Here is a 114076-nt window from a genome sequence, read left to right on the forward strand (position 1 = left end):
ACCGATCATAATTTTCCCAACTGGCATGGCACGACCATCGTTGCCGTGCGTCATAATGGCAAGACCGTCATCGCCGGCGATGGTCAGGTGTCGATGGGCCCCACCATCGTCAAGGGCGCGGCCAGAAAGGTGCGCACCCTGGCGGGTGGCAAGGTGCTGGTCGGCTTTGCCGGGGCCACCGCCGACGCCTTTACCCTGCTGGAACGGCTCGAAGCCAAGCTGGAACTGTTTCCCGGCCAACTGGCGCGCGCCTGCGTCGATCTGGCCAAGGACTGGCGCACCGACCGTTACCTGCGCCGCTTAGAGGCCATGCTGCTGGTGGCTGATGCGCACCACGTCCTGACGCTGACCGGCGTCGGCGATGTGCTGGAACCGGAAGACGGGGTGGCGGCTATCGGTTCGGGCGGCACCTATGCCTTGTCGGCGGCGCGCGCTTTGCTGGACTATGAGCCCGATGCCGAGGTAATCGCGCGCAAGGCGATGAAGATCGCGGCCAGCATATGCGTTTACACTAATGATCATCTGACACTGGAAAGCCTATGATTCTGGTCGAAGACGCCCTGCAACGCGCGCGGCTGGCGGTGAAAATGCCCGCTACCCTGATCCTGCTGGCCCTGTGGGGGCAGGCTTTGATCATCTTTCCCGGCAATGTGCTGCCCAAACCGTGGCCGGAAATCTCGCTGCTGATCGGCGTTCTGGGCTGGCCGCTCAGCGTGCTTTATCGCGCCATCGCAAGCCCGCGCTGGAAGCTGTGGGCCTATCCGCAGGTCGGTAATCCGCCGCATTTGCGCGAAATGGCCGTGGCGATGAAGCTGATCCCGCAGGGCAATAGTCTGGGAGAAAAGATCGAAATCTGCTCACCCGAAGATAAACGCCGAATCCTTGAATATGAAGGCAGGCAGTCATGACACCACAATCGGCAGTACGATTGGGGCAACTGGTAATCAACTTGCCTGTAGTCGTTATCATGCTCGGCGTTTTTGCCGGGGAAGGCTTTGTTCTGGATGCTATTAAGCTGACTTATAACCCATCCTTGCCGATGGCCTTGTTTCTGATTTTAATGATGGGGCTGGTGGCTATGGCGCCTGCCTGGCTTTACTGGTCCTATGCCGTACCGCGCTGGAAATTATGGGCCTACAGTCGCGTACCGGACGTAAAGGCGCTCAAGATCGCGGCCATTAAGGCCAGCCTGATCTGGCCAGATGGCCACCCATTGGAAAAAACAGAAATTTGTTCGAAAGCTATGCGTCAGCAAATATTGAAATTTGAAGGACGACTTTCTTGACCACCTTTTCTCCCCGTGAAATCGTCTCCGAACTCGACCGCTTCATCATCGGTCATAACGAGGCCAAGAAGGCCGTCGCCGTGGCCCTGCGCAACCGCTGGCGGCGCAAGGCGACCGATGCCGCCATCCGCGATGAAATCACGCCGAAGAACATCCTGATGATCGGGCCCACGGGCGTCGGCAAGACCGAGATCGCCCGCCGTCTGGCCAAACTGGCTCAGGCCCCGTTCCTGAAGGTCGAGGCCACCAAGTTCACCGAGGTGGGTTATGTCGGGCGCGATGTCGAGCAGATTGTGCGCGATCTGGTCGAATCGGCCATATTGATGGTGCGTGAGAAAAACCGCGCCGGTGTGCGCGCCAAGGCCGAACATCAGGCCGAGGAACGGCTGATCGACGCTTTGGTGGGCCAGACGGCGGCGGCGACAACGCGCGATTCGTTTCGCAAAAAGCTGCGCAATAACGAACTGGACGAGCGTGAGATCGAGATTTCGCTGGCCGAAACCGGTTCTCCGGTCGGTTTTATGGAGATTCCCGGCCAGCAGGCGGCGGGGGCCTTCAATCTCGGCGATATGCTGTCGAAAGCGATGGGCAACCGGCAAAAAACGGTCAAGACCACGGTGAAGGCGGCATGGCCCAGCCTGATTGCCGAGGAATCCGACAAGCTGCTCGATCAGGATTCCCTGACCGCCGAGGCGCTGAAACTGGCCGAAAACGAAGGCATTGTTTTTCTGGATGAAATCGACAAGGTGGCGTCGCGTCAGGATCGCGGCGGGGCCGATGTGTCGCGCGAAGGCGTGCAGCGCGACCTGCTGCCGCTGATCGAAGGCACGACGGTGGCCACCAAATACGGGCCGGTGAAAACCGACCATATCCTGTTCATCGCATCGGGTGCCTTCCATGTGGCCAAGCCCTCCGACCTGCTGCCCGAATTGCAGGGTCGCCTGCCGATCCGCGTTGAGCTGAAGGCCCTGACCGAAGACGATTTCCGCCGAATTTTAAGCGAAACCGAGGCCAATCTGATCAAGCAGAATCAGGCCCTGATGGCCACGGAAGGCGTGACGGTGGAATTCGATGATGGCGCCATCGCGGCGATGGCCGAGGCCGCCGCCACGGTCAATGCCAAGGTCGAAAATATCGGCGCGCGCCGCCTGCACACCGTCATCGAAAAGGTGATGGAGGATCTGAGCTTCACCGCCTCCGACATGGCGGGCCAGACGGTGAAGATCGATGCGGATTATGTGCGTCAGCGCCTCGGCGAAATCGCCGGTGACGCCGATCTTAGCCGCTATATCCTGTAAGCCTATCCCGGCTGATTGGCCTTTTGTTCGGCTTCGCGCGGGGCGGCGATATAGCGGTCGAAATTGCTGGCATATTCGTCGAACTGCTTGTCGAACATTTGCTGGCATTCGCGCAGATAAAGCTCACGTGCATTCTCCTTGCGGCTTTTCAGTTCGGCGGCGGTCTGGCTGCTGGCGGCCCACAGCCAGACATGAAAACGCGCGGCGGCGTGGATCAGCGACAGGCTGACGCGATCCGCCGGCGCCTTGGCGGCGAACTGGTTGGCCTGTTCGATAAAGGCGTTGGCGCGTTCGAAAAAGGGGCGGTCGGAAAATTCCATGTGCGGACTCACTGAAAAAAACGGACGGTGCATCATGTCCTGACGAACAAGGTTTAGCCTTTATAAGAGAGTGACCGCTTGCGGCAAAGCTGATTCTCGCCCAACCTGACGGCATGGCCAAACCCAGTCCCGCCCTGATCAAAAAACTGTTCGAACGCTTCGAGCACGACAAGCCCGAACCGAAGACCGAGCTTGATTTCGTCAACACCTTCACCCTGGTTGTGGCCGTGGCGCTGTCGGCCCAGACCACCGACAAGGCGGTCAATAAGGCGACAGCGCCGCTCTTTAAGCTGGCTGATACGCCGCAAAAAATGCTCGATCTCGGCGAAGATCGTCTGATGCAGATGATCAGTTCCATCGGGCTCTATCGCAACAAGGCGAAGAATGTGATGGCCCTGTGTCGTATTCTGATCGACCAGTATGGCGGTGAGGTGCCGCTCAACCGGGCGGGCCTGCTCAGCCTGCCGGGGGTGGGCAACAAGACAGCCAGTGTGGTGCTTAATGAGCTGGGTATCGAAGCGGCCATCGCCGTTGATACCCATGTGTTTCGCGTGTCGCACCGGCTGGGGCTGGTTGATGCGGCGGCCACCACACCCGACAAGGTGGAGGCGCAACTGATGCAGGTCATTCCGAAAAAATGGCTGACCCGCGCCCATCACTGGCTGATCCTGCACGGGCGCTATGTGTGCGTGGCGCGCAACCCGAAATGTCTGAGCTGCATCGTCAGCGATCTGTGCCCGAAGATCGGGCTGTAAGACAGGATTTGAACCACGGAAAACACGGATCATGGCCTGCGGCCATGACACGGATAAGAAAAATGTATCGTTTCTGCCATCCACGATTTTGCACTTTTCATCCGTGCCGCCGCGATAGCGGCGATCCGTGTTTTCCGTGGTTCACAGTCTTATAATTGCAGTGATCGGACGATAAGGCGCTTCGCGCAGATGTTTCGTGGCAAAAATCAGTGGCAGCTACAGCCCGTATGCAGGGCGCGTTCGACCGCATCCTTGAAGCGCATTGAGGCTTCGAGATCATAGGCCAGGTAGAGGTCGGGTTCGATCAGTTCCAGCTCCATCAGGCAGAAGCCGCCATCTTCGGCACGCACCATATCGACGCGGGCATAGAGCAGGCGGTCCGGGCCGATAAAATCAAGCGCCTGCATGGCCAGCGCCATCGCTTCGGGCGGCGGTTCGAGCGCACGCAGATTGGCGTCATAGTCGGGCTGAGAGCGGAAATCACCGCTTTTCGGTGTTTTCAGCACGGCATGGGAAAATTCACCGGCAAAGAAGATCAGCGACCATTCGCCTTCTGAGGCGATGGCCGGCATATAGGGCTGGATCATGGCCGGGCCATCGGGTGGCAGGGCGGCGATGGCCCCCGCCACCACGTCGTGGTCCCCCTCCCCCAAACGGGGGAGGAGATCGCCTTGCCAGATCAGGGTATTTTTCGCACCCGCCGAGATTTGCGGCTTAAGCACCAGAGCGGTCTGGCCGAAATCGGCGCGGGCGCGCGCCACTTCGGCATCGTTTAGCTGATCGACGAACAGGGTGGGCACGATGCGCACCCCGGCTTGCGCCAGATCGTGCAGATAGTGTTTATCGACATTCCAGCTCACAATCTCCGGCGGATTGAAAACGCGCAAGTGCCGCGCTTCAAATCCGGCCATGACGGCGCGAAATTGATCGGGCGCATTATGGTAGCCCCAGACCACCAGCGGCAGGATCAGGTCGTAACCTTCGGCCACCGGATCCGACCACGGCTGGTCGTGAATTTCAAGGTCGAGTCCGGCCAGTGCCTCACGATAGGCGTCCAGCACATAGGGCCAGCGGCCATGATGCGAGGGGTGGTCGGGGTTCGGGGTCAGGATCAATAAACGCTTGCTCATCGACTCTTTATTGATCCATAGGATAACGATCTGCAAACGGAATTTTTGAAAGCCGGACATGACGCTGAACTATGACATCACCGCCGTCGGCCACGCCATTGTCGATGTACAGGCCTCTGCCGATGAAGCCTTCCTGAAGGCCCACGACCTGCATAAGGGGGCTATGACGCTGATCGATCAGCACCGCGCCCACAGCCTGTTCGATGTGATGGGCGACAGCGAGATGGCGTCGGGCGGTTCGGCGGGCAATACGATTGCCGGTGCGGCCTCATTCGGGGCGAAATGCGCCTATATCGGCAAGGTGGCGCACGACAGTTTGGGTGAGTTTTTCAGCCATGATCTAAAGACGATGGGCGTCACCTTCCGCACGCCGGTGCTGCATGATGATCCGGTTTCGACCGGGCGCTGCCTGATCAATGTGACGAAGGATGGCCAGCGCACGATGGCAACCTTCTTAGGTGCCGCGGCCCTGATCAGCCCCGCCGATCTCGATGCCGACCTGATCCGCGCTTCGCAGATTACCTATCTCGAAGGCTATCTGTTCGATACGCCGTCTGGCCGCGAAACCTTTGCCAAGGCGGCCCAGATCGCCCGTTCGGCGGGCCGCAAGACGGCGATCACCCTGTCGGACATGTTTGTGGTCAGCCGCTGGCGCGAAGACCTGCTGGCCTTTATCGACCGCCATATCGATCTCGTTTTCGCTAATGAGGCCGAATTGCTGGGCCTGTTCCAGACCGATGATTTCGACAAGGCTGTGCATTATTTGCGCGGCAAGACCGAACTCGCCTTCATCACCCGCTCCGAAAAAGGTTCGGTGGTGGCGGGCCCCGACAGTGTGCAGGTGGTCAAGGCCGCGCCGTGTGCGAAGGTGGTCGATACCACCGGGGCGGGCGATCAGTATGCGGCGGGCGTTCTGTATGGGCTGGCGCAAGGTTTGCACGTCGCAACCTGCGCGCAACTGGGCTCATTGGCCGCCGCTGAGGTGATTGCGCATTTCGGCCCGCGCCCGCTGGTTAGCCTCGCCGGCCTGGCGAAGGAAGCAGCGTTGGTTTGAATTCACGTGAGGCCGGTCTGCAACTGACGCTTTTCTACGCTTCCGGTGCTCACGTACTTGAGTACGCTCCGCTCCGGTTCTCGAAAAACATCAGTTTCGCCTCGTCCTGACGTGAATTTTCTATGATAGTCCTAAATCCGCCGCCGTTTCAGCGCCACATAGAGGGCACCAGAGCCGCCGTGGCGGGCATGGGCCTGTGAAATCCCGGCGACGATATGGGCCAGGGCCGGATCGGACAGCCATTCCGGCGCATAGCGCTTCAATATGCCGTTTTCGGCCATACCCTTGCCGGTAATAACCAGAATGGCGCGATAATCATTCGCATAGGCCTGCTGCACAAAGGCTTTCAGCCGGGTTTCGGCGGCGATGCTGTTCAGACCATGCAGATCAAGCCGCGCCTCAATCGGGTCGCGTTCGCGGCTGATGCGGCGCTTGCGTTTCGGCTCGATCGGGTCGGGCGCAATATCCGCCGCGCGGGTGATGCGAAAGCCGGAAGCGGGCTTGACCGCCTGACCGATATTGAACGGGGTGAGCGGAAAGCCCCCACCACCGCTTCGCGGTCCCCCTCCCCCAGATGGGGGAGGAGACACAGACATGACGCTCTTTTCCGGTGGCATGCCCGATAATTTCAGGGTTTCGATTTCAGGTGTTTCGATTTTTGGCGCGGCGGGCTTTGCGGGGCGCGTGGCTTTTTGCGGCCGCACCGTGGCCGTCACCAGCGACCACAGCCGCAAATCCTCTGCCTTGAAACCGAACCGTGCCATGTCGCCGTGCGTGAAAACCTTATGGCCCATCTTACGTGAGGTTGGCTATTTCAGGCTACCGAATTATGCGGCTTAAAACTCTTCCGACTGAAAAGCCTGCAATTGCCGCGTCAGGCGTTCGCCGCGTTTGCCCGCCGCCAGGGCCGCTTCGGAGAGACGGCGCACATTGTCCGGGCTGCTGTCCTGTTTGGCCATCACCTCCAGCGCGCCATTGATGACAGCCAGCATCTGGGCGAAATCCTGCGTCACATCGGCGGTCAGGCGACCGACGGTTTCAAATTTCTGGGCCTGATTCAGCGCCTCGCTGAGCTGATCGAGCCGGGTTCGGGAGCTTTCCGCCTCTTGTTGCGCGTCGTTCAGCGACGCTTGCAGGGCCTTCAGCCGCGCCTCAAACGCCGGATCGATGGCGGCGGGCTTTTCGAGATGGGCCTGAAGCTGGGCCTGAAGCTGGGCCTGTAACTGGGCCTGAAGCTTAGCCTGGGCATCATCATGGGCGGCCTGCAATTTGGCGGCGCGCGCTTCGGCGGCGGCCACGCGGGCTTCCCAGACGCTGACATCAGGCTCAGGCGGCGGTGTTTCAGCCAGCGCCGTATAGCGCCGTTCCAGTACGGCCAGCAGATCGCGCGACTGGCGCAGTTCGGCCTGCAAAGTTTCGATACGGGCCTCATGCGCGCTGTAATCGGGCGCGGGTGGTGGTTCCGGCGGCGTCTGGCGGGCTGTATGCAGGTCGCTCAGTTCCACCTGCAAGGCGTTGCGCGCGGCACGCATGTCCGCAAGGTCGCTTTCCAGCTCTTGCAGGCGCTGCCGGAGATCGGCGTTTTCGGCCACGACCGCCGGATCGGCTTCGCGGATGATCACGGGCTCCGGCTTTAATTCGGGTTCTGGCGGCGGGGGCGGGGCTTCGCGCCAGTTGTAGATGTCATCGCTGTGGGCGGCGGCGGCCTCGGCGAGGGCGGTTTCGAGCGCCTGCCGGTGGCGCGCATCCGCCTCGGCCACAGCGGCCTCGACGGCGGCCTCGACGGCGGCCAGGATCACGGCCTGGTGGGCGTCGTCACGCTTGTCTGTGGTCGGTTCCGCCAGGGGCGCGGCACCATGCCAGGCTGTGGTATCGAAGGCGACGCCGAAAATGCGCGGCTTGCCATCGGCATCGGTTGTGGAGCGGCCCTTGAGCGTGATCCAGCGCTGCCCGCCCTGGAGGTCGCCCACGGCAATATCGAGTGCGATCTCCTGACGCGCCCCGCTCATCAGATCGGTAAAGGCGGCATCGGCGCGGGCCTGATCTTCATCGGCGATCAGGGTGGGGCCGCCTTCGACCGCGCGCCCGATCAGCCGGCGCATCCCTTCATCCTCGACAATCGTATCGGCCTCGGCATCATAGTGCCACACCCCGACGCCGAGATCGGCGCGGGCGCGTTCGGTTTCGCGGTGATCGGTCAGTTCCTGCGCCTCGTCGGCATTGAGCTGCGTCACGGAAGGCCGCGCGGCATCGCTATCCCATGATGGCTGGGCCATCACGGTCAGGCCGCGCTCGCCGCCCTCATGGGTCTGCACCACCCATGCTGTGACGCGCGACAGGGCCTCGCCATCTGCGGCTTTCAGGCTGAGGCTGACGGAGGCATGGTGAGAGGATGTCTCGTCCTGTACGCCGGTCAGATAGTCAAGCGCGCTCTGGAAATCGGCGTCGGCCACGAAAATCTGCGTCCAGTTGCGGCCCAGCGCCTGATCGCGCGTCAGGCCGAAGGCTGCGCAGGCGGCGGGATTGATGTCGGCGATCTGGCCTTTGGCGTCTAGCCCCCATAAGGGCACGGTGGCCGCACCGAACCAGTGGCCGCGCCACAGGCCGTTCAGATCGTCAATACCTTCGCCGTTCGAGGTTTCGAGTTCGACGAAAGCCGAGGTCGAGCCGATCACCTCACCCACCCCGTTCATGATCGGCATGGAGGTGACCGACACCAGCAGCTTCTGCCGCGAGCCATAGCTGGTCAACATATGCTGAAAGCCCTTGACCGTCTGGCCGCGCAGGGTGCGGGCGATCGGCAGGAGGTCGGCGGGGATGACGCGGCCATCGGGATAGGTGATGCCCCAGGTGGCGGAATGAAAGCGCAGGCCTACCAGTTCGGAATCCTTGCGGCCCAGAAGCTGATGCGCCGTCTTGTTGGCGAAGGTGAACTTGCCCGTGGCGTCGGTTTCGACCAGCGCCACCGGCACAGCATTGAGCACATTGAACATGCGCCGTTCCAGCGTGTCGATCTTGCGCTCGGCCTTGAACAAAAGATCCTGAAACTGGCGCACCTGAAACGATTTGAGCGCCGCCAGGGCACCGCCCAGAATCGACAGGGCAAGCAGAATGAAGGCGGCGACAGCCAGAAGAGCCACCAGATCATGCTCGCTTTGCAACAACATACTCAAAAATCCCCTGCCACACGGTCAAGGGACGGCTCCGCGCCATTTTGCGACAGAGTCCGGCCCCGGCCCTGACCCTAGCAAAAATCATACCCGGCGCGCGATGCAAGCGAATTCTGCCCATATGGGTAAAGCGGCGGGCAAAGACCCGTAAGGGGGAATATCGGCCTCAGAATGAAGGGAGGCTTTTCCTGAAAGGTGAGGCTGGCTCAAACCTTTCAGGAATTGGAGCGGGCGAAGAGGATCGAACTCTCGACATCCACCTTGGCAAGGTGGCGCTCTACCGCTGAGCTACGCCCGCTCATTCCATTTGCAAGACCGTGGTTTAAGGCCGTGATCTCGCCGGAGAGGCGGGCCTTATGACGGATGGCAGAAGGGTTTGCAAGAGCCAAATTGCCGAAACCTGTGAAAAAGTTGCGGCTTTTTCATTCAGGGGCCACTTCGAGGCGGATCGCGTCATACATGAGCTGTCCGGGGCTCTTCATGCCGGGTTTGGCGTCGTCATCGTCAGTTTCAGCGGCGGGCGCATAGGTGCTGGCCGGCGGAAAGGGCCGGGCGCTGGCAAAGCCGAAGGTCAGGTCATTGGAGCCGGGCTGGATCAGGCTGGCGTCAAAGGTGAAGCGCACGACATGATAGGGCGAATCCTGATCGCCGCCGCGATAACCGGCTGTGCCGGTTTTGGGCAGGGCGATGACGCCGATCTCATGGCCATTAAGCGCCACATGCACGTCGGTCAGCTTGCCGTGGGCGGGCTGGGCCGAGGCAATGCCGACGGTGAGAGTGGCCTGTCCTTTTTGGGCGGGTGCCTTGAAACGCAGGTGCCAGACCGGATTTTGCGCGTACCATGACCACTGGGCATAGTTCCAGTCGATTTTCGGGTCGCTCTTGCCGATGGTGAAATCGACATCGTGCGGGAACTGCTGCGGATAGCGGGCGAACATCTGGTAGCCGCGCGCATCATCGCCATTGCGGAATTCGCCCGCCGTGCGATCAAAGGTGCCTAGCTGCCACAGGGTCTGGCCATGCGTCTCGCTGCGCCAGTCGATGGCGGGCAGACGGACGGTCTGGTTCGCTGCGATATGAACATGTGTTTGAACATAGTCGTCGGGCTGGTCGGCACCATCGATGTAAAGGGTGTAATCGCCCGGCACGATATGGTTCATGGCAAAGCTGCCGTCGGATTTGATGTTCGACCAGTAGTTATAACCCTTGGCCTGCGCCGTCCAGGCGATCTTCGGGTCGGGGTCGGACAGGATGGCCTGGGCATTCTGCGGCGCCTTGCCATCGAGCAGCACCTGACCGCTGACCTGGCCGCGCGCCTTGATATAGTCGGGCGCGGTGACGAAGCTATAGGGCCACTGGGCGCGCTCGGCGGCCAGTTGGCGGTCAACATCGTCCCACAGGGCATTGGGGCTGGCGGCGCGGTCGGCATAGATCAGGAAGGGGCCGTAAGCCTTGCTCCACCCCTCGCCCGCCGCCACCTTGACGGGCGATGAGCCGAAATGGGTGTCCTGCACCACGCGCAGCAGCACATCATCGTGGACGGTCTGGCCCTGACGGCTGGGGCCGCCATTATGGTAATCGCCGAAGGGCTCGATCATCCAGATGCCGTGGCTGCCAGAAGGCTGCACGCCAATCGTGCCGTAAACCGGCGTTTTGGCGAAATAGACCGAGTTGAGATATTTGGTCTTCACCGTGCCATCGGCCAGCAGCCAGGTGGCGTCGGTCACCTTATTGACGATACCGGCGCGCGGGATGCGGATCGTCTTGCCGCGCCCCACCGTCCAGTAGTTGAAAATGGCGTCATCAGACGCCGTGCGGAAGACAAAGCGCGTCTGGTACAGGGTGGCGGCGGGCTGGTCGGCGGGATGGCGCAGCACCGCATAGGCATAGAGGCCGCTTAAATCCCGCTTCATGACGAAATGATATGCGACGGCGAACGGAAAGGCAGGCGTTGGGCCTGTATCGACCTCGACATCGGCCTGATCGGGCGTGGCGCTGGCCAGTTTCGCCAGACCGGCGTGCTGCGGCGGGCGGAAATAGCCTTTTTTGGGCACATCGACACCGGCGGGGGCTGCATCCGGCTCGCCATTGGCGTCCCAGTACAGCGACTGGCCCTTGGCGATCAGTTCCATCGGGTGGTCGCCCAACTGCTGAAATGAGGTCACCTGCCCGGTCGTGGTATCGACGACCGCTATGATCAGGCCGTTATCGAGCGTGATCCGGCCATCTGTGGCGGTGGCCGTGACGGGCGCGGCAGACGCCGACTGCGCCATGAAGACGAGAGCGATAGGGAGGGCATAGCGAAGCATGGCGGATCCTGACTGAGACGATTGCGCATAATTGATCATTTATGCGCAATTATACGCTTTCGCAATCAGGTTCCGTCGCCGAAAGCCTACAGCATGGCCGGGATCACCCGGTCCGGCGGGCGGTGGCCGTCCTGAAAGGTTTTGACATTGAGGATCACCCGGTCGCCCATATCCTGACGCGCCTCGATGGTCGAAGACGCCATGTGCGGCAGCAAAACGGCATTGGGCAGGCCGATCAGTTCGGGATTGATGGCCGGTTCGCGTTCGTAAACGTCCAGCCCGACACCGGCGATTTTTTTATCGCGCAACATGGCGGCCAGTGCCTTTTCATCAACGATCTGGCCGCGCGCCGTATTGACGAGGATGGCGTGCGGTTGCAGCCTGGCCAGACGCTCGGCATTGAGCATGTGCAGGGTGCCGGGGCCGCCGGGCGCATTGATCGAGATCACGTCCATGCGCGACAGCATCTGGTCGAGATCGTCCCAGTAGGTGGCGCCCAGCTCATCGGAGATGCGCGGCGAAACGGGTTTGCGATTATGATAATGGACGCTCATGCCGAAGGCGCGGGCACGGCGCGCCAAGGCCTGACCGATGCGGCCCATGCCGACAATGCCTAAGCGTTTGCCATAGATGCGCCGGCCCAGCATGAAGGTGGGCGACCAGACGGAAAATTCGCCTTTTTGCACCAGTTCGGCGCCTTCAACGAAGCGGCGCGACACGGCCATGATCAGGCCCATCGTCATCTCGGCGGTGTCTTCAGTCAGCACCCCCGGCGTATTGGTGACGATAATGCCCTTATCGGCGGCCTTGACGATGTCGATATGGTCATAGCCGACGCCGAAATTGGCGATCATTTTCAGCCGTTCCGGGGCGGCGTTGAAGAAATCTTCGTCGATGCGGTCATTGATCGAGGTGATCAGGATGTCGGTATCCTGCGCCGCCGCCATGAGCTGATCGCGCGGCATGGGCGTCATGTGCAGCCACAGGGAGGTGTTGAACAGCTCGCGCATCCTTGTCTCGACCGCATCGGGCAGTTTGATGGTGAGAACGACCTTGAGTTTCGCAGTGCTCATGAATGCCTTTTACAGGGGATGATGTCTTTTTCCGGTGCCGCGCCGTTCTTTCCCCTGAACGGCGTGGCTCCGCCGGTTCTTTGCCGAACCAATTAGTCTTCTGTTAACCGAATTTGAACCCTTGACGCCGATTTTGAAAGACGCAGCCGCCAAGGTCTGCCTCCCTCTCATTATCCAGCTCTTTTACGGCGCATAACCGACCTCTCATGTCCGATCCGTGTTATTTCCCGCTCAAAGGCTCCATCAAGATGGCTTGCGCGCACATAAGCCGTTTGCTGCGCGCTTTTCAAGCCCTGAGACGGTTCGCGCAACGGTTCCGGGGGCAAAGCCTGCGTTCGCTGGCCGTTTTGCTGGGCCTGTTGTCGCTGGGTTCCGTGATGCTTCTGAGCCTTGAGGGCTGCAAGGTCAATACCGGCGACAAGACGGCCTATGACACGCCCTCTGGCCTGCCGGTGCCGCGCTGGGTGGTGCTGCGCGCCAAGAAGGTCAATGCCCGTAACGGCCCCAGCCTCGATAATGCGCTGTTGTGGGCCTATCAGGCACCGGGCCTGCCCGTGCAGGTTATATCGGAGACCAAAGACTGGGTGCTGGTGTGCGATTCGCAAGGCGGGCTGGCCTGGGTGGCGACGCGGCTGGTGCGCAATCGTCGCGCCGTACTGACCCCGGCGGGCGTGCAGCTCAACCTCTATGCCAAACCCGATGCGCAATCGACGGTCAAGGCGGTCTTGCGGCCCGCCGCCCTGGCCGAACTCGACACCTGCAACAAGAACTGGTGCCGCATTTCGCTGGACGGCGTGACGGGCTGGACACCGCAGGCGCATCTGTGGGGAACGCAAAGCGCGCCAGCCTGTCAGCGCCCCAACCTGCTGTCGGGATTATCTGTTTCGCAGTCATCATCCACGCCGCAGCCGTGAAATCGCCGTAAAAGGGTTGAGCGCGCGCCTTCCCTCGTGTAACGCATCATTTCATTTCTGAACACGCATCGAAATCGCGCCGGCGGACGGCGCGGTGTGCCGCGGAGCCATTGAAAGCGCATGAGCGAACGTCCTTCGTCCTTTTCCTATGATGACCTGCTGGCCTGTGGCCGCGGCGAGATGTACGGGCCGGGCAATGCCCAGCTACCCGCGCCGCCCATGCTGATGATGGATCGCGTCACCGAAATCACCCAGACCGGCGGCTCGCACCATAAGGGTTATGTCGAGGCCGAACTGGACATCAATCCTGAGCAGTGGTTCTTTGAATGCCATTTTATCGGTGATCCGGTCATGCCGGGCTGTCTGGGACTCGACGCCATGTGGCAACTGGTCGGCTTCTATCTCGGCTGGCTCGGCCATCCGGGCCGTGGCCGGGCGCTCGGCGTCGGCGAGGTCAAGTTCATCGGCCAGGTGACGCCGAAGGTGAAGAGGCTGACCTACAAGATCGATATGAAGCGCGTTATGTCGGGTAAATTGATCATGGGGATCGGCGACGGGGTTGTTGAAGCCGACGGAAAACTTATTTATCAGGCATCGGGTCTGCGCGTCGGCCTGTTCGATGCCAAGACTCTGGTCTGACCGGCGGGTTGCTTTCGCGAGAAAGGCGGGGCTTCCGCGAGAGGGGCGGGCCGGTTAAAGACCGCAACAGGGATGCAAGATACAGAAGTAGGACGGATGAATGCGTAGAGTCGTCATAACGGGACTGGGGATCGTGTCCTCCATCGGGACAGGCGCGGATGAGGTGACTCGTTCGCTGCGCGAGGCCCGTTCCGGAGTTGTTTTTGCCGAGGACTATGCGCGGCTGGGTTTTAAATGTCAGGTTCATGCCGCCCCGAAGATCGAGGACTGGACGAAGCTGGTTGACCGCCGCGCCGCGCGTTTTCTGGCGGCGGGCACAGCCTATGGCCATATCGCTATGGAACAGGCGATTGCGTCTGCCGGCCTCGAAAAAGACCTGATCTCGCATGAGCGCACCGGCATTATCTTTGGTTCCGGCGGCCCTTCCACCAAGGCGATTGTCGAGGCCGCCGACATTACCCGCGAAAAGATGAGCCCCAAGCGCATCGGGCCTTTTGCTGTGCCGAAAGCCATGTCGTCCGGCCCGTCGGCCACGCTGGCTACCTGGTTTGAGATCAGGGGTGTTAATTATTCGATCAGTTCAGCCTGTGCCACCTCGGTGCACTGCATCGGCGCGGCCGCCGAACAGATCATGATGGGCAAGCAGGACATCGTGTTCGCCGGTGGCACCGAGGAACTGGACTGGACGCTCAGTGATATGTTCGACGCTATGGGCGCCATGTCGAGCCATTTCAACGACACGCCCGCCGTGGCCTCACGCGCCTATGACCGCGACCGCGACGGCTTCGTGATCGCCGGTGGCGCCGGTATGGTGGTGGTCGAAGCGTATGAACACGCCAAGGCGCGCGGGGCCAACATCATTGCCGAAGTGGTCGGCTATGCCGCCAATTCCGACGGCTATGACATGGTGGCCCCGTCGGGCGAGGGCGCGGCGCGCTGCATGAAGATTGCGCTGCAAGAGGCGAAGGGCCGCCGCATCGACTATCTCAACCCGCACGGCACCTCAACGCCGGTGGGCGATGACAAGGAGATGAGCGCGGTGCGCGATGTCTTCGGCGACAAGATGCCGCTGATCTCCTCCACCAAGTCGCTGACCGGACATTCGCTGGGCGCAGCCGGCGCGCAGGAGGCCATCTATTGCCTGCTGATGATGCAAAACGGCTTTGCGGCGGAAAGCGCCCATATCGACCATCTCGATCCGGCCTTTGACGGTATGCCGATCCTGATGAAGCGTCATGACGGGCCGATCGGCACCGTCATGTCGAACTCGTTCGGTTTCGGCGGCACCAATGGCACGCTCATCTTGTCCCAAGAAGATTTATAAGGACTCCCCATGTCAGACGAATGGAACTTCCCCAAAGGCGACCTGATGAAGGGCAAGAAGGGCCTTGTCATGGGCGTGGCCAATGACAAGTCCATCGCCTGGGGCATTGCCAGCCAACTGGCGGCGCAGGGTGCCGACATGGCCTTTTCTTATCTCGGTGAGGGCCTGCTGCGCCGCGTGCAACCGCTGGCCGAATCGATCGGTGTCAGGCACCTGATCGAATGCGATGTGACGTCGGATGAGTCGATGGACGCCGCCTTTGCGAAGCTGAAGGACATCTATGGCGAGATCGACTTCCTTGTCCATTCGGTGGCCTTCGCCAACAAGAACGAATTGCAGGGCTCCTTCGTCGAGAACACGACGCGCGAGGGCTTTTTGCTGGCCATGAACGTCTCGGCCTTCTCGTTCGTGGATTCGGCGCGCCGCGCTGCCGAGCTGATGCCCAATGGCGGATCGATGGTGACCCTCACCTATCTCGGTTCCGAGCGCGTTATCCCCAATTATAACACGATGGGCGTGGCCAAGGCGGCGCTCGAAGCCTCTACCCGCTATATCGCCCGCGATCTGGGGCCGAAGGGCATCCGCGTCAACGCCATTTCGGCGGGCGCGATGCGCACGCTCAGCCTGGCCGGGATTTCCGGCGGGCGCGGCCTGCACGCCAAGTCGGGCCAGTTCTCGGCCATGAAGGAAGCCACCTCGATGGAGGGCGTGGCCGGTTCGGCCCTGTGGCTGTGCTCCGACCTCGGTTTCTCGACCACCGGCGAGGTGGTTCACGTCGATGCGGGGTTCCATATTATGGGTTTGGCCGACGATTCCGAATAAAAATCGCGGTCTTTGGTCCATTGGTGCGTCGTCATCGCTTGCAGGTACTTTAGTACCCGCTTCGCTCGCCTCCTGCCACTGGACTCAAATCTCACGATTTTTGCGTCGCCACCGAAGAATTGCACTGCGGTCTTTGGTCCATTGGTGCGTCGTCATCGCTTGCAGGTACTTTAGTACCCGCTTCGCTCGCCTCCTGCCACTGGACTCAAATCTCACGATTTTTGCGTCGCCACCGAAGAATTGCACTGCGGTCTTTGGTCCATTGGTGCGTCGTCATCGCTTGCAGGTACTTTAGTATCCGCTTCGCTCGCCTCCTGCCACTGGACTCAAATCTCACGATTTTTGTCGAGGTGAAAGAGGGCTTTTAATTCCGGTACAGGCGGCCTTTTTCGGCGGTGACCACCAGTGTCATGGCGACGAGGCCACAGAGCAGCGCGCCGAGCGGCAACAGCCATACGCCGCCATTCCAGCCCTGTCCGATCAGCGAAGCCACCAGTCCGCCGCCCACCATCGTCACCACGCCCTGGATCGAGGCCGCCGTGCCCGCCACATGGCCGACCTGATCCATCGCCACGGCGGTGAAGTTGGAATTGGACAGGCTCGACATGCCCATTGTGGCCGACTGCAAGATCAGGAAGCTGAGCACGGTTTCATGGCCGGTGACCGCCCACAGGAAATGGGTGAAGGTCAGGACGATGAAGGCCGACAGGGTGGCGTGCGAGATGCGCTTCATGCCCAGCCTTTCCACCAGTGAGGCATTGAGCAGGGAGGCCACGCCCATCGTGCCGGCGCAACAGGCAAACACAATCGCCATCAGGGCGGGCTTGTGAAAGACATCGGTGAAGATCTGCGGCATCAGCGACACATAGGCGAGCAGGGCGCCCGTCAGGAACATGATGGCCAGGGTGTAGAAAAATGAGCCCGGTTCGGTGATGACGAACCAGCCCACGCGCCGGACATGGCCGAGATCGGGGCGGTGGCGGCGTTCGGGCGGCAGGGTTTCGGGCAGGCGCAGAAAGGCCCACAAGGCCGTGGCCGTGCCGATCAGCGACAGGGCGAAGAAGATCACCCGCCACGGTGCGAAGCTTAAGATCAGTTGGCCGAAACTGGGGGCCATCACCGGCGCCATCAAAAAGACCATGATGCTGAGCGAGGTCACCTTGGCCATCAGGCGGCCTGAATAGAGATCGCGGATGATCGAACGGGCAATCACGGTGGAGGCGGCGGCGCAAATACCCTGAATCAGGCGCAAGGCCAGCAGGATGGTAAAGTTTTCGCTCAGTCCGGCCACAAGCCCCAGCACGACATAGCAAGCGATACCGGTCAGCAAAACACGCTTGCGGCCCAGCCAGTCCGACAGGATGCCGAAAATGAGCTGGCCCACGCCCAGACCCATGAAATAGATCGAGATGACCCATTGCAGGTCGTTCTGGCTGGCAACGTGCAGATCGCGCCCGATCACCGGCAGGGCGGGCAGCATCGAATCGATACCGAGCGCCCCCAGGGCCATCATGGTGGCGATAAGGGCGACAAACTCCGCGAAATGCGGAGCCTTGGCGGCGGGCGCGGCGGCGGCTGTGGACATGGTGGGCGAGCCTATAATCCGTTTATTTCGCAATAGCGAGAAGAAAACGGCCCGCGCCGCGCGTTCTAAACGGCGCGATAATCGGCGATCATCTCGCCTGAGGCGATGATTTCGGCTTCGTGTGGCGCATCGCGTTCGGTTTCGGCCAGCCCCGCCTGATACCAGGTCTGCATGGCCGGTTCGGCCAGCATCCGGTCAATATAGGCGCGCGCTTCGCGGCTGAGATCAAAGCCCACCCCATAGGTCTGGATGCGAAACACGACCGGCGCATAGAAGGCATCGATAGCTGTAAAAACGCCGCCCGCCAGATAGGGGCCGCCGAACTGGCTAAGGCCGGTGCGCCAGATGTCGTCGATACGCGCCAGGTCGCGGATCAGGGCGGGCGGCGTATCAAACAGCTTGATGCGCACACCGACACTCATCGAGCACAGATTGCGCAAGGCCGAAAAGCCGGAATGCATTTCTGCCGCCGCCGAACGGGCAAAGGCGCGCGCCGTCCGGTTTTTCGGCCAGACCTGCGGGTGATCTTCGGCGACATATTCGGCGATGGCCAGCGAATCCCACACCGTGACCTGACCATCGACCAGACAGGGCACAAGGGCGGTGGGCGAAAACGACCGGAAGGCCGAATTGTCGGGCGTGAAAAAATGCTGATGTTCGTTAAAGGGAAGGCCAAGCGCCGTCAGCAACACCCACGGACGCAGCGACCATGAGGAATAGTTCTTATTGCCGATATGCAGTTCGTACATGGCGCGATCCTTTCATATGAGACTGTCCATCTCACCGAAAGCGCATAAATTTACCAGAGGATTTTGGCTCGCTCGCCTTGAAAAAGCAAGGCTGTGCGGCGGCCGCCTGATGCGGCCGCCGCTGCCGACATCAATAGGCTTCGGCTTCGATATAGAGGTCGATCTGGTCGCTGACCATCGGCACATATTTGTTCATGCCGAAATCCGAACGCAGGATGGTGCCCGTGGCGGTGAAGCCCACACCCTTCTTGTTCATCATCGGATTGACGGCTTCCTTGTTGAGCTTGACATTGAGGACTTCCGACTTGGTGACGCCGTGAATGGTCAGGTCGCCGGTCACCTTGGCGGTGTCGGGGCCGGTCTGCTCCACCTTGGTGCTTTTGAAGGTGGCGGTGGGGAACTTGGCGGCGTCGAAGAAGTCGGCGCTCTTCAGGTGTTCATCCAGCGCCGGGACGCCGGTATTGACGCCATCAATGGCAAACGACACCTCGACCGACGAATTGGCCGGCGTGGTTTCATCGAGCGTCACCGAACCCTTGGCGTCCATAAATTTGCCGGTCGGGTGCGAATAACCGAAATGGGTGTACTGGAAGGTGACCGAGGTGTGGGTGGGATCAAAACTATAGGTGTCGGCGGCGAAGGCGGGCGCCGAGGCCAGGGCCAGGGCGAAGGCCGAAGCGGCGAAGATCGAGCGGAAGGCGAGCTTTGTCATGGTGAAGGTTCCTGGGTGAATCGCGGACTAAAGCGTAACAATAATAGTTACTAATGCGCGCCGCAAGTGGAGACTACCGCATTTTTTACCGCATGTCCGCTTTCAACTGTGGCGCGGCTTCCCATATGTCGATTTCCAACCGACAAAAAAGGATACTCCATGTCTCAGGAAGCTAAGGCGCCAATCAATATGTATCAGGCGTCGATACCCATCGTCCTGCGTGCGCTCAATAATCTCAAGGCCATTCTCAGCAAGGCCGAGGCCTGGGCCGAAGAGAAGAAGGTCGATGAAAAGGTGGTGCTGAATGCCCGCCTGGCGCTCGACATGCTGCCGTTTTCCAAGCAGGTTCAACTGGTTTCCGATACAGCCAAGGGTATTGCGGCGCGTCTCGGCGGGGTGGAAAATCCGTCCTATGTTGATGATGAAACGAGCTTCGCCGAGTTGCACGCACGCCTGCAAAAGACGATTGATTTCGTCGCATCGGTCGATGCCAAGGGCTTTGACGGCGTGGAATCGCGCGAAGTGCTGCTGAAATTCCCGTCGGGCACGCTGGAATTTACCGGCCTTTCCTATCTGACCGGCTTTGCCATCCCGAACCTGTTTTTCCACGTCACCACCGCCTATGCCATCCTGCGCCATTCGGGCGTGCCGCTCGGCAAGACCGATTTCCTGGGTGGTTAAATGACACCGCACCCCCGGCCCGATTTGCCGGGGGTTTCGTTTTTTAACAAGGAGCGCCGCATATGATCCATCTCTACGCCTGGGGCACGCCCAATGGCCGCAAGGCCTATATTATGCTGGAAGAACTGGGCATTCCTTATGAAAATCACCCGGTCAATATCGGCAAGGACGAGCAGTTCGCGCCCGATTTCCTCAAGATTTCGCCCAATAACAAGATACCGGCCATCATTGATGACGAAACGGACTTAAGCCTGTTTGAGTCGGGGGCGATCCTGATCTATCTGGCGGAAACATACGGCAGGTTCCTGCCGCCGGGTAAAGAGCGCCACACGGTCATCCAGTGGCTGATGTGGCAGGTGGGCGGGCTGGGGCCGATGATGGGCCAGCTTGGCTTTTTCGCACTTCAGGATGAGCCCAATACGCCAGCCATCGAACGCTTCACGAAGGAAGTGGGGCGTCTGTTCAATGTGCTGGAAAAGCAGCTCGGCGCGCACGTTTACGTGGCCGGTGATGACTATTCGATTGCCGACATCGCCATCTATCCGTGGCTTGCGCAATTTCGCGTACGGGTGAAGGACGTTATTGAGCCGATGCTGCAAAGTCGCCCGCATATTCTGGCCTGGCTCGACAAGGTGGGGGCGCGTACCGGCGTTCAGCGCGGGATGCAATTGCCTTAGGGCCGCTTCGCATCCTTGCGGCGGACATGCAGCACCTTATGCACCCGGGCGATGACCGTGCCTGTGGCGTCGGTGATCTCGGCATCATATTCGGGTTCGCTCTTGCTGTTGGCATCGGCTTCGGCCCGGACGCGGGCGATTTCGGCGGGCGGTATGTGGAACACCGCCCGCACGGCGCTGCGTCCCGGCCGCAGAAACTGGATCGAGGCCGCCTTGTCCCAGACGATGTAGTCGCGGCCCAGCCCCTGCATCAGGATGGCGACAAAAAACGGGTCGCACATCATGTAGAGCGCGCCGCCGAACTGGGTGCCGAAGATGTTCTTGTTCCACCAGTGCAGTTTCATTTCCACTGTGAGGGTGGTGAAGCTGTCATCCGCGTCGATCACCCGGATACCGGCACCGATCATCGGCGGATACCAGTTGATCAGTCGGAAACGGCGGGTGGCGGAGAGGGGCATGGCAATCTTTCCGTTAACGTCAATATTTATGCGCCGCTTTTCGTCTCCTGACAAGCGAGGTGCAAAAATTTGCTACCCGCCGTAACCGCGTTTGGCTGCGGCGCGTATAGTGTGGTAGATTTGCGGAAAACGGGGGACAAAAAACGCATGGGCAAGCCGAGTATTCATCCGTTATGGCTGCGGCTGATCCACTGGTTCAATGCGGCGGCGATCATCATCCTGATCATGAGCGGCTGGCAGATCTATAATGCCACGGGCTTTATGGGCTTTCGCATTCCGAAAACCATCACGCTCGGCGGCTGGCTGGGCGGAGCGATTCAATGGCATTTCGCCGCCATCTGGGTCTTGTTCGCCACGGCGCTTTTGTATGCCGTCATCGGGCTGCTGACGCGGCGCATTCCGCGTAAATTCTTTCCGGTCACGCCGCGCGCCTTCGTGCATGACCTGCTGGAAGCTGCTCGCGGCAAGCTGGCCCACGAAGACCTCAGCATTTACAATACCGTGCAGCGCGTCGCCTATCTGGCGGCCATGCTCGATGTGGTGGTGCTGATTATCTCAGGGCTGGTGCTGTGGAAATCGGTGCAGTTTCCGTATCTGCGCGTTCTGGTTGGCGGCTATGAAGGGGCGAGGCGCGTCCATTTCTTCGCCATGAGCTTTATGGTGGCCTTTATTTTCGTCCATGTCGTCATGGCCCTGCTGGTGCCGAAAACGATCAAGGCCATGCTGTGGGGGCGTTAGATCGATCATCTGATGGATTGATCTAAGTTTTTGTTTTGTCACTCTTCCTTATCCGAAAAGTGAAGTCACTTTTCGGGGAAACGTTCTAAAAATGAACCGCAAGATTCCCGACGACATCAAATCCGACAAGGCCGACATTCTGAAAGAGGCCGAAAGCCTGTTGAAAGACCCCGGCCGCCGTCGCCTGCTCGGCAATGTGCTGACTCTGGGCGGGCTGTCCCTGGCCACCGGCGTGATCATCAAGGATTACGGCTCGGTGCATGACATCCTCAAGCGCATTTCGGTGTTCAACGACAAGGCGCAAGGCGTGATTTTCGGGCCGAACAACATGGCCCCGGAATATTCCGAGGCCGACATCACCAATCCGTTTCCATTCAATGCCTTTTATCCGATCAGCAAGGCCCCGGTGGTCGATCCGGCCAGCTATCAGCTCAAATTATCGGGCAAGATCGCCGACCGCAGGCCGTGGACCCTGCCCATGCTGAACGCCCTGCCGCAGACATCGCAGATCACGCGCCATATCTGCGTCGAAGGCTGGAGCGCCATCGGCAAGTGGGGCGGGGTGCGCTTTTCAGATTTCCTGCAAAGGATCGGCGCTGACATCACCTGCAAATATGTCGGTTTCAAATGCGCCGACGGCTATTACACCTCGATCGACATGCCGACGGCCCTGCACGCCCAGACGCTGTTGACCCTGACCTTCCGCGACCATACCCTGCCGACCTGGTATGGCTTCCCGATGAAGCTGCGTATGCCGACCAAGCTGGGTTACAAGAATCCCAAGCACATTCTCGAAATCTTCGTCACCAATGTCTTTCCCGGCGGCTATTGGGAAGATCAAGGCTATAATTGGTTCGGCGGCAGCTAATCCCTATCCGTGGAAAAGTCCCTCGCTACGCTCAGTGTACTTTCCCACGGAGGCCAGATCGAAAATCCATGGCTCGAAGCGGTTCTTCGCCATGAATTTGCTTTTTTGCTCAGGGTTTCAGGCCATTAAATCGACAAACGGGGCATCGAGGGCGTGGGCGGCGGCGTCAGGGGTAATGGACAGTAAAAGGCCGCGCTGGCCAGCATTGATATAGATGCGGTCGAACAGTTGCGCGGTTTCGTCGATGGCGGTGGGGGTGAGTTTACGCTGGCCAAACGGCGAGATACCGCCCACCTTATAGCCGGTCAGGCGCTCGGCGTCGGGCACCTTCATCATGTGCGCCGACTTGCCATGAAAGGCTGCCGCCAGCTTCTTCATGCTGACCTCAAGCGGCGAGGGCACCACCACGCACACCGCCTTGCCGTCCACCTCAGCCATCAGGGTCTTGAAGGTGGCGTCGGGATCGAGATTTAGGGCCTCCGCCGCCTGCAAACCCACCTTTGCCGCATCGGGATCGTAATCATAGGCGTGCAGCTCGAAGGCTGCGCCGAGTTTCGACAGGAACAGCGTGCCGGGGGTGGTTCTGGACATCGGTTACAGTCTCGCAGATCAGCTCTCTACATTTTACGTTTTTCCGCATCTCGCATTCAATTTGTAAGTCAAATTAAACGCTCGTTGCTCTAGCGGCGTGTAATAGCGGCCCTTCGGCGGGCCGTCGAGCAGGGCCATGACGGCAGCCAACTGCGCCGGATCGATGGCGGAAACGGCAGCCTTATGGTGATCGAGGCTTTCCCACGTCTCGATCACCACGAGCACTTCATCATCAGAGGCACCATCGGCCATCTTCAGTAAAAGTTCGCAGGATTGGTTGCCGTCTATTGTGCGGATTTGCGCCACAATGGCTTCGAAATGCTTTGCCAGTGCCTCGAACTGACCTGGCAAGGCCTTGAATTCGTTCAGTCTCAATACACTCATTAAGTGCCTCCTTACCGCTCCACCGCGAACTCAGCAGTGCTGATTTTCTACCCCCTGGTCAATTTGCATCGCGCATTTTGACACAGTTGATAATGCGCCGCGCCGGTTTAACCTCGTCTTATAACTGTTGTGTTATTCCGCACAGATGAAGTTTTTTCTCGCCAGTCTTTTTTTGTTCGTCACCGCCGCCTGCGGGGCCCATGCCGCCGATCTTGCCGTCAGCATCGTCGATGCAGGCGGCAAACCGGTCAGCGACGCCGTGGTGACCTACACGCCCGATGGCGGTGCTGTGATCACGGCAGCGGATCGCTCGGCCAAATTCGTCATGTCGCAAAAGGACATCCAGTTTCATCCGTTTGTGCTGGCTATACCGCAAGGCGCCACGGTCAATTTTCCCAATTATGACCGGGTCAATCACCACGTCTATTCGTTTTCGGCGGTTCTGCCGTTTCAGTTTCCGCTGTACAGCCGTGGCAAGAGCCACAGCCAGACCTTCACCAAAACCGGCACCGAGGCGCTGGGCTGCAATATCCATGACACGATGAGCGCCTATATCCGCGTGGTGGCGACACCCTATTACGCTACCAGCGACGCCACGGGGCGTATCGTGCTGAAAAACCTGCCGCAGGGGCATGGCCGTCTTGCCGTCTGGCACCCGCTGATGGACGCGCCCGGTCAGGAAGTGGCGCGTGCCATCACGATCTCCGCCGCCAACCCGCCGCAGGCTTTCACGGTCAGCGTGCGTGCCCGCATGACGATGAATATGCCAGCCGGTCATCAGTAAACGAAAGCGTACGGGAGTATCATGGTTTTCAAGCGTCTCAGCACCAAGCTGTCGGTCATGTATGGCGGGCTTTTCGCCATCGCCCTGCTGCTGATCGCGCTTGCCTGTTACGTGGCGGTGGTGTCCTATGCCCGCATCACCGTGCAGAACGAGTTGCAAAGCGCGGCCAGCGTTTTCAAACGCATCTGGACCGACCGCACCGACGCCCAGGCCACCAATGCCTTGCTGCTGTCAAGCGATTTCGGCTTCAAACAGGCTCTGGCCACCCATGACACGGCCACGGTGGAATCGGCTTTCGATAATTTGCAGGCGCGGCTGAAGGCCGATACGGGCCTCGTCATCGGGCCGGACGGCCAGCCGATGGCCGGCAGCCATGACGCTCTGGCGCAGAAGGTGGCTGACGCCCTGCAAAACAGCGATGCCTATACGCCGCAATCGGGCATTTTCGCCGTTAATAACCTGCCGTTTCAGGTGGTGGCCGCCCCGGTGATGGCGCCCGACCGGCTGGGCTGGGTGGTGTTTGCTTCACGGCTCGACCAGGCCGAAATGGACCGTTTGCAGGCCCTGTCGTCGATCCCGCTGACCGCCTCCATCCTGACTCAGACGCGCGGCGGCCTGTGGCTCGGATCGTCGCCCCAGACGCACGGCTATGAGCGCAATTCCTTAAGTTTCTTCATCGATCAGAGCCTGAAAAGTCATGAGGCCAGTATTATTTCCGGCCCCAGCGGCGCGGTGATTGCCGTCGCCACACCCTTGCCCAGTCTGGGCATTGGCGCCAAGAGCGTGTTGCTGCTCAGCTATCCGCTCAAGGCGGCGCTCTCCGCCTATGCGCCATTGCTGACCGGTCTTTTGCTGATCGGCATCCTAGGCTTCGGCTTCGTGGTGCTGGCCAGCTTTTATCTGGCGCGCTCCCTGACCCGGCCCATTCTGGCCCTGAAGGACGCGGCGCTGGCCCTGCGCGAAGGCCGTTCGGGTCATGTCGAGGTGGTAGCACATGATGAAATGTCGGATCTGGCCGTGGCCTTCAACGACATGGCCATTTCGATCGAGGATCGTGAGCGCGACATTACCCGACTGGCCAAAAACGACGCCGCTACCGGCCTGCCCAATCGTTCGGCATTCGAAGATCATCTGGCCGCCCTGCATGAAGGTGGCGTACCCGAACACGGCGGTGTGGCCATCGTGGCCATCGGTGTTGATCGTTACACCCACATCCGCGCCGTGTGGGGCGTCAATTACGCCCATACGCTTTTGGCGCGTCTTCAGGATATTCTGGTCGGCATTTTCGCCAATGCCTATATTGCGCGTCTGTCGGGCGATACGCTGGGCCTGTGCCTGAGCCCGTGCGATGCGGCTCAGGCCCTGCCTCTGGCCCGCGCCATCGCGGCGCGGCTCGACAAGCGTATCAAGGTGACCGAGGATCAGAGCCTCGATGTGGCGGTCAGTATCGGTCTTTATCACATTTCGAATTCGCGTCAGGCACCGGATGAAAGCATCGAGCGGGCCATGATCGCGCTCGATCAGGCGCGCGCGGCCAAGGTCAAGGTGGCCAGCTTCGATCCGCGCGTCTATTCCGAACTGGCCGACACCCTGCTGCTGACCGACCAGCTTTACGCCGCCCTGCAAAACCGCGAAATGCAGGTCTATTACCAGCCGAAATTCAGCTATCGTGAAGGCCGCATCACCTCGGCCGAGGCTCTGGTGCGCTGGAATCACACCGAGCGCGGCTTCGTGTCGCCGCAGCGTTTCGTCGCCATCGCCGAGGAAACCGGCGCGATCCGTGATCTGACACTACAGGTCTTACAGACCTGTCTCGATGACCAGCGCCGCCTGAAGGACGCAGGCTTTGATCTCGACATCAGCATCAACTATTCCGGCCGTCTGCTGTCGGATGAGGCCTTCAACGCCCAGACCCTGCGCCTGTGCAGCCAGGCGGCGGGGCGCATCTGTTTGGAGATTACCGAAACCGCCGTCATCGAAGATCCCAAAATCGGTCTGGCCGCCATCAACACCTTCGTCGATAGCGGTCTGGAAATTTCCATTGATGACTTTGGCACCGGCCTGTCGTCCCTGGCCTATCTGAAGCAGATTCCGGCCCATGAGCTGAAGATCGACCGCTCCTTCATCATGGAGATCGAAAGCGGCAAACGCGATGCCCTGCTGGTGCGTTCCAGTATCGATCTGGCCCACGGGCTCGGCATGAAGGTGACCGCTGAAGGCGTCGAAACCGCTGCCGCCTTTACGCTTTTGCAGGCGATGGGCTGCGATCTGGCACAGGGCTATGGCATTGCCAGACCCATGCCTTATGACGGCCTCGTGCCGTTCCTGAACGACTTTTCCGGCATGGCGGGCACTAAGGCGGACATGCCGCAATTCCGCCCGCGCCGCCGCAAGGCGTGATATTGCGGCGCAAAAGATTTGCGCAACTTCAGGTAAGAATGGCGGCGCAGTCTTTTATGTCAAGGTTGCAATTCATCTTTGCGCTGCAATATGAGCGCGCCCGTTTTTCGGGCCGGATTGCGGCCTTATAATACCTTTCCGTGTGACGCTCAAAAGGCAGATTCTGCGGTGCAGCGTGGCGGATTTCATATCCCATCTTTTCAAATGCACAGGGCTCATCGACCGCCGCCGTGCATGAAGACGCCCCTGAGGATGCGGCAGGGCAGGGGGTGGCGATACCGGTAAGCTCTTGCCAGTTTGCGACTTTTTTTAAAAAGCTATGCAGATCAGTTTGTTGCACAAAAAAGGCCGCACATGGCGGCCTTTGATGTCTGGCGGAGAGGGTGGGATTCGAACCCACGATAGAGTTGCCCCTATGCCGCATTTCGAGTGCGGTGCTTTCGACCACTCAGCCACCTCTCCGTAGAGGGAACCGGATAAATGCCTTGGAATTACAAGACTTTTAGTTTTCCGGGCAGAACCGCACGCGCGGTCTGGGTCAGTCAGGAGGCGTGTTCCTACTCATAGTGGCCGCAAATCGCAAGTCCCTTTTGCGCCCCTTATGGTTTTTTTATGTGACCCCTTACCGCAGCTATAGATTTTTAACGGCAACATTAGGCCTATATGGCTCACGGTACGGCTTCATTCGTCTTGGCGTGACATTCTGGTGTCAGTTCCCGCCAAAGCGGATAAAAAATGCATAAATTCACCAAAACTCACATTTGGGTGCTATGCAAGACGACTTCAGAAAGTTATGAAGCCTGGTACTAAAGTTTCAGCCGAGATAATCGGCTGTTCGTTCGTATGGCCATGAGAGGGCACTAACATGAGACTCACTTTGCTGGCGAGCGCTGCTCTCGCTGCACTGGCATTCGCGGGAACCGCGTCTGCAGAACAAGCAACAGGTTGGTACGGGGGACTTGACCTCGGCTACAATTCGATGGGCAACTATAAGGCGCGCTCTACCGGCAACATGCCGGACGGCAGCCCTTATGTTTACAACGTATCGACCAAGGACAACTGGGCTGGCTTCGCCCGCCTTGGCTATCGCTACAGCCCCAACTGGCGCGTTGAATTCGAAGGTGGCTACCGCCCCGGCGACATCGATTCGGCCACTGGCTTCCAACGTGACTATCCGGATGGTCTTACCAATCCGCGTGACACGGCGCTGTGCACCACCGGCGTCATCCGTGGCGCCAGCGATGCCTGCGGCAGCCCGAAGGGATCGTTTGAACAATCGACCCTGATGGTTAACCTCTATTACGACATCCTGCCGGAATCGCGTCTGCATCCGTTCGTCGGTGTCGGCGTCGGTCTTGACCGCGTTAAGGCCAAGATGCTCGGCCAGTTGTCGACCAGCCCTGCGGGCCCTGGTGGTGGCGTTTCCGATCTGAGCATGGTCGGCAAGGATACGGTGCCTGCGGCGCAATTCCTGGCCGGTCTGGCCTGGAACGTGTCGGATCGCCTGGCGATTGACCTGACCTACCGCTATCTGGCGGCACAAAAGGCCAGCTTCAACGCCGGTATCTCGCCGGCTGGTGGCTGGCAACAACCGGGTGAATTCTCCGGCAAGTTCGACGATCAGACGGTAACCATCGGTCTGCGTTATGCCTTTGCTTCACCGCCGCCCCCGCCGCCGCCTCCCCCGCCGCCCCCGCCGCCTCCTCCCCCGCCTCCGCCTCCGCCTCCCCCGCCGCCGCCTGCGCCTCCTCCGCCTCCGGCGTATGAAGCCCGTCAGTTCATTGTCTACTTCGAGTTTGACAAGTCGGATCTGACCTCGGATGCGCAAGCGGTTGTTCAGGCTGCTGCGGATTACGTCAAGGCTGGTAATGCTGCCCGTATCGTGGTCGTCGGTTACACCGATACCTCCGGTTCGGCTGCTTACAACATCAAGCTGTCGGAACGCCGCGCCAAGACTGTGGCGGACTCGCTCGCCGGTCTCGGCGTCGATGCCTCCAAGCTGGCGGTTGACTGGAAGGGCGAATCCGATCCTGCCGTTGCTACTGGCAATGGTGTGAAGGAACCGCTGAACCGCCGTGCGACGATCGACATCACGTTCTAAGTACAGAACGCGATTACGATCCGATCTATGGTTCGCTGATATTGGGAAACCCGGCCTGTTCGCAGGCCGGGTTTTTCATGTCTGCGGGTCTTCATTTTGAACGTGACCACAAGGCCGCAGCGATGGTAAGAGGGCCTGAGCGCGTTTCGGTCTGTCGCGCAGCTTATGAGAGTCATCATGACACGTATCGTTCCGGCGGAATGGGAGACGCACAAGGCCATGTGGCTTGGTTTTCCAAGCCATGAAAACCTGTGGCAGGACGATCTGATCGCCGCTCAGGCCGAGGTGGCCGCCCTGGCGCGCACCTTGTGCGAACTGGGCGATGAGCATGTCCGGCTGATGGTGATGGGTGAGGCCGCCCACGCGGCAGCGCAGGAACTGTTAAGCGACGTGTCGCGGCTGGAGATTGTCGATGGCCGTTTCGGTGACATCTGGTTGCGCGATACCGGGCCGATCTATGTGTCGGAAGACCGCGATGTGGCGGGTCTGCATCAGACCATGCCGGTCGGGTTTCGCAATAATGGCTGGGGCGGCAAATACCAGCTTCCGCACGATGATGAGGTGGCGGCGCAGATCAGTGCCAGTGACGGGTTCGCGCTTCAGGCCGAGGATTTCATCCTTGAGGGCGGAGCGCTCGACCATGATGGCCAGGGCACGGTGCTGACCACCAAGCAATGCCTGCTCAATCCGAATCGCAATCCCGGCTGGTCGCTGGACAAGGCCGAAGCGGCCCTGTCGCGCAGCCTGGGCGCGCGCAAGGTGATCTGGCTTGATGACGGGCTGATGCACGACCATACCGATGGCCATGTCGATAATCTGGCGCGCTTTGTGGCGCCCGGCGTGGTGGCCTGTCCGGTGGCCTATGGCCGCGATGATGTTAATGCCCCTGTCTATGATCATACGGCACGGCTTCTGGCGGGTCAGACCGATGCGCGCGGCCAGCCTTTGCAGGTGGTGCGCATTCCATCGCCCGGACTGGTGAAGGATGCGGACGGTGAAATCGTGCCGGCCTCACACATGAATTTCCTGATCGCCAATGACTGCGTGGTCGTGCCGATCTATCATGAGCGCCCCGGCGAACTGGCCGTCGAAGGCTTGCAAAGCCTGTTCCCTGAGCGCCGCGTGCTGGGGCTTTCGTCGCGCGCCATCCTGACCGGCGGTGGTTCCTTCCACTGCATCAGCCAGCAAGTGCCATTGATCAAGGCCTAAAATGACCAAAATCGTAACCGTTGCTGCCCTGCAAACCACCTATGGCCCGGACATGGCCGCCAATATCGCCAGAACCGAGGCTCTGGTGCGCGAGGCAGCGGCCAAGGGCGCGCAGATTATCCTGCCGTCCGAGCTGTTCCAGGGCGAATATTTCTGCGTGTCGCAAGAAGAGCGCTGGTTCGCCACGGCCTTTGCCTGGCGCGAACATCCGTGCGTGATCGCCATGCAAAAACTGGCGGCCGAACTGGATGTCGTCATCCCGACCTCGATCTACGAAAAAGAGGGGCCGCACTATTTCAATTCGCTGGTCATGGTTGATGCGGGTGGCGAAGCCCTGGGCGTTTATCGCAAGAGCCATATCCCCGATGGCCCCGGCTATCAGGAAAAATACTATTTCCGGCCCGGCGATACCGGCTTCAAGGTGTGGGACACGAAATATGCCCGCGTCGGCGTCGGCATCTGCTGGGACCAGTGGTATCCGGAAGCGGCGCGCTCTATGGCCTTAGCGGGTGCGGACATCCTGATGTACCCGACCGCCATCGGATCGGAACCGCATGACGCCGAACTCGATACCGCCGCGCCGTGGCAGCGCGTCATGCAAGGCCATGCCGTGGCCAATGTCATGCCGGTGGTGGCGTCAAACCGTATTGGCACGGAAAGCCTGATTTCGCCGCAAAACGGGGCAGGGCAGAGCTTTTACGGCCACAGCTTTATCGCCAATCATCGTGGCGACAAGCTGGCGGAATTTGGCGCGCGCGAAGAAGGCGTGCTGGTGGCCAGCTTCGATCTCGATTATCTCAATACCCACCGCGCCGCCTGGGGTTTTTTCCGCGACCGTCGACCGGAGCTTTACAGCGCTCTGTCGAGCCCGCGTCCGGCTTAAGTCATTTTCAGCAGGCCGTCGCGTTCGGCGGGCTTGAGGCGTCGCCATTTGCCAAGGGGCAGATCGCCCAGGGTGAGCTCGCCCATCTGGGCGCGATGCAGGCCCTCGACATGGTTGCCGACGGCGGCGAACATGCGGCGCACCTGATGATAGCGGCCTTCATACAGCGTCAGGCGGGCGGTTTTTTCGCCGGTCACCTCCAGAAAGGCCGGTTTGAGCGCGTCTTTCTCGCTGTCCAGCACCAGTGTGCCAGAGGCGAAAATCCCGGCATAATGGGGATCAATCGGGCGGGCGCAGGTCACTTCGTAAATCTTGGCGACGTGGTTTTTCGGCGAGATGATCTTATGCAGATAATCGCCGTCATCGGTGAATAGCAACAGGCCCGATGTGTCGGAATCGAGCCTGCCGATGGTGGACAGCACCGGCTTGCGCAGGGCGAAGCGTGGCGGCAAAAGCTCATAGACCAGATGGCCGCGATCCTTCAGCGAGCAAACATAGCCGACAGGCTTGTTGAGCAGCAAAACCACGCCGAAATCGGGATCGAGCGGGCGGCCCTTATAACGAATGTTATAATGCGCAATCGCGGCATCATCGGCCAGCAGCCCGCCCTCAGCATCGCTGAACACGCCCAGGCGCAGAAGTTTCTGCACCTCCTTGCGGCTGCCATAGCCGAGATTGGCGAGGTGCCTGACCAGCTTCACGACAGGGGCTTGCTGCGCGGGCCGACGGCGCGGAACACCTTGTAATAGTTATTCTGCGCGCTGACTGCCACATTCTTGAAACAGGCGTCGAGCGTCTCTTCGTAGGGCAGGTGGCGATTGGCGACCAGCCAGAGTTGGCCGCCCGATTTGAGCGCCGCCGCCGCCGAACGAATGAAGGCCTTGCCGATGTCATGGCGGTCGGCGCGGTCGGTGGCGTGGAAGGGCGGATTGCTGATGATGGCGTCATATTGGCCGGGCAGGGGCGTGGTGGCGTCGTGCCAGAAAAAGGCGGCGCGTTCACCGAACTTTGCCAGGTTTTGCCGCGCCAGATCGAGCGCGCGCTGTTCGGCTTCGATCACATCCATCTGGCTGACCGCCGGATTGCGCGTCAGCACATGATCGCTGAGATAGCCGAAACCACCACCCAGATCGGCCATGCGGCCTTTGAAATTGTTGGGCAGATGATCACTCAGCAGCTTCGAGCCGGGATCGATATGGTCCCAGGCGAACAGGCCGGGGCGGCTGATAAAGCGGCCATCTTCAATGGGGCGCGGCGCATCGCCTTCGGCCCATTGCTGAAGCAAAGCCTGATCGACATGCGCCGGATCGATGGTGACCCAAAAGACGCGGCACTTGTGTTTGGACTGGCTGGTGACTGGCCCCACAAGCGCCTTCAGGTCGTTTTCGACCGTCCTGGCGCCTTCGTGGTTAGCGGCAGCGGCCATCACCACGCCGCCGGTGCCAGCCAGACGGACGGCGCGGGCCAGCAGGGCGCGATATTCCTCACGGGCGCGCGGCGGCAGGACGAGCACCAGCGGGCAGGGGCCGGGGCCTGCATCCGCCGGTTTGAAACCGGCGCGCAGCAGGGCATCATGGGCAGGCTTGAAGCTCTGCTCGCAGACCAGCCGGTCGCGCGGCGCATCGCTGACACGGGCGCGCAGAAAAAGCGTCGGCTGGGCGGGCCAGTCGAGCGAACCGTCTTCAAACGGCAGCAAAAGGGTTTCGATAACGGGATCCATCATGGCCAGCCCTATGGCACAGCAAGCCGTAAAAGCAAAGCGGCTTACAGCCGGTAGATGCGCGCTTCCCAGCCACGCATCACCGGCGGCGCATCCTCGTAATTACCGAAAACACAGCTTCCGGCAAACCCGTCCGTTATAACATCGTCGCTCGACATATTCAGAGCGATCAAAAAGCCGTCTGTCCCGATAGAACGTTTGTAGATAAAAAGCGCCGGGTGATCGGGCAAAAGATCGGTATAACGTCCGTATATAAGAGGCAAGCTATTGGATCGTAGAGAAATTAAACGTTTGTAATAACGTTGAATGGGCGCGTCCGAAGCTGCATCCGTTGCCACATTCGCTTCTGAAAAATCAGAAGTGTGTGCGAACCACGGTGCGACCGGGCTGAAGCCTGCGTTCTTACCGGCGTTCCACGCCATTGGCAGGCGGGCGTGATCACGGCTGATCTTATTCTGGTCGGCGAGGAACTCGGCAGGCATCATGCGGCCCGTTGCCACCGCATCGCGCCAGGCGTTTTTCGTCCAGACATCATTGAACTGTTCAATGTCGGTGAAGCGGGCATTGGTCATGCCGATCTCATCGCCCTGATAGATGAAGGGCGTACCGCGCAGGGTGAGCAGCAGGGTGGCCAGAACTTGCGCCGATTTGACGCGCCATTCCGGCCGGTCGTCGCCATAGCGCGAAACGAGGCGCGGATTATCGTGGTTGGACAGGAAGACGGCGGGCCAGTCGTGCGGGCCGAGTGCCGCATCCTGACGGGCGAAGATGGCCTTCAACTCCGGCAAGCGCCACGGCTTCCAACGGCCCTGCGCATCGCGGTCCACCTCGACGGGGGCGAACTGAAACACCATGTCAAGTTCGCCGCGTCTCTCATCGATGAAATCGGGCGTCTGTTCCAGCGTCACGCCAAAGGCTTCGCCGACAGTCATCGTGTCGTAATGATCAAGCACTTCGCGGCGCATCTCATGCAGATAGTCATGCACATGCGGGCCTTGCGTATAGACATATTGCGGGCGGCTGCGCAGTTCGGCGGGCAGGTCGGGGAAGCTCTTGTCCTTCGAGATAAACGGAATGACATCCATGCGGAAGCCATCGACGCCCTTATCCAGCCAGAAGCGCATCAGCTCATGCACCTCATGGCGCACCTTGGGATTATCCCAGTTCAGATCGGGCTGTTTTTCGTGGAAGAGATGCAGATAAAAGGCGTCGCCGTCGCGCTGCCAGGCCGAACCGCCGAAGATCGATGTCCAGTCATTAGGCGGCTGGTCACCCTCGTGCCAGATGTAATAATCGCGGCAGGGATTATCTGGCCCCTTCCGGCTTTCGACGAACCAGCGATGCTCATCGGAAGTATGGTTGACCACCAGATCGATGATCAGCCTCATGCCCCCGGCATGGATGGCGGCCAGCAGGTCATCGAAATCCTGCATGGTGCCGAATTCCGCGCCTACTTTTCGATAGTCGCGGATGTCATAGCCATTATCGGCATTGGGCGAATCAAAGTGCGGCGACAGCCAGATGACATTGACGCCGAGATTTTTGATGTGGTCGAGCTTTTCGATAATGCCGCGCAGATCGCCGATGCCGTCGCCATTGCTGTCGTAAAACGAGCGCGGATAGATCTGATAGACCACCGCCTCCTTCCACCAGCGCCGTTGATAGCCGTTGATTGATTCCATGCGCATGAGGTTGCGGCGAAAAATCGCCTCTTGCAAGCCGGTGCAAAAATACGCATATAGGCCGCGAGACGGTCGGGCGGAGGCCTCGCCAACCTGGTCAGGGCTGGAAGGCAGCAGCCATAACGAATTCACCTTCGGGTCGGCCGTCTCACTTCTTTTCGCGCTAAAGCGCAGCTAGGTGCCTCGCCCGTGCTCAAGAAGCGAAGCGTTAGCACAAAAAAGACGCGGGCGGGCGGTCGCCCTTGCCTCAAGCGCCGGATGGCTTGATTTTTCCTCACAATCAACAGCGCCACGATTCGCACCTGTTAACGAATCGCGCTTAGTGGCTGACGCCCGTGCAAAAAGCCCTTATATAGGTTTCATGTCCGACACGCCCGACCTTGATGACTCCTTCAGCGACGCGCCCGAAACGATCGAGCGCGACGATCTGACAGCGGATATTTTCGGCGATGCGCCCGCGCCTCAGGCCGTGACGAAAGCACCTGAAAAAGCACCTGACAAGTCTGGAGCCTACACGGTTCTGGCGCGTAAATATCGCCCGCGCACCTTCGAAGACCTGATCGGTCAGGAGGCGATGGTGCGCACGCTCACCAATGCCTTTGCCTCCAACCGCATCGCCCACGCTTTTATGCTGACAGGGGTGCGCGGCGTCGGCAAGACGACCACGGCCCGCCTGCTGGCGCGCGCGCTTGATTATGAGAGCGACACCGTCCATCAGCCGAGCGTCGATCTGAAGACGATGGGCGTCCACTGTCAGGCGATCATCGAAGGCCGCCATATCGATGTGCTCGAACTCGACGCCGCCTCGCGCACGGGCGTTGACGCCATGCGCGACCTGCTGGAATCTGTGCGTTATGCGCCGGTGGAAGCGCGCTACAAGGTCTATGTGATCGACGAAGTGCACATGCTCTCGACCGGCGCTTTCAATGCGCTGTTGAAGACGCTGGAAGAGCCGCCGCCCCACGCCAAGTTCATCTTCGCCACCACCGAAATCCGCAAGGTGCCGGTCACCATCCTGTCGCGCTGTCAACGCTTCGATTTGCGCCGCGTCGAGCCGGAAACCCTGACGCCGTTCTTAGAAACCATCTGCGAAAAAGAAGGCGTACGCATCGATGCCGATGCCGTGGCCCTGATCGCGCGCGCCGCCGAAGGGAGCGTGCGTGATTCATTGTCGCTGCTCGATCAGGCGCTGGTGCAGGCCGAGGCGGGCGAAACGGTCGGGGCGGAAATCGTCCGCGATATGCTGGGTCTGGCCGACCGCTCGGCCACACTCAGCCTGTTTGAGAACATTATTTCCGGCCAGATGAGTGAAGCCCTGCTGGCCTTCCGCACGCTTTACGGTTTTGGCGCCGATCCCAGCCAGATCATGGGCGACCTGCTTGATTACTGCCATTCCACTTCGGTGGCCAAGGTGCTGGGGGCCGAGGCGACGCGCCTGCCCAAGGCGCAGGCCATGCGCGTGACGGCGCTAGGGACGCAATTATCGGCGGGCACACTGAGTCGCCTGTGGACCCTGATGCTCAAAGCCTTCGAGGAACTGCGCCGCGCCCCCGATGCCAGCGCCGCCTTTGAGATGGCTCTGGTGCGGCTATGCTATTCAGCCGACCTGCCGGGGCCGGAGGCGCTGATGAAACGCCTGCAAAATGGCGAGCCGCTGATGCCGGGTGCGCCAAATGCACCGGGCGGCGGCGGTGGCGGCCCTTCTGCGCGCGGTGCGGCCGCCGTGCAGATGCGCACCGCACCGCAGGCCCTGCCCAATCCGCAGAGCTTTGACGAGGTGCTGCAACTGATCACCGACCGGCGCGATATTGGACTGCGCGCCGATGTTGAGCGCTTCGTGCGGCTGGTGGCCTTTCAGCCCGGCGCCATTACCTTTGAGCCCGCGCCGAATACGCCGGGCGATCTGGTGCGCAAGCTGTCCTTGCGCCTGAAGGAATGGACGGGCAACCGCTGGCTGATCGCTACCGAAGGCTCAGGCGGCGCGGAATCGGTGATGGAACGCGACAAACGCGAAACGTCTGAGATGCGCGCCCGCATTCAGGCCCATCCGTTCGTCAGCCAGATGATGGATATTTTCCCCGGCGCGGAAATCACCGCCATCCGCGCCCGCCCCAAACCCGTGGTGAGCGACGCCCCGCCGGCTGTGCCGGAAGACGAGCGCCCAGATAGCGAAAAGGACGAGGACTGATGGATTTTCAGCAAATGATGAAGCAGGCTCAGCTCGTGCAGCAGAAGCTGACCGATGCGCAGGCCAGGATGCACGACAGCCTGGTATCGGGCGCATCGGGCGGTGGCATGGTCAGGCTGGAGCTGAAGGGCACCGGCGATATGGTGTCGCTCAACATCGATGACAGCCTGATGGTGGCGGGCGAAGCCGATGTGCTGGCCGATCTGGTGCGCGCCGCCTATGCCGATGCGCGCAAGAAGCTCGACGACATCAATTCCGAACTGATGCAGGAAGCCGCCGGCGCGCTTGGGCCGGGCGGCGGATTGCCCAATCTGCCGAAGTTTTTCTAGACTAGAATGTCGGGCGCGGGGCCGGAAATCGAACGCCTGATGGCGCTTCTGTCAAAGCTGCCGGGTCTGGGGCCGCGTTCGGCCAGACGGGCGGCTCTGGCCCTGCTCAAACGCCGTGATCAACTATTGATTCCACTTTCCGCCGCCATGCAGGACGCCGCCGATAAGGTGACAAGCTGCCGCGTCTGCGGGCGCTTATCGACGCGCGATCCGTGTGAAACCTGCGCCGATCCGGGCCGTGACCAGCAGATGATCTGCGTGGTCGAGGACGATGGCGCCTTGTGGGCGATGGAGCGGGTCGGGGCCTTTAGCGGCCTCTATCATGTGCTGGGCGGGCTGATGTCGGCGCTCGATGGCGTGCGGCCCGAAGACCTGCGGCTGGACAGGCTGCTTGAACGCCTGCGCGATGGCCGCGTGCATGAAGTGGTGATGGCCCTGCCCGCCACGGTCGAGGGCCAGACCACGGCCCACTATATCGCCGACCGGCTGAAAAGCCTCGGCAATCAGGTTGAGATCACCTATCTGGCGCGCGGCGTGCCGGTGGGCGGCGAACTCGACTGGCTGGATGATCATACTATCGCTCACGCCTTCAAAACCCGACGATAAGGCGCAATCCTTGGCCGTCTAGGGCGTCGGTTTCGCTAGGCTGTATTCATATACAGCCGTCGCTCACCTCCTGCTATCCGGCTCAAGGCCTGCACCTTATCTCTCATCACGCACTCAGAGTTTTTATGGTTAATTTTCGCATTAAGGGTTGTTAAGACTGGTTAACAAACCCTTAACGCGCTAGACCTTGCCGAAAGCCAGCGAGGTCAGAATGATCATCCGAAACATCTTCATCTTCATGTTCGTCTTCACCCTGATCGGGGCCTAAGCCGAGGCCAATGCGCGCACCTTTTCGCGGTGCTTCATCAAAAAATAGACGACGAGGCAGCCCAGAAAGCGGCTGACCACCGAACCCGCCAGCGACCAGCCATTGAAAATGCCGGGAATGGCATAGCTGGCGATCCACAAAAAGGCGGCGGCGTCGATCGGCCCCGATATGCCCGCCGACACGAAGACGCGCTTTGACAGCGGCAATTTGGCGAAGGTAAACAGCGCCCAGTCGATGGTTTCGCTGATAGCAAAGGCGCAGGCGCTGGCGAAAGCGATGGTCGGGTCGGAGGTGACCACCGACAACAGCAGGCCGACCGCCAGAAATCCGAAAATATAATGGCCCACTTCGCGCTGGGCGAAATCGCGCACCACCAGCACCAGACCGGTGACAATCGTCATCGGATTCCAGTCACCGTGACCCGGCAAAGGGAAGGTCGGCACATGGTCGAAGCACCAGTTGATAAACGGAATCAGGAACAGATAAACATAGGTCCACGGACTGCCGCCCGTTATCACCTTACGCGCTACCGCCTTGAAATCCGCCATATCTGCCTCCCGCAACCCATCTACGTAGATTATCGCCTTATGGATGACCGGCAAGCTGCCGCCGCAAAAAAGACTTGCCACGAGCCGTTTTGCAATCTAAGAACGTAACATGAACACGCTTTCTATTACGCTTTTGCTCGTCTCCATTGTCGCCCTCGCTTTTGCCGGGGCGTGGTGGCTGGCCTTTCGTGAGGGGCAGCGCTTGCGTCAGCGCGCCGATGATCTGGGCGAACAGTTGCTGGTGGCGGCCAGAGAACTGGCGACTGTCAAGGAGCGGGCGCGCAATCTCGAAGACGCGCGCGCCGCCATGAGCGAGCAGTTTCAGATTGTGTCGCAGCAGGCCCTACAGGCCTCGAACGAGGCCTTGCTGAAGGCGTCGGCCGAGCGCGATAAGCTGGCGCTGGAGCGGGTCGGGCATACGCTGAAACCGGTGGCCGAGCAGCTCACGCGCTTTGAAGCCCAGGTCAAGGCGATGGAAGAATCGCGCGCCAAGGATACCGGCGGCTTAAAACAGCAGATTACCGAACTGATGGCGGCGTCGCACGCCACGCGCGAAGTGACGCAGAAACTGGCCGGGGCGCTCAGGCGCGGGGCCGGGGTGCAGGGTAAGTGGGGCGAGGAGGTGCTGCGCAATGTCTTGCAGGCAGCGGGCCTGTCGTCGCGCTTTGATTTCGTCGAGCAATACAGCCTCGATACCGATGAAGGCCGCCGTCGCCCCGATGTGGTGGTCAGGTTGCCGGGCGACACGTCAAGCGCGGTGTTCGTCATCGATTCCAAGGTCAATCTGACCGCCTATCTGCAAGCCGCCGAAAGCACCGATGAGGCGGCGCGCGAGCTTTTGCTGCGCCAGCATGCGCAAGCCATGCGCGGCCATGTGCGCGATTTGTCGGCCAAGGCCTATTGGGATCAGTTCAAGGATCAGGTGTCGCCCGATTTCGTCGCCATGTTTATTCCGGGCGATGGCTTGCTGGCGGCGGCGCTCGATCATGCGCCCGATCTGATGACCGAGGCGATGGACAGGAAGGTGATCATCGTCACCCCCACCACCCTGTTCGCCCTGTGCAAGGCGGTGGCCTATGGCTGGCGCGTCGAAGACCAGATGAAAAATGCCGGTCATATTGCCGATCTGGGCCGCGAGCTATATGCACGGCTGTCGGTCATGGGCGATCATGTGGCCGGTATGGGCGGGGCGCTGGGCAAGGCGGTTGATAAATATAACGCCTTTGTCGGCTCACTGGAAAGCAAGGTACTGACCCAGGCGCGCCGTTTCGAGGATTTGCAGGTCGAGCATCAGGGCAAGTCGGTGCCGGAACTGCCGGTGATCGAAAGCCAGCCGCGCGTGGCCAGCAAGCTCAATGCGCTGGAAGTCGCCGAAGAAACGGCACAGCCATAGCTGCGAATATTGATTTTTGTCTCTGACGCAATTACATGGTCATTATGGCTATTCGTGAAATTATAACTGTACCCAATCCGCTCCTCAAGCAGGTGTCCAAACCCGTGACTGAGGTCGATGACGCCTTGCGCGCCCTGATGGATGATATGCTGGAAACCATGTATGACGCGCCGGGCATTGGTCTGGCCGCCATCCAGATTGGTGAGCCGGTGCGCGTCATCGTCATGGACTTGCAGGAAAGGCCCGAGGGTGCCGATCCCGAAGCAGAGGGCGTCAAGGCACCGCGCTATTTCGTCAATCCGGAAATCGTCTGGGCGTCGGAAGACACGATCCCTTACGAAGAGGGCTGCCTGAGTGTGCCGGAATATTATGACGAGGTGCAGCGCCCGTCACATGTCCGCATCCGTTATCTCGATTATGATGGCAAGGCCGTTGAAGAAGAGGCCGAAGGCCTGTTCGCCGTCTGTATCCAGCACGAAATGGACCATCTCGAAGGCGTCCTGTTCATCGATCACCTGTCGAAGCTGAAGCGCGACCGGGCGGTCACTAAGGTGAAAAAGCTGAAGCGCGTCGCCTGAGACTTCGCATTGCCAACTACTGTTTTTCGTCTCAGCACTCCGAATTTTCGTTGAGCTATATTCTCGCTGAGGTATTTGGAGTTCGCCTATGCGTCTGGCCTTTATGGGCACGCCCGAATTTGCCGTGAAGGCGCTGGCCGAACTGGTGGCGTCAGGCCATGAGATCGTTTGCGTCTATTCGCAGCCGCCCGCGCCGAAAGGCCGAGGTCAGGTCTTGTCGCCTTCACCCGTGCATCAGTTCGCCTCCGGCCTCGGCCTGGAGGTGCGCACGCCCAAATCGATGAAGACGCCGGAGGCCATAGCTGACTTTCAGGCGCTCGACATCGATGCCTGTGTCGTGGTGGCCTATGGCCAGATCCTGAAGGCCGAAGTGCTCGATCATCCGCCGCTGGGCTGCTTCAACCTGCACGCCTCGCTGTTGCCGCGCTGGCGTGGGGCCGCGCCGATCCAGCGCGCCATTATGGCGGGCGACGCCTTTACCGGCGTTGAGGTGATGCGGATGAGCGAAGGGCTGGATGAAGGCCCGGCGATTCTGTCGGGCCGCGTCGAAATCACCGCCGAGGATACCTTCCAGACCCTGCACGACAAGCTGGCCCTGTTGGGGGCTTCGCTGCTGCCGGTGGCGCTGGCGGCGGTGGAGCGCGGCGGGGCGAAAGAGCGCGCACAGACGGGCGAGGTCACCTATGCCCGCAAGATCAGCCCGCAAGAGGCGCGCATCGACTGGTCGCGTCCGGCGCGCGCGCTCGATTTCCATATTCGCGGCCTGTCGCCCTTTCCGGGCGCCTGGACGACCATGACCACGCCAAAGGGCGAACAGCGCCTGAAAATCCTGATGTCGCGCCTGTGCGATGAGGTGTCGGGCGAGGTGCCGGGTACGCTTTTGCTGGGCGGATTGAAGGTGGCGACCGGCGACGGCATTATCGAGCTTTTGCGCGTCCAGCGCGAAGGGCGCGCGGCGCAGGACGCCGCCGAATTTATCAAGGGCGCAGGGCTTAAGGCCGGGGACAGGCTGATCTGATGCCGCGTTACAAGCTGCTGATCGAATATGACGGGCGGCCCTATTGCGGCTTTCAGGCGCAGGACAATCTGCCGACGGTTCAGGCGTCAATCGAAGCCGCCATCCGCAAATTCAGCGGCCAGACTTTGCGTATCAATACGGCAGGCCGCACCGATACGGGTGTCCATGCCACCGGTGCGGTGATCAGTTTTGATCTCGAAAAAGTCTGGCGGCCGCAGGTGGTGCGCGACGCCATCAATGCCCACCTGACGCCGGAGCCGATTGCCGTTCTGGCCGCCGAAATCATGGCGGACAGCGAGTTTTCGGCGCGCTTTTCGGCCACGGGACGCATGTATCTGTATCGTATTCTCAACCGCGAAGCGCCGCCCGCCCTCGATCAGGGCCGCGTCTGGCACATCAAGAAGCCGCTCGATGTGGCGGTGATGGCGCAGGCGGCCAAAGCCCTGATCGGCCATCACGATTTCACCACCTTCCGCTATATCGGCTGTCAGGCGGCAACCCCCGTCAAGACGCTTGATATAGCTCGTGTGGCGCGCCTTGGCGAAGAGGTGCATCTGGTTTTTGCGGCGCGTTCGTTTCTGCACAAGCAGGTGCGCTCAATGACCGGCACCCTGGCCGATGTTGGCTCGGGCCGTCTGCCGCCGGACTATGTGGCCAAGGCCCTGGCGGCGAAGGATCGCGCCAGATGCGGTCAGGTGGCCCCGGCGCACGGCCTTTATCTGACCCATGTCACCTATGAGGATGAGCCGAATTTCGAGAAATACGCCTCGATCAAGGCCTGATAGGTTTCGCTCAAATCCTGAAGATCGGTCACGGATACGCTCTCATTGATCTGGTGCATGGTCTGACCCACCAGACCGAACTCGACCACCGGGCACAGGTCGCGGATAAAGCGCGCATCCGAGGTGCCGCCTGTGGTGGAGGGGTCGGCCTTGAGTTTCAGTTTCGTTTTGATCGTATCGAGGATCAGATCGACGAAATCACCCGGTTCGGTCAGGAAGGCCTCGCCTGACACCTGTGATTTGAAATCGATGCGGATCGGCGTGCCGTGGGCGTGCTTTTCGCACAGGCCCAGCAGCCAGGTATTCAGCGTCGTGCCGGTATGGCTGGGGTTGAAGCGGATATTGATGCGCGCGCTGGCCTGGGTGGGGATGACATTGGTGGTCGGGTTGCCGGTATCGATGGTGGTGATTTCGACATTTGACGGTGGAAAGCCCTGATAGCCACGATCGAGCACGCGCCCCTTGATCTCGGCCAGCAGATTGACCAGAACCGGCAGCGGATTAAGCGCCCGGTCGGGATAGGCGACATGGCCCTGTTTGCCGATGACCGTGAAGGTGGCGTTGAGGCTGCCGCGTCGCCCCACCTTGATCATATCGCCGAGTTTCTCAGCCGATGTCGGCTCACCGACAATGCAGTGATCGATGACCTCGCCTTTTTCCTTCAGGTGCTCAACCACCTTTTTCGTGCCGTTGACGGCGTCGCCTTCTTCATCGCCGGTGATCAGGAAGGACAGGCTGCCGGGCAGTTCGGGCAGGCGCGAAACCGCCGCGATCCAGGCGGCGATAGCCCCCTTCATATCGACCGCGCCGCGTCCGGTCAGATAGCCGTCATGCACTTCGCCGCCAAACGGATCATAGCGCCACAAATCGCGCACGCCCGACGGCACCACATCGGTATGACCGGCAAAGCACAGATTAGGCGAGCTACGGCCACGGCGGGCATAGAGGTTTTCTATTTTGCCAAAGGTCAGCCGCGTGCAGGTAAAGCCAAGCCGTTCGAGCGCGCTTTGCACCACATCCATAGCGCCGGCGTCGGCGGGCGTGATCGAGGGGCGGCGGATCAGCGCCTGGGTCAGGGCCAGCGCATCGACGATTTTTTTCAACTGAGTATCTGTTTTCACCATGCCCTCTGCTGTAAAACCCTTTAGGCAGCGGGGAAAGGCTTAACCGGCTGTGTAACGCATTTTTTGACCAGGTTTCCCTTCAGTGAGCACACCCCCAGGCGATCCGGCTGCCGCGCCACCGGTTTCCGACGACCCGCCCCCGCAACCGGAAGATAACCGCCATCCGTTGCAAATCGCCGATTTTCGCACCTTCTGGCTGTCGCGCGTCTGTAGTGTACTCGGCACCTCGGCCCAGAGCGCGGCCATCGCCTGGCAGGTCTATGATCTGGTGCGGCAAAGGGCCAGCATCGCCGAATCGGCGCTCTATGTCGGCTTGATCGGGCTGGCGCAGTTCCTGACCCTGTTCGCCTTCACCATACCGGCGGGCATTGTGGCCGACCGCTATGACCGCCGCCGCATCATCACCCTCGTTCTGATTGCCCAACTGGTGCTGTCGTGCGGTTTTCTCGCCTATTCCTTATTGCCGCATCCGCCCTTCTGGGGGCTGTTCGCACTGAGCGGCGTGCTGGGGGCCTTGCGCGCCTTCAGCGCTCCGGCCAGTTCCGCCATCGGGCCGATGCTGGTGCCGCGTCACGTCCTGCCGCGCGCCATCGCCGTCAATTCGATGGCGATGCAGACCGGCATGATCGTTGGCCCGGCGCTGGGCGGCGTGCTGGTCGGGGTGTCGCCCGGTTTTGCCTATGGTTTCTGCGCCGTCCTGTCGCTGATCGCCGCTGTTTTGAGCCTGATGATCCGCACCGATACCCGGCCCGATGCGCCGACCGTGCCGAAAATGACCATGCTGAAGGAAGGCATGGTCTATATCTGGGAAAACAAGGTGGTGCTGGGCGCGATTTCGCTCGATCTGTTCGCCGTGCTGCTGGGCGGGGCCACGGCTTTGATGCCGATCTATGTCAAGGACATCCTGCACGCCGGGCCGCAGATGTTTGGTCTGTTGCGCGGCGCGCCGGCCATCGGCGCCATCGCCATGTCGTTTTATCTGTCGCAATGGCCGCTGCGTCGCCATGCCGGGCCGTGGATGTATGGCGGGGTGGCGGTGTTCGGTCTGGCCACCATCGTGTTCGGCCTGTCGCGCCAGATCGGCCTGTCGATCTTAGCCATGATCGTGCTGGGGGCGGCGGATATGATCAGCGTCTATGTGCGCGGCACCCTGGTGCAGATCGTCACGCCCAACCACATGCGCGGGCGCGTGGGCTCGGTGTCCTATCTGTTTATCGGAGCGTCCAACGAACTGGGTGAGTTCGAAACCGGCCTTGTGGCGCGGATCATCGGGCCGGTGGGGGCCGCCCTGTTTGGCGGGATCGGTTCGCTGATCGTGACGGGAACGTGGATTCGCCTGTTTCCGGCGCTCTACAAGACAGATAGGCTGGAATAAGGTCGGTTGAAATAGCTATTTCATGCCGCGCGTTGTGGACAGGCCAGAGCGCAAAGGCATCAGGCTGTTGACGCGCACGGGGCTGGCTTCGGTTTGCGCCAGGGCGGTACTGGCCGGAAGCGTGGTGCTGTTTTCGTCCTGAAAATGGTAGGAACCGGTATTGACGGCCAGCGCGCCGGAATTGGCATCGTCGCCTGTATGGGTTTCGGCCATAGCGATCATCGTATCGATGGCGCGTTTGCGGGCGCGGAAGGCCACCATATCCTGACCTTGCAGCACATTGGAATCGGGCACCTTGGCGCTTTTCGGGTCGATCGGGTGACCATTTTGCCAGACTTCAAAGTGCAGGTGCGGCCCGGTGGAATGTCCCGTGGTGCCGACATAGCCGATGATCTGGCCCTGGGTGACGTGCTGGCCCGGCTTGACGGCGATGGCCGACATGTGGCCGTAGCCCGTTTCCCATTCGGCATTATGGCGCAGGCGCACCCAGCGTCCGTAACCGCCCCACCATTTGGCATCTTCCACCACGCCATCGCCGGCGGCCATGATCGGCGTGCCGGTAGGGGCGGCAAAATCGATGCCGGTGTGCATCTTGCTGAAACCGAGGAAGGGATCGGAGCGCCGCCCGAACGGTGAGGAGATGCGCGCGCCATATACCGGGGTTGTCAGAAGGAAGCCTTTGATATTCTTGCCATTCTGATCGTAATATTCGATCTGGCTGTCGCCCTTGGGCTGGAACGAATAGAAGCGGTCAACACCGCTTTTGGCATTGATTTCGGCATAGAGCAGATTGCCGGCCTCAACCGTGCGGCCGCTTTCGGTCACCTTGCGGTCGAACACCAGCTTGAAGGTATCGCCTGACTGAATATCGCGCTCAAAATCGAGCTTGTGGGCAAACAGCTTGACCACCTGGGCGGTGAGCGACGGCGTGGCACCGAGCGCCGCCGCCGAGGTGAACAAGGAGCCATTGATCGTGCCGATGGCGACGCGGCGTTCATCACGCACTGATTCTTCGAGGGCGCGCAGACGCATGGCGCCGTCGCGCGCCGTGGTCAGGGTCAGTTGGCGGGCCGGGCCGGTGCGCAGGGTCAGACCCAGAAGCTGGGCCGGGGCATCGCCGCCATTGGCAGGACGGGCAATGGCGGCCTCTATGCTGAGGCCCGCTTTAAGATTCTTCAGATTGAACGCCTGCGACAGCAGGGTGACGGCGGCCCTGGCCTCGGCGGGGGCCACGCCCATGCGCGCCACGGCGTCGGCCAGGGTTTCACCGGCGCGCAGCGAAATGGGCATATCGACCGGCTGGCTGTAACCGGGGCGCGTGGCGGCTTCGGCATAGGCTCTGGTTTCCAGCGACATGCTGGCGGCGGGATCCATAGGCTGAACGAGGCCGGGCAGGGGTTGCAGGACGCGCCACAACAGGCTCACCACGGTGACGGCGGCGGCGCTGGCCAGGATCATCGGCGTCAGTCTTACAGGTTGGCGACGGGGATCAAGTTGAGCCATGAACGCGGTAACATCCTTGCCTAGGTTCGCTGAAAACAGGCTGTTCCATCAAATTTGGCATTTCAGATGTCCTGAAATCCCCGGCCAAACCCGCCTCGCCCTGACCGAAATCACTCAAAAGAAAACCGGCGTCGGCTTTGAGCCTTGTTATCCCAAACCTGCTTACGCCAAAAAAAGGCGAAAATGAGGCGCGCTCACAGCTCACAGCGCTGAATCTGTCAGGCCGTTCGGGCCTTACCGGTGCTGGAATCCTGCTGAAAACAGGTTAACAAGGTGTTAAGATGTGGAGATGTGGGCGCATTCGCCTGTCAGGAGATTTTTTCACGAGGGCTTTATAAGTTGTGGAAAAATGCCGAACTCCCCATTTTACGGCCATGCGGCGGTCTGTGGCGAAATGCGGCGGGCGATGAGGCATGACAGGCGTTTTTTGCGTCATTTCGGCACAAAATATAAACAAGCCTCCATTTTTTTAACAGGTTGTGGTGATACTGACGTTAGACTCACCGATAGAAAGTCAACAAAAAGGTTTGAAATCCGCCACCTATGACTTCGCCTGTTTCCCTTCATGATGATGACGCTTTGTGGTTTCCCGTGGCCGTGGGCGCGGGCGAAAGCTTTTCGCGTCCCATAGGCGCGGATGGCGCGGCCCGGCATGAGGGTGAGGAGGACGGCATCGGTCTGCCGCGACGCACGGGCACATCAGACGGCGGGCCGAAAGGGCCTAAGAAAAGAGGCGGTGTGCGGGCATCGAGCTGGCTGTGGCTGACCCTGTGGGGCGCGGCGGCGGCGGGTATTGTCGTCTATGCCGCGCGCAAGGATATTGCCGCCGAAATCGCGCAGGGCTGGCTCAGCAGCCAGGGCGCGCACGGGCGCGTGCATTTCGACCAGTTGAGCCTCAGCCATGCCGAGGGCAGCCTGCTGATAGGGCCGCCAGGCCAGCCCGATTTCAGCCTTGATCATTTTGAGGTCGATTACACGCTCAATCCATTCGCGCGCGCCGGTTTGCCACTGGCGCGGGTGACGCGGGCGCGTCTCGTGCATCCGGTCATGCAGATGGCGCTGCATGATGGCAAGCTGAGCTACGGCTCGCTCGACAGGCTGGTGCAAAACATCCTGAGCGCTCCGCCTTCCAAGGCACCGCCGCCGCACGATATTCTGGTCGAAAACCTGTCGGTGCGGCTGGCCACTGATTACGGCCCGATGCGCGGGCTTGGCAATATCAGCCTGCATGACGGGCAGTTGACCTCGCTCAATCTGAACATTCCTGCCGGTCATTTCAGCGGGCCTCTGGGTGAGGGCGATCTGGGGGAGGCGCAGATTCTGGCGCGTTCGGTGCAAACGGCGCAAAATGGCGAACAATTGCACCTTCAGGCGCGGCTGACCGGCGATAACTGGCGCATCGGCGAAAACGGCAGTCCTGTCGAGGATGTCAATGATGGTGAAATGGTGGCGGCCAGCGATGTGGCGTTGACGCTCGACGCCTTGCTGCCATACCGCAAATCGAAATCGCTGGAGGACGCCTTCAGCGGCGCCAGCGAAGCCACGCTGACCGCACAGAGCGCGATGGTGGCGACGGGCGGCACGGTTTTCGATGGCCTCGACGCCACGCTGAAACTGGCCGGTTCGCTTAAAAGCGGCGCGTCCAGCGGCGGATTCAATGGCGCAGCCTACCTGTCGGCCAATGCCGGGGCGGTTCATAGCGGCGTGCTCGATGCGCGTTCGCTGCATCTGACCGGCGACAAGCTGGCCTTGCAGACCCAGTATAATAACCGGACGGGCGTTACCCTGTCGCTCAACGGGCCGGTGAACGGGCAGATCGGTCACCTGCAACAGGGTGATCTTGCCATCGACGATGCGGCGGTCGATCTTGGCCGTCTGGTGCTGGTCAGCGATTCGGGCGGCGCTCAGGCCGATTTCGACGGCCAGATGCGTCTGGGACGGCTGGCTTCGGGCGGTGCGGCCCTGACTCAGGCGCGGCTGCGCCTGACGGGGGAAGGGCGCAGCGATGCGGCCTCCGGCGGCTGGAGCCTGACGGCGCAGAGCGACATCGACGCCAGCGGTCATTATGGTGGCCTCGATGCGGCGGCGCAAGGTCGGGCGGCGCGGGTTGCGGTGACGGCGGCACCCGGCGCGCCTGTGCCTGCCCAACCGGCCGATGCGATGGTGGCGCTTGATCGTGGCTTTGATCACTTTGCCCTGCACGCTCAAGGTATTGGCCTTAACCTGGCCTCGGGCGGCGGCGATACAGGCACACACATCACCTTGCGCCTCAAGGATCAGCTTGCGCTCGATCTGGCGGGGGGCGGTCAGGTCATTGTCAAGCCGGTCAGTGGCAAGGCCCTGTTCGACAGCCAGTCGGGCGGCGCGCTGACCGCGGCTTTAAGCGGGCCCGACCTGCCGCAAGGCACGCTCGATGTCAGCGGTTTCGGCCTCGATCCGCACGGTAATGCGGTGGGGCAGTATCATCTGGCAGGGCGGCTGGATGTCGCACCTGTGGCGGGGGCGCAGTTTGACGGGCAGGGCCGGTTTGCCACGACGCCCGACGGCGGCTTGACGGCCAGCCTGACCGATCCGGCCAGCTTTACGGCGGCTTCGGCGGAACTGGGTGATCATGTCGAGCATCTGAAGGCAACCATCATACCCGATCAGCAACCGCTTCTGCGCATGACGCCGCAAGGCTGGCATGTGGCGGCCAGCTATGACGGCCTGAGCTTTGACGCACCCAATGAGCAGGTGGCTTTTGGCGGCGGCAAGGGTGACTTCACGGCCTTTTCGATCCCCGGCAGCGAGGCCACCGGCCTGACGGCGGCGCTCTTGTCAGGGCAGGTCAGCGATGCGCTGACCGGCGCTGCCACACGCTTTCATCCCTTGCAGATTCAAGGCGCTATGAAGCAAAATGCCCAGGCCATGACCGGGCGCTTCTATGCCGCGACGCCGCAGGCCAAGGGCGCGGATGGCCAGCCCTTGCGGATCGCGCAGATCGACCTTGATAATGGCGTCACCAGCGGACGCGGCAGCCTGACCTTTAAAACGCTCGATCTCAGCTTCTCACCACAGGGTCTGCAACCGGCGCAACTGACCCCGATGGCCTCGGCCTTCAGCCATGTGACGGGCCAGGCGAGCTTTACCGGCGGTTTTAACTGGGTGGCCGATAAGGTGACGAGCGGCGGGGTTCTGACCCTTGACGGGCTGGATTTCACCGGTGCCACCGGGGTTTCGCAAGGGCTGAACGGCAAGCTCAGCTTCACCTCTTTGTCGCCGCTCACCTCCGGCCCCGATCAGCGCATCAGCGTAGCCACGATGCAGGCAGGGCTGCCGTTGAGTGATCTCGAAGTGGGTATGCAGTTTTTCGGCGACCGGCTGGCCATTGACGAGGCGCATGTCATGACGCCGGGCGGGCAGGTGCGCTTTGAGCCGATGGATATTCCGTTCGACACCGCCACGCCCATCCACGGCACCATTGCCTTCGACGGGCTCGATTTCGGCAAGATTGTCGCCGCCACCAGCCTGGCCACCAGTATGAGTTTTGACGGCACCCTGACTGGACGCCTGCCCTTTGCGGTCGATAACGGCCATTTCACGGTCAGCAATGGCAGCATGGCTTCGGACAGGCCGGGGCGCATTTCTGTGAAGCGTCAGGCCGTCACCGGGGTGGACGCCACGGGCAATGTGACCAGCAAGGATATAGCCCCCGGCACGGCTGCCGTGGCCGCCGCCAATGCCGACGCGGTGGCGGCTTCCGATCCGAATTTCAACCCGTTCCAGGATCTCGCCTATCAGGCCATCGAGCATATCAGCTACGACGAAATCGACGCCAAGGTGAATTCGCAGGCGGGCGGCATTCTCGACAACAGCTTCCATATCAAGGGTTCTTTCGATCCGCCGCAAAAGCAGAAGGCGACGATCAGCCTGTTCGACTATATCAGCGGCGCCTGGATGAAGAAGCCGATCAAGCTGCCTTCGGGCACGCCGGTGGAACTGTATCTCGATGTGCCGGTCAATCTCGATGAAATCCTCGGCGATCTGGGCGCTTACAGCAGCGATACGGCAGGGAAATAGAGGCAGGCGGCGGTTCATGCCGAATCTGCGCCAATAAGCCGTTCCGTTCAGCCCCGGTTCAGCCTATACAGGCCTATGATGCGGTCATGATGATCTGAGGAGCCCTGTATGAAAACACTAATCGCTCTGGCGACCGCCGCCTTATGCGCCTCTGCGCTGGCGGCCTGTACGCCTTCGGTGAATGTCAATGTCAATCTGGCGCCGATCTATGCCAAGCTTGATGTCAATGTGAAGGTTCAGCTCGATCAGGACGTGAAGGCCCTGGTGCAGCAGAATCCTGACCTGTTCTAATAGAAATGAGGCTTGCCATGAAATCCCATTCCTTCCTGAAAGCTGCCGCCATCGCGGTTTCCCTGTCCGGTGCGGCGGTTGGCGCGATCTGCCTGACCACGGCCCCCGCCTATGCTGACATTGCCACGGCGAAGGCGCTGGTGGATGCCGCCAAGGCCACCGGTACGGTCGGTGAAATGAGCACCGGCTATCTCGGTTTCGTCAAGGACAGCGGCAGCAACGCCCTGAAGGTGGCGGTCGATGAGATCAATGCCGGACGCAAGCAGGTCTATGCCGAGGCAGCGGCCAAGAACGGCGTGTCGGCACAGGCTGCGGCCATTTCGGCCTATACTAATGTGATCGTGCCCCGGCTGAAATCGGGCGAATTTTACCAGAATGCGGCGGGCAACTGGGTTCAGAAATAGTCTCTGCCGCACCGGATCATGAAAAATCCCCGTGATCATGTCGCGGGGATTTTTTATGTAACCCTGGGCGGCACATATCCTGCATAGGCAGTTGCGAATTCCCATGTTGGGAGCCGAATTGGAACAGGTCATGCCACAGGATCATCTCAAGCCGCTCACCTCGCTGCGTTTCTTCGCCGCCACCTGGGTCGTGCTCTATACCTATATTCACGAGCTGAAGGGCGCGTTTGACATAGGCGTGTTCGACAAGGGCTATCTCGGCGTCGATCTGTTCTTCATCCTGTCGGGTTTTATCCTGTCCTATGTCTATCTCGAAGCCTTTGGCGAGCGCCGGTTTACCTATGGCCAGTTCATCGTGCACCGGCTGGCGCGCATCTATCCCCTGCATATCGCCACGCTCGGCTTCACCCTGCTGCTGATCGCCGCCGCCGCCCTGAAGGGGCTGCATCTCGATCCGAATGCCGATAACTGGGCAGCCCTGCCGGCGCATCTGTTCCTCGTTCAGGCCTGGGGACTGGCGCCCACGGCTTCGTTCAATCATCCGTCCTGGTCGATCTCAGCCGAATGGTTCGCCTATCTGACCTTCCCGGTCACCGCGATGCTGGCCATCGCCTTGCGCAAACGCCCGATGGTGGCGGTGGGACTGGCTATGGGCTTTATGGCCGTGATCTATACCGTGTTTCAGGCCATATCCGGTTTTCCGCTGACTGAGGCCACCTTCCAGTGGGGGGCTTTACGTATCGTGCCGTGCTTCCTGTACGGCAGCGCGCTGTTCCTGGCATGGCGCGCCGGTGCCGTGGCGCGGCCGCGTGTGGCTCTGGCCGGTGCGGTGATTGCCAGCCTGACCGTGATCTTTGCGGCCAGTTTTGCACCGTCGGATCTGTTGATCGTGCTGGCGCTCGGCCTGCTGGTTCTGTCGCTGGCCGGACTGGCGCCGAAGCCAGGTGAAAGCGGCCTCCTGTCCAGCCGTGTGCTCATCTATCTCGGCGAAATCAGCTTCGCCACCTATATGATCTATGTGCCGTGGAAGTGGGTTTATCTGAAAGGCGTGGACAGGCTGCTCGGCCTCGAAGGTCATGGTCTGCCGTTTGTCTGGTGGCTGGCCGGACTGCTGGCCCTGGTGCCCTTATCGATGCTGGCACATCATCTGGTGGAGCGCCCGTGTCGCAAGATTGTGCGGTACTATGGTGAAAAGTGGCTAAAATCGGGCACTTACGCAAAAGTGAACAGGGTTAATTTTCTACACCAGCCGCACGAAAAGAGGTTTGAAAATTAATCTTTCTGTTGTACCCAAGACACGGAGTCACAAATCACGGAGTTGAGTGCGTGAAAAAAACCGTGTCGGCGTTCGCTTTTGCCATGATCACCCTATGCACTGCCAGTCCGCTTTATGCGCGGACGGTGAGCCATGCGAAAGCCCGTTCTTCGCACCATGTTTCTGCCTCAACCCCTTATTTGCAATGCGTTACCTTTGCCCGTCAGTTAAGCGGAATCCAGATTTTCGGCGATGCCTGGACCTGGTGGGAAAAGGCGACCGACAAGTATGATGAAGGCCATGCGCCCAAGCCCGGCGCGGTTCTCGTCTTCCGTCCGCAGGGCAAGATGCGCCTCGGCCATGTTGCGGTCGTGACGCAAATTATCACCAATCGCTACATCCAGGTTACCCATGCCAACTGGTCGCCGATCAATGGCCGCCGGGGTCAGGTGGAAGATCACGTAAATGTGCTCGACGTGTCCGACAAGGGCGACTGGAGCAAGGTCAAGGTGTGGTACGGCCCGCTGAACGACCTCGGCACCACGGTCTATGACACCTATGGCTTCATCTATAATAATACGCCGCAAAAGGTGGCCGAGCCCGAAACCCAGCCGCAGACATCACCAATGGCCGCCCCGGTTCAGGTGGCCGTCACGGATACGCCGGCATCGATACCGGATGAGCTGAAAGCCGCGCTCACGCCCGGTAATACGCAAGGCTTCCTGAATGCGAAGGCCAGGCCGGTCACAGTATCGGCCCACGTCAAGGGCAAGGCCGCCGCCCAACTGGTGGCGCAGATCGATAATGATGCGCCCGATGATTCGCCAAAGCCTGTGCTCAAGTCCGTTAGCCATAAGGCCCACGCTAAAAAAGCAGCGGAAAGCCATGCCAAACGCCGTCATCATCCCGGCTTGCGTCATCGCTAAGGCCCGCGACGCAGCCAGGCCCCGATAACACCTGATCAAAGCTGATTGCGTGGCCCGGCCACAGCCTGTACAGGGCTTTCCGATCAACCGCCATGCACCGGGGGCAACATGTTCAGTCTGTATGCGGCGGGCCGCGACGCGGAAATCTGCACCGATCCCCATCAGGCGGACGCGGCTCTGTCGGAAGCGACCTGGCCGGACACGGTCTGGATCGACCTGCTCAAGCCGGTACGCGATGAAGAGCTGAAGCTGGAGGCGCGACTCGGCGTGCAATTGCCGACGCGCGAAGACATGGCCGAGATCGAAGCGTCGAGCCGGCTCTATCTCGAAGACGGAGCGGCCTTCATGACCGCCCAGATCGTCTTTTTCGGCGGGCAGGCCCATTTGCAGAGCGGGCCGGTCACCTTTGTGCTGGCCGGGCAGCGTCTCGTCACCATCCGCTATGTCGAGCCGGCCTCTTTCACCATTTTCCGCGATCACACCCTCAAGCAGCCGCTCCTCTGCGCTGATGGGCCGGCTACCTTCCTCAATCTGCTGGATGTGATCATCGACCGCACCGCCGACCTGATCGAAAAGACGCAGGGCGGCATCGACGAATTGTCGCGCTCGATCTTCACGTCGCGCCGTCACAAGCGGCTGGAAGACGTACTGATCCAGCTTGGCAATGCCCAGAACGACATCGTCAAGATCCGCGATTCGCTCGTCACCTTCGCGCGCCTGACCGCCTTCGCCGCCGGGCTTGATCCGGCCCTGACACGCGGCAAGGCGACCGGCAGCCAGGATTTTCAGGATCGCCTGCATACGATGAGCCAGGACGTGGCTTCGCTAAGTGACCACGCCACCTATGTGTCGGGCAATATCGCCTTTCTGCTCGATGCGGCGCTGGGCCTGATCAATGTCGAGCAGAATTCGGTGATGAAGGTGATTTCGGTCACCTCGGTGGTGTTTCTGCCGCTGACCCTGATCGCATCGATCTACGGCATGAATTTCGACCACATGCCCTTTTTGCACAATCCCGATGCCTTCTGGGCGTCGCTGATCATCATGTTCGCCATTGCGGTGGCGCTGGTCTGGTGGTTCCGCGCCAAGCGCTGGGTATAGGTTTCAGGTACATTCGATCAGGCGCGCTCGGTGAGGGTGTAGTTACAGCCCTTGTCACGGACATGATCGAGCACGGCTTCCAACATGCGCGCCCGCGTCAGGTCGGCATTGATCAGGCTGGCATAGGGCAGGCGGGCGCGCGACAGATCGCTGCGCAGGATGCGGCCTGCGCCCAGTTCGAGCGGGCCGAGATTAGCTCCTTCGAGATTGGCGTGGCCGAGTTTGGCACCGATCAGGCGCGCGCCGCGTAAATCGGCCCCGCTCAGATTGCAGCGACGCAGATCGGCATTGACGAGATTAGCGCCCTGCATCTCGATACCGCTCAGATCGAGGCCGAAAAAGACGCCATTCTCGGCCTCCAGCGTGGACAGGCTGCGTTTGCGCAGGTCGTCCGCCAGGCGGAAATCGACGCCGTTCAGGATTTGCCGCGTGCCTTGTGCGCCACCGGTTTTGACCCAGGCCTCGTGGCTGGCGATGCATTCGATCAGCGGGTGATCGTCGATATAGACCGGTTGCGGGCCATCGAGCACGCCGGTCTTGTCGGCTTCGCTGAAATTGCAGCCCGCCGTGGTGGTATCGACCATGATGGCGTCGGTCAGATCGGCCCCGGTCAGGTCGGCGCTGGTCAGATTGGCGCCGCTGAGATTGGCGCTCGACAGATTGGCCTTGCGCAGCTTGGCCTGCGACATGACCGCGCCACTCAGATTGGCGTCGCGGAAATCGGTGGCGACGGCCTGGGTGCCGTTCATGCGCGCCCCCGACAGGTCGGCCCCGGTCAGGACAGCGTAATCGAGTTCGCCCGGCCGCTTTTCGTGCTTCATCAGGCGCAGCCCCTGCTTTTCGTCCTTGAAGGCAATACTGCCTTCGCGCAGGTCACAGCCGATCAGGCTGGCGGCGGTCAGGTTGGCCCCGCGCAGGCAGGCCCCGCGCAGATCGGCGCGATCAAGGCGGGCAAAACGCATATCGGCATTGCGCAGATCGGCACCATACAGATTGGCGCGGATGAAATTGGCGTCGCGCAAGGCCGCCCCGTAGAGCCGCGCCCCGGTCAGATTGGCGTCGCTTAAGTCAACGCCTTCCAGCTTGACGCCGGTCAGGTCGATATAGCTGAGATTGGCGATACGGTCGCCGGGCCGCCGGGCCTTGAACATGGTGTGCAGTTCAAGAATATGATGCAGGGACGCCTGATCGAGGTTTTGCAGGGTGGCGGCGGACATGCGGCGCTTTCAGATTGTGATCACGTCACCTCTATAAGCGCGGCTTCTGAGTCGTTACAAGCGCATCCGTAAGGGAAGCGCTCTCACGCCGGATTGTGTCAGCCCGCCGTCTGGCAGGCGCGGCACAGCCCGCGCGCTTCCAGGGTGACGCGCGTCACCTGAAAGCCGTTGCGCGCGGCGCTGGCCTCGATGTCGGCCAGGGTCGGCAGGGCGATTTCCTCGCTGGAGCCGCAGCACTCGCACAGTAAAAAGCCCGCCGTATGGGCGTGATCGCGTGTGTCGCAGGCCACGAAGGCATTGAGGCTCTCGATGCGGTGGATCAGCCCCATCTGCTCCAGGAAGCTGAGGGCGCGGTACACGGTGGGCGGCTTGGCCGCGCCATCGGGGTGGAAACGGTCGATGACATCATAGGCCTTGATCGGGCCGCTGGCCTCGAGGATCAGCTCATAGGTGCGCAGGCGCGACGTGGTCATGCGCTCGCCGGAATCGACGCACAGGGCCTGGGCCTCCAGCAGGCGCGCGGCCTTATCGACCGGTTTCAGGTCATGATCGTGATCGTGGGTATGTTCGCATAGATGGCTCATCCCTCTAAAGTAGGACGAGTTGCAACTTTTCGCAACGGCAGAGGGTGTCGCAGGCGGGAAGCGTGCAAAATAGCCGAACAAAGTGTAATAATGTATCAAACCGGCTTGACGATGGTTACAATATTACATAACAGATGTGGCAACGCAACATATTCGCCGGAGCCTGCCGCATGTCACCCACTTTCCGCCATCTTGTCCTTGCTGGCGCTTCTTTTTTGGCGCTTGGTGCCGGGCTTGCCCAGGCCCAGACGTCGACCCCGGCAGACTCAGGGAGTGCGACAGCGCAGACTGATGACAAATCAGGAGATGACAGGCCCACCGAGGTCATCGTGCGGGCGCGCAGGCTCGATGCGGCGCGCGACACGATCCAGCCCGATGTCGGCGGCTCCACCTATACCCTGCCGCAGGCTATGGTGAAGGCTCTGCCAGGTGGCGATAATGTCGGGCTTAATCAGGTGATTTTGCAGGCGCCGGGCGTGACGCAGGATTCTTACGGCCAGCTTCATGTGCGCGGCGATCATAATGGTCTGCAATACCGGCTGAACGGCGTCATCTTGCCGGAAGGCTTAAGCAATTTTGGCGATGTGCTGAGCCCGCGCTTTGCCGCCAGCATCCAGTTGGTGACCGGAGCCCTGCCTGCCCAGTACGGACTGCGCACGGCGGGGGTGATCAATATGTCCACCCAGTCGGGCATCAAGAATGGCGGTACGATGTCGCTCTATGGCGGCAGTCACGGCCTTTACCAGCCCAGTATCACCTATGGCGGCAGCCACGGCAATGATACCTATTTCGGCTCGCTCAGCTATGAACAGTCGCAGCTTGGCATCGAAGCGCCTTACAATACGGGCACGCCTCTGCACGACCGCACAGCGCAGATTATGGGCTTTGGCTATTATGATCACCTGCTTGATGATACGAGCCGTATTTCGGTGATGGGCGGGGTGTCGGACCAGTCGTTCCAGTTGCCGAATACGCCGGGGCTTAATTCGGTCGATGACGGCGCGGGCTATCAGGTCAATGGCGTTGACAGTTTCAGCAGTAACGCACTCGACAGCCATCAGAAGGAAACCACCGATTACGCGATTGTCTCCTATCTGAAAACGACCGGCGATTTTACCGGCCAGGTGTCGCTGTTCGCCCGCGCCTCGCGCCTGACCTATTATCCTGACTGGGACGCCGAACTGGCCTTTAATGGTGTCAGCCAGGCTGCTGACAAGCGCGACACATCGGTGGGCTTGCAGGCCGAAGGGGCATGGACGATCACGCCGCGCAACACCCTGCGCGCCGGTCTGATCTTAAGCGGCGACCGCAGCGTGTCGCGCACCACCAGCCATGTGTTCGATCTGGATGGCTCAGGCGCGCAAACCTCCGATACGCCGGTGGTGATTGTTGATAATGGCGCGAAATCCTCAGCCACTACCAGCCTTTACGTCCAGGATGAATGGATCGCCTTTACCGGGTTTACGCTCAATTACGGCCTGCGTTACGATAAGCTCGATTCCTATCGCAGCGAAGATCAGCTCAGCCCGCGCATCAATTTTGTCTGGACGCCAGAAGGCTTCAAAGGCCTGACCCTGCATGGTGGCTATGCGCGTTATTTCACGCCGCCACCCTATGAACTGATCGCCGGTCAGACCCAGGCGCTGTTTGCGGGCACCTCGTTCGATCTGTCGGGCCAGAACGACCTGCCCTATGCCCAGCGCGACAACTATTATGACCTGGGCGTGCAGCAGCGCTTTGGCCCGCACCTGACTCTGGGTCTTGATGCCTATCACCGCGTGGCGCGCTATCTGCTTGACGAAGGCCAGTTCGGGGCGCCGATTATCCTGACGCCCTTCAACTACAAATACGGCCGCAATACCGGCGTGGAACTGACGGCCAATTACGAAAACGGCCCGCTGACCGCCTATGCCAATTACGCGGTTTCCGAAGCCAAGGGCCGCCAGATCGTGTCGTCGCAGTTCAATTTCTCACCCGAAGATCAGGCCTATGCCGCCGATCACTTTATCTATGTCGATCATAACCAGACGACATCGGCTTCGATGGGCGTCACCTACCGGATCGGCAAGAGCCATGTGTCGCTTGATGCCATCTATGGCAGCGGTTTGCGCACCGACGGCGGCGCACCGGACTTCATCCCCAACGGCGCGCGCCTGCCGGCCTATACTCAGGTCAATGCTTCGGTCAGCCATGATTTCGCGCGTGGCATTACGGTTCGGCTTGATGTCACCAATCTGTTCGACCGCGCCTATGAAATCCGCGATGGCGGCGGCATCGGGGTGGGCGCGCCGCAATGGGGGCCGCGCCGTGGCGTCTTCGTGGGCTTAAGCAAGGACTTTTAACGCCTTCGGTCACAAGGCTTGCCGCATCCTAAGCCATGCGCTAGAAGCTTCATTCGTTTGTCTTTCAACATAAGCTTAAAAAACATGGCCCAAGAACCCACCAACGACGCTACGCTCTCAGGAAACGTCCTTTTCTACAAGTCGCCGGAACCGCTGAACCCTGAGGCGCACGCCGCCATGGGCATCAAGTCTGTGCCCAATCCGCACGCCTTCGTGGCCGAAACCAATGTCGTGCCGCTGACCGTTTCGGAATTTCCGGCGGCTTCGCTCAGCTATCCGATCGTCTTCATCGGTGAAAACTTCATGCCGGTGGCGGCGATGGGCCTGTCGGCCGGTCAGAACGTCTTCGTGTCGCCCGAAGGCGCGTTCCGGTCGGATTCCTACCTGCCGGCGTTTGCGCGCCGCTATCCGTTCGTCTTCGCCAATGACGAAGGCCAGGAGCGCATGATCCTGTGCATCGACACTTCGGCGCCGATGGTGGTGAAAACCAATCCCGACGTTGCCTTCTTCGCCGACGGCAAGGCTACGCCCTATGTCGATAACGCCATGCAGTTCTGCTCGGATTTCGAAAACGAGCGCCGGCGCACCGAATCCTTCGTCAAGCTGCTGCGTGACCTGGAGTTGCTGGCACCGCGCGAAACCATCTACCGTCCGCAAAACCCGGACGGTTCGGCGGGTGAACCGCAGAAGATCGCCGAATATTTCGCGGTCGATGAAAAGAAGCTCGGCGAACTGACCGGCGACAAGCTGGTGGAACTGCGCGACAATGGCGCGCTGACCCACATCTATGCCCACCTCAATTCGCTGCTGGCCTGGGATCGTCTGATCGCGCTCACCATCGAGCGTAACAACAACCAGCCCGTCGCCAACTAAGGTGATCAACAGGTTAAATAAGAAAAAGCTCCGGCAGCGTCCGGAGCTTTTTTGTTTGTGGCGCTCGACCGGCATTCGGAATTGCGGCGGAAGACGCGGCCCTCTTTACCCCACCGTCACCTTCGCTGCGCTCGCTGCCACCTCCCCACGCTTCGCGCAGGGAGGAGGGTGCTACTCAATCGGCGCTTTTGGCATACGCTGGAAGATCGAGCGCGTCAGGCATGAAAAAACAAGGCGACCGGCTTCATCGAGCAGGTCGTTCTGGGCGATGACCACGCCCTTGGTGTCGCCCACGGCGTCCTTGCCCATGACGGTGAGCCGTCCGCGCAGCAGTTCGCCGGGCGGCGGATTGCGCGACCAGCGCAGGGCATCGACGGCCAGGCGCTTGGTTTGCGGCCAGCTCAGCGAGGCCTCGGTTTCCAGCTTCGACCACAGGGTAAAGATCAGGGCATCGGGCAGGCCGTCAGCCGGGTCCCAGTGCGGCGCATAGCCCTTGCAAAAGGCGGTCAGTTCGTCTTCGGAAATCACGCCCGCGCCAATCGAGGCCACCTGACCGATCCATAAGTCGTCGAATGCTGCCGGCATGTTCGCTTAACTCCTGATCCTGTCCGGTCTTAGCGCGACTTGACCCTGAGGGCAATTGGAAAGCCGATGGCCGGTTGATTCTTGGCGGTGGCTATGGTTGTGTCGGGGCGCATGTAGTCGAGGCAATATGAGCACGTCCAAGACCCCGCCACCTGACCTGACGCCACCGGATCTGACACCACCGGACATGGAGCCGTCCGAAGGCCTGCGCGATACGCCCGGTATTATCGAAGATGAGCCCTATGAGGGGCTCTATCGCGGGGCGCAGCGTCCGTTGCTGGGCGCAGAAGGTGGCCATCAGCCGGATCGCTTCGATCTGGCCGAAATCCTGCGCGAAAAGCGCGAGGCCCTGGGCTGGAGCCTCGACGAGGTGGCCGACATCACGCGCGTGCGCCGCAACTATCTGGAGGCGCTGGAGCAGGCGGCCTATGATGTGCTGCCGCCGCGCGCCTTTGCGCTGGGCTATGTCAAGGCCTATGCCAAGGCGCTGGGGCTGGATGAAGAAACCCTGGCCGATATGTTCCGCCGCGAAGTGTCCGATCAGACTGTGCGCCTTCAGGCTCCATCGGGTGCCTCGCTCGAAGACGTCAAACCCAATTACCGCCTCTATCTGATCGTGGCCGGTTGTCTGGTGGCCGGTATCTTCATCTGGAACGTCTTGCAGCGCCAGACGGCGGGCCACGGCGCCAGGGCGCAGATGGCCGCTATGGACGCCTCTTCGTGGGCACCGGGTATGCCGCTGATCCATGACGGGGCGATTTACGTCACGCGACCCGGCGACGCCCCCAAGGATCAGGATATTCCCACCCCCTATGTCACGCCCGGCCTCGAAGCGGGTTTTGCCTCAATTGCGGCGGAAAATGATTCGAGCGAGGCCGCGCCCGTGCCGGTGCAGGACGTGCTGCAAATGCGCAAGGCCTTCAATCCGCGTGGCGCTGTGTATGGTGCCGAGCCGGAGAATTCGAATGTGACGATTCAGGCCACCAAGAGCGTCAACCTGGTGCTGCGCGCCACCGACGGGGCCATCTATTTCGTGCATCAGCTCATGGCGGGCGAGGCGTACCGCATACCGGACAACAGTCAGCAGGATGTGCTGGTCGATGTGTCCGATCCCACGGCGTTCGAGATCTACTATAATGGCGAATTTGCCGGAATGCTCGACGCGCCTGTCACCCAGGTGGCCAAGCTCAATGCGCGCGCCGTCCAGCTTGCCAGCGCGCTCGATGCCCGTCAGGCGCAGGAGGGTCAGATTATTGGCCGATCCGCGCCTGCGCCCGCCCCGGTGGTGCAGCCGGTGCTGCCGAAAAAGTCCGATGGCCCGATCCCCTATCTGCCCGCCGTGCGCAAGGCCGCGCCGCCCGCGGCCAGCGCCACGGCCTCTTCGGCGTCGGCCCCGGCTGCGGCGGTTCAGCCGTAATATTTTTTGAAGCCGCGCTTGTGACGTGGATGGCCTAATCTGATATAAGGCCCTGATATAAGACCCTGATATAAGGCTCAGGCCTTTCAATACGAGTTTTGCACGATTATGGACAGCCACCACCCCGACGACCGCAATCACACCCAGGTGCGTCCGTGGCGCACGATTGAGCGGCGCAAAAGCCGTCAGATCATGGTGGGCAAGGTGGCGGTGGGCGGTGATGCCCCGATCTCCGTGCAGTCGATGACCAATACCCTGACCTCGGACGCCCAGGCCACTTTGCGCCAGATCGCGGCGCTGGAAGAGGCGGGGGCCGATATTGTGCGTGTGTCATGCCCCGATGTCGAATCGACGGCGGCGCTCAAAACCATCGTGCAAAACACGCAAGTGCCCATCGTGGCCGACATCCATTTCCACTATAAGCGCGCCATCGAGGCGGCCAAGGCGGGAGCGGCCTGCCTGCGCATCAATCCCGGCAATATCGGCTCAGCCGAGCGGGTGAGGGAGGTTGTGCAGGCGGCGCGGGATTATGGCTGCTCGATGCGCATCGGCGTCAATGCCGGGTCGCTCGAAAAAGACCTGATGGACAAGTATGGCGAGCCGTGTCCCGAAGCGATGGTGGAAAGTGCGCTTTATCACGCCAATATCCTGCGCGACCATGATTTCCACGCGTTCAAGATTTCGGTCAAGGCATCGGACGTTTTCCTGACCGTGGCCGCCTATCAGCAACTGGCCGACGCCATCGACTGCCCGCTGCATATCGGCGTCACCGAGGCGGGGCCTTTGCGCACCGGCACGATCAAATCGGCCATTGGGCTTGGCAATCTGCTCTGGGCCGGTATCGGCGATACGCTGCGCGTGTCACTGGCCGCCGATCCGGTGGAGGAGATCAAGGTCGGATTCGACATATTGAAATCACTGGGCCTGCGCCATCGCGGCGTCAATATCATCGCCTGCCCGTCATGTGCGCGTCAGGGCTTTAACGTCATCGAAACGGTGGCCAGGCTGGAAGAACGGCTGGCCCATATCGCCAAGCCGATGTCTTTGTCGATCATCGGCTGCGTGGTCAACGGGCCCGGTGAGGCGCTCTATACAGATGTCGGCTTCACCGGCGGCGGGGCGGGTTCGGGCATGGTCTATATGGCCGGCAAGCCCGATCACAAGCTTTCCAATGACGACATGATCGAGCATATTGTCGGTCTGGTCGAGGCCCACGCCGAAACGCTATAAACGTCAGATTTTGGCTACGAAACGAAGTTCGGCGAAGCCAAAGCCACGATCTGTTCGGTTAAACCGGCAGTAAGATGTGAACCACGGAAAACACGGAAAACACAGACTCATGGCCTTGGCTATATAATGACAGCATAACCCATCTGCCTGACGCCGCCATGTGGCGATCCGTGTTTTCCGTGGTTCAAACAAATCCTTCGAGAGGCATTGGCAAGGCGCTGCGCGAACTTCGTTTCGTGGCCAAAAGCCTTAATTCGGCATTCTGGGCGACAGCTTGACCCTGGCGCGCGGCGCTTCAGGCGCACCGCCGTCATGGATGGTCAGGCGGCCCTCATTGCGCATCATCTCATCGATGGCTTCGGCGGCCACGGGGCGCGAGAACAAAAAGCCCTGGATGATATTGCAGCCCGCCTGACGCAGAATGGTCTTCTGGGCGCGGGTTTCCACCCCTTCGGCGATGACATTGAGGTTCAGCGCCTTCGCCAGCTTGATGATGGCGCGGATCACCGCCTCCGCTTCGGGATCGACGCCGAGATTGGAGATGAAAGAACGGTCGATCTTGATCTTATCGACCGGATAGCGGCTTAAGTAACCGAGCGACGAATAGCCGGTGCCAAAATCGTCGAGCGAGATGGTGAAGCCCATATGGCGCAGGTCGCGCAGCACGATCTGGGTGGTGCTGTCATCATTGAGCAGCACGCCTTCGGTGATTTCGATCTCGATCTGTTCGGCGCGCGTGCCGGTTTCGGCCAGCAATTCCTTGAGGCCCGCGAGGAAGCCCTTGCAGCGCATCTGGGTGGCCGACACATTGACCGCCACCTTGAGGCCGGGCCAGCGATGGGCGTCCTGCATGGCGCGGCGCATGATCAGGTGGCCGAGATCGTTCATCAGGCCGCACTCCTCGGCCAGCGGGATGAAATAGCCGGGGGCCACCGGCCCGCGTGTCGGGTGCGTCCAGCGGCACAGGGCTTCGATACCGACAATATGGCCGAAATGATCGACCTGCGGCTGATACACCACATCGATGTCGTCGGCGTGGATGGCTTCGCGCAGACCCGTTTCCAGCGTTTTGCGCAGCTTGATGGTGGCGTCCATCTCGATTTCGAAAAAGGCGTATTGGCCGCGACCCAGATCCTTGGCGCGGTACAGGGCCAGATCGGCCTGGCGCAGGGCTTCGGCGGGCTCAATGTCGCCGTCGTGCAGCAGGGTGACGCCAATCGAGCACGACGAGAAGACCTGGCCGCTTTCGAGGGTCACCTTGCCGGTCAGGGTTTCGAGAACGCGCTTGGCCAGGGCGGCGGCGGCGCGCGCGTCGGTATCGGTCTGGATAATGACGAACTCATCGCCGCCCAGACGGGCCAGCGTGTCGCATGAGCGGATGATGCCGCTGATTTTCTGGGCATTGTGGCGGATCAGTTCGTCGCCAGCCAGATGGCCCAGCGTATCATTGACATCTTTGAAGCGGTCAAGCCCGATGCACATGACGGCGACATGGCCGCCTTGTCGTTTGAGCCGTTCAGTGGCCTGATTCAGCCGGTCGGCGAACAGGGTGCGGTTGGGCAGGCCGGTCATGCCGTCGTGCAGGGCCATGTGCTTGGCCCTGGCCTCCGAAGCCACCAGGCCGCGCGCCGCCTTCTGGGTCTGGTGGAGCAGGATGATGGCGATCACACCTAAGCCCAGCGAAATCAGCAATACCGGGCCGAGCGCGTGCATGAAAAGCGTGCGGCCGGGGGCGTCCGGCATCCAGCTCAGCGTGGCAAGACTCCGTCCGCCGGGATGGCCGGTGCCGTCTTCACGATATTCGACCGAAGCGGCTCTCTTCGAACGTGTTTCGCCCGGCTTCAGCAGATGAATGCCAGGCACCATATAGTGTTGCGACAGGCGCAACAGTTCGGCGCTGGTCAGGGCGTGCAGGCCCACGACGGCAAAGGGTTTCGCCGTTTGCAGGGCTGAGTCGGTGCTGTCGGGCAGGATAAGCGAGGCCCCGATGATATAGATTTGGCCATCGAAAGTCATCAGACGGCCGATATGGTCGCTGTCGGCATTGGACGGCAGGCCGGAGGCTATGCGCTGGGCATGGATTCGACGCAGCTTATCGATCAGGCCAGCGGCGCGGGCGGCGAGTTTTTCATCCTCTCTGGGATCGGTGGGACGGGCATTATGATAGGCACCGATCACCTTCCCGGTATCATCAAGGATCAGGCTGGTTTCGAAATTGAGGAAGTTATGAAAATGCCGACCGATATTTTTGCTGATCCATGCCGGATTATAGCTGATTGCCGTGTTTTTGACCGCGTCGTCGTTGATGGTGACCGGCGTCATCAGTTGGGCATGATTATCGGCGATCTGATCGAGGCCCAGCCTGACGAGGGTTTGCTCGCGTGTCCGCGACAGCGCGTCGGCCTGATCGGCCCATATCCACAGGCTGCCGACCAGGGCGCAGACCGCCACGATGACGATCAGAGCCATAGGCGCCAGCAGCTTTAATTCACTCGGATTCTTTGTCACCAGGCTCTCATTCTGAGGCAAGTCTTCTCTTCTCAATTTTAGAATAACGCAGAAGTCTTAAATTAAGGCAAATGCATGATTTCATTATTTAATCTGATGTTAAGGTTTTCAATATGAGACATGCGCCTGCCTCTGCTTGACCTTGCGCGGTATTGGGTTCAGTAAGCGGTTTCCAATTCATGCCGAGGTCTGCTCATGAAGCTTTTTGTCAATTCCGCTTCCCCTTTTGCCCGCAAGGCGCGCATCGTTGTGCGCGAATGCGGCTGGCTTGCCCGCACCGAAGAGGTCTTCACCGTGGCCCTGGAAAGCCCGGCTGACCTGACCCGCGTTAATCCGGTGGCGCAGATTCCGGCGCTGGCCGATGATGACGGCGTCTGCTGGCAGGATTCAGCTCTGATCTGCGCCTGGCTTGATGCGAAGGGCGAGGGTGACGCGAAGTTGCTGCCCGCCCCCGACAGCCAGGCCTTCTGGGCCGTGCGCCGCCTTGAGGCCGCCGCCAACGGCCTGATCGAGATGAATGTACGCATGGTGCTGGAAAACCGCCGCCCGGAAAACGAACGCTCGCCCTTCTGGCTGAAGCGCTGGGAAGATAATCTGGTGCGTGGTTTTACGGCGCTGGAGGCCATTTGCCCGGCACCCGATGTTTTCGACATGGGCGCTCTGACCGTAGCGGTGGCGGGCACCTATACGACGTTTCGTTATCCGCATATCGACTGGCGCGGCCTCGCGCCCAAGGTGGCGACGCTGACGGATGCGCTCGAAAAGCGGCAAAGCTTCATTGAAACCTATCCGAAATAGGATTAGGCAGGGCGCTTCCGGTACTTACGAGATTTTCTTAAATGCATCTGCCCCAAGCCAAGCTCGATCAGGTCATGGACCGCTTCCGCATGATCGAGGCGCGCATGGAATCCGCCACCGACGGCACGGAGATCGTGAAGCTCTCGAAGGAGCACGCCGAACTGCGGCCCGTCTGCGAGGCCGTCGAGAAACTGATCCGGGCTCGCCGTCAGGTGCCGGAATTGCAGGAGATGGTGGCGCTGAACGATCTTGAACTGTCGCCTCTGGCCGAGGATGAGCTTCAGGAACTGAAAGAGAGCCTGCCCGATCTGGAGCGCGGCGTGGCCCTGTTGCTGGCGCCCAAGGACAAGGACGAGAACGCCTCGGCCATTCTGGAAGTGCGTGCCGGTACGGGCGGCGATGAAGCGGCTCTGTTCGCCGGTGATCTGTTTCGCATGTATTCGCGCTATGCCGCCCTGCAAGGCTGGCGCGTCGAGGTGGACAGCGTGTCCGAAGGCGATGCCGGCGGTTACAAGGAAATCATCGCCTCGGTGACCGGCGATGGCGTGTTCGGCAAGCTGAAGTTTGAATCGGGTGTGCATCGCGTGCAGCGCGTGCCGACCACCGAAGCGGGCGGACGTATCCACACCTCGGCGGCCACGGTCGCCGTCTTGCCTGAGGTCGAGGATGTCGAGATCGAAATCCTCGACAAGGATATTCGCATCGATACCTATCGCGCTTCGGGTTCGGGCGGACAGCACGTCAACAAGACCGATTCAGCGGTGCGTATCACCCACCTACCGACCAATATCGTGGCCACCAGCTCGGAAAAATCGCAGCACATGAACCGCCAGATCGCCATGCGCAATCTGAAGGCCCGGCTCTACGATATGCAGCGCACGGCGCTTGATACGGCCCGCTCGGATGCGCGCAAATCGCAGGTGGGGTCGGGCGACCGTTCCGAGCGCATCCGCACCTATAATTATCCGCAAGGCCGTGTCACCGATCACCGCATCAATATGACCCTCTATAATCTGCCGCAATTCATGGAAGGCGAGATGGCCCAGATGATCAATGCGCTGATCAATGAGGATCAGGCCGAACGGCTGGCCATGTTGGAAGAAGAGTTCGGATGAGCGCAGCGGGGGTTGTCTCAAATCTGTGGCGGCACCCGATCAAGGGATTCACGCCGGAGCCGGTGGCCGAAGCCCTTCTGTTTGCTGGGGATTTCTTTCCGTTCGACCGTTTGTTCGCACTGGAGGTCGGGCCTTCGGGATTTGACGCCGATGCGCCCAAAGTCATCTCCAAGATGCGCTTCGCTGTGCTAGCGCGTTTCCCGGCCGTGGCACGTATGCACACCCGTTATGACGAGGTGGGGGGTGTTCTCGAACTGACGGATGAGGATGGCAAGGCGTGGCGTTTCGCCATGAGTGACCCTGCTGGTCAACAGGCCCTGGCGCGCCACGTTGAAACCGTGCTGGCGCGCCATGAAGACTATGATCCGGTGGCGGCACCTTTGCATCTTCTGACCGCCCCGGCCTATGAGCATACGCAGACCCATTTCCGCTTCACCGATTCCGGCAAGGGCTTTGTGTCGTTTCTCAATCTCAATTCTGTGCGCGATCTGGGCCAGAGGCTGGGCGTCGAGCTTGATCCTGTGCGAATGCGCGCCAATATCTGGCTGGAAGGGCTGTCGGCCTTCGAGGATCATGATTGGGTCGGCAGGCATCTGCGCGTCGGCGAAGAGGGGCCGGAATTTGAGGTGCTGAAGCCGATCGAACGCTGCGTCGCTACCCACGTCAATCCCGACAGCGCCGTGCGCGATGTCGATGTCTGTACAGGCCTGTGGCAGGCTTACGGCCACCGCGATTGCGGCATCTATGCCCGTATCGTCAGGGGCGGCACGATCCGTCCCGGCGACGCCTTGCATGTGCAGGGCTGAAACCTTATAGCGGGGGCGGATAGCAAAATGGAGCCGCCTCATGCCCACCCTCGTTCTTCTTCGCCACGGCCAGAGCCAGTGGAACCTTGAAAACCGCTTCACCGGTTGGGTGGATGTCAATCTGACGGCGGAGGGCGAGGCGCAGGCCACGCGCGGCGGCGAACTGATCAAGGCGCAGGGCATCGAGATCGATCAGGCCTATACATCTGTGCTGACCCGCGCCATCCGTACCTGCAATCTGGCGCTCGAAGCCGCGGGTCAGAGCTTTGTGCCGGTCATCAAGGACTGGCGTCTGAACGAGCGTCATTACGGCGGCCTGACCGGGCTCGACAAGGCCGAAACCGCCGCCAAGCACGGCGATGAGCAGGTCAAGATCTGGCGCCGTTCGTATGATGTGCCGCCGCCGCCGCTCGCAGCGGCCAGCGCCTATGATTTCAAGGGCGACCGCCGCTATGCCGGGGCGAATCTGCCCGATACCGAAAGCCTGAAAACGACGCTCGACCGCGTCTTGCCGATGTGGGCAGGCGAGATCGCGCCCAGGCTTAAATCGGGCAAGACGGTGCTGGTGGCGGCGCACGGCAATTCGATCCGCGCCATTCTGAAATCGCTGTTTGACCTGTCGGAACAGGCCATTCTCGATGTGGAAGTGCCGACCGGCAATCCGCTGGTGATCCGGCTTGATGACCATCTGAAGCCGCTTTCCGCGCAATATCTCGACGAGGCCCGCGCCAATCCGCTGCCCGCTTACGGGGTGTGATGTAAAGAACCCCTCACCCGGCCCTGACGGGCCACCCTCTCCCCTTAAAAAGAGAGAGGGAAAATTCAAAATGCACCACCTCCCCTCTCCCCGCCTGAGGGGAGAGGGTGGCGAGCCCGCGAGCCGGGTGAGGGGTAGGTTGGGATCATCATGACAAGACGACGATCACGACTGACATCTGTGGCCCGCCTATTACGCAAGGGCGATAATATTGCCGAAGCACAGTTATGGCTGGCTCTGCGCAATCGTAACCTCAATGGCCTCAAGTTTCGTCGTCAGTTGCCTGTCGGGCCCTATATCGCGGATTTCGCCTGCCCGGATTGCCACCTGGTTGTGGAAATTGATGGCAGCCAGCATATCGACAATCGGCAGGATGTGGTGCGCGATGCTTTTCTTCATGATCAGGGCTGGTCGGTAGCGCGCTTCTGGTCGGGTGATGTACTGCAAGATAAATCTGTTATTCTGGATACAATTCTCGCTATCTGCGAAGGCCGTATCACGACAGCCGTCGAATCCTATGAATTTTGGTTTTATCCGGCGAGGTTGGAGATGATGGAAGCAACCCCTCACCCCAACCCTCTCCCCTCAGGTGGGGAGAGGGGGCAGGACACAGGCTTCATGCGTCGCGCTATCGACTTGGCGCGGGCGCAGCTTGGCCGCACCTGGCCTAATCCGACGGTGGGCTGCGTGATCGTCAGGGACGGCGTCATCATTGCTGAAGCCGCTACGGGCGATGGTGGCAGGCCCCATGCCGAGGAGCAGGCGCTTAAGCTGGCAGGCGATGCGGCGCGCGGGGCCACGGCCTATGTGACGCTGGAGCCGTGCGGCGAGCGTTCGAGCGGTGCTTCGTCGTGTTCGCACAGGCTGATAGAGGCAGGCATGGCGCGCGTGGTCCTGGCCTGCGCCGATCCGTCGCCCTATGCTGCGCAGCAGGGCGTCCTGCGTATGGAAGCGGCAGGCGTGGTGGTCGAAGCCGGGCTTCTGGCCGATGAGGCCGCACCTCTGATCGCCGGTTTCGTGCACTATCTCGCCACGGGCCTGCCCTTGCTGCGTCTGGGCACAGATGGCGTTGACGCCATGTTCGAGGCCGCGCCTGACAGCGATCTGGAGGCCGAACTGCGCGCCTGCGCCGCACACGGCTATCGCACGCTGGGCGTAGCGGAAAACTCCGATCTGGCCGCTGCCCTGCTGACAGGTGGCTGGCTGACAAACGAAGTTAAAATTTAAGGTTTCTGTGGCAGACTTTGAGGCGAAGGGTTGAACTGACCAACGACCGATACGAAAGCCATTCATGAACGCCACCGCCGGCGAACAGCGCTATACGAAAATGAGTCAGGCGCAGGTGGATGCCATCTGCGTCAAGCATGAGCGGTTGCGCGCCATGAAGCCGGGCGGATCGCGCGCCGTCTTCGCCTGGTGTGATTTGTCTGGCCTCGATCTGCGCGGACGCAACCTGACCGACGCCGATTTCTCCGCCGCCATCCTGACCGATTGCGACATGCGCGGGGCCATTCTCGATACCTGCAATCTCTATTGCGCCGACCTGCAACTGACCAATCTGAGCGGGGCCAGCCTGAAGCGCGCCGATCTGCGCGGCGCCTCATTGCGCGGCGCCAATCTCAGCGGTGCCGACCTGATGGATTCCGATCTGCGCGAAGGCGCGCTGGCCCTGCCCGACAAGCAGTCGGGTCTGGCCTATGTCGAAATCTCGATGCGCAGCTCGGAAGCCACCTATGCCAATCTGCGCGGAGCCAATCTGGAGCGCTCGCGCCTGTCGGGCATTCAGGCTATGAAGGCCGATTTCACCGACGCCACCATGCGCTCATGCAAGCTGGTGCGCGCCAATCTCAAACAGGCGATCATGGATAATGTCGATCTGGGCGGGGCTGATCTTTCGGGTGCCGATCTGTCCGGCGCTTCCTTGAAAGACGCGGTGCTGATCGGGGCCAAGACCGATATGTGGCGCACCTCGCAAACCGATATGACAGGGGTTCTGACCGATAAGGTGGTCGGCACCGACATCAAGAGCCTGCCCTATGGCGATATGCTGCACGAACACGCCAAATGGGTGGACAGTCTGGGACGCGAAGGCACGCCGTCGATTTTCGACAAGGCCGATCTGCGCGCCTTGGGTAGTATTAGCGGCCTGAATCTGGCCGCCTTATCGGCCAAGGGGGCGGTGTTTTACGGGCTTGATATGCGCCATGTGCAGCTTCAGGGCGCGCATCTCGAAGAGGCCGACCTGCGCAACTGCAATCTGCAAGGGGCCGATCTGCGCGGCGTCAGGCTTTATAAGGCGCGGCTCGATGGCGCCAACCTGACCGGTGCCAGGCTCGGGGCGCTGATGATCGACGCCACGCGCAAATTGCCCGCCGACCTGCGCGAAACGCGGATGCGCGGCGTCAATTTCAGCCATGCCGATCTCAAACTGGCCCGTCTGGACGGCGCGGATCTGTCGCGCTCCAATCTCGAAGGCGCTTCGATGAATCTCGAAGCCCTCGAAACCGTCACCTGTATCGGCCTGCGCGGCAAGATCGCCTCCTGACAAAATCTGACAGTACAAACGGTTAGGCTCTCTTCTTATGCAAGGAGAGGGTGATGGACGATTTGCAGTTTCTGACATATTCGCAGGATCAGGTCGGTTTGGCACAGCCTCGCCGTTACTGGCTGGTGGTGGCCTGCGCCGAACACGTCCGGCGCGGACAGGGCGGGGGCTTCGTGCAGGCGGGGCACGGCAGGGCCGCGCCTTTGCGCCGCCTGTCACCCGGCGATGGCGTGGTCTGCTATTCGCCATCGCAGGAAATGGCGCAAAAGGATGGTTTCCAGAGCTTCACCGCCATCGGCTTCATCAGGCCGGGCGACGCCTATCTCGCTGATAGCGGCATGTTTCGCCGCGACATCGACTGGCTGGAAGCCGATGATCAGCCGATTCGCCCGCTGCTCGACTGGCTCGATTTCACCCAAACGCCGAACTGGGGCTATGCCCTGCGCTTCGGTCTGATCGAGATGACAGAGGCCGATTTCGCTTTCCTGCAATATGTGATGACGGGGGCCGCATGAAAAACCCCCGGCGCGGAGAGCGCCGGGGGCAAGTTCAGGGGGGAGGATCGGGAGATTACTCGGCGGCCTGCAAGACCGGCGCTTCGGGTGGTGTCGCCGTCTTGATGGCGATGGTCTTGGGCTTCTTGGCTTCGGGTACTTCGAGGGTAAGGGTGATCGACAGCAGGCCATTGGCCAGTTCGGCTTCGGTCACCTTGATATGGTCGGCCAGTTGGAAACGGCGCTCGAAGCTGCGTTCGGCCAGACCGCGATGCAGGAAGGTGCGGTTGCCGTCTTCGGCGTCCTTCTTGCCGGTAATGGTCAGGACGTTTTCCTTGACCTCGATATTGAGCTGGTCGGGGCGGAAACCGGCGACCGCGATTTCAACGCGGTAGGCGTCGCCCTGATCCTCCGTCTCTTTGGCGAGGCGTTCGATATTATAGGGCGGCCAGCCTGGCGCGGCATCGGTGCGCGCGGCGCTGTCGAGCAAAGTGGCCAGACGGTCAAAACCGACGGCGGAACGGTAAAGGGGGGAAAAATCAATAGCAGTACGCATAGGGGCTCTCCTTAAACATAAGCGAGGCCTTGCAGGCGTTCCCTGAAGCGGGTCATTCCTGCAAAGGGTTAATTTTGAACGGCATCCACATTCCTGAAAAGGCAATGCTGCGGTTCAAGAAGGCCCTGTGAGCGGCGCCTTCGCCTATGATTTGGTGGCCGCTTTTTGGCGTTCAAGCCCCTGATGTGAAATTTCTTCGGCCACGTCGGCAAAGCTTATCTGGCTATGGTGGTGGTCTTCCTCGGCCAGCAGGCGCACGGCTTCCAGCGCCGCCTGACAGCCCATACCCGCCGCCGTGACGGCCTGACGATAGACATCATCCGTGACATCGCCCGCCGCATAGACGCCCTTGATAGCCGTTTTCGGCGTGCCGGGTTCGACGACGAGATAGCCGCCCTGCTTCGTCTCTAACTGGCCCTCAAACAGGGATGAGGCAGGCGCATGGCCGATGGCGATGAAGACGCCGTCGAGATCAACGACGCGGTGCTGATGGCTGTGCACGTCCTGCAAACGGACGCCGGTGACGCCCATGCCGCCGAAGGCATTGGTTTCGCCGAGAATTTCGTCAAGCGCCACATTCCAGATCGGCTCGATCTTCGGATCGGCCATCAGGCGCTCGACCAGAATCTTCTCAGCGCGCAGCGTATCGCGGCGGTGGATCAGATAGACTTTCGAGGCGAACTTGGTCAGGAACAGCGCCTCTTCGACCGCCGTATTGCCGCCGCCGACCACAGCCACCACCTTGTTGCGATAAAAGAAGCCATCGCAGGTGGCGCAGGCCGAAACGCCGAAACCCTGATAGGTTTTTTCCGAGTCCAGCCCCAGCCACTTGGCCTGAGCGCCGGTGGCGATGATGACGGTTTCGGCCAGGAACTTCGCGCCGCTTTCGGTTTTCAGCAGGAAGGGCCGCTGCGACAGATCGGCTTCGGTGACGATTTCGGCGATGATTTCCGTGCCCATATGTTCGGCCTGGGCGCGCATCTGATCCATCAGCCACGGCCCCTGCACCACCTCGGCAAAACCGGGATAGTTTTCGACATCGGTGGTGATGGTCAGTTGTCCGCCGTCCTGCGGGCCGGTGAAGATGACCGGCGATAACAGGCCGCGCGCCGCATAGATGGCGGCGGTCCAGCCGGCAGGGCCGGTGCCGATAATGGCGCAGCGAACGGGGCGGGGAGCAGACATGAAGGCACCTGAATCGATAATTGTTAACGCAGGTTAAATAGGAACCCCGCGCCCGCTTGTCATCTGTAAAGCGTCAGCCCGTCGATAATTCTCCGGCCTTTTGCCGGTAAGTCTCCAGCAGGACCTGCGCGGCGCGCTGGGTTTCAGCGAGCGGCGCATAGGGTGCGCCGGCAAGGCGGCCATTGAACGGATGCGCGGCACCGTGAGCGCGCAGGGTTTCGTGGAAGTCCTCGAACTTTTCGCCGGACGCCAGCGAGCGCCTGACCAGCGAAATAATCTGGATCGGCTTGCCGGTGGCGGCGGCTTCGGTGGCCATATTGACCGAATCTTCGGTGATCAGAAAATGATCGGCGGCGTGCAGGAAGGCGAAATAGGGATTGCCGGATGGATCACTCTTGCTGCCATCATGCAGGATGCCCGGCAGGTCACCCAAACGCGCCATGAGGATGGCGCTGGCCTCAGATGGCGTGCGGCGTGACACGGTGAGCAGCAGGCTGCCGCCCGATTGCTTAACCGCGCTATGGATTTCTCCGGCGATAATGGCGGCATGATCAGCATCGAGATCATAGGCTTTTGAGCGCCCGCCGATCAGCACCGCGACGCGCGGATGGGGCAGGGCTTCGATACGCTCGCGCCAGTCGGCATAGGCTTCGGTCAGCCGTTCAGGTGTGACGCGATTGGTGGAGCCGATCAGTGACAGCACATGGCCGCCCCTGACGTGATCGTGTTCGGGGGCAATGACCAGATCAAAGGCACGCGGATCATGGCGCGGATTCTGAAGCTGCACCACAAAACTGCGTCCGCCCGAACGCTGGCGCATCCGCAAGGCGTGCGGCAGGCTGGCCCGCCCGCAGCCTATCCATATATCGGGGTATGGCGGGTCAATCCGGTCACTGTCGCGCGCCAGCATGGCGTCGGGCCACAGTTTGAGCGCAGTCGGCCAGCGGTCGAACAGGGGCTGGTAACGCAGGCGCTTGACGGTAATGGCGGCCGGTGTGAGATGCGTCACGGCCTCGGCCAGACCGAGCGCCTGATTTTCGATCCCGGCGCGTCCATCGGACACAACCCAGATGGTCAGCGGTGTGGCCATGAAATCTGCCTGTCAAAAGCCAAAGACTTGCGACGGGCCGTCCCGAGCAAGTCTTTGTCCGTATCGATGCCACGAAAAAGTATTTTGGCCAACGGCCAAAAACTTTCTTCGTGAGAGATTAAAGCCACTCGACCTTGAGGATTTCATAGGCCTTAACGCCGCCGGGTGTCACCACCTCGACCACATCGCCGACCTCCTTGCCGATCATGGCGCGCGACAGGGGCGACGAGACGGAGATCTTGCCCGCCTTCACATCGGCCTCATGGTCGCCGACCACCTGATAGCGGCCTTCTTCTTCTGTGTCTTCATCGACCACAGTGACGGTGGCGCCGAACTTGATATGGTTGCCGGACAGCTTGGAAACGTCGATCACCTGGGCGCGGCTGATCTTGTCCTCGATGTCGGCAATCTGCCCCTCGATCCAGCCCTGACGCTCCTTGGCGGCGTGATATTCTGCGTTTTCAGACAGGTCGCCATGCGAGCGCGCTTCTGAGATGGCGGCGATCACGGTGGGGCGCTCAATTGACTTCAGACGCTTCAGTTCATCGTCGAGAACCTTGTAGCCCGCGACGGTCATCGGCACTTTTTCCATGTGCGATTATAGCTTTATTCCACCCAGAGGAATGACAAAAACCCAACGGCGGTTGAGGGTGGCTGCAACCGGTCGGGTCAGACGTTCAATTTTTGAGGCAGGCGGGGCGACCGCTTTTCGCGGCGCACAGACGCATGGCTTGCGCCTCTTATAAAGCGAAACCGTTCATTTTGAAACACAATTCTGAAAGGCCCTGTGCGCAGACCGGTCAGCCGCTCAACTGACCTGTCTCGATCGCGGTGGCCGCATCCACCAGGCGCAGGTCGATCAGCTTGATACCGAGCGCCCTGGCCTTGTCCGGCACGGCGGTGATCGTGCCGCGTCCGGCGGCGCGTCCGGTGACCTTGGCCACGGTGGTGGCGGGCTGGGTTTTGCCGCCGTCCTGATCGGGTTTGACGAGGAAGCTGACCTTCAGCGTCGTGGCGCGCAAAACCGATTTGGGCAGATGCACCGTATATTGCGCTGTGACGCGGCCGATGGTTAGTTCTCCGGCCTTGACGCCATTGACCATGACGCTGACCAGCATGGTCTTGCGGCTGTGCGCCCTCAGTTTCAGGTCGAGCGCCTTGGGCGGAGTGGCGGTGTCGAACTTGACGTGCTTGATCGGGATGACGACACCGGCCTGCGGGCCCTCGGTCCAGACGCCGTCATATTCCGGGCGCGACCAGTTGCCTTCGAGCAGGCAGGTGCCCTGATCGAGCCAGCCAAAGCGCACTTCGGAGGGGATCGGGCTCCATTGCGGCTTGGGCAGGTTGAGATCGGCGGCGTCGGCGGGCGGGATGATCCATACGCCGTCCACCATGCGCAGGCGCGATTGCAGGGCGGCGGGCGCATCGCACTGTTTGAGGAAGACGAACAGATGGTTGGCATTGACATTGCCATCACGGAACGATTCCTCACCCAGATATTCATGGGCGAGCTGAATCAGGTTTTCGCGCGCCGGATACATGGTGTTGACCGGCTTGCCCGCCGTGGTGGCGCGATAGGTCAGTTCGTAAAACAGCTTGTCGTTGAAATGGACATTGACCGGATAGAAGTCGATGCCGGTCGAGCGCTTGACCAGTTCGTCCCACAGCGGGCTTGGCGTCTGGTAATAGGCCTGATTGCTGGCGGCCAGCCCCGTAGCCTGACGCAAGGTGGCGGCCAGACCATTGATGTCATAGGCCTGAATCAGCAGGACGGCGGGCAGGACGATGGCGATGGTGCGCGGGCGGCTCTTGAACAGCACGATCAGGGCTGCCGCGATCATGCAATAGGAGATCGGCCAGAAAAAACGACCCGAAGCGCGCAGGATGCCGGCGATGGAAACCAGTTGTTGGGGCAGCCGGAAATTCCAGATCGTATAGCCGTAAATCTGGGCGTGGTTTGACAGGGCGATCAGGAACAGGGCCAGAAAGGGCAGGGTCAGCGGCTTGAGGCGGGCCAGAACCGGCCTGGCTGTCTTGGCTTCGGGCGTGAGGATATACAAAGCCACGGCCACGGCCAGCAGGCAGAGCAGGCCGAAGCCGAGATACTGATAGCCCTCGAACGATTGTCCGCCATCGAGCGGCCACGCCTTGAGAATGGCCGAAAATTCGCTGCGCACCGGATTGAACAGGGCGTCCAGTCCCATCGAATAATAGCCAAAACCGCCCGCCGCCGGGCTCTGGCCGCGTTCATAGGCACCCGATATGCCCAGCGTGATGATCGGGCAGGCCAGCACGACGACAGCGCGCCAGACCCCGCCCCACAGCGCCTTGCGATCCAGTTTGCGCGCCGCAGGCCACACCACGCGCAGCACGTCGCCGCTCCAGATGGCGGCCACCATGAACAGAAGATAGGGGTGGATCAGGCCGGTGACGCCCAGCAGCGCCATATAGCCGCGCGTTTTGGGATCGAGCACGCGCCGGAAACGCTGCCAGCGGGTTTCGGTTTCGCCTTCGGGCGCAGGGCGGGCCTCAGCCACATTGATGAACAGGTGCAGGCCCCACAAAAGCAGCCATTGCGCCATCAAAGTGTCATGGCGCTCACGGTAATAGAGGCAGGGCAGGGCCGACAAAACGGCTGCACCGCCCAGTGCCGCCCAGCGATTCGGGGCGTGCGGGCGGATCAGCTTGAAGGCGAAGATGAAGTGCATCGCCACGCAGAAGGCGAACCACAGGCCGATATATTGGAAGGGCTGGGGCAGAAGGCTGCGGAACGGTTTGAAGATAAAGGCGAAAAGCGGATTGGAATCGGTATAGATGACGCTCAGGCCCGTCGGGTGATAGAGCAGGTCTTCGTGGTTGAACGACGACCAGGCGACGTGACGAAAGGCGTTCCAGCCGAGGAAGTGCTGGCCCCAGTCGGCCTCCATCAGCCAGCCGATGCGCTTAGGGTCGAGCACCCACGGATTGAAAAAGGCGAGAAACAGAAAGGCCGGGATCAGCACGAACAGGGCGGCGAAGACACCATTTTTCAGGCCGCGCTTAACGGGCGCGGGCAGGGTGGTCAGACGGGCGTGAATCTGGCCGGGCAGAGGCCAGTTCGGCAGGCGCATGGGGGTCAACTCGAAACAGTTGGTTGGGGTAGAGATCGGATCGTGCAAGGCTTATGCCCACTGAAACCGCGTCCCTGCGGTGGTGGGTGAGCACCTTACACGCGAATCCGGGCCGGTTTTCGCGGGAAGATTTCGCGCGCGATCATAGTGGATTTGGCGCGGATCACAAGCCCGTGAACGAAAACGCCTGACACATCTTATTGCAGACCATGCCCTTTCGCGGCCTTACGGGGCCACGAAAGGGCATGAGCGGATCAGGCATAGTCCTGAATGGGGCGCACATCGAGCGCCTCAATCGAACCCGCCGCAATGGCGCGCGCGGCGGCCACAGCGCCGGAAGCCGTCGTGTAGTAAGGGATCTTCATCATCAGGGTGGCGCGGCGCAAGGAGAAGGAATCGGCCAGAGACTGCTTGCCTTCGGTGGTATTGAACACCAAAGCGATCTCGCCGTTCTTGATGGCGTCGAGAATATTTGGGCGGCCTTCCAGCACCTTCTTGACGCGCTCGACGCTCAAACCGTGTTCGGCCAGATAGTCGCAGGTGCCGCCGGTGGCGACGATCTTGAAGCCGAGATCGAGCAGAGTCTTCACCGGCTCGATAATCACCGGCTTGTCCTGATCCTTGACCGAGACGAAGACAGTACCCGTGCCAGGCAGGCGCACGCCGGCACCGAGCTGGCTCTTGGAAAAGGCGCGTGAGAAGGCGTCGATCATCTCTTCGCCGTCGCGCACCCAGTCCAGCCCCATCACCTCGCCGGTGGAGCGCATTTCCGGCCCCAGAACCGTATCGACATTGGCGAAGCGCGCGAACGGGAAGACGGCTTCCTTCACCGCGACGTGGCGGTAAGCGCGCGGCTTCAGGCCGAAACCGGCCAGAGGCTGACCCGCCATCACCTTGGCGGCGATACCGGCCAGCGGTTTGCCGAGCGTCTTGGCCACGAAGGGCACGGTGCGCGAGGCGCGCGGATTGACTTCGAGAACGAAAATTTCCGGGTCGGTATAGGGGTTGAGGATGGCGAACTGCACATTCATCAGGCCGCGCACCTTCAGCGCGCGGGCCAGTTCGACCGTCTGGCGCTCCAGTTCCTTCACCGTTTCGGGTTTCAGCGAAAAGGGCGGCAGCGAACAGGCCGAGTCGCCGGAATGGACGCCCGCCTCCTCGATATGTTCCATAATACCGGCCACGAAGACATTGCCTGTGCCATCGGCCAATGCGTCGGCATCGACCTCGATGGCCGCCGACAGATACTGGTCGATCAGCACCGGGGAATCGCCCGATACCTGAACAGCCTCGCGCACATAGCGCGTCAGTTGCTCATCATCGCGGATGATTTCCATGGCGCGCCCGCCCAGCACATAGGAGGGGCGGATAACGATGGGGTAGCCGACCTCGTGCGCTGCCTTGAACGCCTCTTCGGGTGTGCGGGCAATGGCGTTGACCGGCTGGGTCAGGCCGATGTCGCGCAGCAGGTGCTGGAAGCGCTCGCGGTCTTCGGCCAGGTCGATGGCGTCGGGGGAGGTGCCGAGGATCGGAATACCCTCGTCTTCCAGCGCCTGGGCCAGCTTGAGCGGGGTCTGGCCGCCGAACTGCACGACCACGCCCGCCAGTTCGCCCTTGCTCATCTCGACATGGATCAGCTCCAGCACATCTTCGGCGGTCAGCGGCTCGAAATAGAGGCGATCCGACGTGTCATAGTCGGTCGAAACCGTTTCCGGGTTGCAATTGACCATGATGGCTTCAAGATTCATCTCCTTGAAGGCAAACGCCGCGTGACAGCAGCAATAGTCGAACTCAATGCCTTGTCCAATTCTGTTAGGCCCGCCGCCCAGGATGATGGCCTTCTTGCGGTCGGTCGGATCAGCCTCGCATTCCGGCACCTGACCCAAAGCGCCCGATTCATAGGTCGAATACATATAGGCGGTGGACGAAGCGAATTCGGCGGCGCAGGTATCGATGCGCTTGAAGACCGGGCGCACCTTCAGGCCGTGGCGGGCGGCGCGCACGTCTTTTTCACTCTGGCCCGTCAGGTGGGCGAGGCGTGTATCCGAGAAACCCATCGCCTTCAGACTGCGCAGAGCGGCGGCGGTCTTGGGCAGGCCCAGAGTCTTCAGCTTGGCTTCTTCGGAAACAATGGCCTCGATCTGGCGCAGGAACCACGGCTCATAGGCGCAAGCCGCATTGATGTCTTCGACCGACAGGCCGTGACGGAAGGCCTGGGCGATGACGCGCAGCCGGTCGGGCGTCGGGCGGCCCAGTTCGCGGATCACCGCCTCCTTGACGGCCTGCGGGTCTTCGGCGGTTTTCACACCGGCGATCACGACCTCATCAAAGCCCGACAGGCCGGTTTCCAGTCCGCGCAGCGCCTTTTGCACCGACTCGGCAAAGGTGCGGCCAATCGCCATCACTTCCCCGACAGATTTCATCGAGGTGCCGAGCAGGGGCTCGGAGCCCGGATATTTCTCGAAGGCGAAGCGCGGAATCTTGGTGACCACATAGTCAATCGACGGCTCGAACGAGGCGGGCGTCGTCCTGGTGATGTCGTTTTGCAACTCATCGAGCGTATAGCCGACGGCCAGCTTGGCGGCGATCTTGGCGATGGGGAAGCCGGTGGCTTTCGAGGCCAGAGCCGATGAGCGCGAGACGCGCGGGTTCATTTCAATCACGATCATGCGGCCATCGGCGGGATTGAGCGCGAACTGCACGTTCGAGCCGCCGGTTTCGACGCCGATCTCACGCAGCACGGCAAGCGAAGCCGAGCGCATGATCTGATATTCCTTGTCGGTCAGGGTCAGGGCCGGGGCGACGGTGATCGAATCGCCGGTATGGACGCCCATCGGATCGACGTTTTCAATCGAACAGACGATGATGCAGTTGTCGGCGGTGTCGCGCACCACCTCCATCTCATATTCTTTCCAGCCGACAATCGATTCCTCGATCAGCACTTCGCTGGTAGGAGACAGGTCGAGACCGTTGGTGACGATGTCCTTGAATTCTTCCTGATTGTAGGCAATGCCGCCGCCGGTGCCGGCCAGGGTAAAGGACGGACGGATGACGGCGGGCAGGCCGCCGATGGCTTCCAGACCGGCCACAGCCTCTTCCCAGGTGTGAGCCACGGCTGACTTGGCCGATTCGAGGCCGAGCTTGTCCATAGCGTTGCGGAACTTCTGACGGTCTTCGGCCTTGTCGATGACCTCGGCCTTGGCACCGATCATCTCGACATTGTACTTGGCCAGAACGCCGGAATTTTCGAGCGCCAGCGCCGTGTTGAGCGCCGTCTGGCCGCCCATCGTCGGCAGCAGGGCGTCGGGGCGTTCCTTGGCGATGATCTTCTCGACGAATTCCGGCGTGATCGGCTCGATATAGGTGGCGTCGGCCACGTCCGGATCGGTCATGATGGTGGCCGGATTGGAATTGACCAGAATGATGCGGTAGCCTTCTTCGCGTAAGGCCTTGCAGGCCTGAACGCCGGAATAATCGAACTCGCAGGCCTGTCCGATCACGATGGGGCCCGCGCCGATGATCAGGATGGATTTCAGGTCTGTGCGTTTGGGCATGTCTCGTCTTTCGTACACAAATGGGCCACGGGCGCGAAGAATCGCTGTCCGGGCTGGAGGCGAGCCGATCCGGCTCTGCATGTTTTATGGCTAAGCGGGTGCTTTAGAGGCTAAGGGCGGCGGTGACAACCCGCAAAATTTACAAATTAGGGCTGAGGCCGCATCAGACGGGATCGGCGGCGTCATCAGACTTGGCGGCATATTCCGCCTTAAGACTTCACGGCTTTTTCCAGAGTTTGGCGGATAAAGCGGCCATAGGGCATATGACGGCGGGCCGCTTCGGATTTCAGCAGGGCCAGCAGATGAGAGGGCAGGCGGATGGTCAGGCGCTCATCCTTGGGGCGGCGCTCGAAATTCATCGGTCGCATATCGGAAAAATCATAATCCGACAGATCGGCCGTATCGATAAAATCCTCGACGGCCTGATCGCTTGCAAAGGACGGAAAAGGTTTAAGCGTTTCTGGGTCTTTGCCGCTCATAGTTCACAATTTCCTTTTCGTGCATGTATCGGGCGCTTATCGGCCTGATCAATCGCAGGCCATCGCGTTCGCGCATTGTGAACACGATGAAGCCATAGCGTCCGCTGGTGCAGATGCCGACCGCCCGAAAACGCTCTTCGGCATCCGAATGCAGCCAGTCAGGGCCAACCAGAGGCGTTGCGGTAAACAGACTTTCAATCTCTGCCAGAGACATGCCATGTTTACGGCACTTCTCCATATTGCCGTCGTCCCAGTCAAAGCCCTGGTAGGCGTCAACTTGCATGGCACATTATGGCGATTTGTTCGAACAAATGCAACCCCCCACCCTCAAAGCCTGCAAATCACGCCCCGAAACCTAAGCCCCGAAACCTAGAGCAACGAGCGTTTAATTTGACTTACAAATTGAATGCGAGATGCGGAAAAACGTAAAATGTAGAGCGGTTTGCATTCCTTTCAACGATTCAATCAGAATGCAATCCGCTCTAAGCCATCGCCTTCTGAACCTTGCGCATATTGTCGGCGAAGCGCTCGAACAGATAGAGCGAATCGACCGGGCCGGGTGAGGCTTCGGGGTGGTGCTGCACCGAGAAGACCGGCTTGCCCGAAAGCGCAATGCCGCAATTGGAGCCATCGAACAGCGACACATGGGTTTCGACCACACCTTCGGGCAGGCTGTCACGATCGACCGCAAAGCCATGATTCATCGACACGATCTCCACCTTGCCGGTGGTGACATCTTTCACCGGATGGTTGGCGCCGTGGTGGCCCTGTTCCATCTTGATGGTTTGCGCCCCCAGCGCAATGGCCAGCATCTGGTGGCCTAAGCAGATGCCGAAGACCGGCACGCCCGCCTGCACCAGCTTCTGGATTTCGGGCACCGCATATAAGCCGGTGGCCGCCGGATCGCCGGGGCCATTGGACAACAGAACGCCATCGGGCTGGCGGGCCAGAATTTCAGCCGCCGTGGTCTGGGCGGGGACGATCTGCACCTCAGCGCCAATATCGACCAGGGCGCGCAGGATGTTTTGTTTGACGCCGTAATCGACGACGACAACCTTAAAAGCCCGGTCGTTACGCGCCTTATAGCCTTCGGGCCACTGCCACAGGTCGGTATCATAGCTCTGGCTCTGGGCGGTGGTGGCATCGGGGGCCAGATCAAGGCCGCCAATGCCTTTCCAGGCTTTCGCTTTCTCAACAAGCGCTGCAAGGTCGAACTGGCCGGTCGGCGAATGGGCAATGACGCCGTGCGGCATACCGTGTTCGCGGATCTTTTTGGTCAGGCTGCGCGTGTCGATGCCGGAAATGGCCACCACGCCTCGGCTTGTCAGCCAGTCGTTAAAGCTCATATCCGCGCGCCAGTTGGCCGGCGGGGTGGGGGCGTCGCGGAAAATCGCGCCCTTGGCGGCGCGTTTTGGAGCGCTGTTAGAATTTGGACCGAGCTGCTCGACATCCTCGCTATTGACGCCGACATTGCCGACATGCGGGAAGGTGAAGGCCACGATCTGCTCCATATAGGAGGGATCGGTGAGGATTTCCTGATAGCCGGTCATGGCGGTGTTGAAACAGACTTCGCCGAGCGCATCGCCCACCGCCCCGCAGCCGAGGCCCTGATAGACCGTCCCATCCGAGAGAACCAGAACCCCCGTGCAACCTGCAAGCAATTCGGTAGTCATGGGGTATCATCTCCTTAAATGGGTGAGGCTGGCCAAACGTGCGGATAAACGGCCGAACGGATAGGGACTGCGCGCCTGTGAGTCAATTGCTATTGTGACGATCAGCATCACGCATTGTTAGGTGATGCTGCAAGCGGTTGCCTGCGCAACACGGATATGGCACCCCTTATCTCTGGTCAAACTGCAAGGGCTCCGCCATGAAACCTCTTTCCCGTCTGTGGCTCACCACGGCTGTGTCGGCTGCCGCCTTTATGGGCTCGCAGGCCCTTGCCTCCACTCCGCTCGACAAGGCGGTCGATGCCTTTCTCAGCCAGTCGGTGCTGACGGCCACGGACAGGGCCACGATCGATGCGCGCTGCCAGTCGGCGCTCGATCTGGCCACCCAGGCCAAGGCGGCGCTGGAAGCGCGCACCGGCCCGGCCACGCTGAAAGACGATTTCGCTGCCTATGATACGCTGAACCTGATCCTTGGTGATGCCAGCAATGAACTTTATCTGGTGTCGGAAACCAATGTCTCCAAGGATGTGCGCGACGCCGCCGAGGCCTGTATTCCGCGCCTGTCCGATCTGGGCACCGCCGTTTCTTTGTCGCGGCCCATCTATGACCGCCTGGCGGCCATCCCGACCAAGGGGCTGGATGACAAGACCGCTTTCACACTGAACCACCAGCTCATCGAATACCGGCTGGCCGGAGTCGACAAGGACGCTGCCACGCGCGCCAAAATCACCGAGCTGCAAAAAGCCATCACCACCACGGGGCTGGAGTTCGACGCCCATATCCGCGACGACACCGGCGACATTGCGCTCAAGCCCGAAGAGCTGAAGGGCCTGCCGCAGGACTATATCGATGCCCATAAGCCGGGGCCGGATGGTCTGGTGCATCTCACCTTCGCCTATCCCGACATTTTCCCCATGCTCGATTTCGCCGACAGCCGCGCGGCGCGTAAAAAGGTCTATACCGCCTTTCGCAATCGCGGCTATCCGGCCAATGACACCACGCTGAAGACCCTGCTTCAGGAGCGTTACGATCTGGCCACCACGCTTGGCTATGCCAATTACGCCGCCCTGATCACCGCCGACAAGATGATCGGTTCCGAACAGCACGCCGCGCAGTTTCTCGATGATATGAACGCTGCCGCCGCCCCCGGTGCCAGGGCCGATTATGACGAGCTGCTGGCCTTCGGCAAGACGGTCGATCCGTCGATTACGCAATTGCAGAGCTATGATACCAGCTATCTGGAAAACAAGCTGCGCAAGGCGAAATACGATGTCGATGCGGCTCAGGTGCGTCAGTATTTTACCCTGGCCAAGACGCGCGCCGGCATTTTCCAGCTTATGCACGATATGTTCGGCGCCGACATCAGGCCGTGGGATACGCCCGTCTGGGCGCCGGATGTCACCGCCTGGTCGATCTATGACGGCCAACGTTTGGTCGGCCATTTCTATCTCGATCTCAGCCCGCGCGACGGCAAATATAACCACGCCGCCCAGTTTCCGATCCGCACCGGCGTCGAGGGCCGTCAAATTCCTGTGGGGGCCCTCGTCACCAACTTTCCGGCCACCGGCCCGATGGATCATGATGATGTCACCACCTTCCTGCACGAATTCGGCCACCTGATCCACGACATGTATTCCGGCCACACCCGGTACGGCGTGCAGTCCATGAACAATCTGCAATGGGATTTCATCGAAGCGCCATCGCAATTGCTGGAGGAATGGACCTGGGATTACGACACGCTGAAAAGCTTTGCCTCCGATCCTGAAGGTCATCCGATCCCCGAAGATCTGGTCAAGCGCATGAATGAAGGCCGTCACTTTGGCGAGGCGATCCAGTGGAAGGGGCAACTGGCCTATTCGGCGGTATCGCTCAATTTTTATAACCGCAAGCCCGATTTCGATCTCGATACGCTGTATAACGAGCAGATGGCGCGCTATTCGCTGTTTCCAGCCGTGCCCGACACCCATCCCTATGACAGTTTTGGCCATTTGAATGGTTATTCAGCCATCTACTATACCTATGTCTGGTCAAAGGCGATTGCGCTGGATCTGTTTACCCAGTTCCAGAAGGACGGGATGCGCAACCCGCAAACCGCCATCCGCTACCGCAAGGACGTGCTGGAACCGGGCAGTTCGCAGGACGCCAATACGCTGATCCAGACCTTCCTTGGCCGCCCCATGAGCCTTGAGGCCTTCAAAAAGGAACTGCAAAAGCAGTAAGACGGCCTGTGGCCACGTCGAAACAGAAAAAGGCCGGTGACATCATATCACCGGCCTTTTCATGTGCATTGACAGGTCTGTAACCGGTCAAGCCCTCAGCTTTTCGGCTTGAGATAGCCGTGCATACCCAGCCAGGCGGCGAAGTTGTCAAACCAGCCGGTGCTGGTCGTTGTCTTCTTGTACATACCAAAGCCATGACCGCCTTGCTCATACAGGTGGAATTCCACCGGGCGCTTGGCGGCCTGCCAGCTATCGATCAGGCCGAAGCCGGAATGGGCAAAGAAAGGATCGTCAGACGCCAGGGCGGCGAAGAGAGGGGGAGCGTCGGCGGGTACGTCAACCGCGGTCATCGGGCCATAGATGATGCCGACAAAAGCCGGTTTGGCATCTCCGCCGTGGAGCGCCGTCGTCAGGGTCAGCATGGCACCGGCTGAGAAACCGACCATGCCGATACGGTCAGGATCAACATGCCATTGCGCGCTATGCGCCCGGACCAGCGCGAAAGCGGCGCGAACATCGGCCATCTGCGGTGCCAGGGCCGCGCGCGAATCCTCCGGGGCGGGGGGGCGGCTGGCCGTGCCGGAGAACATTTCGCGCATGGAGGTTTCGAAATCATCCATGCCTTCCGGTGTCGGTTTCAGGCGATATTTGAGGACAAAGGCGGCCACGCCCTTGTCGGCCAGGGCCTGTGCCACCTGCCAGCCTTCGTTTTCCATCGACAGGGTGAGAAATCCGCCGCCGGGGGCTACGATGACGGCGGCACCCGTCGCCTTGGCCGGATCGGGCAGGAAGGGTGTCAGGGTGGCGACCGTCACATTGCGGGTAAACACGCTGCCATACTGAGTGTACCAGGATTCCTTGGCCGTCGCGCCCGGAAGCGGGCCTGTATCAAGTGTAATGGCATTGGGTTGAGCGGGGGCTGCGATGGGCGTCATCTTGTCCACCTGCGCCACCGCCGTTGTCGCCAATGTGCCGCCGAGCGCGATCACACCGATGGCGATGCCGCCGGCCAGTAAACGCACCAGGCTTAGGGCGCGAACGAATGAACTATGTTTTGTCATGATGTTTCCTCCTTGTTTTTTTTGACGTTGACGATGCACGCTAAGTGATAGCGCTACCACGGGATTTCATGCTTGAAAAGAGAATTGTCAGACTTTTAAATGTGCCATTGCAGGCAGTATAATGGCCCATGACCGCCTTCTATCCTGGTCTTTTTGCTTGCATCAGCCGGATGGTGCCCCGGGGCGTGGTGACGGCTTTTAGGGCTCATCGTGCCTCAAACCCATCTACAAAGTGAGCTGAGTCTGAAATCTGAATTAAATGAATGAGACATGCGGAGAAATTCGCGTAACATATTGATTTAAAATAGATTCCATATCGTCACTTCTGGCTCGGAAATTACGGCAAGCCGAAATCGCCGTCCGCATCATCGCCGACCCGTGTGCGCTCGGCCACGCCACGCCACGCCTATGTCGATCACGGCATAGCCCCCCGCGCGACCCAAACACTCCGCCGTGGCATAGGCATGCGCTTTACGATCAGACGACCGTGCCGGGGTCAAGGACTGAGAGAAGGGCCGTCTGTCAATATTTACAGGCGTGGCCTTCACCGATATTCAGTTGGATTCTGATCATGCCTTTTTCATCTACCGCGTCTGCGCGGCAGAACGAGGATTTTTGTCTCCTCGCTCACCTGCGCCCCCATGCCTTTTTCAAAGCCTTGAGCCGGGGCGAAACGATCATCTGGCTCCTGACCCTCTCGCTTTTTCTGCATCTTTTCCTGGCCGCCGTCGTGCCCCTGACCGCCGACGAGGCCTATGCGGTGGTTGTGTCGCGCAGCCATGCCCTGTCCTATTATGATCACCCGCCACTGGCCTTTGCGATGGCGCGCGTCATGGCCGACCTGACAGGACATGAGACGCCCTTCATCACGCGCCTGCCCTTTGTGTTGATGGGCACGGGTTCGGCGATCCTGCTGTTTGACATCACGCGCCGTTTGTATGGTGCTCAAGCCGCGCGCTGGGCCACGGCGGCCTTTTGCCTGTCGCCGTTTTTCTTCAGCTTCGCGCAAGGCCTGATCATGCCTGACGGCCCGCTCGATTTCTTCCTGCTCCTGAGTTTTTGGCTGATCCAGCCCGTATTGTTCATGAACCGCGAAAGTTTGCTGAGCTGGCCAGCCGCCGGCATGGCCCTGGCCCTGGCGATGATGAGCAAGTATCAGGCGGTTCTGTTTGCGGTGGCGGCCCTGCTGGCCCTGATCCTGACCCCGCAGGGGCGGCGGCAGTTTAAGCGTCCGGGCCTGTGGATCGGGCTGGGACTGGCCTTTCTTGGCGCCTTGCCGGTGATCATCTGGAACGCCCATCATGGCTGGGCATCGTTCGCCTTCCAGACGGGCCGCGCCTATCACCACACCAGCCTGATCGGACATCTGGGCAATGGCCTTGCCGTTCTGGCCGGGCAGGCCCTCTATCTGATGCCGGTTACATGGCTGGCCTGCCAGCGCCAGATCGTGCTGGCGCTGAAAAGTCCGAAGATGGAACCGGCCTTTCTGCTGGCCGTACTGGCCATTGTGCCGATTGTCGTGTTTGATGTGATCGCCCTGACGGGCCGCCATTCCCTGCCGCACTGGACAATGAGTGGTTTTCTGTTTGCTCTGCCTCTGGTGGGCAGGGTACGCGCCCGGATGAGCGGACAGGGGCGTTTTCTGCGCCTCAAACTGGCCGGATGCGTGGTGGGGGCCGCCGGGCTGGTGCTGGCGGCACAGGCGCAGTTCGACCTGACCGCTCTCTTGCCAAAACCCTTGCACCGTACGGATCTCGGCTGGCAGAACCTGCCGTGGCGCGCGTTGGACGGACAGGTGCCGGGCGCGGATCGCTTCATCGTGACACCTGACTGGGTCAGCGCTGGTCAGGCCGGTCTGGCGCTGGGGCCGGACTATCCCTTGCGCGTGCTGAGCGATGCCCACCAGTTTCAGTTTATGGATCAGGGTCGGTTGAAAACGATGCGCGATGGCTATTACGTGCAGGCCGTGCCTGTGGGCGGCAGGGCGGATATGTCGGCCTTGCAGCAGACCTATCGTCTCGACGGGCCAGCGCGGATTTTGCCGCAGTTTCATGTGGGCCACGCCGCATTCGATCTGGTCATAGCGCCAGTCAGCCTGAAATGAGCCGATTTACATGAGGCCCCGAAGCCCTGACACCGTGACGTTCGTAAGTTCGTAAAGGGAAAAGCGACTATTTTTTCATACGTATGCAAGGCCTTGACCCCAGCCATATTTTGACCTTCTTTACCGCCCAAGCGAATAGGCTTAAGGTTTGGTTTTTAAAGTTTTTTCGGGTCAGATGACGTCGCCCCTGCTCAATGTCTATCTGGAAAAACGCGCCATGTTGGTGCGTTATTTCACGGCGCGCACGCGCGAGCGCGGCGTGGCCGAGGACATTGTGCAGGAACTCTATCTGAAAATCTCGGCTCAGGATGAAGACTATATGGTCGATAATCCATCCGCTTTTCTCTTCCGTGCCGCCAATAATATCTGGCTGAACCGTATGCGTGGCGAAGGCCGCGACAGCCGGCGCAATGGCCAGTGGCACGAAACGACTCGGCAATCGATGGGCGATGAGGTCATTGTCGATGAACCCGACGCCGAGGCGCGTCTGGCGGCGCGCCAGCAACTGGAGCTGGTGATCAAAGGCGTTGACGCCCTGCCGGAACGCACACGCGATATTTTTCGTCTGCACAGATTCGAAGGGCTCAATCAGGCGGAGGTGGCGCAAAGACTGGGCGTGTCGAAAAGCACGGTTGAAAAGCACCTGTGCGCGGCGCTCAAATCGCTGATGGCGCTGTCAAAAACCGGGCAGGGGCCATGAATCCACCGGCCTGCGCCCGCAAAAAGCCATGCTGATGCAAATATTTCGCAAAATCGGCTTTGAGACGTAAGGTTGCCGCTTCCGAGTGGTGTCATGCCTTAGACAACAGATTCAATTTTCCCTTTCGGATACCATGACCAACGACGAGATCAGGACAGACGCATACGAGGATCAGGCCATTGCCTGGGTCGTGCGCGCCCATGCGTCTGATATGTCGGACGAAGACATACTGGCCCTGACCGAATGGCTGGAGGCCGACCCTGCGCATCTGGCGGCTTTTGATGCGGCCGAACGGGCCTGGATGGGCGAAGCGGCCCTGATCGCCAGCCCTGAACCGACCACCGATATAATCGATCTGACGCAGGCGCGTGTGCGCCGCACGGCGAAACCTGCACCGTCGCGTCGCCTGTGGCTGGCCGTGGGTGCGGTGGCAGCGGCCCTGACCGGCCTTGCACTTCTGCCCGGCCTGTGGTCGGCGCAAAAGCCGGTCATCTATACCACCTCTGTTGGTCAGACGCGCGAAGTGGCCCTGGCCGATGGCACGCATCTCCATCTGAACAGCGCCACGCGGCTTGAGGTGCTCTATTCGCGCAAAAGCCGCGACATTGTGCTCGATCAGGGCGAGGTGGCCCTGACCGTCATGCACGATGCGGAGCGGCCTTTCAGCGTCCGGGCCGGTGAGGCCGTGCTGCGCGACGTCGGCACCGAATTCGACGTATTGCGGCATGATGGCACGGTAACCGTTACCGTCAAAAGCGGCGCCGTGGCCATGCTGAAAGCGGGTGAAACAACGCAAACCCCGCCGCCAGACCGGATTCTGCACGCCGGCGACCAGGCTGTGATTGAGGAAACCAGCGCCCGCGCCGAACGTTCAAGAGTGATGGTCGGACAGGCTTTCGACTGGGAACGCGGGCAGGCGGTTTACCGTAACCGTTCGCTGGCCTATGTGGTAAGTGATCTCAACCGTTATTTCGACAAACCGATTGAGGTTGACGCCGATACCGGCAAACTGAATGTCACGGCTGTATTCACACTCGATTCGGAGGCTGCGGTTGTTCGTCACCTGCAAGTGTTTCTGCCGGTTGAGGCAACCGAAACCGACAAGGCGATCATGCTGCGCCGCCGTCCCTAGCCTGTCACTGGGTTTGGCCTTGGGTCTGGGTCTGGCGATGGCCTTGCCTGCCCAGGCGGCACAGAGTTATGACCTCAATATTCCAACTGAGCCCCTGTCTCAGGCCGTCATCGATCTGGCGCGCCAGACGAACAGCAGTATTGGTGGCGTCGATCCTATGCAATGCAGGGCCAGGCCGCGCGCGATTCAGGGCCGCATGACGCCGCTGACGGCCATGAAGAGGCTGTTGGCAGCCAGCCATTGCCGCGTCCGTCAGGCCGATAGCACAACCTTCGTGCTGAGCCTGCGCCCGCTGCATCTGCCCCGAATCTGGCACACCGCGCCTGAGGCGGAAGCGCCGACCGAAATCGTTGTCACCATCAATCGCCGCCTTCAGACCGTGGCCACGGCGGCTTCGGCGATCAGCGTCATCGATGCCGGGATGCTGGAGCGCTATGGCGGCGATCTGTCGGACGTGGCGGCGCAGGCGGCGGGCCTGACCATGACCAATCTCGGGGCGGGCCGCGACAAGATCCTGCTGCGCGGCCTGTCCGACGGCGTGTTTACCGGACGCACCCAGTCCAGTGTCGGGCTCTACCTCGATGATTTCCCGATCACCTATAATGCACCCGATCCCGATCTGCTGCTGGTTGATGTCGCGCGCGTCGAGATTTTGAAAGGGCCGCAAGGCGCGCTGTATGGCGAGGGATCGATTTCCGGCGTGGTGCGCTTTGTCACGCGCCGCCCTGACCTGAAGGCCTTTGGCGGCTTTGTCGATGCCGGGCTGGGTGTGAGCGGTCAGGCCGATATGTCGAGCCGCGCCGAAGGCGTTGTCAATCTGCCGTTGCTAAAAGACCGGCTGGCGGTACGTCTTGTCGCCTATAATGATCAGGCGGGCGGCTATATCCGCGATGCCGCCGCGATGCGTAACCATATCAATGGCGTGCAGCGTTTTGGCTCGCGCATTTCAGGCTTATGGAAGATCAATGATAAATGGTTGGTATCGCTGCAACAGGCGACCCAGCATATCAACGCCAAGGACAGCCAGTATGTGTCGGGCCACCTTGGCACCTATACGCGCGATGAGGCCGTGCGCGAACCGCATGATAATGATTTCAGCCAGACCGCCTTCAGCATCAGGGGCCGCACACAGCTCGGCACGCTGAAGCTGTCTCTTGCCCATCTGCATCATCATCTCGACAGCCGTTACGATGCCTCGCCTCTGGCCGGCCAGTATGGACTGCCCGTCGCATCGGGACTGATCTATGATCAGGGTCAGGCCGTTGAACTGACGACGCGCGAACTCACCCTGACCTCGCCGTCAGACCAGAGGCTGCGCTGGCTGGCCGGGGTGTTTTCGGCGCAAAGCACCGAACGCCTGACGCCGCTTTTAAGCGAGGCGGCCTCTCAGACGGCGCTCTATACGGAAAGGCGGCATGACCGCATCACCACACTGGCGGCCTTTGGCGAGCTGAGCTACGACCTGACGCCGCACTGGAATGCCACGATCGGCCTGCGCCAGACCGGCACCCGCCATGATCTCGACAGCTATCTGGAAACCGAAACCGTTGATGGCGATCACAGCGAATCTTTGAACCTGCATCAATCCAGCACGCGCCTGTCGCATCAGGTGACCCTGCGTTACCGCCCCAGCGAAAACGCCACCTTTTACGTCCAGTCGGGCGAAGGCTATCGCAGCGGCGGCTTCAACACCACGCACCTTTATGGCACGACCGCCATACCGGCCAGCTATCGCGGCGATGAACTGAATTCCTATGAGGTGGGAGCCAAGCTGGGTCTTCCCACAGCGGGCCTCCACTTCAATCTGGCCATCTTCAAGGCCTATTGGCGCGACCTGCAAAGCGACCAGTTGCAGGCCGATGGGCTGCCGGTCACGGTCAATATCGGCAATGGCGTCAATACGGGGCTGGAAGCCGAGGCGGTATGGACGGCCACACCGAACCTGACGCTGAAGGCAGCGGGCCTGTTCAATGCGCCCCGGTTGACGCGGCCCAATCCCGACTATGTGACCAGCGAGGATTCCGGCCTGCCCTATATTGCCGGCCAGAGCCTCAGCCTGTCGGCCGACTGGCGGCGCACACTGGGCACGGCTGTGTGGCGCAGCGGCGCCAATCTGAGCTGGCGCGGGCGTTCGCACCTCAATTTCGGGCCGCTGCAAAGCATTGAAATGGGCGGCTATGCGACACTTGATCTCGATAGCCAGATCGAAATGGGCCACCTGCGCTATGCGGTACGGCTCGATAATGCGCTGGAAGCGCGCGGCAACAGCTTTGCCTATGGCAATCCGTTCAGCCTCGGCATCACGCCGCAACAGACCCCGCCGCGCCCGCGCACCCTGTGGATCAGCGTATCACGCAGCTTCTGACACATGCGGCCATAACCCATGACACCGCCGCTGTCTCAGGGTCGTAAAGCGCACATTTAAGTGATGGGTGTTTCGATTCAAGTTGTTGAATTTTATAATATTTGTTAAGGTTGTGGGCGCAGCCTTGACAGGCGGTGGAAAGCCCGCCGCCGGGAGGCAGCCCCTCCTGATTACAGGGTAAAGAACTTATCCGAAAGGGATATTCAAATGACATCCATCAGCGCTGTCAGCGCCTATAGCCCAACCCCCGCCGCCGCACCGGTAAGCGCCGTCGGTTCCGATCATGACGGTGACAATGATGCCGGTCAGTCGAAAGTCTCCGAATCGGCTGAATCGTCGCGCGGTCCGGCCACGACGGTTACCCTGTCGCCGCAAGCGCAGGCCCTGATGGCTGGGCAAAAGGGGTAAAACTTCAGGGTCAGGCTTGCCGGTATTCGGCCGCCTGACCCTGATTTCTGGCTTTCAATTGCCGGTCTTCAGCGTCTTCAGCACGATGTCTGGCGTCAGAAGCTGTGGCAGAAGCTGCGGGTTTTTTCCCGGTGCATAATAGACATAGAGTGGTACGCCGGAGCGGCCAAACTGCGTCAGATAGCGCGTGATCTGCGCATTACGATCCGTCCAGTCGCCGACCATATACACGATGTGCTGCGCCTGCATGGCGGCCAGAACCCGCTTGTCCGACAGCGCTATGCGCTCATTGACCTTGCAGGTCAGGCACCAGGCGGCGGTCATATCGACCAGCACAGGCTGGCCCTTGGCGCGTAAGGCGACCAGCCTGTCTTCGGAAAAGGGGGTCTGACCAGCATTGGCGGTCATAAACGGTGCGGCGGGCGTTTGCAGGGCCGAGCCGGTGATGAGAGCCAGACCGATCACGGCGCAGGCGGCGCGCAGGGTTTTTGGCAGGCGATGCACCACCAGAGCCGCCGCGATCAGCGTCGTGCCGACAATCAGCAGCCCCAGTCCGGCAGGCCCGGCCTGCTGCCAGAAGACCCATCCCATCCACACGGCAGCCAGATACATGGGTACGGCCAGGAGGTGGCGCAGACGATCCATCCACGGCCCCGGTCTTGGGATGCGCTTCGCCAGGGACGGCATCCATGTCAGGCCGAAGGTGAGGGCCACGAAGGGGGCGGCAAAGCCCAGGCCAAGCGCGGTAAAGATGGCTATTGAGGCCCAGCCGCCACGCGCCAGCGCCACGCCGGTGGCGGTGGCCATGAAGGGCGCGCTGCACGGCGCGGCCACCACCACGGCCAGTACGCCGGTCATAAAAGCGGCGAGATTGGGGTGACGGCCAAGAGTCTGGTTTCCGGCGGCGGCCTGAAGCGATCCGCCGATCTCGAACAGTCCCGACAGATTGAGGCCGACCAGCAGCATCAAAAGGCTTAAGGCTGCCGTCACGAAGGGCGATTGTAACTGAAAGCCCCAACCCACCACCTCGCCCAGTCCACGCGCCGCATCCAGCATCAGCGACAGGCCGACAAAGCTCAAGAGCGCGCCCAGCCCATAGATCAGGGCTTCGCGCCGCGCCAGAGCGTGATGGTGACCGGCGCGGGTCAGGGCCAGCAGTTTCATCGACAGGATCGGGAAGACGCACGGCATCAGATTGAGCACCAGCCCGCCCAAAAATGCCAGGATCACGGCCCAGATCATGGGGGTTGAGATAGCGTTGGCTCTGCCTTGTGACGTCGGCACGGAGATACCGGCGGGCAGGGAGCCCTTATGGGCGATCAAGCGGGCGGCGTGGCCATCCGGAAAGGCGATCACCAGAGTGGCCTGATCGGGCAGGAGGCTGGCCGAACTGGGTAAGGTGATAGTGAAGCCCTGCGGCCCCGCGTTGATGGTCTGGGCGGCGGCGGGTGCGATCAGGCTTTCATCCTCGCTGAACACATAGGCGCCCTGCGGATGCAGGAAGTCGTTGCGCAGGGCCACATCGCCGGGCAGGCTGAAACCCAGACGCAGTGTTCTGCCCGACAAGGCATAACTGGCAGGTGCCGAGATGGCGGTTGGCACGGACGGGGGCATGGCCGGGGCCGGGGCGGAAGGGTCGATTTTCAGCCGGGTTTTCAGATCGAAGCTGACGGGTTCGCATGTATCCTGACAGACAAGCGATTCGAGATGCACCGCAACCGGTACAACCGAACGCGCGGGCAGGTGGCTGTTATTATGCACGCGCACCCAGGCGGTGACGGGCTGGTCAAAGCCATAGTTAACAACACCATCATAGACGAGCCTGCGCGGCGTTGGCCAGAGCGTGCTGCCCGCTTTCAGGCCCGCAGGCAGGGTCAGGTCTATATCGGCGGCAAAACCGGTTTCGCCCGGATTGATCCAGTAGGTATGCCAGCCGGGATCGGGCGTCTGGGTGACGGCGATCAGGGCGTCGCCGCCGGGTGCGATCAGGCCAGAACCGGCGTCAAGAGTGGCCGTCATATGGCCGGAACGCACTGCGGCCAGGCTCTGTGAAGGCAGAGATATGATCAGCGCGGCCAATGTCAGACAGATACGGATTAACGAACGCACCATGCACGTATGCCTTCTTTTTTAAGAAATTTTTCCGCCCGGCGACCATGAAGCATGGCCAGGGTGGACAAAAACCGGCCTCGATACAGGTCGGGGCGGCCACGGTCACCGAGCGCGGCGGATCCCTGACCGGCATGGCGGTGCGCGGATCGAGAATATGCGAATAGCGCACGCCGTCCCTGAGCAGGAAGCGTCGCGCATCGCCGCTGGTGGTCAGGGCACCATCGCTGATCTCCAGCCGTCCGGCCATAACCCCCGGCTGGATGGCGTCTTCGATGCCGATACGCCAGCGCTGGCCGTCCTTGCGCGGCCCTGTCACGCGCAGGTCACCGCCAAAATTGACAAGGCAGGCGGCGCGCATCTGGCGACGCAGGGCGTTGATCGCGCAATCGACGGCATATTCCTTGCCAAAACCGCCAAAGTCGATCTCCTGACCTTCCGCCAGAGTGATTTCCTCATCCTGCCAACGCACCTTGCCCCAACCGATCAGCGGGCGGACAGCGGCAATCTGGGCGCGCGACGGCACCTGATCGGAACCGTCAAACCGCCAGACACGACGCAGAACGCCGGAGGTAATATCAAACCTCCCGCCGCTCAGACGCCAGGCCCGGTCGGCGAAATCAAGCAGGGCACACGTCTCACGATCCACCCGGACAGGCTTGCCCGCCGCGCCATTGATGCAGCCGATCACGCTGTCGTCGCGGTATCGGCTATAGGTGCGCTCGATGCGCTGCGCCTCGATTTCAACCACCCGGCCAGCCTGTTCGGCCAGCCAGGCGTCGTCTGTCTCGATCCGCACTTCGCACGGCGAATGCATCGCATTGAAATGATAGACAAAGCCGTCTTCCAGGCACTCAAGGCTTTCGGCTGTCTCCATCTTCGTCATGCTCAGTAGAAGGCGAAATTATAGCCGATAATGACGCTGGTGGCCTTGATGCCGGTGAACAGATTCTCCTGCTTCAGATCGCCAATGGCATAGGAGGGGTGCTGCGTGCCGGTTTGCTGGTAGCTGGCGGCGCGCAGATAAAGTTCGTCATTACCCAGCACCCGCATCCCGATCTTCAGGCCGATGGTCGTGGCGTTGAAGGCGCCCAGACGGCTATCTGAAGACGCATTGGCCGGCAGGGCCTGACCATCGATCAGATAGTCATGGAAGAAGTTGGCCTTGGTCTGGTGGTAATAGCGGACATTGGGCTCGACATAGAGACGCGACCCCAGAGGAATGCGCTCAGCCACCTCCAGCGTCTCGGCATTGATGCCCCAGCTATCGTGATAAAGCCGTGCCGATATATCGGCCACCGTGCCCCAAAGGGCCAGCTTATTGCCAAGATAGAGACTCTGGCGCACCCGCGATGACGGCCTGCTCTCATAGAGATACCGGACGGGCGCGCCTGTCGTGCCATCGACCACCGAGATGATGCGATAGGGATCGGTCTGATAGCCAGAGGTGTCGCCCAGCGAATAGTTGAGCTGTACCAGCCAGTAGCGATTCATCACCTGGGTGACGCCCGCCACCATATCGACGACCGTTTTCTTGCGGTTGCCGCTTTTTACGCTACCGTTCATTTCAGTGAACGGTGTCGGCGTGCCCAGATAGGGCCTGGAGGTATCGGATTCGAGATTGAGGGCAATCGATGCCGTGGTGTTCTTGTCATTGAAATCACGCGCATAGCCGATATTGGCCGACATCGAGCCGTAGTCGTGTTCAGTGGACAGCGCGCCGCCCAGGCTCAACCGGTCGCCATTGTCGAGCGTGCCGGTATAGCCGAGATCAACGGCATAGCGCTGGTCGCGGAAGCCCGTATCGACGGGCAGGCTATTGGCGGCTGCCGTATATTGGCGCGCCTTTACGTTGGTGCCGGGTATAGGCACAAGCTGGCTGTTGCCAGACGCGCTGGTCACCGTGGTTTGCTGGCCCTGCGTCTTCGACGGGGTGATGAAGGTCTGCACACCGGTCCACGGGGCCGCGCCATTGGGGGTGGCTCCGGTCAGGGTGTCGGCGGTCAGTTTAACGTGCAGGCTGTCGCCGCTGTCGTCATTGAAAGTAACGCTGGTCACCGGCTCGATGGCCTTCACCCGCCCGCTAGCTTCCTGATAGAAGAGGATGGCGCTGTCCACCCGCGTCAGGTTGGCATCGGTTGAGGTGTCATCATTGATATTCTGACTGACATCCTGAGCATGGGTGCCTGCCGCAACGAACAAACCGGCTGTTATCAGGCCCAGTGCCGCTGTCAGTCGGCGTTTTTTTCTGTTCAGTTGCATCCGCAGCCGCCTCCGTCAAAGGTGCGGCCGCCCGAAGCGCCTTCCTTGGAAAAATAGATATGGTCGTCGGCTGCGGCGATCAGCGGATGGGTGACCGGCTGCATCGAACGGCGCGCCATCAGGTCGCGGTTCCAGGCCTTGGCACCAAGCGAGGAACAACCGCCCATAGAGGCAAAGGCACCCAGCAGCAGGCAGCCGCCCGCCGCCTGCGCGGCGATACGCATGAGTTTACTTTTCATCGAGAAGCTCCACGAGCTGGTCGTTATAGGCCGTGGTCTGTTCGGGGTGAAAACCCTTGTGGGTATAGCGTACGCGGCCATCGCGCCCGATCAGCAGGCTGGTCGGCATGTCGCTGACCCTGAAGCGCTGGGCCAGCTTGCCATCGGCGTCATAAACGACCTTCAGATCGCTGCCGACGCGCTTGAGAAAACTATCGGCGCGGTCGCGGCTGTGATCGACATTGACAGCCACGATCACCAGACCGTCTGATCCGTAGCGCGATTTTAACTGCTCCATATAGGGGAAGGACTGCTCGCACGGATGGCACCACGAGGCCCAGAAGTCGAGATAGACGACCTTGCCCTTATAGGCGGACAGATCGAGCGGCGCGCCGGCCAGGGCCGGAAAGGCGCTGCCGAAGACAATCGCCCCCGCGGCGAGGGCTGTCCAGATGGACAGGCGCGGCATAGAAAATTTCAGGACCATGATGTCTCCCTGACAAAGTCGGTTCAGGGGTGCGACACCGCGCAGGCACCGGGTTCGTACTTTTTGAAAGAAGGAAATTTTCATCTTTTCGTTACGAACCGACGGGTCGGACGGTGTCAGTCGAACATGGGGCCATCATGGAGGATCGTCACCATGAACTATCATCTGAACCGTCGCCATTTTCTCGGCGCCGCTCTGGTTTTGGCCTGTGCACCCCGTATTGCCCAGGCTTCACCGCTTAGCGCCGTGCCACAACCGGAAAAGGTCGGCACGGGCCGCCTGAATATAGTGATGATGCCGATCCTCGATGTCACACTTTTCGCCCCTCAGGCCCACTGGCGTCCCGATGCCCCCTTCGCCTTGCAGGTGACCTTCCTGCGTCCCCTGCAAGGGCACAAACTGGCCGGTCATGCGCTCGACGAGATGCGCCATATCGGGCTTGACGGCGATCCGCACCTGAACGTCTGGGGGCAAAAACTGTCTGCCGTCCTGCCCGATGTGACACGCGGCGATGTGCTGACTGGCGTGCGCGATGCGGCGGGCGGCACCAGTTTTTTCATGGGCGCGGAACGCCTTGGTCATTTTGCCGACCCATCCTTTTCGGACGCCTTTTTCGGTATCTGCCTGAGCCCGCGCACCTCGCAACCGGCCTTGCGCCGCGAGGTGCTGGGGCTTGAGCGGGCCTAATAGGCGAACCACAATCCGGTAAAGACTGTATTGTTATCCGAAGCCTTGCGCCCAGTGCCGTCATAGTTTTGTGACTGGCCATTGAACTTATCATAGGCCGTATATTGCACGAAAACGCGGATATTGGCGTATGGATAGCCAATATCCCCAATCTTGCCAAATGGCGTGAAATCGACCTGGCTGATATAGCCGCTGCTGTCGGGTTTACCGTTGGGACTGCCATACAATAGGGCATCAGCGCTGCCGCGGATGTCAAAGCGTCCGATGGTCAGTCCATACATGTTGTCATAGTAGTACGAAACATTGGCCTTGAAACTGTCCATGGTGTTCGTTGGGTTGGCGGATGCACCCAGCGCATAGGTCGCGCGCAGGCTCTGATGTTCATGCAGCATCGAAACATAGGCGGACAGGCTGTGTTTGCCATCGGCTGAACTGACTTGCCAGGTGCCGTCTATCGCGGCATCACGAAACTGGTCGGCACCGGCGCTGCGGTCGTTGCCGGGATAGCGGCGGGCACCGAAGCCGTAGGTACCAATGGCGAGGTAGTGCGGGCCAAAATCGTGCTGTAGGGCAAACCGCCAATAGGAGGCGCCTCCATCCAGGTGATCATTGCCACTGACATTACCATTGCCGAACGACTGCTGCAGACCGTCGCTGAGCGTATAATAGCGGGAATATTCGGCATAGACGAGATCGTTCCACAGGCCGTAAGCGCCGGCACCAACCACTTGTCCGCCTTGTCCGGCCATGAAGGAATCGGCATCGGGCGCAGGCGCCAGAGCTGAAGCCAGATACGGATAGCCCCAGGCCGGCGTGGTTTGCCACAGATCCTGCATGGAGGGATTGTTATTGACGCTGACGCCGTAGATCAGGCTTTGACCGGCCAGTGTGGTCATATTGGCATAACGGATATCGGTATTGTCGAGCGCCAGAGCCTTGCCATTCGGATCATAGGTGGCCTGCGTCATGATACCAATATGATCGGTCACCCGGCCGCCGTAGAACAGCGACACCTGATCGATGGTGGTATTGTTGTTGGGTTTGCCGACATCGGGGGAAACGACCGCCTTGGCCGTCTGTTCGTTCCCTCCGGCCACCATGGCCGAAATGCCTTTCCAGAAAGCCTGTTTCTCACCCATCGTATAGCCATTGGCTTTGAACAAACGCCCCATTTTCGTCAGTTGCGGCCCGAAAGAACCGACATGACACGAAGCGCAGGGCATACCGGTCTGTCGCGCAAAAGCCGGAATGGCGTTGGCAACCTGCGGAGACAGAAAGCCCAGCAACAGGGCTATGAAGGCGATAAACCTGGCGGATCGGAATGTCATGGCAAGCCCCTGCATGGAAAAGCTATTTGATCTTGGGTAAGGGCGCCGGACTGTCTGACAGAGTGCGCAGCCAGGCGATGACATTGGCGCGATCCTGCGTTTTCTTGATACCGCCATAGGCCATGGCCGTGCCGGGCGCTTCTGACGGCGGGCTGTAAAGCCAGGTGTTCAGCGAGTCATATGACCATGTTTTGGCGGTTATTTTCTTGAAAGCGGCTGAATAATGGAAACCGGTCACCTGACCCACCGGGCGATTGACGATGTTCCATAGATTAGGCCCGATCCGCGTGGCGCCACCCTTATTGATCGTGTGGCAGGACATACAGATCCGGCCAGTTCTTTGTCCCGCCGTCGTGTCGGCGGTGGCCAGCAGGCTGTCCACAGATTCGGCCGCAGGTTGCGCGGTCGCCATCGGTACACCGAGAATCAGGCTGCCTACACCTGCCAGAACAGCGCAGGAAAGGCTCAGGGAAAAACGAGGTGAGGCCATGATATATCCCTTTATAATATCCGTATAGTTTATAAGGATAATTATAAGGTAAGGTCACATGCACCATGCTGTGTCAAGTCCAGCCGCCTGCGATCTTTTGTCGCCGGGTTCAAAATAATCCTACGACAGAAATGTCACCACGGGGTCATATTCAGCGACGGATAAGCCCTGTTATGGGCGTATGTTGCATCAGTCCACATCTTCAAAAGGTACAGCCCGCATGTTCAGACGCCTTCTTCTGGCCGCCGCCGCTTTCAGCCTCGTTACGGCCACGGCGGCGTTCGCCGATCCGGCCGCCCAGATCAAGGCGCGTCAGGCCTATTTCCACGGCATCGGCCGTGCGATGAAGGGGCTTAATGACACGCTGCGCACGGCTTCGCCCTCAAAGGCCGAAATTCTCAGCTATACGGCCACAATCAGCAGCCAGGCCCCGAAACTGGTCAGTTTCTTTCCGGCAGGCACGGGCCTTGACAGCGGCCTGAAAACCGGTGCCAAGCCGGATATCTGGCAAAAACAGGCCGAGTTCAAGGCCGACGCGGAAGGGTTTAACGTCGCGGCGCAAAAGCTGAACATGGTGGCTCAGGGCAATAATCAGGCCGCTCTGAAGGTGGCGATGGACGCTGTCGGCAATGCCTGCAAAACCTGCCACCAGACCTTCCGCAAGGAAGATCACTGAGCGTGAACACAGAGAAACACCACCCGTCGCTGGCGGTCTGGGATCTGCCGACGCGGCTTTTCCACTGGCTGCTGGTCGCCCTTGTACTGCTGGCCTGGCGCACCGCCGAAACCCGCGATATGAGCCTGCACCGCATGGCCGGATCGGCTGTGGCAGGCCTTCTGGTCTTTCGGCTGTGGTGGGGCCTGTTCGGCAGCTCGACCGCGCGGTTTTCGCAGTTTCTGAAAGGTCCGCGCGCTGTACGCGCTTATGCGCGCGGCCTGTGGTCATCGCGCAAAAGCCCCTCTGTCGGCCATAATCCGATGGGTGGGTGGAGCGTAGCGGCTTTGCTCACCTGCCTGCTGGCCATGATCGGTTTTGGTCTGTTCGCCGTCGATACGGACGGTTTGGAATCGGGGCCGTTTGCCAATCTGGTCAGCTTCGATCAGGGTCGGCTGGCCTCGCACCTGCACGCTTTTGCCTTCGATGCCCTGGAAATTCTGGTCTGCCTGCACCTGCTGGCCATCGCCGTCTATCATCTGTTCAAGCGCCAGAACCTTATCGGCGCCATGATCACGGGGCATATCCGCACCGAAGGCGAGCCCATGCGGCGCGGCTCTGTCCTGATGCTCGTCATCGGCACCTCGCTGGGCCTGATCGTGACCGCAGCCCTGATCCATCTCAGCGGTGATGCCTGATTTTCTGACCTGACGCCTTTGATCAGGCCGCCAGACGGGCCGCGTCCAGCACCTCATCTATGCTGCCGCGCGCCGTCACCCCCAGCACATGCCGGTTGTGCCACAAGGTGTAGAAGAGCAGGCTCCAGGCGGCTTGCGGATGACGCAAAGGTGCCGCGTAAATGCGCCGCACGGCGGCCTGAAGCGACAGTTCGGCAATGGCCGGATGGTTCAGCAGCAGCGGTTCGATGCGACTCTTGTACTGATCGATCCATTGCCCGACTGGCGGTATGAAGCCCTGTTTTTTCGACCAGGGATCGGAACCGGGCGCATTGCGCGCCACCCAGTCGCGCAGCAGCCATTTGCCCAGCCCGTTGCGCACCTTGAGCGTCTCCGGCAAATCATAGGCGAAGGGCGACAGCACGGGATCAAGAAAGGGCGTACGCCCCTCGATACCATGCGCCATCAGGCAGCGATCCAGTTTCAGCAGCAGATTATTGGGCAGCCATTCTGCGCAATCGATCGCCTGCAAGGTTTGCATGGCGGAAATCGCGGGCACGGATTCGGCTTTTTCACTCTGCGCCAGACCCGTGCGCCAGGCCGGCAGGCTGTCGGCGGGCATAAGTGACGAAAACACACCGCGTGTGCGGGTTTTTTGCCGCCACAGGCCAAAGAACCAGGCTGCGCGGCGATAGCGCCTGTATCCGCCGAACAGTTCATCCGCTCCGTCGCCGCTCAGTACCACCTTCAGGCCGTCTTTGCGTGCCGCCCTGGCCAGCAGGAACAGCGGCAGGGCCGAAGAATCGGCGGTCGGATCGTCAAGGGCAGACGCCAGATGGGGCGCGTGGTTGAAAAAGTCCGCTGCCGCCATATCGACACAGTGATGGTCGGCACCCGCTCCCCGGGCCAGGGCCTCGGCCACGGATCGCTCGTTTTTCGAACCCGCGCCGGGAAATGTGGCCGTCAAGGCCACGACAGGGCGTGAATCGAGGCGCGACATCACAGTCAGCAGGGCCGAGGAATCGATCCCGCCGGACAGGAACAGCCCCACAGGCGCATCCGAGCGCATATGAAGACGCACGCTGTCCTGCAAATGCTGATCAAGCTGGCGATAGGCCGTTTCATAGCTCAGAGGCACAGGCCGGGTGGCGCGCCGGGTATGGGGTCTGCGGCGCTCCTGGTGAACAATGGCAGCATTGTCGATCACCAGTGTCTCACCGGGCAGCAAGCGTTGTATATCGGCAAACACGGTGGTTGTCCCGGTCGTAAACTGAAGCTGAAGCATTTCCGCCCTTACGCGCGGCACCAGGCTCCTGCCGGCCAGTCCGGCGGCAATCAGGGCCTGAGGTTCAGAAGCGAAGGCAAAGAAGGCCGGCGTCATCACATAGTAGAGCTGTTTAATACCATACGGGTCGCGGGCCAGAACCAGTGCCTGTTTGCGGGCGTCGAACAGGGCCAGGGCATACATTCCGCGAAGATGACGGGTGAAACCAAGCCCATATTTTTCATAAAGATGCAGAGCCGATTCACAGTCCGATCCGGACTTAAACCCGGCCTGTGGCAAACTTTCGCGTATATCGGGATCATTATAGATTTCGCCATTGGCGACAAGAACTGTACCATCATCCGCAATGAAGGGTTGCTGGCCATGGTCGATATCGACAATGGCCAGCCGCGTATTGAGCAGCCCAACCGTGCCATGACAAAAAATCCCGGCACCGTCCGGACCGCGATGAACAAGAGCGGCCGCCATCTTTTTGAGAGTTCCGGAATCCGCAACCTGTCCGTCGCGCATCATAATACCGGCAATTCCACACATGGATCGTCTCACACTCATAAGGTCTGCGTTATAAGACACCGCTCATTGCCGAGACTCGTAACGAGTATGAAACATTTTTCGATGGTGCCACACATCTGACGGTGTCATGTCTTTACCAGGTCTGCGATCCTGGCCAGGCGTGACGGAAATGCAATGAAAATTTCTCTAAGTATCTGTATAATATGTAAAAATGAAGAAGACCGGATCGGCGCATGTCTGGATTCCGTCCAAGGACTTTCGGACGACGTGGTCGTGGTGGACAGCGGATCGACCGATACGACCACCGATATAGCCAGAGCAGCGGGCGCGCGGGTTTTTCACAATCCCTGGTCGGGCTATGGGCCGCAGAAGCGTTTCAGCGAGGATATGGCCAGGCATAGCTGGATTTTAAATCTCGATGCGGATGAGGTCTTAAGCCCGGCTATCGCCCGTGAGATCCGCACCCTGTTGGAAAAGCCACCGCAATTTGTCGCCTACAGGCTCAAAATCATGACCATTTACCCGGACAAGACGGCGCCGCGTCTGTGGGCGGATTATAATAATTATGTCCGCCTGTATGACCGAAGACAGGTGCGCTTTCGTGAAAGCCCTGTTCATGACACTGTGGATACCGGCTTACATAAAGTCGGCCAGCTTCAGGGGCAGGTACTGCATTTTTCGGCGCGTTCCTATGCCCATATACGCCAGAAGCTCGCCGCCTATACCGACCTTCAGGCCAGGACGCTCAGGAAGTCACGCCTGTATATCGCCCTGCGCCTGCCGTTTGAATATCCGGCGACCTTTTTCCGCTATTATATTATGCGCAGGCACGTGACCGGCGGATGGGACGGTATACTCAGTTCGCACCTGGCCGCCGAGGCGCGCTTTGGCCGCCTGCTCAAAATGTGGGCCTATAAGGCATCTGCCTGAGCCGCTATGCTCACGATGGCCTGACGCAGCCGCGCGCGTCCTGCCGCGAAGCCATATTGGCCAAGCGCACGGGCCTGGGCTTTTTGGGCCATATCTGTGGTTTCCGGCCAGTGCGTGATGACGTCGCGCAGGGCGTGAGCCAGGGCCTGCGGGTTTCCGCCGGGAAACAGGCGGCCATAGGTGCCGCCATCTAATATCTCGCGCGGCCCTTCCAGGTCGGAAGCCGCCACGGGGACGCCCGCCGCCATCGCTTCGACGACGACCAGCCCAAATGGCTCATAGCGTGATGGCACGACAAACAGATCCAGTTCGCCGAGAAAGGGCAGGACAGGCGACTGCCAGCCGCAAAAGGTAACAAAGGCCTCCAGATTCAGGTTGTGGCATTGCGCGGCAAGCGCCTCGCCTTCGGGCCCCTCTCCGGCGATACGCAAGCTAAAGGCGACGCCCTCATCGCACAAGATCGCCGCCGCCTTGAGCAGCACGTCGAAACCCTTTTGCTCATGCAGTCGTCCCAGGGCGCCGATCACCGGTACACCCGTCGGCGCGGGCTTGACCGGCAGGCTGTCCAGCGGGCTGAAATTGCTGACCAGACACGCGGGCGTATCGGGATAGCGCTGCCTGACGTGTTGCAGCACATTCTGACTGACGCAAATTGCCGCCTTCATATGTCTGAGGTGCGCCTTGTCAAAGGCGTTATGCATGACCTGAACGGTTTTGCCGCCCAGACCGGCCAGCGGTGACAGGCACAGGCCCGCCGCCCGGTTGCCATGCGCCAGAACCATGTCCGGGCGAAAGGCGCGGCTATAACGGCGCAGGCGCAGGCTGGCCAGCGGGTCGAGATTGAAGCGCGCCTGCAAGGGTGCAAAGGCGCCAGGGGTGATCTGCGACGCCAAAAGACCCTCAGCCAAAAGACCCCCGGGATGACCGATGCTCAGCACCTCGAAGCCTTCCTCCGTCAGCGCGTGATGATAATGCACAGCCATCGCCTCCACGCCGCCCCGCGCTTTGGCCAGCATGATGTTGATGATGCGCATGAACATATCCTGGAAACGTGGGTCTAAATGGAGTCAAGCCGAACCAAATTGCGGCGCTCACCGAGACCTGCCTGATGATTCGCCTAAAGCAACGAGCGTTTAATTTGACTTACAAATTGAATGCGAGATGCGGAAAAACGTAAATGTAGAGCGGGTTGCATGCCTTTGACCGATTCAATCAGAATGCAAACCGCTCTAAAGCGAACCTAAACCAACTTCCATTTTGCGCTGATTTAAGCGGCGATAAGCGGAGCTTCTGTGGTTGCCGCCCGGAGCGCAAGAAGATTCTGATCTAAATGGCCCTATGACCCCATCGCTGTTAAAAAGGCCAAGTGAGAAACAATTAGCGAACATTTGCTTTCTCTGTGATGTCGGCCCGATGAGCCTTCGAGGCCAGACGGCTGATTGTAGCGCGGTGTGCTCGGAACAATCGCGCCACGAATGATGCGGCCGATGGGGAAGATAGTTCGGTCGCCGCTACGGAAGAACTCAATCAGAGCGTTGATTTCATCCTCTCTCGGGCGCCTGTCCCTTTCGCGGCTTTTACCAATAAGCCCGAGCCGGCCCAGTGCGATGCGTGCCAGATCGACATGCTCATACCAAGCTGCGATGACTTTGACTCATCGCAGCTTGGCAAGCGCGACTGCGCGTCGCCGCTTATGCGGCGAGCCATGCGGCGCTTGAGCTGCAAAAATGCGAATACCAACTTGCACCTAAATAGGTTCAGGTCTGCGCAAGTTGGTATCAGTTGTCAGGGGGCAGGCCGTGGATAGCGGCTCCGTGGGAAGGCAGTGTGCTGGTGTAAACCAATATCTACCCCGACCGTCACAGGGCCAGCGCCGTCCCTGGCGCGCGTCTTACCGAAAGCAATTATACGCTCCCGATCAAGCTTATCGAGCCTGACCTCGCCCAAATGCCTTTCAATGAGCTTCAGGCTATACTCTTTTGATCGCCCGATTTTCTTGCCAACCTCCTTCATATCGGAGATATGAAGCGCTATAAGGCCCTTGAATGTCTTTATACCGTCCACATTCTTTTTGGTCGGCGTTTTGCCATTGTCGATTTCGCTCTCTACACGTCGCGACCAGATTTCAGCATCTTTTTTCAGGGAAAGGTCTCGCTCAGGACGTGACCCTTCCGGCAGATCATTGCCCGCCAGTTCCCGGAAGGAAGCCGCGTTAAGGTCGCCATACTGAGCGCTCCGGCGTGAACAAAACGTGTGCAGTGAGAGATCGTAAGTGGTAGTATATGGTCGTTTTTTTGCTGCACACGGGGCGTAAGTCGTTCTCGTTTTAGTCTTTGATAGTATTGAAAAAATGATTAAAAAGCAAGCACATATTTTTAGTGTGGCCCCGATGATGGACTGGACGGATCGGCATTGCCGCGCCTTCCATCGCGCCCTGACGCGTCATGCCTTGCTCTATACGGAGATGGTCACGACCAAGGCGGTTATTCATGGCGACCGTGAGCGCCTGATCGGCTTTGACGCCTGTGAGCATCCGGTGGCTCTGCAACTGGGTGGTTCGGAGCCGGACGAACTGGCGCAATGCGCCAAGATCGCCGAAGACTGGGGCTATGACGAGGTCAATCTCAATTGCGGCTGCCCATCCGACCGGGTGCAATCGGGGGCTTTCGGGGCCTGCCTGATGCTGGAACCGCAAAAAGTGGCCGACGGGATGCAGGCCATGCGCGAAGCCGTGGCGATACCGGTTACGGTCAAGTGCCGCATCGGCGTTGATGAGCAGCATCCGCGCGACAGTCTGTTTTCTCTGGTCGAGGCCTGCGCCAAAGCGGGGGTGACCAGTTTTGCCGTCCATGCGCGCAAGGCCTGGCTGAAGGGCTTGTCGCCCAAGGAAAACCGCGATATTCCGCCGCTCGATTACGATCTGGTCTATGAGCTGAAGCGCAGCCATCCCGAACTGACCATCGTGATCAATGGCGGCATTGCCTCGCTGGATGCGGCCGAGGCCCATCTGGCCTATGTTGATGGTGTGATGCTGGGGCGTGCCGCCTATCACGAACCGGCTCTGCTGGGGCAGGTGGACCGGCGCTTTTTCGGCAAAACGGATGATGTCGGCGTGTTCGCGGCGCTTGACGCCTATCGCCCCTATATGCAGGCGCAGCTTGCGGCAGGTGTGCCGCTGACCCACATGACGCGCCACATGCTGGGTCTGATGCACGGCCTGGCCGGGGCGCGGGCTTTTCGCCGCATCTTGACGGTGGATTCGATCGCGCCGGGCGCCGGGCTTGAGGTGCTGGATCGCGCTGTCGATGCTGTGCAGGAAGCCCAGGCGGCGGTCGAGGCGCGCCGTGCTGCTTTTACGGATGCAGGATAAGGCTGGAAGGCGTGGCTTCGATGCGCGATAACCGCCCCAGATAGCTCATGCCGAGCAGGGAGGTGGAAAGCCCGTCTTTCAGCACCAGGGCCGGAACATCCGATACCGTACTTTGGCCGATTTCGACCGAAGCCAAGGTGACGGAGGCGGCCAGCACCTGTCCGTTGGCGGTGGCCACCTTGTGATCATAGGTGAGGGTGCGGGCGTCGAAGCCGAGGCGCTGGGCGTCGGCGGGTGTCAGGGCCACGACGGTTGCGCCGGTATCGACCAGAAAATGTACAGCGTGGTCATTGACGGAGGCATTGGCCCAGAAATGACCATCCGCCGCCTTGGGGATGGCCGTGACGTGGCTGTCGCTGACCGAGGCCGACAAATTGGCGACGGCGGTGGTGACGCTGGCACTGGCGACGCTGGCCGGGATTTCCGGGTGCGGATCGAGCGACAGAACGCCGCTACCGGCCAGAACCGCGCAAAACACCGCGCTGCCCAGGACAATGGCCGATCTGATCATGAAGACGCTCCGCGATAAGCCGACAGAACCGGCATAGACCCGTTTTGGGTATGCCGCCATCATGGCACAGGAGGGTTGCTGTTCAATGAATCGCCGTAACGATTACCGTCTATGTTATTTTTTGAACTTAAACGCATCCGTTAATAATAATTAATTCCATTAAATACAGATATTTAAATTGAACATGAAAAATAATATGCTCCGTATTCGGAATAATTCTTGTTATTTTTTGCACACTCAAGCATACTCAACCCCGACGCGACGACGACTGAGAGGGTGAAAACCCCTGCGAGCCGCGGCGCGTCTTCTGGTCCATCACGCATTTGGAAAAGGAGACGCACCCCATGCAAGACCAAGACAAGAAACAACATGCCATGACCTCTTTCGCTCTGTTCGGCGGCTTTTTCGGCAGTCCGCGCAGCAAGACGGAACGGGCTGTCAGTCGCCCTCAGGATTACAAGCCGTTTAACCGCAAATAGGTCGTTCGCTTTTCGCGGCAACCTCGATTCTGAAATGCAAAAATCCTCCCATGAACCGGTCATGGGAGGATTTTTTATGCACGCCGCCCTGAATGAGACAAGGCGCCGAGCTTCAGCTAGTTCGAGGCCAGCTTCACGCCGGACTTGGCTTCCGCCGCTGCCATATTGGGGCTGGTCTTGGAAATCCGGGTCGAAGCGCCCGAACCGTCAGCGTTGAATTTCGACGAAGCCTCGACCCAGTACAGGCCGTCGGCAGCCAGGAAGTTGTACTTGTAATCGACATTGTAAGCATTGCCGTGGAAGTCGCAGCTTTCAACATTGACCATCTGTTTGCCGGTGACAGGCACGACCTTGCTGACGGCTGCCTTGGCGACACCGGCAGCGAGCATACCGGCTGTCGATTCCTGGTCGTCCGAGCAGCTTCCCGCCTGAGCTGAGACGGCGGTCAGGGCCAGGGCGGCGGTAGCGATAATAAGAACTTGTTTGATCATGGGGTTTCTCTCCTTGATTTCTTCAGGGTGAGTTGAAGCTACAACAAATTGAAAAACATTCAGTAAATCCCGGAAAAACCTTTTGTTAGGCGGGGTAAACGCCGGTATCGGCAAACCCTTGATTTTGTACGGTTGAAAGTTAATGTTTCAAATGAAACCATGAACATAAAGAAAAAGCGCGAAAAAATTTTATTTTTTCCCGCGCCTTATCTGAATTTAGTTGGAAGCGAGCTTCACGCCAGCCTTGGCCGAAGCGGCTGCCAGATTGGGGCTCAGCGAGGTGAACTTCATATCGGCCACAGCACCGCCGGTAAATTTGGCATGGCCGGAAACCCAGTACAGGCCATCGGCGCCGATGACATTATACTTGAAATCGGCGATCAGGCTGCCGCCCGCTGAATCGCAGGTATCGATATTGATCATCTGCTTGCCAGCCGTGTGAACGACACTGGAAATCTTGGCGGCGGCGGCGGCGGCAATCGCCTTGCCGACCGTATTTTCCTGGCCGTCATCGCAATCGGCCATGGCCTGACCGGCGAAAACAACGGCGGATAAGCCCAGTACACCGGCAACAAGCCAGGTTTTGGAAGCGGACTTCTGCATTTTGCAAACTCTCTTGATATATTACGCGTTACGATTCAAGTGACCGGCCCAGCCGTTTTTCGGCATGTCGATTGGCCTTGAGCGTGCTTTTATATAACTGTGTTTAATGTGTGGTGAATTTTATTGCGCTGCACGAAATATTTTTAATGCCCTGAATATACTGATAGAACTCATAAAAAAAGGAGACATCGCCGGGATGTCTCCTTTTCGTCTGTTGTGGCGTGGCCTCATACCGGCCGGGCCTGGCCGGGGTTGAGGACGCGCGTCAGGCGGCGGTCAGTTCCGCCAGGAAGCGGCGGATATTCTCGCTCATCGCCCCTGTGCGCTCGCTGAGCTTATTGGCCGCGCCGAGCATTTCGGTCGAGGCTTTTTCGGTATCGGCAGCAGAGGCCGACAGTTGCGACACCGACGACGAGGCCATCGAGGTGCCGTCGGAGGCTTCGTTGACATTGCGGGCGATCTCATTGGTGGCGTCGCCTTGCTGATGCACGGAATCGGCGATGGAAGAGGCGATTTCGTTCATATGCTTGATCGTTTCGCCGATGCCGCGGATGGCGCTGACGCCGTTCGAGGCCGCACTCTGAATGTCCTTGATGCGGTCGCGGATTTCATCGGTGGCCTTGGCGGTTTGCTGGGCCAGCGACTTCACTTCCGAGGCCACGACCGCGAAGCCCTTGCCGGCCTCGCCGGCGCGCGCCGATTCGATGGTGGCGTTGAGCGCCAGCAGGTTGGTTTGCTGGGCGATGGCGTTGATCAGATCGACCACTTCGCCGATCTGGTCGGCGGCGCGGCTCAGTTCGGCCATCGAGGCATTGGTGCGGTCGGCTTCCGAAACGGCTTCGGCGGCGATTTCCACCGAACGCACGGCCTGATCACCGATGACGCCGATCGAGGCCGACAATTCGGTGGTGGCCGAGGCGACGTTCTGGACATTGTCGGCCGAATTGCGGATCGAGCCGACGGCGTCCTGCGAGCGGCGCTCGTTTTCCTGCGCGATGGTCAGAAGCGTACGGCCATTGGCGTCGAGATCGGAGGCGGCGGAGGAGAGGGCGTCGAGCATGTCCTGCGCTTCGTGGCGGAAGCGTTCGGCCAGTTCGGCCATCTGGCGGGCGCGCTCTTCGCGGGTCTTGTGGGTGGCGGCTTCCATCGCCGACAGGCGGGCCTTTTCTTCGGCGTTCGATTTGAACACATTGAGGCTGTCGACCACGCTCTTCAACTCATCGCGGCGGCTGAGGGCCAAAATATCGACATCGAGATTGCCCTTGGCCAGTTCTTCGGTCGTCTTGGCGATGCGGTTGATGCCGGTCACTGTGACGCGCGAGAAGATGAAGGCGATGGCGCCGGAAATGCAGGCCATGATGATGGCGAAGATGGTCAGCATGGTAACGCCAGCGGTTTGCGCGGTCTTGGCCTCGGCGGCCGATTTCTTGGCGCTGGCTACATTGGCCGTGATCAACTGGTCGCTGAGCGTCGACATCTTGGCGTAGCCGTCATCAAACTGCGACATCAAAGGCGGCACCGAGGTGAAATCGACATCCATCACCGAGCCAGCGAATTCGACGGCTTCCTTATAGGTCTTGATTTCCTTGCCGAGGTCGGCCAGCAGCTTCTTTTGCGCCGGATCCTGGGTGCTCTCGGCGTCGGTCTTGACGCGCGTGCCGATGGCACCGAGATCGTTGGCCACCTTGGTAACATCAGCCGAGGCATTGGCCGTCGGATCGGTGGCCTTCTTGGTCAGGGCGCGGAAAAGCTGGCCATTGGCTTCCTTGATCGAGGCCTTGATGTCGCCCATTTCCTGCACCTGCGGCAGAACCACATTATTGATGCGGTCGATGGTCTGTCCCTGGCCGTGCATGACCGAGATGGCACCAAATGTCAGAACCGCCATCAGGGCGGTGGCGACGGCGGCGGGCAGCATGAATTTGATGGTGAACGACCAGTTTGAAATTTTCAAACCGCCCGAAGCGACTTTAGGTTTGGTCATTAGAGGCCCCTGATTGACGTCATTGGTAATGGCATTTTCATTGCATTGGTTTGCCCTTTGCAGCGCGAATCAGCAGACGCGACGCAACAAGGCCAGAACCGGCTGTCGCCAAATTGTCAGATTAAGGTTGTTGAATTGCTAACGACAGGAAGGGGTTGTTGTATGACGGGCATTATGGGCGCGTCTCAGCTTGCGGGGGCAACAAAAAAACGCCCCGCCAGCCTGCTTGACGGGCTGGCTGACGGGGCGGCTTTTTTGTTGCGGTCATCTGGCGTGAGGTATCAGGCCAGATACAGGCCAGATACAGGGCAGACTCAATCTCGACTCAAGATTGCACGTCCTGGGGAGCCGGGGCTTCGGAGGCTTTGGGCGCCGCCGGGTGGATTTTGGCGGTCTGGTTCTTGTGCGCGCCTGCCTCAGCAGGTGCTGCCGATCCGCCGTGGTGAAGCGCGGCGGCAATATCGAGCGCAGCCTGGCCCCTGATCTCAGCCGAAGCGGCCACGGGGCGCGCCTCGGTGGCGGTCTCGCGTGACAGGGTATTCAGCAGGGCCGTCTGCGCCGCCTGATGGGCTGGCGTATTCAGTGCCGGAATGTCCGTGGAGGGATGTACATCACGGGCATCGGCGATTTGCGTAGCCCGTCCGCGGAACTGATAGAAGATGTGCGAGCCGATTTGCGCCACCTTTTGCATCGTGGCCGACCAGCTCGGATGGACATTGACCGTGTGGAAGCTGGTGGCGGTGCCGACGGCCTTCATCACATAGCCATTGAGGGCCGCGTCAGCTACGTTGCGGGCGCGTTTCCAGGCACGGCTTTTCACCGGCGCGGTCATGGCACCATTACAGACAAAGCTGAACTGGCAGGCCGTATGCTGGGCCGCGCCCTGATAGACGACGCTGCAAATGCTCTTGGGGTAGGCGGGGTGGCGCACCCGGTTGAGAATCACCTGAGCCACGGCACGCATACCCTCAGTGCCTTCGCCGCGCGCTTCATAATAGACGGCCTGGGTCAGGCAATCGGCGTCATTCTGGTTATGCGCCTTGAGGGCGAAGGCCGAAGCGGCGCGTAAAGGTGCCGGATGATCGGCGATGATGGTGTCGGCCTGATCGGTCAGCAGGCTGGCGCGCAGAAGTTGGGCCTTGCCGGTGCGGACATAGTTCGATGTGTGCAGCGCATTGAGATTTTGCGCCAGCAGGGGATTGTCGGCCCCGGTATCGTTCAGGCGTGAGAAACGCATGGCGATATGCATGGCACCCTTATCGAAGCCCTTGCCGGAATCGAAAGCGGCGGCGCTGGCCTGACCGGACTGGCTTAAGGCCGCCAGTTGGTTGAGGTGTCCGGCTTCGGCCCGCAGGGAGCTTTCACGCGCAAGGTGCCCGCCCAGCCAGGTTGCGCCAAACGCGGCACCAACCAGCAGACCCATGCAGCTCGCTGTCGTGATCGCGCGCAGACGGTGGCGCGCGAGGGGAGATGGAAACAAAACTATCTGTCCTATATGACGAGCGCGGTCGTTCGCGCTCCGGGAATAGCTATGCACGAAAAGCCGCGACGACTGCGCATCGCGGAAAGAAGGCAATGGCCCGGCGGGGAGATAGGGCCCGCTGGACAGGCGCTGTTTAGCCGCGAATTGTGGCGGAAATGTGTTGGGCAGGGGTTAATACTGCGTCAGCCTGAGGTCTTGCCGGTTCAGTCCCCGTCATAAGCAAGCAAAACCCTTGTGGGCGGCCTAGCATAAAATCTTTTTATTGACATGACTTTCAAAGTATTCAGCATGTAAGCTATACATATCATCTTTGATCTATTATTTACGACTTCTTTATAGCGTTTTGACTGCCAAGATAAGCTGTGATTTAACGCTCTGTTAAATCGAACAGGTAAAGACGAAACGTGCACCGTTTTCGCCGCACCCGTTTTTATGGCTTTTTAAGCGGCTGGAATCGCAATGGAAATTCACGGCAAAACCGCCGCCCGCTGACAAGTTTTGGTGATCGTCAGGCGCAGAATGGGCGCTGCGGCGCGCGGAAAACAAA

The 114076-nt window shown here is 60.4% G+C and carries 101 protein-coding genes, 2 tRNA genes, 1 other RNA gene and 1 pseudogene (1 of these 105 running past the window's edge); 57 read left to right on the top strand and 48 right to left on the bottom strand.

The genetic code is table 11. From position 1 onward, the window contains the following. The 4 genes in view from hslV to hslU are tightly spaced (each overlapping or abutting the next) and all read left to right on the top strand, a layout consistent with a single transcriptional unit that may run on beyond the window. Positions 1-543, top strand: partial view of an ATP-dependent protease subunit HslV gene (hslV, locus tag QB905_RS12640; RefSeq protein ID WP_282975380.1) — the 3' portion only. Its footprint begins 3 nt before the window's first position; only the last 543 of its 546 coding nucleotides appear in the window; the start codon falls outside the window, past its left edge; it ends in the stop codon at positions 541-543. Further along, on the top strand, positions 540-908 hold the full coding sequence (locus tag QB905_RS12645; protein WP_282975381.1) for a hypothetical protein: 369 nt from the start codon (positions 540-542) through the stop codon (positions 906-908). Before hslV ends, QB905_RS12645 begins: the two co-directional genes overlap by 4 nt. Then, positions 905-1285 (top strand): hypothetical protein, encoded by a 381-nt coding sequence (locus tag QB905_RS12650; RefSeq protein WP_282975382.1) that lies wholly within the window; start codon positions 905-907, stop codon positions 1283-1285. Before QB905_RS12645 ends, QB905_RS12650 begins: the two co-directional genes overlap by 4 nt. After that, positions 1282-2583 (top strand): ATP-dependent protease ATPase subunit HslU, encoded by a 1302-nt coding sequence (gene hslU, locus QB905_RS12655; protein ID WP_282975383.1) that lies wholly within the window; start codon positions 1282-1284, stop codon positions 2581-2583. Before QB905_RS12650 ends, hslU begins: the two co-directional genes overlap by 4 nt. Before the next feature lie 2 nt (positions 2584-2585). Here the strand turns inward: hslU and QB905_RS12660 are convergent, their stop codons facing one another. Then, a complete protein-coding gene (locus QB905_RS12660; RefSeq protein ID WP_282975384.1) occupies positions 2586-2903 on the bottom strand; it encodes a DUF3144 domain-containing protein in 318 nt (105 codons plus the stop codon). 113 nt (positions 2904-3016) lie between these two features. Between QB905_RS12660 and nth the strand changes: the two genes are divergently transcribed. Continuing rightward, complete coding sequence (gene nth / locus QB905_RS12665; protein ID WP_282975385.1) at positions 3017-3658, top strand: endonuclease III; 642 nt, start codon at positions 3017-3019, stop codon at positions 3656-3658. 206 nt (positions 3659-3864) lie between these two features. Here nth and QB905_RS12670 read toward each other — a convergent pair whose 3' ends face one another. Then, the gene (locus QB905_RS12670) at positions 3865-4788 is read right to left on the bottom strand and encodes an ATP-grasp domain-containing protein (protein ID WP_282975386.1); all 924 of its coding nucleotides are present in this window, start codon (positions 4786-4788) and stop codon (positions 3865-3867) included. 58 nt (positions 4789-4846) lie between these two features. Between QB905_RS12670 and QB905_RS12675 the strand changes: the two genes are divergently transcribed. Continuing rightward, positions 4847-5842 carry an adenosine kinase gene (locus QB905_RS12675; protein ID WP_282975387.1) on the top strand — a complete coding sequence of 332 codons (996 nt, stop codon included), beginning with the start codon at positions 4847-4849 and terminating at the stop codon, positions 5840-5842. A 131-nt stretch (positions 5843-5973) separates the two neighbouring features. On the opposite strand, the gene QB905_RS12680 is transcribed toward QB905_RS12675, so the two are convergent. From QB905_RS12680 to QB905_RS12700, 5 genes are all read right to left on the bottom strand, one after another. Beyond that, on the bottom strand, positions 5974-6606 hold the full coding sequence (locus QB905_RS12680) for a Smr/MutS family protein (RefSeq protein ID WP_282975388.1): 633 nt from the start codon (positions 6604-6606) through the stop codon (positions 5974-5976). Between the two features lie 72 nt (positions 6607-6678). Further along, positions 6679-9009, bottom strand: a complete 2331-nt coding sequence (locus tag QB905_RS12685) for a PAS domain-containing protein (protein ID WP_282975389.1) — start codon at positions 9007-9009, stop codon at positions 6679-6681. 226 nt (positions 9010-9235) lie between these two features. Then, positions 9236-9310 (bottom strand) — tRNA-Gly (locus QB905_RS12690). A 124-nt stretch (positions 9311-9434) separates the two neighbouring features. Continuing rightward, positions 9435-11321, bottom strand: a complete 1887-nt coding sequence (locus QB905_RS12695; protein WP_282975390.1) for a polysaccharide lyase family protein — start codon at positions 11319-11321, stop codon at positions 9435-9437. A gap of 86 nt (positions 11322-11407) precedes the next feature. After that, positions 11408-12394, bottom strand: a complete 987-nt coding sequence (locus QB905_RS12700) for a 2-hydroxyacid dehydrogenase (protein ID WP_282975391.1) — start codon at positions 12392-12394, stop codon at positions 11408-11410. 206 nt (positions 12395-12600) lie between these two features. Here QB905_RS12700 and QB905_RS12705 point away from each other — a divergent pair, with 206 nt between their 5' ends. The 4 genes from QB905_RS12705 to QB905_RS12720 all read left to right on the top strand — a co-directional run bounded on the left by QB905_RS12705 (position 12601) and on the right by QB905_RS12720 (position 16093). Further along, entirely contained in the window at positions 12601-13308 is a 708-nt protein-coding gene (locus QB905_RS12705) for an SH3 domain-containing protein (protein WP_282975392.1), read from the top strand. Between the two features lie 120 nt (positions 13309-13428). After that, complete coding sequence (gene fabA / locus QB905_RS12710) at positions 13429-13947, top strand: 3-hydroxyacyl-[acyl-carrier-protein] dehydratase FabA (RefSeq protein ID WP_282975393.1); 519 nt, start codon at positions 13429-13431, stop codon at positions 13945-13947. Between the two features lie 100 nt (positions 13948-14047). Further along, positions 14048-15271, top strand: a complete 1224-nt coding sequence (gene fabB / locus QB905_RS12715) for a beta-ketoacyl-ACP synthase I (protein ID WP_282975394.1) — start codon at positions 14048-14050, stop codon at positions 15269-15271. A 9-nt stretch (positions 15272-15280) separates the two neighbouring features. Beyond that, positions 15281-16093 carry an enoyl-ACP reductase FabI gene (locus tag QB905_RS12720; protein WP_282975395.1) on the top strand — a complete coding sequence of 271 codons (813 nt, stop codon included), beginning with the start codon at positions 15281-15283 and terminating at the stop codon, positions 16091-16093. A gap of 364 nt (positions 16094-16457) precedes the next feature. Here the strand turns inward: QB905_RS12720 and QB905_RS12725 are convergent, their stop codons facing one another. The 3 genes from QB905_RS12725 to QB905_RS12735 all read right to left on the bottom strand — a co-directional run bounded on the left by QB905_RS12725 (position 16458) and on the right by QB905_RS12735 (position 19139). Continuing rightward, positions 16458-17678: a multidrug effflux MFS transporter gene (locus QB905_RS12725; protein WP_282975396.1), complete on the bottom strand. Its 1221-nt coding sequence runs from the start codon at positions 17676-17678 to the stop codon at positions 16458-16460. 65 nt (positions 17679-17743) lie between these two features. After that, positions 17744-18427: a glutathione S-transferase family protein gene (locus QB905_RS12730; RefSeq protein WP_282975397.1), complete on the bottom strand. Its 684-nt coding sequence runs from the start codon at positions 18425-18427 to the stop codon at positions 17744-17746. A 130-nt stretch (positions 18428-18557) separates the two neighbouring features. Further along, positions 18558-19139, bottom strand: a complete 582-nt coding sequence (locus tag QB905_RS12735) for a YceI family protein (protein WP_282975398.1) — start codon at positions 19137-19139, stop codon at positions 18558-18560. 159 nt (positions 19140-19298) lie between these two features. Here QB905_RS12735 and QB905_RS12740 point away from each other — a divergent pair, with 159 nt between their 5' ends. Next, a complete protein-coding gene (locus QB905_RS12740) occupies positions 19299-19820 on the top strand; it encodes a DUF1993 domain-containing protein (protein WP_282975399.1) in 522 nt (173 codons plus the stop codon). A 62-nt stretch (positions 19821-19882) separates the two neighbouring features. Continuing rightward, entirely contained in the window at positions 19883-20497 is a 615-nt protein-coding gene (locus QB905_RS12745; protein WP_282975400.1) for a glutathione S-transferase family protein, read from the top strand. Here QB905_RS12745 and QB905_RS12750 read toward each other — a convergent pair. Beyond that, complete coding sequence (locus tag QB905_RS12750) at positions 20494-20955, bottom strand: DUF4442 domain-containing protein (RefSeq protein ID WP_282975401.1); 462 nt, start codon at positions 20953-20955, stop codon at positions 20494-20496. The two genes, QB905_RS12745 and QB905_RS12750, sit on opposite strands and share 4 nt — an antisense overlap. A 147-nt stretch (positions 20956-21102) precedes the next feature. Here QB905_RS12750 and QB905_RS12755 point away from each other — a divergent pair, with 147 nt between their 5' ends. Both QB905_RS12755 and QB905_RS12760 read left to right on the top strand, forming a co-directional pair. Continuing rightward, positions 21103-21693 carry a cytochrome b/b6 domain-containing protein gene (locus QB905_RS12755; protein WP_282975402.1) on the top strand — a complete coding sequence of 197 codons (591 nt, stop codon included), beginning with the start codon at positions 21103-21105 and terminating at the stop codon, positions 21691-21693. Positions 21694-21784: 91 nt separating this feature from the next. Then, entirely contained in the window at positions 21785-22561 is a 777-nt protein-coding gene (locus QB905_RS12760) for a molybdopterin-dependent oxidoreductase (RefSeq protein ID WP_282975403.1), read from the top strand. 117 nt (positions 22562-22678) lie between these two features. On the opposite strand, the gene ybaK is transcribed toward QB905_RS12760, so the two are convergent. After that, positions 22679-23152: a Cys-tRNA(Pro) deacylase gene (gene ybaK, locus QB905_RS12765; protein WP_282975404.1), complete on the bottom strand. Its 474-nt coding sequence runs from the start codon at positions 23150-23152 to the stop codon at positions 22679-22681. A gap of 33 nt (positions 23153-23185) precedes the next feature. Beyond that, positions 23186-23536, bottom strand: a complete 351-nt coding sequence (locus QB905_RS12770) for an antibiotic biosynthesis monooxygenase family protein (RefSeq protein ID WP_282975405.1) — start codon at positions 23534-23536, stop codon at positions 23186-23188. A gap of 145 nt (positions 23537-23681) precedes the next feature. Here QB905_RS12770 and QB905_RS12775 point away from each other — a divergent pair, with 145 nt between their 5' ends. Together QB905_RS12775 and QB905_RS12780 are read left to right on the top strand one after the other, a co-directional pair. Beyond that, entirely contained in the window at positions 23682-24320 is a 639-nt protein-coding gene (locus QB905_RS12775) for a cupredoxin domain-containing protein (protein ID WP_282975406.1), read from the top strand. Between the two features lie 21 nt (positions 24321-24341). Further along, on the top strand, positions 24342-26720 hold the full coding sequence (locus QB905_RS12780) for a putative bifunctional diguanylate cyclase/phosphodiesterase (protein WP_282975407.1): 2379 nt from the start codon (positions 24342-24344) through the stop codon (positions 26718-26720). A 372-nt stretch (positions 26721-27092) separates the two neighbouring features. Here QB905_RS12780 and QB905_RS12785 read toward each other — a convergent pair. Beyond that, positions 27093-27182, bottom strand: a tRNA-Ser gene (locus QB905_RS12785). A 403-nt stretch (positions 27183-27585) separates the two neighbouring features. Here QB905_RS12785 and QB905_RS12790 point away from each other — a divergent pair. From QB905_RS12790 to aguB, 3 genes are all read left to right on the top strand, one after another. Next, complete coding sequence (locus tag QB905_RS12790) at positions 27586-28821, top strand: OmpA family protein (RefSeq protein ID WP_282975408.1); 1236 nt, start codon at positions 27586-27588, stop codon at positions 28819-28821. Between the two features lie 177 nt (positions 28822-28998). Beyond that, on the top strand, positions 28999-30030 hold the full coding sequence (locus QB905_RS12795; RefSeq protein ID WP_282975409.1) for an agmatine deiminase family protein: 1032 nt from the start codon (positions 28999-29001) through the stop codon (positions 30028-30030). Between the two features lies 1 nt (position 30031). After that, a complete protein-coding gene (aguB, locus tag QB905_RS12800) occupies positions 30032-30913 on the top strand; it encodes an N-carbamoylputrescine amidase (protein ID WP_282975410.1) in 882 nt (293 codons plus the stop codon). On the opposite strand, the gene QB905_RS12805 is transcribed toward aguB, so the two are convergent. Genes QB905_RS12805 through QB905_RS12815 form a run of 3 tightly spaced genes read right to left on the bottom strand, consistent with a single transcriptional unit; the run spans position 30910 to position 34321 of the window. Next, entirely contained in the window at positions 30910-31614 is a 705-nt protein-coding gene (locus QB905_RS12805) for a pseudouridine synthase (RefSeq protein ID WP_282975411.1), read from the bottom strand. The two genes, aguB and QB905_RS12805, sit on opposite strands and share 4 nt — an antisense overlap. Then, positions 31611-32636, bottom strand: a complete 1026-nt coding sequence (locus QB905_RS12810) for a class I SAM-dependent methyltransferase (RefSeq protein ID WP_282975412.1) — start codon at positions 32634-32636, stop codon at positions 31611-31613. Before QB905_RS12810 ends, QB905_RS12805 begins: the two co-directional genes overlap by 4 nt. A 41-nt stretch (positions 32637-32677) precedes the next feature. Further along, complete coding sequence (locus QB905_RS12815) at positions 32678-34321, bottom strand: alpha-glucosidase (RefSeq protein ID WP_282975413.1); 1644 nt, start codon at positions 34319-34321, stop codon at positions 32678-32680. 56 nt (positions 34322-34377) lie between these two features. Here QB905_RS12815 and ffs point away from each other — a divergent pair. The 4 genes from ffs (at position 34378) to recR (ending at position 37438) form a co-directional block, all read left to right on the top strand. Next, positions 34378-34471: signal recognition particle sRNA small type (ffs, locus tag QB905_RS12820), an RNA gene on the top strand. Between the two features lie 205 nt (positions 34472-34676). Continuing rightward, positions 34677-36503 carry a DNA polymerase III subunit gamma/tau gene (locus QB905_RS12825; RefSeq protein ID WP_282975414.1) on the top strand — a complete coding sequence of 609 codons (1827 nt, stop codon included), beginning with the start codon at positions 34677-34679 and terminating at the stop codon, positions 36501-36503. Then, positions 36500-36832, top strand: a complete 333-nt coding sequence (locus QB905_RS12830) for a YbaB/EbfC family nucleoid-associated protein (protein WP_461781803.1) — start codon at positions 36500-36502, stop codon at positions 36830-36832. Before QB905_RS12825 ends, QB905_RS12830 begins: the two co-directional genes overlap by 4 nt. Before the next feature lie 6 nt (positions 36833-36838). Further along, positions 36839-37438, top strand: a complete 600-nt coding sequence (gene recR / locus QB905_RS12835) for a recombination mediator RecR (protein WP_282975416.1) — start codon at positions 36839-36841, stop codon at positions 37436-37438. A gap of 264 nt (positions 37439-37702) precedes the next feature. On the opposite strand, the gene QB905_RS12840 is transcribed toward recR, so the two are convergent. Then, on the bottom strand, positions 37703-38254 hold the full coding sequence (locus QB905_RS12840; protein ID WP_282975417.1) for a VUT family protein: 552 nt from the start codon (positions 38252-38254) through the stop codon (positions 37703-37705). A 109-nt stretch (positions 38255-38363) separates the two neighbouring features. Between QB905_RS12840 and QB905_RS12845 the strand changes: the two genes are divergently transcribed. The 4 genes from QB905_RS12845 to truA all read left to right on the top strand — a co-directional run bounded on the left by QB905_RS12845 (position 38364) and on the right by truA (position 42025). Beyond that, a complete protein-coding gene (locus QB905_RS12845; protein ID WP_282975418.1) occupies positions 38364-39647 on the top strand; it encodes a DNA recombination protein RmuC in 1284 nt (427 codons plus the stop codon). Between the two features lie 44 nt (positions 39648-39691). Continuing rightward, the gene (gene def / locus QB905_RS12850) at positions 39692-40225 is read left to right on the top strand and encodes a peptide deformylase (RefSeq protein ID WP_282975419.1); all 534 of its coding nucleotides are present in this window, start codon (positions 39692-39694) and stop codon (positions 40223-40225) included. A gap of 88 nt (positions 40226-40313) precedes the next feature. Next, positions 40314-41243, top strand: coding sequence for a methionyl-tRNA formyltransferase (gene fmt, locus QB905_RS12855; protein WP_282975420.1), 930 nt, complete (start codon positions 40314-40316; stop codon positions 41241-41243). After that, positions 41243-42025 carry a tRNA pseudouridine(38-40) synthase TruA gene (gene truA, locus QB905_RS12860; RefSeq protein ID WP_282975421.1) on the top strand — a complete coding sequence of 261 codons (783 nt, stop codon included), beginning with the start codon at positions 41243-41245 and terminating at the stop codon, positions 42023-42025. The genes fmt and truA overlap by 1 nt, the downstream gene beginning before the upstream one ends. Here the strand turns inward: truA and dapE are convergent. After that, complete coding sequence (dapE, locus tag QB905_RS12865) at positions 41977-43146, bottom strand: succinyl-diaminopimelate desuccinylase (protein ID WP_282975422.1); 1170 nt, start codon at positions 43144-43146, stop codon at positions 41977-41979. The two genes, truA and dapE, sit on opposite strands and share 49 nt — an antisense overlap. Before the next feature lie 85 nt (positions 43147-43231). Here dapE and QB905_RS12870 point away from each other — a divergent pair, with 85 nt between their 5' ends. Beyond that, entirely contained in the window at positions 43232-44524 is a 1293-nt protein-coding gene (locus QB905_RS12870) for an MFS transporter (protein ID WP_282975423.1), read from the top strand. Positions 44525-44539: 15 nt separating this feature from the next. On the opposite strand, the gene QB905_RS12875 is transcribed toward QB905_RS12870, so the two are convergent. Beyond that, the gene (locus tag QB905_RS12875) at positions 44540-46027 is read right to left on the bottom strand and encodes a M23 family metallopeptidase (RefSeq protein WP_282975424.1); all 1488 of its coding nucleotides are present in this window, start codon (positions 46025-46027) and stop codon (positions 44540-44542) included. 543 nt (positions 46028-46570) lie between these two features. On the opposite strand from QB905_RS12875, the gene QB905_RS12880 reads away from it, so the two are divergent. From QB905_RS12880 to QB905_RS12905, 6 genes are all read left to right on the top strand, one after another. Further along, positions 46571-50086, top strand: a complete 3516-nt coding sequence (locus tag QB905_RS12880) for an intermembrane phospholipid transport protein YdbH family protein (RefSeq protein WP_282975425.1) — start codon at positions 46571-46573, stop codon at positions 50084-50086. A 108-nt stretch (positions 50087-50194) separates the two neighbouring features. Continuing rightward, entirely contained in the window at positions 50195-50377 is a 183-nt protein-coding gene (locus QB905_RS12885; RefSeq protein WP_282975426.1) for a YnbE family lipoprotein, read from the top strand. A gap of 17 nt (positions 50378-50394) precedes the next feature. Then, complete coding sequence (locus QB905_RS12890; protein WP_282975427.1) at positions 50395-50781, top strand: YdbL family probable chaperone protein; 387 nt, start codon at positions 50395-50397, stop codon at positions 50779-50781. A 130-nt stretch (positions 50782-50911) separates the two neighbouring features. Continuing rightward, positions 50912-52057, top strand: coding sequence for an acyltransferase family protein (locus tag QB905_RS12895; RefSeq protein WP_282975428.1), 1146 nt, complete (start codon positions 50912-50914; stop codon positions 52055-52057). Positions 52058-52107: 50 nt separating this feature from the next. After that, entirely contained in the window at positions 52108-52962 is an 855-nt protein-coding gene (locus QB905_RS12900) for a CHAP domain-containing protein (protein ID WP_282975429.1), read from the top strand. A gap of 108 nt (positions 52963-53070) precedes the next feature. Continuing rightward, positions 53071-54063: a magnesium transporter CorA family protein gene (locus QB905_RS12905; protein ID WP_282975430.1), complete on the top strand. Its 993-nt coding sequence runs from the start codon at positions 53071-53073 to the stop codon at positions 54061-54063. A gap of 17 nt (positions 54064-54080) precedes the next feature. Here the strand turns inward: QB905_RS12905 and QB905_RS12910 are convergent, their stop codons facing one another. Beyond that, positions 54081-55280 (bottom strand): pentapeptide repeat-containing protein, encoded by a 1200-nt coding sequence (locus QB905_RS12910; RefSeq protein WP_282975431.1) that lies wholly within the window; start codon positions 55278-55280, stop codon positions 54081-54083. Between the two features lie 98 nt (positions 55281-55378). Further along, positions 55379-55864, bottom strand: a complete 486-nt coding sequence (locus QB905_RS12915; protein WP_282975432.1) for a Fur family transcriptional regulator — start codon at positions 55862-55864, stop codon at positions 55379-55381. 170 nt (positions 55865-56034) lie between these two features. Here QB905_RS12915 and QB905_RS12920 point away from each other — a divergent pair, with 170 nt between their 5' ends. Both QB905_RS12920 and QB905_RS12925 read left to right on the top strand, forming a co-directional pair. After that, on the top strand, positions 56035-58206 hold the full coding sequence (locus tag QB905_RS12920; protein WP_282975433.1) for a TonB-dependent receptor: 2172 nt from the start codon (positions 56035-56037) through the stop codon (positions 58204-58206). An 84-nt stretch (positions 58207-58290) separates the two neighbouring features. Continuing rightward, positions 58291-59079, top strand: a complete 789-nt coding sequence (locus QB905_RS12925) for a SapC family protein (RefSeq protein ID WP_282975434.1) — start codon at positions 58291-58293, stop codon at positions 59077-59079. A gap of 171 nt (positions 59080-59250) precedes the next feature. Here QB905_RS12925 and QB905_RS12930 read toward each other — a convergent pair whose 3' ends face one another. Then, positions 59251-59664, bottom strand: a complete 414-nt coding sequence (locus tag QB905_RS12930) for an acyl dehydratase (RefSeq protein WP_282975435.1) — start codon at positions 59662-59664, stop codon at positions 59251-59253. A 127-nt stretch (positions 59665-59791) separates the two neighbouring features. On the opposite strand from QB905_RS12930, the gene QB905_RS12935 reads away from it, so the two are divergent. Both QB905_RS12935 and ispG read left to right on the top strand, forming a co-directional pair. Continuing rightward, entirely contained in the window at positions 59792-61081 is a 1290-nt protein-coding gene (locus tag QB905_RS12935; protein WP_282975436.1) for a helix-turn-helix domain-containing protein, read from the top strand. A 108-nt stretch (positions 61082-61189) separates the two neighbouring features. Further along, on the top strand, positions 61190-62311 hold the full coding sequence (ispG, locus tag QB905_RS12940; RefSeq protein ID WP_282975437.1) for a flavodoxin-dependent (E)-4-hydroxy-3-methylbut-2-enyl-diphosphate synthase: 1122 nt from the start codon (positions 61190-61192) through the stop codon (positions 62309-62311). A 249-nt stretch (positions 62312-62560) separates the two neighbouring features. On the opposite strand, the gene QB905_RS12945 is transcribed toward ispG, so the two are convergent. After that, a complete protein-coding gene (locus tag QB905_RS12945; protein ID WP_282975438.1) occupies positions 62561-64819 on the bottom strand; it encodes a putative bifunctional diguanylate cyclase/phosphodiesterase in 2259 nt (752 codons plus the stop codon). Positions 64820-65014: 195 nt separating this feature from the next. On the opposite strand from QB905_RS12945, the gene QB905_RS12950 reads away from it, so the two are divergent. The 8 genes and pseudogenes from QB905_RS12950 to QB905_RS12985 all read left to right on the top strand — a co-directional run bounded on the left by QB905_RS12950 (position 65015) and on the right by QB905_RS12985 (position 71355). After that, positions 65015-65617, top strand: coding sequence for a glutathione S-transferase N-terminal domain-containing protein (locus tag QB905_RS12950; RefSeq protein ID WP_282975439.1), 603 nt, complete (start codon positions 65015-65017; stop codon positions 65615-65617). Positions 65618-65658: 41 nt separating this feature from the next. Next, the gene (prfA, locus tag QB905_RS12955) at positions 65659-66732 is read left to right on the top strand and encodes a peptide chain release factor 1 (RefSeq protein ID WP_282975440.1); all 1074 of its coding nucleotides are present in this window, start codon (positions 65659-65661) and stop codon (positions 66730-66732) included. Next, the gene (locus QB905_RS12960) at positions 66729-67538 is read left to right on the top strand and encodes an MOSC domain-containing protein (protein ID WP_282975441.1); all 810 of its coding nucleotides are present in this window, start codon (positions 66729-66731) and stop codon (positions 67536-67538) included. Before prfA ends, QB905_RS12960 begins: the two co-directional genes overlap by 4 nt. 40 nt (positions 67539-67578) lie before the next feature. Beyond that, on the top strand, positions 67579-68295 hold the full coding sequence (gpmA, locus tag QB905_RS12965) for a 2,3-diphosphoglycerate-dependent phosphoglycerate mutase (RefSeq protein ID WP_282975442.1): 717 nt from the start codon (positions 67579-67581) through the stop codon (positions 68293-68295). Between the two features lie 150 nt (positions 68296-68445). After that, positions 68446-68721 (top strand): annotated as a pseudogene (locus tag QB905_RS15345) (endonuclease domain-containing protein); the annotation flags it as partial. Positions 68722-68847: 126 nt separating this feature from the next. Next, on the top strand, positions 68848-69522 hold the full coding sequence (locus QB905_RS12975; protein WP_349252582.1) for a bifunctional diaminohydroxyphosphoribosylaminopyrimidine deaminase/5-amino-6-(5-phosphoribosylamino)uracil reductase RibD: 675 nt from the start codon (positions 68848-68850) through the stop codon (positions 69520-69522). 64 nt (positions 69523-69586) lie between these two features. After that, on the top strand, positions 69587-70840 hold the full coding sequence (locus tag QB905_RS12980) for a pentapeptide repeat-containing protein (protein ID WP_282975445.1): 1254 nt from the start codon (positions 69587-69589) through the stop codon (positions 70838-70840). Positions 70841-70893: 53 nt separating this feature from the next. Then, a complete protein-coding gene (locus QB905_RS12985; protein ID WP_282975446.1) occupies positions 70894-71355 on the top strand; it encodes an EVE domain-containing protein in 462 nt (153 codons plus the stop codon). A 55-nt stretch (positions 71356-71410) separates the two neighbouring features. Here QB905_RS12985 and QB905_RS12990 read toward each other — a convergent pair whose 3' ends face one another. The 9 genes from QB905_RS12990 to carA all read right to left on the bottom strand — a co-directional run bounded on the left by QB905_RS12990 (position 71411) and on the right by carA (position 82981). Further along, positions 71411-71890: an Hsp20 family protein gene (locus QB905_RS12990; RefSeq protein WP_282975447.1), complete on the bottom strand. Its 480-nt coding sequence runs from the start codon at positions 71888-71890 to the stop codon at positions 71411-71413. 144 nt (positions 71891-72034) lie between these two features. Then, complete coding sequence (gene trxB, locus QB905_RS12995) at positions 72035-73075, bottom strand: thioredoxin-disulfide reductase (RefSeq protein ID WP_282975448.1); 1041 nt, start codon at positions 73073-73075, stop codon at positions 72035-72037. A 73-nt stretch (positions 73076-73148) separates the two neighbouring features. After that, a complete protein-coding gene (locus tag QB905_RS13000; RefSeq protein ID WP_282975449.1) occupies positions 73149-74165 on the bottom strand; it encodes a mitochondrial fission ELM1 family protein in 1017 nt (338 codons plus the stop codon). Between the two features lie 118 nt (positions 74166-74283). Beyond that, complete coding sequence (gene greA, locus QB905_RS13005; RefSeq protein WP_282975450.1) at positions 74284-74757, bottom strand: transcription elongation factor GreA; 474 nt, start codon at positions 74755-74757, stop codon at positions 74284-74286. Between the two features lie 208 nt (positions 74758-74965). After that, positions 74966-77323, bottom strand: a complete 2358-nt coding sequence (locus QB905_RS13010; RefSeq protein WP_282975451.1) for a DUF6311 domain-containing protein — start codon at positions 77321-77323, stop codon at positions 74966-74968. 206 nt (positions 77324-77529) lie between these two features. Continuing rightward, complete coding sequence (gene carB, locus QB905_RS13015; RefSeq protein ID WP_282975452.1) at positions 77530-80829, bottom strand: carbamoyl-phosphate synthase large subunit; 3300 nt, start codon at positions 80827-80829, stop codon at positions 77530-77532. Positions 80830-81038: 209 nt separating this feature from the next. Continuing rightward, positions 81039-81308: a CopG family antitoxin gene (locus tag QB905_RS13020; protein WP_282975453.1), complete on the bottom strand. Its 270-nt coding sequence runs from the start codon at positions 81306-81308 to the stop codon at positions 81039-81041. Next, positions 81280-81591, bottom strand: coding sequence for a BrnT family toxin (locus tag QB905_RS13025; RefSeq protein ID WP_282975454.1), 312 nt, complete (start codon positions 81589-81591; stop codon positions 81280-81282). The genes QB905_RS13020 and QB905_RS13025 overlap by 29 nt, the downstream gene beginning before the upstream one ends. 199 nt (positions 81592-81790) lie before the next feature. After that, positions 81791-82981: a glutamine-hydrolyzing carbamoyl-phosphate synthase small subunit gene (gene carA, locus QB905_RS13030; RefSeq protein WP_282975455.1), complete on the bottom strand. Its 1191-nt coding sequence runs from the start codon at positions 82979-82981 to the stop codon at positions 81791-81793. Positions 82982-83178: 197 nt separating this feature from the next. Between carA and QB905_RS13035 the strand changes: the two genes are divergently transcribed. Then, the gene (locus tag QB905_RS13035) at positions 83179-85197 is read left to right on the top strand and encodes a M3 family metallopeptidase (RefSeq protein ID WP_282975456.1); all 2019 of its coding nucleotides are present in this window, start codon (positions 83179-83181) and stop codon (positions 85195-85197) included. Positions 85198-85292: 95 nt separating this feature from the next. Here QB905_RS13035 and QB905_RS13040 read toward each other — a convergent pair whose 3' ends face one another. Next, positions 85293-86258: an alpha/beta hydrolase gene (locus tag QB905_RS13040; RefSeq protein WP_282975457.1), complete on the bottom strand. Its 966-nt coding sequence runs from the start codon at positions 86256-86258 to the stop codon at positions 85293-85295. A 571-nt stretch (positions 86259-86829) separates the two neighbouring features. Between QB905_RS13040 and QB905_RS13045 the strand changes: the two genes are divergently transcribed. The 5 genes from QB905_RS13045 to QB905_RS13065 all read left to right on the top strand — a co-directional run bounded on the left by QB905_RS13045 (position 86830) and on the right by QB905_RS13065 (position 92967). Then, complete coding sequence (locus QB905_RS13045; RefSeq protein ID WP_282975458.1) at positions 86830-88362, top strand: ArnT family glycosyltransferase; 1533 nt, start codon at positions 86830-86832, stop codon at positions 88360-88362. A 175-nt stretch (positions 88363-88537) separates the two neighbouring features. Beyond that, positions 88538-89062 (top strand): RNA polymerase sigma factor, encoded by a 525-nt coding sequence (locus QB905_RS13050; protein ID WP_282975459.1) that lies wholly within the window; start codon positions 88538-88540, stop codon positions 89060-89062. 133 nt (positions 89063-89195) lie between these two features. Then, positions 89196-90194 (top strand): FecR family protein, encoded by a 999-nt coding sequence (locus QB905_RS13055; protein WP_282975460.1) that lies wholly within the window; start codon positions 89196-89198, stop codon positions 90192-90194. A 19-nt stretch (positions 90195-90213) separates the two neighbouring features. Then, positions 90214-92559: a TonB-dependent receptor gene (locus QB905_RS13060; RefSeq protein WP_282975461.1), complete on the top strand. Its 2346-nt coding sequence runs from the start codon at positions 90214-90216 to the stop codon at positions 92557-92559. A gap of 207 nt (positions 92560-92766) precedes the next feature. Then, entirely contained in the window at positions 92767-92967 is a 201-nt protein-coding gene (locus tag QB905_RS13065; protein ID WP_282975462.1) for a hypothetical protein, read from the top strand. Between the two features lie 54 nt (positions 92968-93021). On the opposite strand, the gene QB905_RS13070 is transcribed toward QB905_RS13065, so the two are convergent. From QB905_RS13070 to QB905_RS13090, 5 genes are read right to left on the bottom strand one after another with little or no spacing between them, the layout of a single operon-like run. Further along, on the bottom strand, positions 93022-95079 hold the full coding sequence (locus QB905_RS13070) for a protein-disulfide reductase DsbD family protein (RefSeq protein WP_282975463.1): 2058 nt from the start codon (positions 95077-95079) through the stop codon (positions 93022-93024). Continuing rightward, entirely contained in the window at positions 94970-95953 is a 984-nt protein-coding gene (locus tag QB905_RS13075; RefSeq protein WP_282975464.1) for an FAD:protein FMN transferase, read from the bottom strand. Before QB905_RS13075 ends, QB905_RS13070 begins: the two co-directional genes overlap by 110 nt. 11 nt (positions 95954-95964) lie before the next feature. After that, positions 95965-97338, bottom strand: a complete 1374-nt coding sequence (locus QB905_RS13080; RefSeq protein ID WP_282975465.1) for a DUF3570 domain-containing protein — start codon at positions 97336-97338, stop codon at positions 95965-95967. Continuing rightward, a complete protein-coding gene (locus QB905_RS13085; protein WP_282975466.1) occupies positions 97329-97577 on the bottom strand; it encodes a DUF4266 domain-containing protein in 249 nt (82 codons plus the stop codon). The genes QB905_RS13080 and QB905_RS13085 overlap by 10 nt, the downstream gene beginning before the upstream one ends. Next, positions 97567-98043: a TlpA disulfide reductase family protein gene (locus QB905_RS13090; RefSeq protein WP_282975467.1), complete on the bottom strand. Its 477-nt coding sequence runs from the start codon at positions 98041-98043 to the stop codon at positions 97567-97569. The genes QB905_RS13085 and QB905_RS13090 overlap by 11 nt, the downstream gene beginning before the upstream one ends. Before the next feature lie 153 nt (positions 98044-98196). On the opposite strand from QB905_RS13090, the gene QB905_RS13095 reads away from it, so the two are divergent. Beyond that, positions 98197-98730 (top strand): chalcone isomerase family protein, encoded by a 534-nt coding sequence (locus QB905_RS13095; RefSeq protein ID WP_282975468.1) that lies wholly within the window; start codon positions 98197-98199, stop codon positions 98728-98730. Here the strand turns inward: QB905_RS13095 and QB905_RS13100 are convergent. Further along, the gene (locus tag QB905_RS13100) at positions 98727-100058 is read right to left on the bottom strand and encodes a hypothetical protein (RefSeq protein ID WP_282975469.1); all 1332 of its coding nucleotides are present in this window, start codon (positions 100056-100058) and stop codon (positions 98727-98729) included. The two genes, QB905_RS13095 and QB905_RS13100, sit on opposite strands and share 4 nt — an antisense overlap. A 22-nt stretch (positions 100059-100080) precedes the next feature. After that, positions 100081-100548, bottom strand: coding sequence for a c-type cytochrome (locus tag QB905_RS13105; protein WP_282975470.1), 468 nt, complete (start codon positions 100546-100548; stop codon positions 100081-100083). Positions 100549-100768: 220 nt separating this feature from the next. Here QB905_RS13105 and QB905_RS13110 point away from each other — a divergent pair, with 220 nt between their 5' ends. Together QB905_RS13110 and QB905_RS13115 are read left to right on the top strand one after the other, a co-directional pair. Next, positions 100769-101224: a c-type cytochrome gene (locus tag QB905_RS13110; protein ID WP_282975471.1), complete on the top strand. Its 456-nt coding sequence runs from the start codon at positions 100769-100771 to the stop codon at positions 101222-101224. A 2-nt stretch (positions 101225-101226) separates the two neighbouring features. Continuing rightward, positions 101227-101901, top strand: a complete 675-nt coding sequence (locus QB905_RS13115; protein ID WP_282975472.1) for a cytochrome b/b6 domain-containing protein — start codon at positions 101227-101229, stop codon at positions 101899-101901. A gap of 22 nt (positions 101902-101923) precedes the next feature. Here QB905_RS13115 and asnB read toward each other — a convergent pair whose 3' ends face one another. Then, the gene (gene asnB / locus QB905_RS13120; protein ID WP_349252572.1) at positions 101924-103717 is read right to left on the bottom strand and encodes an asparagine synthase (glutamine-hydrolyzing); all 1794 of its coding nucleotides are present in this window, start codon (positions 103715-103717) and stop codon (positions 101924-101926) included. Between the two features lie 135 nt (positions 103718-103852). On the opposite strand from asnB, the gene QB905_RS13125 reads away from it, so the two are divergent. Then, positions 103853-104608: a glycosyltransferase family 2 protein gene (locus QB905_RS13125; protein WP_282975474.1), complete on the top strand. Its 756-nt coding sequence runs from the start codon at positions 103853-103855 to the stop codon at positions 104606-104608. Here QB905_RS13125 and QB905_RS13130 read toward each other — a convergent pair. Next, on the bottom strand, positions 104590-105642 hold the full coding sequence (locus tag QB905_RS13130) for a glycosyltransferase (RefSeq protein ID WP_282975475.1): 1053 nt from the start codon (positions 105640-105642) through the stop codon (positions 104590-104592). The two genes, QB905_RS13125 and QB905_RS13130, sit on opposite strands and share 19 nt — an antisense overlap. A 1316-nt stretch (positions 105643-106958) precedes the next feature. Here QB905_RS13130 and dusA point away from each other — a divergent pair. Continuing rightward, positions 106959-107978 carry a tRNA dihydrouridine(20/20a) synthase DusA gene (gene dusA, locus QB905_RS13135; RefSeq protein WP_282975476.1) on the top strand — a complete coding sequence of 340 codons (1020 nt, stop codon included), beginning with the start codon at positions 106959-106961 and terminating at the stop codon, positions 107976-107978. Here dusA and QB905_RS13140 read toward each other — a convergent pair. The 5 genes from QB905_RS13140 to QB905_RS13160 form a co-directional block, all read right to left on the bottom strand. Further along, positions 107962-108489, bottom strand: coding sequence for a TIGR02281 family clan AA aspartic protease (locus QB905_RS13140; RefSeq protein ID WP_282975477.1), 528 nt, complete (start codon positions 108487-108489; stop codon positions 107962-107964). The genes dusA and QB905_RS13140 overlap by 17 nt on opposite strands. 595 nt (positions 108490-109084) lie before the next feature. Next, a complete protein-coding gene (locus tag QB905_RS13145; protein WP_282975478.1) occupies positions 109085-109459 on the bottom strand; it encodes a hypothetical protein in 375 nt (124 codons plus the stop codon). 216 nt (positions 109460-109675) lie between these two features. Beyond that, complete coding sequence (locus QB905_RS13150; protein ID WP_282975479.1) at positions 109676-110062, bottom strand: hypothetical protein; 387 nt, start codon at positions 110060-110062, stop codon at positions 109676-109678. A 265-nt stretch (positions 110063-110327) separates the two neighbouring features. Continuing rightward, positions 110328-112046, bottom strand: a complete 1719-nt coding sequence (locus QB905_RS13155) for a methyl-accepting chemotaxis protein (protein WP_282975480.1) — start codon at positions 112044-112046, stop codon at positions 110328-110330. 325 nt (positions 112047-112371) lie between these two features. Next, positions 112372-113469, bottom strand: coding sequence for a cell wall hydrolase (locus QB905_RS13160; protein ID WP_282975481.1), 1098 nt, complete (start codon positions 113467-113469; stop codon positions 112372-112374). Between the last annotated feature and the right edge of the window lie 607 nt (positions 113470-114076).

Origin of the sequence: Asticcacaulis sp. EMRT-3 (assembly GCF_030027245.1) — a bacterium.
Taxonomy (GTDB): Bacteria; Pseudomonadota; Alphaproteobacteria; order Caulobacterales; family Caulobacteraceae; genus Asticcacaulis.

What these genes read in the sequence shown, in the direction of transcription:
- QB905_RS12760 (WP_282975403.1), top strand. Translation starts at nt 21,785, where the DNA reads ATGAACCGCAAGATTCCCGACGACATCAAATCCGACAAGGCCGACATT.
- QB905_RS13040 (WP_282975457.1), bottom strand. Translation starts at nt 86,258, where the DNA reads ATGACAAAACATAGTTCATTCGTTCGCGCCCTAAGCCTGGTGCGTTTA.
- QB905_RS12810 (WP_282975412.1), bottom strand. Translation starts at nt 32,636, where the DNA reads ATGATGGATCCCGTTATCGAAACCCTTTTGCTGCCGTTTGAAGACGGT.
- QB905_RS13085 (WP_282975466.1), bottom strand. Translation starts at nt 97,577, where the DNA reads ATGAAAAGTAAACTCATGCGTATCGCCGCGCAGGCGGCGGGCGGCTGC.
- QB905_RS12975 (WP_349252582.1), top strand. Translation starts at nt 68,848, where the DNA reads ATGGAAGCAACCCCTCACCCCAACCCTCTCCCCTCAGGTGGGGAGAGG.
- fabB (WP_282975394.1), top strand. Translation starts at nt 14,048, where the DNA reads ATGCGTAGAGTCGTCATAACGGGACTGGGGATCGTGTCCTCCATCGGG.
- def (WP_282975419.1), top strand. Translation starts at nt 39,692, where the DNA reads ATGGCTATTCGTGAAATTATAACTGTACCCAATCCGCTCCTCAAGCAG.
- QB905_RS13090 (WP_282975467.1), bottom strand. Translation starts at nt 98,043, where the DNA reads ATGGTCCTGAAATTTTCTATGCCGCGCCTGTCCATCTGGACAGCCCTC.
- QB905_RS12920 (WP_282975433.1), top strand. Translation starts at nt 56,035, where the DNA reads ATGTCACCCACTTTCCGCCATCTTGTCCTTGCTGGCGCTTCTTTTTTG.
- QB905_RS12990 (WP_282975447.1), bottom strand. Translation starts at nt 71,890, where the DNA reads ATGCGTACTGCTATTGATTTTTCCCCCCTTTACCGTTCCGCCGTCGGT.
- QB905_RS12985 (WP_282975446.1), top strand. Translation starts at nt 70,894, where the DNA reads ATGGACGATTTGCAGTTTCTGACATATTCGCAGGATCAGGTCGGTTTG.
- QB905_RS12815 (WP_282975413.1), bottom strand. Translation starts at nt 34,321, where the DNA reads ATGCGCATGGAATCAATCAACGGCTATCAACGGCGCTGGTGGAAGGAG.
- QB905_RS12875 (WP_282975424.1), bottom strand. Translation starts at nt 46,027, where the DNA reads ATGGCTCAACTTGATCCCCGTCGCCAACCTGTAAGACTGACGCCGATG.
- QB905_RS12780 (WP_282975407.1), top strand. Translation starts at nt 24,342, where the DNA reads ATGGTTTTCAAGCGTCTCAGCACCAAGCTGTCGGTCATGTATGGCGGG.
- QB905_RS12925 (WP_282975434.1), top strand. Translation starts at nt 58,291, where the DNA reads ATGGCCCAAGAACCCACCAACGACGCTACGCTCTCAGGAAACGTCCTT.
- QB905_RS12685 (WP_282975389.1), bottom strand. Translation starts at nt 9,009, where the DNA reads ATGTTGTTGCAAAGCGAGCATGATCTGGTGGCTCTTCTGGCTGTCGCC.
- carA (WP_282975455.1), bottom strand. Translation starts at nt 82,981, where the DNA reads ATGACTACCGAATTGCTTGCAGGTTGCACGGGGGTTCTGGTTCTCTCG.
- QB905_RS13020 (WP_282975453.1), bottom strand. Translation starts at nt 81,308, where the DNA reads ATGAGCGGCAAAGACCCAGAAACGCTTAAACCTTTTCCGTCCTTTGCA.
- QB905_RS12755 (WP_282975402.1), top strand. Translation starts at nt 21,103, where the DNA reads ATGGGCAAGCCGAGTATTCATCCGTTATGGCTGCGGCTGATCCACTGG.
- QB905_RS12700 (WP_282975391.1), bottom strand. Translation starts at nt 12,394, where the DNA reads ATGAGCACTGCGAAACTCAAGGTCGTTCTCACCATCAAACTGCCCGAT.
- QB905_RS13065 (WP_282975462.1), top strand. Translation starts at nt 92,767, where the DNA reads ATGACATCCATCAGCGCTGTCAGCGCCTATAGCCCAACCCCCGCCGCC.
- ispG (WP_282975437.1), top strand. Translation starts at nt 61,190, where the DNA reads ATGGACAGCCACCACCCCGACGACCGCAATCACACCCAGGTGCGTCCG.
- QB905_RS12775 (WP_282975406.1), top strand. Translation starts at nt 23,682, where the DNA reads ATGAAGTTTTTTCTCGCCAGTCTTTTTTTGTTCGTCACCGCCGCCTGC.
- QB905_RS12675 (WP_282975387.1), top strand. Translation starts at nt 4,847, where the DNA reads ATGACGCTGAACTATGACATCACCGCCGTCGGCCACGCCATTGTCGAT.
- QB905_RS12905 (WP_282975430.1), top strand. Translation starts at nt 53,071, where the DNA reads ATGTTCAGTCTGTATGCGGCGGGCCGCGACGCGGAAATCTGCACCGAT.
- QB905_RS13045 (WP_282975458.1), top strand. Translation starts at nt 86,830, where the DNA reads ATGCCTTTTTCATCTACCGCGTCTGCGCGGCAGAACGAGGATTTTTGT.
- QB905_RS13145 (WP_282975478.1), bottom strand. Translation starts at nt 109,459, where the DNA reads ATGATCAAACAAGTTCTTATTATCGCTACCGCCGCCCTGGCCCTGACC.
- QB905_RS13110 (WP_282975471.1), top strand. Translation starts at nt 100,769, where the DNA reads ATGTTCAGACGCCTTCTTCTGGCCGCCGCCGCTTTCAGCCTCGTTACG.
- QB905_RS12750 (WP_282975401.1), bottom strand. Translation starts at nt 20,955, where the DNA reads ATGCCCCTCTCCGCCACCCGCCGTTTCCGACTGATCAACTGGTATCCG.
- carB (WP_282975452.1), bottom strand. Translation starts at nt 80,829, where the DNA reads ATGCCCAAACGCACAGACCTGAAATCCATCCTGATCATCGGCGCGGGC.
- QB905_RS12980 (WP_282975445.1), top strand. Translation starts at nt 69,587, where the DNA reads ATGAACGCCACCGCCGGCGAACAGCGCTATACGAAAATGAGTCAGGCG.
- QB905_RS13130 (WP_282975475.1), bottom strand. Translation starts at nt 105,642, where the DNA reads ATGCGCATCATCAACATCATGCTGGCCAAAGCGCGGGGCGGCGTGGAG.
- QB905_RS13125 (WP_282975474.1), top strand. Translation starts at nt 103,853, where the DNA reads ATGAAAATTTCTCTAAGTATCTGTATAATATGTAAAAATGAAGAAGAC.
- QB905_RS12705 (WP_282975392.1), top strand. Translation starts at nt 12,601, where the DNA reads ATGTCCGATCCGTGTTATTTCCCGCTCAAAGGCTCCATCAAGATGGCT.
- QB905_RS12740 (WP_282975399.1), top strand. Translation starts at nt 19,299, where the DNA reads ATGTCTCAGGAAGCTAAGGCGCCAATCAATATGTATCAGGCGTCGATA.
- QB905_RS12670 (WP_282975386.1), bottom strand. Translation starts at nt 4,788, where the DNA reads ATGAGCAAGCGTTTATTGATCCTGACCCCGAACCCCGACCACCCCTCG.
- QB905_RS13070 (WP_282975463.1), bottom strand. Translation starts at nt 95,079, where the DNA reads ATGGTGCGTTCGTTAATCCGTATCTGTCTGACATTGGCCGCGCTGATC.
- greA (WP_282975450.1), bottom strand. Translation starts at nt 74,757, where the DNA reads ATGGAAAAAGTGCCGATGACCGTCGCGGGCTACAAGGTTCTCGACGAT.
- QB905_RS13155 (WP_282975480.1), bottom strand. Translation starts at nt 112,046, where the DNA reads ATGACCAAACCTAAAGTCGCTTCGGGCGGTTTGAAAATTTCAAACTGG.
- QB905_RS12695 (WP_282975390.1), bottom strand. Translation starts at nt 11,321, where the DNA reads ATGCTTCGCTATGCCCTCCCTATCGCTCTCGTCTTCATGGCGCAGTCG.
- asnB (WP_349252572.1), bottom strand. Translation starts at nt 103,717, where the DNA reads ATGAGTGTGAGACGATCCATGTGTGGAATTGCCGGTATTATGATGCGC.
- prfA (WP_282975440.1), top strand. Translation starts at nt 65,659, where the DNA reads ATGCATCTGCCCCAAGCCAAGCTCGATCAGGTCATGGACCGCTTCCGC.
- ybaK (WP_282975404.1), bottom strand. Translation starts at nt 23,152, where the DNA reads ATGTCCAGAACCACCCCCGGCACGCTGTTCCTGTCGAAACTCGGCGCA.
- QB905_RS12890 (WP_282975427.1), top strand. Translation starts at nt 50,395, where the DNA reads ATGAAATCCCATTCCTTCCTGAAAGCTGCCGCCATCGCGGTTTCCCTG.
- fabA (WP_282975393.1), top strand. Translation starts at nt 13,429, where the DNA reads ATGAGCGAACGTCCTTCGTCCTTTTCCTATGATGACCTGCTGGCCTGT.
- aguB (WP_282975410.1), top strand. Translation starts at nt 30,032, where the DNA reads ATGACCAAAATCGTAACCGTTGCTGCCCTGCAAACCACCTATGGCCCG.
- truA (WP_282975421.1), top strand. Translation starts at nt 41,243, where the DNA reads ATGCCGCGTTACAAGCTGCTGATCGAATATGACGGGCGGCCCTATTGC.
- nth (WP_282975385.1), top strand. Translation starts at nt 3,017, where the DNA reads ATGGCCAAACCCAGTCCCGCCCTGATCAAAAAACTGTTCGAACGCTTC.
- QB905_RS12935 (WP_282975436.1), top strand. Translation starts at nt 59,792, where the DNA reads ATGAGCACGTCCAAGACCCCGCCACCTGACCTGACGCCACCGGATCTG.
- QB905_RS12840 (WP_282975417.1), bottom strand. Translation starts at nt 38,254, where the DNA reads ATGGCGGATTTCAAGGCGGTAGCGCGTAAGGTGATAACGGGCGGCAGT.
- QB905_RS12645 (WP_282975381.1), top strand. Translation starts at nt 540, where the DNA reads ATGATTCTGGTCGAAGACGCCCTGCAACGCGCGCGGCTGGCGGTGAAA.
- QB905_RS13000 (WP_282975449.1), bottom strand. Translation starts at nt 74,165, where the DNA reads ATGGCCACACCGCTGACCATCTGGGTTGTGTCCGATGGACGCGCCGGG.
- QB905_RS12730 (WP_282975397.1), bottom strand. Translation starts at nt 18,427, where the DNA reads ATGTACGAACTGCATATCGGCAATAAGAACTATTCCTCATGGTCGCTG.
- QB905_RS12885 (WP_282975426.1), top strand. Translation starts at nt 50,195, where the DNA reads ATGAAAACACTAATCGCTCTGGCGACCGCCGCCTTATGCGCCTCTGCG.
- QB905_RS13100 (WP_282975469.1), bottom strand. Translation starts at nt 100,058, where the DNA reads ATGACATTCCGATCCGCCAGGTTTATCGCCTTCATAGCCCTGTTGCTG.
- QB905_RS12895 (WP_282975428.1), top strand. Translation starts at nt 50,912, where the DNA reads ATGCCACAGGATCATCTCAAGCCGCTCACCTCGCTGCGTTTCTTCGCC.
- QB905_RS13105 (WP_282975470.1), bottom strand. Translation starts at nt 100,548, where the DNA reads ATGGCCTCACCTCGTTTTTCCCTGAGCCTTTCCTGCGCTGTTCTGGCA.
- QB905_RS12880 (WP_282975425.1), top strand. Translation starts at nt 46,571, where the DNA reads ATGACTTCGCCTGTTTCCCTTCATGATGATGACGCTTTGTGGTTTCCC.
- QB905_RS12745 (WP_282975400.1), top strand. Translation starts at nt 19,883, where the DNA reads ATGATCCATCTCTACGCCTGGGGCACGCCCAATGGCCGCAAGGCCTAT.
- QB905_RS12650 (WP_282975382.1), top strand. Translation starts at nt 905, where the DNA reads ATGACACCACAATCGGCAGTACGATTGGGGCAACTGGTAATCAACTTG.
- dusA (WP_282975476.1), top strand. Translation starts at nt 106,959, where the DNA reads ATGATTAAAAAGCAAGCACATATTTTTAGTGTGGCCCCGATGATGGAC.
- QB905_RS12795 (WP_282975409.1), top strand. Translation starts at nt 28,999, where the DNA reads ATGACACGTATCGTTCCGGCGGAATGGGAGACGCACAAGGCCATGTGG.
- QB905_RS12960 (WP_282975441.1), top strand. Translation starts at nt 66,729, where the DNA reads ATGAGCGCAGCGGGGGTTGTCTCAAATCTGTGGCGGCACCCGATCAAG.
- QB905_RS12790 (WP_282975408.1), top strand. Translation starts at nt 27,586, where the DNA reads ATGAGACTCACTTTGCTGGCGAGCGCTGCTCTCGCTGCACTGGCATTC.
- QB905_RS13050 (WP_282975459.1), top strand. Translation starts at nt 88,538, where the DNA reads ATGACGTCGCCCCTGCTCAATGTCTATCTGGAAAAACGCGCCATGTTG.
- recR (WP_282975416.1), top strand. Translation starts at nt 36,839, where the DNA reads ATGTCGGGCGCGGGGCCGGAAATCGAACGCCTGATGGCGCTTCTGTCA.
- QB905_RS12950 (WP_282975439.1), top strand. Translation starts at nt 65,015, where the DNA reads ATGAAGCTTTTTGTCAATTCCGCTTCCCCTTTTGCCCGCAAGGCGCGC.
- QB905_RS12910 (WP_282975431.1), bottom strand. Translation starts at nt 55,280, where the DNA reads ATGTCCGCCGCCACCCTGCAAAACCTCGATCAGGCGTCCCTGCATCAT.
- QB905_RS12735 (WP_282975398.1), bottom strand. Translation starts at nt 19,139, where the DNA reads ATGACAAAGCTCGCCTTCCGCTCGATCTTCGCCGCTTCGGCCTTCGCC.
- QB905_RS12660 (WP_282975384.1), bottom strand. Translation starts at nt 2,903, where the DNA reads ATGGAATTTTCCGACCGCCCCTTTTTCGAACGCGCCAACGCCTTTATC.
- QB905_RS13140 (WP_282975477.1), bottom strand. Translation starts at nt 108,489, where the DNA reads ATGATCAGATCGGCCATTGTCCTGGGCAGCGCGGTGTTTTGCGCGGTT.
- QB905_RS13075 (WP_282975464.1), bottom strand. Translation starts at nt 95,953, where the DNA reads ATGGAGACAGCCGAAAGCCTTGAGTGCCTGGAAGACGGCTTTGTCTAT.
- fmt (WP_282975420.1), top strand. Translation starts at nt 40,314, where the DNA reads ATGCGTCTGGCCTTTATGGGCACGCCCGAATTTGCCGTGAAGGCGCTG.
- QB905_RS12915 (WP_282975432.1), bottom strand. Translation starts at nt 55,864, where the DNA reads ATGAGCCATCTATGCGAACATACCCACGATCACGATCATGACCTGAAA.
- QB905_RS12725 (WP_282975396.1), bottom strand. Translation starts at nt 17,678, where the DNA reads ATGTCCACAGCCGCCGCCGCGCCCGCCGCCAAGGCTCCGCATTTCGCG.
- QB905_RS12930 (WP_282975435.1), bottom strand. Translation starts at nt 59,664, where the DNA reads ATGCCGGCAGCATTCGACGACTTATGGATCGGTCAGGTGGCCTCGATT.
- QB905_RS12720 (WP_282975395.1), top strand. Translation starts at nt 15,281, where the DNA reads ATGTCAGACGAATGGAACTTCCCCAAAGGCGACCTGATGAAGGGCAAG.
- QB905_RS12845 (WP_282975418.1), top strand. Translation starts at nt 38,364, where the DNA reads ATGAACACGCTTTCTATTACGCTTTTGCTCGTCTCCATTGTCGCCCTC.
- gpmA (WP_282975442.1), top strand. Translation starts at nt 67,579, where the DNA reads ATGCCCACCCTCGTTCTTCTTCGCCACGGCCAGAGCCAGTGGAACCTT.
- QB905_RS13025 (WP_282975454.1), bottom strand. Translation starts at nt 81,591, where the DNA reads ATGCAAGTTGACGCCTACCAGGGCTTTGACTGGGACGACGGCAATATG.
- QB905_RS12680 (WP_282975388.1), bottom strand. Translation starts at nt 6,606, where the DNA reads ATGGCACGGTTCGGTTTCAAGGCAGAGGATTTGCGGCTGTGGTCGCTG.
- trxB (WP_282975448.1), bottom strand. Translation starts at nt 73,075, where the DNA reads ATGTCTGCTCCCCGCCCCGTTCGCTGCGCCATTATCGGCACCGGCCCT.
- QB905_RS13160 (WP_282975481.1), bottom strand. Translation starts at nt 113,469, where the DNA reads ATGGGTCTGCTGGTTGGTGCCGCGTTTGGCGCAACCTGGCTGGGCGGG.
- QB905_RS12825 (WP_282975414.1), top strand. Translation starts at nt 34,677, where the DNA reads ATGTCCGACACGCCCGACCTTGATGACTCCTTCAGCGACGCGCCCGAA.
- QB905_RS12770 (WP_282975405.1), bottom strand. Translation starts at nt 23,536, where the DNA reads ATGAGTGTATTGAGACTGAACGAATTCAAGGCCTTGCCAGGTCAGTTC.
- QB905_RS13035 (WP_282975456.1), top strand. Translation starts at nt 83,179, where the DNA reads ATGAAACCTCTTTCCCGTCTGTGGCTCACCACGGCTGTGTCGGCTGCC.
- QB905_RS13080 (WP_282975465.1), bottom strand. Translation starts at nt 97,338, where the DNA reads ATGCAACTGAACAGAAAAAAACGCCGACTGACAGCGGCACTGGGCCTG.
- QB905_RS13055 (WP_282975460.1), top strand. Translation starts at nt 89,196, where the DNA reads ATGACCAACGACGAGATCAGGACAGACGCATACGAGGATCAGGCCATT.
- QB905_RS13095 (WP_282975468.1), top strand. Translation starts at nt 98,197, where the DNA reads ATGAACTATCATCTGAACCGTCGCCATTTTCTCGGCGCCGCTCTGGTT.
- QB905_RS13150 (WP_282975479.1), bottom strand. Translation starts at nt 110,062, where the DNA reads ATGCAGAAGTCCGCTTCCAAAACCTGGCTTGTTGCCGGTGTACTGGGC.